Annotated in this window: 106 protein-coding genes and 2 pseudogenes (1 of these 108 running past the window's edge); 61 read left to right on the top strand and 47 right to left on the bottom strand. The window is 72.7% G+C overall.

The genetic code is table 11. The annotated features are described in order from the left end of the window. From ABZ490_RS02610 to ABZ490_RS02550, 13 genes are all read left to right on the top strand, one after another. Window positions 1-36, top strand: partial view of a DUF5947 family protein gene (locus ABZ490_RS02610; protein WP_358983193.1) — the final stretch only. Its footprint begins 594 nt before the window's first position; only the last 36 of its 630 coding nucleotides appear in the window; the start codon falls outside the window, past its left edge; it ends in the stop codon at window positions 34-36. Beyond that, on the top strand, window positions 33-737 hold the full coding sequence (locus ABZ490_RS02605; protein ID WP_358983191.1) for a DUF6084 family protein: 705 nt from the start codon (window positions 33-35) through the stop codon (window positions 735-737). Before ABZ490_RS02610 ends, ABZ490_RS02605 begins: the two co-directional genes overlap by 4 nt. Beyond that, the gene (locus ABZ490_RS02600; RefSeq protein WP_358983189.1) at window positions 734-2,173 is read left to right on the top strand and encodes a hypothetical protein; all 1,440 of its coding nucleotides are present in this window, start codon (window positions 734-736) and stop codon (window positions 2,171-2,173) included. Before ABZ490_RS02605 ends, ABZ490_RS02600 begins: the two co-directional genes overlap by 4 nt. Further along, window positions 2,170-2,697, top strand: coding sequence for a hydrogenase maturation protease (locus ABZ490_RS02595; protein WP_358983187.1), 528 nt, complete (start codon window positions 2,170-2,172; stop codon window positions 2,695-2,697). Before ABZ490_RS02600 ends, ABZ490_RS02595 begins: the two co-directional genes overlap by 4 nt. Window positions 2,698-2,991: 294 nt before the next feature. Further along, window positions 2,992-3,384 carry a hydrogenase maturation nickel metallochaperone HypA gene (gene hypA / locus ABZ490_RS02590; RefSeq protein WP_358983182.1) on the top strand — a complete coding sequence of 131 codons (393 nt, stop codon included), beginning with the start codon at window positions 2,992-2,994 and terminating at the stop codon, window positions 3,382-3,384. Window positions 3,385-3,387: 3 nt separating this feature from the next. Beyond that, the gene (hypB, locus tag ABZ490_RS02585) at window positions 3,388-4,179 is read left to right on the top strand and encodes a hydrogenase nickel incorporation protein HypB (RefSeq protein WP_358983180.1); all 792 of its coding nucleotides are present in this window, start codon (window positions 3,388-3,390) and stop codon (window positions 4,177-4,179) included. After that, window positions 4,176-6,575 carry a carbamoyltransferase HypF gene (hypF, locus tag ABZ490_RS02580; RefSeq protein ID WP_358983178.1) on the top strand — a complete coding sequence of 800 codons (2,400 nt, stop codon included), beginning with the start codon at window positions 4,176-4,178 and terminating at the stop codon, window positions 6,573-6,575. The genes hypB and hypF overlap by 4 nt, the downstream gene beginning before the upstream one ends. 25 nt (window positions 6,576-6,600) lie before the next feature. After that, window positions 6,601-6,903, top strand: a complete 303-nt coding sequence (locus ABZ490_RS02575) for a HypC/HybG/HupF family hydrogenase formation chaperone (RefSeq protein WP_055637591.1) — start codon at window positions 6,601-6,603, stop codon at window positions 6,901-6,903. Further along, window positions 6,900-8,030: a hydrogenase formation protein HypD gene (gene hypD / locus ABZ490_RS02570; RefSeq protein WP_358983175.1), complete on the top strand. Its 1,131-nt coding sequence runs from the start codon at window positions 6,900-6,902 to the stop codon at window positions 8,028-8,030. The genes ABZ490_RS02575 and hypD overlap by 4 nt, the downstream gene beginning before the upstream one ends. After that, window positions 8,023-9,096, top strand: coding sequence for a hydrogenase expression/formation protein HypE (hypE, locus tag ABZ490_RS02565; RefSeq protein WP_358983173.1), 1,074 nt, complete (start codon window positions 8,023-8,025; stop codon window positions 9,094-9,096). The genes hypD and hypE overlap by 8 nt, the downstream gene beginning before the upstream one ends. 98 nt (window positions 9,097-9,194) lie before the next feature. After that, window positions 9,195-10,103, top strand: a complete 909-nt coding sequence (rfbA, locus tag ABZ490_RS02560; RefSeq protein ID WP_358983171.1) for a glucose-1-phosphate thymidylyltransferase RfbA — start codon at window positions 9,195-9,197, stop codon at window positions 10,101-10,103. Beyond that, on the top strand, window positions 10,100-10,687 hold the full coding sequence (gene rfbC, locus ABZ490_RS02555) for a dTDP-4-dehydrorhamnose 3,5-epimerase (RefSeq protein ID WP_358983169.1): 588 nt from the start codon (window positions 10,100-10,102) through the stop codon (window positions 10,685-10,687). Before rfbA ends, rfbC begins: the two co-directional genes overlap by 4 nt. A 645-nt stretch (window positions 10,688-11,332) precedes the next feature. Next, window positions 11,333-11,572, top strand: coding sequence for a hypothetical protein (locus ABZ490_RS02550; RefSeq protein ID WP_358983166.1), 240 nt, complete (start codon window positions 11,333-11,335; stop codon window positions 11,570-11,572). 4 nt (window positions 11,573-11,576) lie between these two features. On the opposite strand, the gene ABZ490_RS02545 is transcribed toward ABZ490_RS02550, so the two are convergent. Continuing rightward, window positions 11,577-11,861, bottom strand: coding sequence for a hypothetical protein (locus ABZ490_RS02545; RefSeq protein ID WP_358983164.1), 285 nt, complete (start codon window positions 11,859-11,861; stop codon window positions 11,577-11,579). A 114-nt stretch (window positions 11,862-11,975) separates the two neighbouring features. On the opposite strand from ABZ490_RS02545, the gene ABZ490_RS02540 reads away from it, so the two are divergent. Continuing rightward, window positions 11,976-13,064, top strand: coding sequence for a glycosyltransferase (locus ABZ490_RS02540; RefSeq protein ID WP_358983162.1), 1,089 nt, complete (start codon window positions 11,976-11,978; stop codon window positions 13,062-13,064). 6 nt (window positions 13,065-13,070) lie between these two features. Here ABZ490_RS02540 and ABZ490_RS02535 read toward each other — a convergent pair whose 3' ends face one another. From ABZ490_RS02535 to ABZ490_RS02525, 3 genes are all read right to left on the bottom strand, one after another. Continuing rightward, window positions 13,071-14,348, bottom strand: a complete 1,278-nt coding sequence (locus tag ABZ490_RS02535; RefSeq protein WP_358983160.1) for a glycosyltransferase — start codon at window positions 14,346-14,348, stop codon at window positions 13,071-13,073. A gap of 210 nt (window positions 14,349-14,558) precedes the next feature. Beyond that, entirely contained in the window at window positions 14,559-15,269 is a 711-nt protein-coding gene (locus ABZ490_RS02530; protein ID WP_358983158.1) for a type 1 glutamine amidotransferase, read from the bottom strand. A 103-nt stretch (window positions 15,270-15,372) separates the two neighbouring features. Then, window positions 15,373-16,857, bottom strand: coding sequence for a long-chain fatty acid--CoA ligase (locus ABZ490_RS02525; RefSeq protein ID WP_358983156.1), 1,485 nt, complete (start codon window positions 16,855-16,857; stop codon window positions 15,373-15,375). A gap of 149 nt (window positions 16,858-17,006) precedes the next feature. Between ABZ490_RS02525 and ABZ490_RS02520 the strand changes: the two genes are divergently transcribed. Further along, window positions 17,007-18,209 (top strand): helix-turn-helix domain-containing protein, encoded by a 1,203-nt coding sequence (locus ABZ490_RS02520; protein ID WP_358983154.1) that lies wholly within the window; start codon window positions 17,007-17,009, stop codon window positions 18,207-18,209. An 18-nt stretch (window positions 18,210-18,227) separates the two neighbouring features. Here the strand turns inward: ABZ490_RS02520 and ABZ490_RS02515 are convergent, their stop codons facing one another. From ABZ490_RS02515 to ABZ490_RS02505, 3 genes are all read right to left on the bottom strand, one after another. Continuing rightward, on the bottom strand, window positions 18,228-20,522 hold the full coding sequence (locus ABZ490_RS02515; RefSeq protein ID WP_358983151.1) for an endonuclease: 2,295 nt from the start codon (window positions 20,520-20,522) through the stop codon (window positions 18,228-18,230). Window positions 20,523-20,647: 125 nt separating this feature from the next. Further along, a complete protein-coding gene (locus tag ABZ490_RS02510; RefSeq protein WP_358983149.1) occupies window positions 20,648-23,347 on the bottom strand; it encodes a protein kinase in 2,700 nt (899 codons plus the stop codon). A 139-nt stretch (window positions 23,348-23,486) separates the two neighbouring features. After that, window positions 23,487-23,984 (bottom strand): hypothetical protein, encoded by a 498-nt coding sequence (locus ABZ490_RS02505; protein WP_358983147.1) that lies wholly within the window; start codon window positions 23,982-23,984, stop codon window positions 23,487-23,489. Window positions 23,985-24,207: 223 nt separating this feature from the next. Here ABZ490_RS02505 and ABZ490_RS02500 point away from each other — a divergent pair, with 223 nt between their 5' ends. The 4 genes from ABZ490_RS02500 to gndA all read left to right on the top strand — a co-directional run bounded on the left by ABZ490_RS02500 (window position 24,208) and on the right by gndA (window position 29,106). Beyond that, window positions 24,208-25,833, top strand: coding sequence for a cellulase family glycosylhydrolase (locus ABZ490_RS02500; protein ID WP_358983145.1), 1,626 nt, complete (start codon window positions 24,208-24,210; stop codon window positions 25,831-25,833). A 258-nt stretch (window positions 25,834-26,091) separates the two neighbouring features. Continuing rightward, a complete protein-coding gene (locus ABZ490_RS02495) occupies window positions 26,092-26,943 on the top strand; it encodes an LLM class flavin-dependent oxidoreductase (protein ID WP_358983143.1) in 852 nt (283 codons plus the stop codon). A 71-nt stretch (window positions 26,944-27,014) separates the two neighbouring features. Further along, window positions 27,015-27,521, top strand: a complete 507-nt coding sequence (locus tag ABZ490_RS02490) for a MarR family winged helix-turn-helix transcriptional regulator (RefSeq protein WP_358983141.1) — start codon at window positions 27,015-27,017, stop codon at window positions 27,519-27,521. Between the two features lie 145 nt (window positions 27,522-27,666). Then, the gene (gene gndA, locus ABZ490_RS02485; protein WP_358983139.1) at window positions 27,667-29,106 is read left to right on the top strand and encodes an NADP-dependent phosphogluconate dehydrogenase; all 1,440 of its coding nucleotides are present in this window, start codon (window positions 27,667-27,669) and stop codon (window positions 29,104-29,106) included. A gap of 421 nt (window positions 29,107-29,527) precedes the next feature. Here the strand turns inward: gndA and ABZ490_RS02480 are convergent, their stop codons facing one another. The 4 genes from ABZ490_RS02480 to ABZ490_RS02465 all read right to left on the bottom strand — a co-directional run bounded on the left by ABZ490_RS02480 (window position 29,528) and on the right by ABZ490_RS02465 (window position 34,243). After that, window positions 29,528-30,547 (bottom strand): LacI family DNA-binding transcriptional regulator, encoded by a 1,020-nt coding sequence (locus ABZ490_RS02480; RefSeq protein WP_358983592.1) that lies wholly within the window; start codon window positions 30,545-30,547, stop codon window positions 29,528-29,530. A gap of 200 nt (window positions 30,548-30,747) precedes the next feature. Next, entirely contained in the window at window positions 30,748-32,193 is a 1,446-nt protein-coding gene (locus ABZ490_RS02475) for a glyceraldehyde-3-phosphate dehydrogenase (RefSeq protein WP_358983137.1), read from the bottom strand. 165 nt (window positions 32,194-32,358) lie between these two features. Next, entirely contained in the window at window positions 32,359-33,801 is a 1,443-nt protein-coding gene (locus ABZ490_RS02470) for an MFS transporter (protein WP_358983135.1), read from the bottom strand. Window positions 33,802-33,841: 40 nt separating this feature from the next. Then, the gene (locus tag ABZ490_RS02465; RefSeq protein ID WP_358983133.1) at window positions 33,842-34,243 is read right to left on the bottom strand and encodes a DUF3291 domain-containing protein; all 402 of its coding nucleotides are present in this window, start codon (window positions 34,241-34,243) and stop codon (window positions 33,842-33,844) included. A gap of 117 nt (window positions 34,244-34,360) precedes the next feature. On the opposite strand from ABZ490_RS02465, the gene ABZ490_RS02460 reads away from it, so the two are divergent. The 3 genes from ABZ490_RS02460 (at window position 34,361) to ABZ490_RS02450 (ending at window position 36,831) form a co-directional block, all read left to right on the top strand. Then, window positions 34,361-34,978: a MerR family transcriptional regulator gene (locus ABZ490_RS02460; RefSeq protein ID WP_358983131.1), complete on the top strand. Its 618-nt coding sequence runs from the start codon at window positions 34,361-34,363 to the stop codon at window positions 34,976-34,978. Window positions 34,979-35,286: 308 nt separating this feature from the next. After that, a complete protein-coding gene (locus ABZ490_RS02455) occupies window positions 35,287-35,685 on the top strand; it encodes an SseB family protein (protein WP_358983128.1) in 399 nt (132 codons plus the stop codon). 54 nt (window positions 35,686-35,739) lie between these two features. Further along, window positions 35,740-36,831, top strand: a complete 1,092-nt coding sequence (locus ABZ490_RS02450; RefSeq protein WP_358983126.1) for a hypothetical protein — start codon at window positions 35,740-35,742, stop codon at window positions 36,829-36,831. Window positions 36,832-36,943: 112 nt separating this feature from the next. Here the strand turns inward: ABZ490_RS02450 and ABZ490_RS02445 are convergent, their stop codons facing one another. The 6 genes from ABZ490_RS02445 to ABZ490_RS02420 form a co-directional block, all read right to left on the bottom strand. Next, on the bottom strand, window positions 36,944-37,336 hold the full coding sequence (locus tag ABZ490_RS02445) for a MarR family transcriptional regulator (protein WP_358983124.1): 393 nt from the start codon (window positions 37,334-37,336) through the stop codon (window positions 36,944-36,946). 66 nt (window positions 37,337-37,402) lie between these two features. Then, window positions 37,403-37,753, bottom strand: a complete 351-nt coding sequence (locus tag ABZ490_RS02440) for a VOC family protein (RefSeq protein ID WP_358983122.1) — start codon at window positions 37,751-37,753, stop codon at window positions 37,403-37,405. A gap of 159 nt (window positions 37,754-37,912) precedes the next feature. Continuing rightward, window positions 37,913-38,944: a LacI family DNA-binding transcriptional regulator gene (locus ABZ490_RS02435; RefSeq protein WP_358983120.1), complete on the bottom strand. Its 1,032-nt coding sequence runs from the start codon at window positions 38,942-38,944 to the stop codon at window positions 37,913-37,915. Beyond that, complete coding sequence (locus ABZ490_RS02430; protein ID WP_358983118.1) at window positions 38,941-39,846, bottom strand: carbohydrate ABC transporter permease; 906 nt, start codon at window positions 39,844-39,846, stop codon at window positions 38,941-38,943. The genes ABZ490_RS02435 and ABZ490_RS02430 overlap by 4 nt, the downstream gene beginning before the upstream one ends. Then, window positions 39,843-40,766: a sugar ABC transporter permease gene (locus ABZ490_RS02425; RefSeq protein ID WP_358983116.1), complete on the bottom strand. Its 924-nt coding sequence runs from the start codon at window positions 40,764-40,766 to the stop codon at window positions 39,843-39,845. Before ABZ490_RS02425 ends, ABZ490_RS02430 begins: the two co-directional genes overlap by 4 nt. Then, the gene (locus ABZ490_RS02420; protein ID WP_358983114.1) at window positions 40,763-42,094 is read right to left on the bottom strand and encodes an extracellular solute-binding protein; all 1,332 of its coding nucleotides are present in this window, start codon (window positions 42,092-42,094) and stop codon (window positions 40,763-40,765) included. The genes ABZ490_RS02425 and ABZ490_RS02420 overlap by 4 nt, the downstream gene beginning before the upstream one ends. Before the next feature lie 230 nt (window positions 42,095-42,324). On the opposite strand from ABZ490_RS02420, the gene ABZ490_RS02415 reads away from it, so the two are divergent. From ABZ490_RS02415 to ABZ490_RS02345, 15 genes are all read left to right on the top strand, one after another. Continuing rightward, window positions 42,325-44,346 carry a beta-galactosidase gene (locus tag ABZ490_RS02415; RefSeq protein WP_358983112.1) on the top strand — a complete coding sequence of 674 codons (2,022 nt, stop codon included), beginning with the start codon at window positions 42,325-42,327 and terminating at the stop codon, window positions 44,344-44,346. Between the two features lie 103 nt (window positions 44,347-44,449). Beyond that, a complete protein-coding gene (locus ABZ490_RS02410; RefSeq protein ID WP_358983109.1) occupies window positions 44,450-46,018 on the top strand; it encodes an arabinogalactan endo-1,4-beta-galactosidase in 1,569 nt (522 codons plus the stop codon). A gap of 204 nt (window positions 46,019-46,222) precedes the next feature. Continuing rightward, the gene (locus tag ABZ490_RS02405) at window positions 46,223-46,510 is read left to right on the top strand and encodes a helix-turn-helix domain-containing protein (RefSeq protein ID WP_358983107.1); all 288 of its coding nucleotides are present in this window, start codon (window positions 46,223-46,225) and stop codon (window positions 46,508-46,510) included. A gap of 67 nt (window positions 46,511-46,577) precedes the next feature. Further along, a complete protein-coding gene (locus ABZ490_RS02400) occupies window positions 46,578-47,546 on the top strand; it encodes an SMP-30/gluconolactonase/LRE family protein (protein ID WP_358983105.1) in 969 nt (322 codons plus the stop codon). Between the two features lie 44 nt (window positions 47,547-47,590). Next, entirely contained in the window at window positions 47,591-48,052 is a 462-nt protein-coding gene (gene crcB, locus ABZ490_RS02395) for a fluoride efflux transporter CrcB (RefSeq protein ID WP_358983103.1), read from the top strand. Then, window positions 48,052-48,432, top strand: a complete 381-nt coding sequence (locus ABZ490_RS02390; protein ID WP_358983101.1) for a DUF190 domain-containing protein — start codon at window positions 48,052-48,054, stop codon at window positions 48,430-48,432. Before crcB (ABZ490_RS02395) ends, ABZ490_RS02390 begins: the two co-directional genes overlap by 1 nt. Then, a complete protein-coding gene (crcB, locus tag ABZ490_RS02385) occupies window positions 48,429-48,794 on the top strand; it encodes a fluoride efflux transporter CrcB (RefSeq protein WP_358983099.1) in 366 nt (121 codons plus the stop codon). The genes ABZ490_RS02390 and crcB (ABZ490_RS02385) overlap by 4 nt, the downstream gene beginning before the upstream one ends. 97 nt (window positions 48,795-48,891) lie before the next feature. Continuing rightward, on the top strand, window positions 48,892-49,728 hold the full coding sequence (locus ABZ490_RS02380) for an undecaprenyl-diphosphate phosphatase (protein ID WP_358983097.1): 837 nt from the start codon (window positions 48,892-48,894) through the stop codon (window positions 49,726-49,728). A gap of 194 nt (window positions 49,729-49,922) precedes the next feature. Continuing rightward, window positions 49,923-50,600 carry a FadR/GntR family transcriptional regulator gene (locus ABZ490_RS02375; protein WP_358983590.1) on the top strand — a complete coding sequence of 226 codons (678 nt, stop codon included), beginning with the start codon at window positions 49,923-49,925 and terminating at the stop codon, window positions 50,598-50,600. Then, window positions 50,597-52,036 carry an amino acid permease gene (locus tag ABZ490_RS02370; RefSeq protein WP_358983095.1) on the top strand — a complete coding sequence of 480 codons (1,440 nt, stop codon included), beginning with the start codon at window positions 50,597-50,599 and terminating at the stop codon, window positions 52,034-52,036. The genes ABZ490_RS02375 and ABZ490_RS02370 overlap by 4 nt, the downstream gene beginning before the upstream one ends. 44 nt (window positions 52,037-52,080) lie before the next feature. Beyond that, window positions 52,081-53,097, top strand: coding sequence for an asparaginase (locus tag ABZ490_RS02365; protein ID WP_358983093.1), 1,017 nt, complete (start codon window positions 52,081-52,083; stop codon window positions 53,095-53,097). A gap of 374 nt (window positions 53,098-53,471) precedes the next feature. Then, complete coding sequence (aspA, locus tag ABZ490_RS02360; protein WP_358983091.1) at window positions 53,472-54,884, top strand: aspartate ammonia-lyase; 1,413 nt, start codon at window positions 53,472-53,474, stop codon at window positions 54,882-54,884. Between the two features lie 47 nt (window positions 54,885-54,931). Continuing rightward, window positions 54,932-55,870 (top strand): glutaminase, encoded by a 939-nt coding sequence (locus ABZ490_RS02355; RefSeq protein ID WP_358983089.1) that lies wholly within the window; start codon window positions 54,932-54,934, stop codon window positions 55,868-55,870. Window positions 55,871-56,011: 141 nt separating this feature from the next. After that, window positions 56,012-57,409: a polyprenol phosphomannose-dependent alpha 1,6 mannosyltransferase MptB gene (mptB, locus tag ABZ490_RS02350; protein WP_358983087.1), complete on the top strand. Its 1,398-nt coding sequence runs from the start codon at window positions 56,012-56,014 to the stop codon at window positions 57,407-57,409. Continuing rightward, window positions 57,406-58,794 carry a glycosyltransferase 87 family protein gene (locus ABZ490_RS02345; RefSeq protein ID WP_358983085.1) on the top strand — a complete coding sequence of 463 codons (1,389 nt, stop codon included), beginning with the start codon at window positions 57,406-57,408 and terminating at the stop codon, window positions 58,792-58,794. The genes mptB and ABZ490_RS02345 overlap by 4 nt, the downstream gene beginning before the upstream one ends. Window positions 58,795-58,829: 35 nt before the next feature. Here ABZ490_RS02345 and ABZ490_RS02340 read toward each other — a convergent pair. The 3 genes and pseudogenes from ABZ490_RS02340 to ABZ490_RS02330 all read right to left on the bottom strand — a co-directional run. Beyond that, window positions 58,830-59,735, bottom strand: a pseudogene (locus ABZ490_RS02340) (serine hydrolase); the annotation flags it as partial. An 82-nt stretch (window positions 59,736-59,817) separates the two neighbouring features. Continuing rightward, a complete protein-coding gene (gene rho / locus ABZ490_RS02335; RefSeq protein WP_358983082.1) occupies window positions 59,818-60,960 on the bottom strand; it encodes a transcription termination factor Rho in 1,143 nt (380 codons plus the stop codon). A gap of 275 nt (window positions 60,961-61,235) precedes the next feature. Continuing rightward, the gene (locus tag ABZ490_RS02330) at window positions 61,236-61,685 is read right to left on the bottom strand and encodes a helix-turn-helix domain-containing protein (protein ID WP_358983080.1); all 450 of its coding nucleotides are present in this window, start codon (window positions 61,683-61,685) and stop codon (window positions 61,236-61,238) included. 120 nt (window positions 61,686-61,805) lie between these two features. Here ABZ490_RS02330 and ABZ490_RS02325 point away from each other — a divergent pair, with 120 nt between their 5' ends. The 5 genes from ABZ490_RS02325 (at window position 61,806) to ABZ490_RS02305 (ending at window position 66,562) form a co-directional block, all read left to right on the top strand. After that, entirely contained in the window at window positions 61,806-62,675 is an 870-nt protein-coding gene (locus tag ABZ490_RS02325; protein ID WP_358983078.1) for an alpha/beta hydrolase, read from the top strand. Window positions 62,676-62,756: 81 nt separating this feature from the next. Then, entirely contained in the window at window positions 62,757-63,527 is a 771-nt protein-coding gene (locus tag ABZ490_RS02320; protein ID WP_358983076.1) for an SDR family NAD(P)-dependent oxidoreductase, read from the top strand. A gap of 6 nt (window positions 63,528-63,533) precedes the next feature. Beyond that, a complete protein-coding gene (locus ABZ490_RS02315; protein ID WP_358983074.1) occupies window positions 63,534-63,950 on the top strand; it encodes a VOC family protein in 417 nt (138 codons plus the stop codon). After that, window positions 63,947-65,464 (top strand): MFS transporter, encoded by a 1,518-nt coding sequence (locus tag ABZ490_RS02310; protein ID WP_358983072.1) that lies wholly within the window; start codon window positions 63,947-63,949, stop codon window positions 65,462-65,464. The genes ABZ490_RS02315 and ABZ490_RS02310 overlap by 4 nt, the downstream gene beginning before the upstream one ends. Window positions 65,465-65,611: 147 nt before the next feature. Beyond that, complete coding sequence (locus ABZ490_RS02305) at window positions 65,612-66,562, top strand: hypothetical protein (protein ID WP_358983070.1); 951 nt, start codon at window positions 65,612-65,614, stop codon at window positions 66,560-66,562. Between the two features lie 48 nt (window positions 66,563-66,610). On the opposite strand, the gene ABZ490_RS02300 is transcribed toward ABZ490_RS02305, so the two are convergent. From ABZ490_RS02300 to ABZ490_RS02265, 8 genes are all read right to left on the bottom strand, one after another. Next, window positions 66,611-67,393: an SDR family oxidoreductase gene (locus tag ABZ490_RS02300; protein ID WP_358983068.1), complete on the bottom strand. Its 783-nt coding sequence runs from the start codon at window positions 67,391-67,393 to the stop codon at window positions 66,611-66,613. 39 nt (window positions 67,394-67,432) lie between these two features. Continuing rightward, window positions 67,433-68,407 carry a LysR family transcriptional regulator gene (locus ABZ490_RS02295; RefSeq protein ID WP_358983066.1) on the bottom strand — a complete coding sequence of 325 codons (975 nt, stop codon included), beginning with the start codon at window positions 68,405-68,407 and terminating at the stop codon, window positions 67,433-67,435. Window positions 68,408-68,557: 150 nt separating this feature from the next. Continuing rightward, the gene (locus tag ABZ490_RS02290; RefSeq protein ID WP_358983064.1) at window positions 68,558-69,514 is read right to left on the bottom strand and encodes a fumarylacetoacetate hydrolase family protein; all 957 of its coding nucleotides are present in this window, start codon (window positions 69,512-69,514) and stop codon (window positions 68,558-68,560) included. 3 nt (window positions 69,515-69,517) lie between these two features. Beyond that, window positions 69,518-70,882: an FAD-binding oxidoreductase gene (locus ABZ490_RS02285; protein ID WP_358983062.1), complete on the bottom strand. Its 1,365-nt coding sequence runs from the start codon at window positions 70,880-70,882 to the stop codon at window positions 69,518-69,520. Window positions 70,883-70,890: 8 nt separating this feature from the next. Continuing rightward, complete coding sequence (locus ABZ490_RS02280; RefSeq protein WP_358983060.1) at window positions 70,891-71,871, bottom strand: cyclase family protein; 981 nt, start codon at window positions 71,869-71,871, stop codon at window positions 70,891-70,893. Next, window positions 71,868-72,884: an amidohydrolase family protein gene (locus ABZ490_RS02275; protein WP_358983058.1), complete on the bottom strand. Its 1,017-nt coding sequence runs from the start codon at window positions 72,882-72,884 to the stop codon at window positions 71,868-71,870. Before ABZ490_RS02275 ends, ABZ490_RS02280 begins: the two co-directional genes overlap by 4 nt. Next, window positions 72,881-74,005 (bottom strand): FAD-dependent monooxygenase, encoded by a 1,125-nt coding sequence (locus tag ABZ490_RS02270; protein WP_358983056.1) that lies wholly within the window; start codon window positions 74,003-74,005, stop codon window positions 72,881-72,883. The genes ABZ490_RS02275 and ABZ490_RS02270 overlap by 4 nt, the downstream gene beginning before the upstream one ends. Before the next feature lie 39 nt (window positions 74,006-74,044). Then, window positions 74,045-74,350: an antibiotic biosynthesis monooxygenase gene (locus ABZ490_RS02265; RefSeq protein WP_358983054.1), complete on the bottom strand. Its 306-nt coding sequence runs from the start codon at window positions 74,348-74,350 to the stop codon at window positions 74,045-74,047. 230 nt (window positions 74,351-74,580) lie between these two features. Between ABZ490_RS02265 and ABZ490_RS02260 the strand changes: the two genes are divergently transcribed. The 5 genes from ABZ490_RS02260 to ABZ490_RS02240 all read left to right on the top strand — a co-directional run bounded on the left by ABZ490_RS02260 (window position 74,581) and on the right by ABZ490_RS02240 (window position 80,761). After that, window positions 74,581-75,546: a fumarylacetoacetate hydrolase family protein gene (locus ABZ490_RS02260; protein WP_358983051.1), complete on the top strand. Its 966-nt coding sequence runs from the start codon at window positions 74,581-74,583 to the stop codon at window positions 75,544-75,546. Then, entirely contained in the window at window positions 75,543-76,478 is a 936-nt protein-coding gene (locus tag ABZ490_RS02255) for a VOC family protein (protein ID WP_358983048.1), read from the top strand. The genes ABZ490_RS02260 and ABZ490_RS02255 overlap by 4 nt, the downstream gene beginning before the upstream one ends. 40 nt (window positions 76,479-76,518) lie before the next feature. Next, window positions 76,519-77,820, top strand: a complete 1,302-nt coding sequence (hisD, locus tag ABZ490_RS02250; protein ID WP_358983046.1) for a histidinol dehydrogenase — start codon at window positions 76,519-76,521, stop codon at window positions 77,818-77,820. Then, window positions 77,817-78,587: an SDR family NAD(P)-dependent oxidoreductase gene (locus ABZ490_RS02245; RefSeq protein WP_358983044.1), complete on the top strand. Its 771-nt coding sequence runs from the start codon at window positions 77,817-77,819 to the stop codon at window positions 78,585-78,587. The genes hisD and ABZ490_RS02245 overlap by 4 nt, the downstream gene beginning before the upstream one ends. A 272-nt stretch (window positions 78,588-78,859) precedes the next feature. Further along, window positions 78,860-80,761, top strand: a complete 1,902-nt coding sequence (locus tag ABZ490_RS02240) for a hypothetical protein (RefSeq protein WP_358983042.1) — start codon at window positions 78,860-78,862, stop codon at window positions 80,759-80,761. 16 nt (window positions 80,762-80,777) lie between these two features. On the opposite strand, the gene ABZ490_RS02235 is transcribed toward ABZ490_RS02240, so the two are convergent. Continuing rightward, window positions 80,778-81,185 (bottom strand): nuclear transport factor 2 family protein, encoded by a 408-nt coding sequence (locus ABZ490_RS02235; RefSeq protein WP_358983040.1) that lies wholly within the window; start codon window positions 81,183-81,185, stop codon window positions 80,778-80,780. 76 nt (window positions 81,186-81,261) lie between these two features. On the opposite strand from ABZ490_RS02235, the gene ABZ490_RS02230 reads away from it, so the two are divergent. Then, complete coding sequence (locus ABZ490_RS02230; protein WP_358983038.1) at window positions 81,262-81,825, top strand: PadR family transcriptional regulator; 564 nt, start codon at window positions 81,262-81,264, stop codon at window positions 81,823-81,825. A gap of 5 nt (window positions 81,826-81,830) precedes the next feature. After that, window positions 81,831-82,556, top strand: a complete 726-nt coding sequence (locus ABZ490_RS02225) for a class I SAM-dependent methyltransferase (protein ID WP_358983036.1) — start codon at window positions 81,831-81,833, stop codon at window positions 82,554-82,556. 17 nt (window positions 82,557-82,573) lie between these two features. Here the strand turns inward: ABZ490_RS02225 and ABZ490_RS02220 are convergent, their stop codons facing one another. From ABZ490_RS02220 to ABZ490_RS02200, 5 genes are all read right to left on the bottom strand, one after another. Continuing rightward, the gene (locus tag ABZ490_RS02220; RefSeq protein WP_358983034.1) at window positions 82,574-83,740 is read right to left on the bottom strand and encodes a serine hydrolase domain-containing protein; all 1,167 of its coding nucleotides are present in this window, start codon (window positions 83,738-83,740) and stop codon (window positions 82,574-82,576) included. A 102-nt stretch (window positions 83,741-83,842) separates the two neighbouring features. After that, complete coding sequence (locus ABZ490_RS02215; protein WP_358983032.1) at window positions 83,843-84,811, bottom strand: acetylxylan esterase; 969 nt, start codon at window positions 84,809-84,811, stop codon at window positions 83,843-83,845. Window positions 84,812-84,913: 102 nt separating this feature from the next. Continuing rightward, window positions 84,914-85,501, bottom strand: a complete 588-nt coding sequence (locus tag ABZ490_RS02210; protein ID WP_358983030.1) for a hypothetical protein — start codon at window positions 85,499-85,501, stop codon at window positions 84,914-84,916. 133 nt (window positions 85,502-85,634) lie between these two features. Next, window positions 85,635-86,405 (bottom strand): ferredoxin reductase, encoded by a 771-nt coding sequence (locus tag ABZ490_RS02205; protein WP_358983029.1) that lies wholly within the window; start codon window positions 86,403-86,405, stop codon window positions 85,635-85,637. Beyond that, a complete protein-coding gene (locus ABZ490_RS02200) occupies window positions 86,398-87,003 on the bottom strand; it encodes a sulfite oxidase-like oxidoreductase (RefSeq protein ID WP_358983027.1) in 606 nt (201 codons plus the stop codon). Before ABZ490_RS02200 ends, ABZ490_RS02205 begins: the two co-directional genes overlap by 8 nt. A 169-nt stretch (window positions 87,004-87,172) precedes the next feature. Here ABZ490_RS02200 and ABZ490_RS02195 point away from each other — a divergent pair, with 169 nt between their 5' ends. Both ABZ490_RS02195 and ABZ490_RS02190 read left to right on the top strand, forming a co-directional pair. Then, window positions 87,173-88,099 carry an NADP-dependent oxidoreductase gene (locus tag ABZ490_RS02195; protein WP_358983588.1) on the top strand — a complete coding sequence of 309 codons (927 nt, stop codon included), beginning with the start codon at window positions 87,173-87,175 and terminating at the stop codon, window positions 88,097-88,099. Continuing rightward, window positions 88,096-88,797, top strand: a complete 702-nt coding sequence (locus ABZ490_RS02190; protein ID WP_358983025.1) for a GNAT family N-acetyltransferase — start codon at window positions 88,096-88,098, stop codon at window positions 88,795-88,797. The genes ABZ490_RS02195 and ABZ490_RS02190 overlap by 4 nt, the downstream gene beginning before the upstream one ends. Window positions 88,798-88,846: 49 nt before the next feature. Here ABZ490_RS02190 and ABZ490_RS02185 read toward each other — a convergent pair whose 3' ends face one another. After that, the gene (locus tag ABZ490_RS02185; RefSeq protein WP_358983022.1) at window positions 88,847-89,671 is read right to left on the bottom strand and encodes a hypothetical protein; all 825 of its coding nucleotides are present in this window, start codon (window positions 89,669-89,671) and stop codon (window positions 88,847-88,849) included. Window positions 89,672-89,753: 82 nt separating this feature from the next. Further along, a complete protein-coding gene (locus tag ABZ490_RS02180; protein WP_358983020.1) occupies window positions 89,754-90,188 on the bottom strand; it encodes a MarR family winged helix-turn-helix transcriptional regulator in 435 nt (144 codons plus the stop codon). A gap of 151 nt (window positions 90,189-90,339) precedes the next feature. Between ABZ490_RS02180 and ABZ490_RS02175 the strand changes: the two genes are divergently transcribed. Then, window positions 90,340-91,137, top strand: a complete 798-nt coding sequence (locus ABZ490_RS02175; RefSeq protein WP_358983018.1) for a putative protein N(5)-glutamine methyltransferase — start codon at window positions 90,340-90,342, stop codon at window positions 91,135-91,137. On the opposite strand, the gene ABZ490_RS02170 is transcribed toward ABZ490_RS02175, so the two are convergent. Together ABZ490_RS02170 and ABZ490_RS02165 are read right to left on the bottom strand one after the other, a co-directional pair. Further along, on the bottom strand, window positions 91,130-91,852 hold the full coding sequence (locus ABZ490_RS02170; protein WP_358983016.1) for a hypothetical protein: 723 nt from the start codon (window positions 91,850-91,852) through the stop codon (window positions 91,130-91,132). The two genes, ABZ490_RS02175 and ABZ490_RS02170, sit on opposite strands and share 8 nt — an antisense overlap. Window positions 91,853-91,979: 127 nt before the next feature. Next, window positions 91,980-94,043 carry a SpoIIE family protein phosphatase gene (locus ABZ490_RS02165; protein WP_358983014.1) on the bottom strand — a complete coding sequence of 688 codons (2,064 nt, stop codon included), beginning with the start codon at window positions 94,041-94,043 and terminating at the stop codon, window positions 91,980-91,982. 310 nt (window positions 94,044-94,353) lie between these two features. Here ABZ490_RS02165 and ABZ490_RS02160 point away from each other — a divergent pair, with 310 nt between their 5' ends. From ABZ490_RS02160 to ABZ490_RS02150, 3 genes are all read left to right on the top strand, one after another. Then, a complete protein-coding gene (locus ABZ490_RS02160; RefSeq protein WP_358983012.1) occupies window positions 94,354-94,722 on the top strand; it encodes a hypothetical protein in 369 nt (122 codons plus the stop codon). Between the two features lie 100 nt (window positions 94,723-94,822). Beyond that, on the top strand, window positions 94,823-96,838 hold the full coding sequence (locus tag ABZ490_RS02155) for an NADPH-dependent 2,4-dienoyl-CoA reductase (RefSeq protein ID WP_358983010.1): 2,016 nt from the start codon (window positions 94,823-94,825) through the stop codon (window positions 96,836-96,838). A 31-nt stretch (window positions 96,839-96,869) separates the two neighbouring features. Continuing rightward, window positions 96,870-97,415 carry a PadR family transcriptional regulator gene (locus ABZ490_RS02150; protein WP_358983008.1) on the top strand — a complete coding sequence of 182 codons (546 nt, stop codon included), beginning with the start codon at window positions 96,870-96,872 and terminating at the stop codon, window positions 97,413-97,415. A gap of 21 nt (window positions 97,416-97,436) precedes the next feature. Here the strand turns inward: ABZ490_RS02150 and ABZ490_RS02145 are convergent, their stop codons facing one another. Then, entirely contained in the window at window positions 97,437-97,979 is a 543-nt protein-coding gene (locus tag ABZ490_RS02145) for a hypothetical protein (protein WP_358983006.1), read from the bottom strand. A gap of 181 nt (window positions 97,980-98,160) precedes the next feature. Continuing rightward, window positions 98,161-99,120 carry a fibronectin type III domain-containing protein gene (locus tag ABZ490_RS02140; RefSeq protein ID WP_358983004.1) on the bottom strand — a complete coding sequence of 320 codons (960 nt, stop codon included), beginning with the start codon at window positions 99,118-99,120 and terminating at the stop codon, window positions 98,161-98,163. A 396-nt stretch (window positions 99,121-99,516) separates the two neighbouring features. On the opposite strand from ABZ490_RS02140, the pseudogene ABZ490_RS02135 reads away from it, so the two are divergent. Continuing rightward, window positions 99,517-100,209, top strand: a pseudogene (locus ABZ490_RS02135) (glycoside hydrolase family 75 protein); the annotation flags it as partial. Between the two features lie 343 nt (window positions 100,210-100,552). Here the strand turns inward: ABZ490_RS02135 and ABZ490_RS02130 are convergent. Further along, a complete protein-coding gene (locus ABZ490_RS02130) occupies window positions 100,553-101,314 on the bottom strand; it encodes a glucose 1-dehydrogenase (protein WP_358983002.1) in 762 nt (253 codons plus the stop codon). 146 nt (window positions 101,315-101,460) lie between these two features. Here ABZ490_RS02130 and ABZ490_RS02125 point away from each other — a divergent pair, with 146 nt between their 5' ends. Continuing rightward, window positions 101,461-102,099 carry a TetR/AcrR family transcriptional regulator gene (locus tag ABZ490_RS02125; RefSeq protein ID WP_358983587.1) on the top strand — a complete coding sequence of 213 codons (639 nt, stop codon included), beginning with the start codon at window positions 101,461-101,463 and terminating at the stop codon, window positions 102,097-102,099. A 48-nt stretch (window positions 102,100-102,147) separates the two neighbouring features. Here ABZ490_RS02125 and ABZ490_RS02120 read toward each other — a convergent pair whose 3' ends face one another. The 4 genes from ABZ490_RS02120 to ABZ490_RS02105 form a co-directional block, all read right to left on the bottom strand. Next, a complete protein-coding gene (locus ABZ490_RS02120) occupies window positions 102,148-102,558 on the bottom strand; it encodes a PTS fructose transporter subunit IIA (protein WP_358983000.1) in 411 nt (136 codons plus the stop codon). 19 nt (window positions 102,559-102,577) lie between these two features. Beyond that, window positions 102,578-103,177, bottom strand: coding sequence for a dihydroxyacetone kinase subunit DhaL (dhaL, locus tag ABZ490_RS02115; protein ID WP_358982997.1), 600 nt, complete (start codon window positions 103,175-103,177; stop codon window positions 102,578-102,580). A gap of 11 nt (window positions 103,178-103,188) precedes the next feature. Continuing rightward, window positions 103,189-104,181, bottom strand: coding sequence for a dihydroxyacetone kinase subunit DhaK (gene dhaK / locus ABZ490_RS02110; protein ID WP_358982995.1), 993 nt, complete (start codon window positions 104,179-104,181; stop codon window positions 103,189-103,191). A gap of 69 nt (window positions 104,182-104,250) precedes the next feature. Beyond that, window positions 104,251-104,898 carry a TetR family transcriptional regulator gene (locus ABZ490_RS02105; RefSeq protein ID WP_358982993.1) on the bottom strand — a complete coding sequence of 216 codons (648 nt, stop codon included), beginning with the start codon at window positions 104,896-104,898 and terminating at the stop codon, window positions 104,251-104,253. A gap of 126 nt (window positions 104,899-105,024) precedes the next feature. On the opposite strand from ABZ490_RS02105, the gene ABZ490_RS02100 reads away from it, so the two are divergent. Both ABZ490_RS02100 and ABZ490_RS02095 read left to right on the top strand, forming a co-directional pair. Then, window positions 105,025-106,017 (top strand): aldo/keto reductase, encoded by a 993-nt coding sequence (locus ABZ490_RS02100; protein ID WP_358982991.1) that lies wholly within the window; start codon window positions 105,025-105,027, stop codon window positions 106,015-106,017. 97 nt (window positions 106,018-106,114) lie between these two features. After that, entirely contained in the window at window positions 106,115-107,413 is a 1,299-nt protein-coding gene (locus ABZ490_RS02095) for an MFS transporter (RefSeq protein ID WP_358982989.1), read from the top strand. Between the two features lie 199 nt (window positions 107,414-107,612). Here ABZ490_RS02095 and ABZ490_RS02090 read toward each other — a convergent pair whose 3' ends face one another. Then, window positions 107,613-108,224, bottom strand: coding sequence for a TetR family transcriptional regulator (locus ABZ490_RS02090; protein ID WP_358982986.1), 612 nt, complete (start codon window positions 108,222-108,224; stop codon window positions 107,613-107,615). A gap of 80 nt (window positions 108,225-108,304) precedes the next feature. Between ABZ490_RS02090 and ABZ490_RS02085 the strand changes: the two genes are divergently transcribed. Then, window positions 108,305-109,033 (top strand): NAD(P)-binding domain-containing protein, encoded by a 729-nt coding sequence (locus ABZ490_RS02085; protein ID WP_358982984.1) that lies wholly within the window; start codon window positions 108,305-108,307, stop codon window positions 109,031-109,033. A gap of 10 nt (window positions 109,034-109,043) precedes the next feature. Here the strand turns inward: ABZ490_RS02085 and ABZ490_RS02080 are convergent, their stop codons facing one another. Then, entirely contained in the window at window positions 109,044-110,645 is a 1,602-nt protein-coding gene (locus tag ABZ490_RS02080) for a bifunctional 3-(3-hydroxy-phenyl)propionate/3-hydroxycinnamic acid hydroxylase (protein WP_358982982.1), read from the bottom strand. Between the two features lie 156 nt (window positions 110,646-110,801). Here ABZ490_RS02080 and ABZ490_RS02075 point away from each other — a divergent pair. Next, window positions 110,802-112,439: cobalamin-dependent protein (locus ABZ490_RS02075; protein ID WP_358982980.1), on the top strand; the 1,638-nt coding region annotated here is incomplete at its 3' end.

The raw sequence follows: 112,439 nt of genomic DNA, 5'->3' as shown, positions 1-112,439 counted from the left end.
CGCGCCCGGCCCCTGGAGGAGGCGGGCCGCCCATGACCGAGTTCTCCTTCACCTGCACCGGCGTACGCGCCGACCGGTACGCGGCCGGGCCGACGCTCGTCTTCCGGCTGCGCGTCACCGCGTCCGGCGACACCCCCGTGCACGCCCTCGCGCTGCGCTGCCAGATCCGCATCGAACCCGCCCGGCGCGGCTACGGCGACCGGGAGGCCGACGGCGTCAAGGACCTGTTCGGCGAACGCTCCCGCTGGGGCACCACCCTCAACCCGGTCCAGTTCGCCCAGGTCCCGCTGATGGTGACCGCGTTCACCGGGGAGACCGAGACCGACCTCGTCGTCCCCTGCACCTACGACCTGGACATCGCCGCCACCCGCTATCTCGCCGCCCTCACCGACGGCGAGGTCCCGCTGCTGATGCTGTTCTCCGGCACCGCCTTCACCGGCTCCGGCGGCTTCCGCGTCGAACCCGTCCCCTGGGACCGCGAGGCGCCCTTCCGGATGCCGGTCGCCGTCTGGCGGGAGATGGTCGAGCAGCACTTCCCCGGCTGCGGCTGGATCCGGCTGCCCCGCGCCACCATGGACGCCCTCCTCGCCTACCGCTCCCGGCACGCCCTGCCGTCCTGGGAGGCGACCGTCGAGGCACTGCTCGACCGCGAGGACGACGGCGGCGCCGCCGGCCGGACCGAGAGCCGCGACCCGCTGCGCGCGCTGACCGCCCCGACCGGGAGGACCGACCCGTGACCGTGACCGCGTTCGCCCCCGGGACCGAGGAGCGCTTCGCCCTCGCCCGGCAGGTGGCCGACGCCGTCCTCTTCGAGGGCTATGTGCTCTACCCGTACCGCGCCTCCGCCGCCAAGAACCGGCTGCGCTGGCAGTTCGGGGTGCTCGTGCCGCCCGCCTGGGGCGCCGGGTGCGAGGAGTACGACTTCCAGCACACCGAGTGCCTGATGGAACCGAGGAAGGGCGCCACGCTCTCCGTCGAGGTGCGCTTCCTGCACGCCCGCCGGCGCACCGTGCAGCGGGCCCTGCCGGACGGCGGCTGGGACACCGTCGCCGAACTCCGCCTCGACGACCGGGTGCTGGTGCCCTGGGACGAGGGCGGCGAGGAACGCGTCGAAGTCGTCGTACCCGTCGAGGAGTTGCTCGGCGACGGCGTCACGCGCCCCTTCCGGCTCCCGGCCCGCGAGGACACCGAACCGGTCCTGGACGCCGAGGGCCGCACCGTCGGCCGGCTGCTCCGGCGGTCCGAGGAGATCCACGGGAGCGTACGGCTGTCCGCCCGCGAACTCGACGGCCCCTACCGGACGGTGCGGCTCACCGCCGTCGTGGAGAACACCAGCGGCTGGGTGCCCCCGGAGGGCCGGGCGGCCGACCGGGACGCGGCGCTGCCGCACTCCCTGGTCGCCACCCACCTCCTCATGGCCCTCAGCGCCGGATCGTTCCTGTCGATGACCGATCCCCCGGAATGGGCCAGGGGCGCCGTCGCCGCCTGCCGCAATCTGCACACCTGGCCCGTCCTCGCCGGTGAACCCGGCAGCGCCGACCTCGTGCTGTCCTCCCCGATCATCCTGGAGGACCACCCGGCCATCGCACCGGAGAGCCCCGGGGCGCTGTACGACGCCACCGAGATCGACGAGATCCTCGCGCTGCGCACCGCCGCCCTCACCGACGAGGAGAAGCGCGAGGCCCGGGGCACCGACCCGCGGGCCGCCGCCGTGATCGACCTGGCGGACTCGATGCCGGCCGAGGTGCTGGAACGCCTGCACGGCGCCGTGCGCGGCCTGCGCGAGGTCACCGGGGAGACCGGACCGCCCGGCTCACCCGCTTTCTCCGGCTTCCCCGACGAGCACGGGGTGACCCGGCCCGACACCCCCTGGTGGGACCCGGCGTCCGACGCCGGCTTCGACCCCGCCCACGACACCGTCGTCGTGGACGACCGGCCCGTCGGCAAGGGCAGCCGCGTCGAACTGCGGCCCGGACTGCGGCACACCGACGCCCAGGACCTGTTCCTGCACGGCCGGGCCGCGACCGTCGAGGCCGTGCTGCACGACGTCGACGGCGCCGTGCACCTCGCCGTCACCGTCGACGGCGACCCCGGCGCCGACATCCGCCGCGCACAGGGCCGCTATCTCTACTTCCAGCCCGACGAGGTCGTACCGCTGGAGGCCGGACCATGACCCGCACCCTCGTGGCCGGCATCGGCAACATCTTCCTCGGCGACGACGGCTTCGGCGTCGAGACCGCCCGCCGGCTCGCCGGGGCCCGGCTGCCGGAGCACGTCGAGGTCGCCGACATCGGCGTCCGCGGGGTGCACCTCGCCTACCGGCTCCTCGACGGTTACGACACCCTCGTCCTCGTCGACGCCACGGCCCGCGGCGAGGCACCGGGGACGCTCTACGTCATCGAGTACGACGGTCCCGGCGCCGACCCCGGCGCGGTGCCCGCGATCGACGGCCACCGGATGACCCCCGACACCGTCCTGGCCCTGCTGGACACCCTCTGCGCCGGCACCGGCGGACACCCGCCCCGGCGCACCGTGATCGTCGGCTGCGAACCGGCCTCCGTGGAGGAGGGCATCGGACTCAGCCCGCCGGTGTCCGACGCCGTGCCCGAAGCCGTACGGCTGATCGAAGAGCTGCTGCGGGACGGCGATCCGTCCGTGGCACCGGCCGGGGCCGCCGAGGCTCCGCCGGCGAGATGAAGGAGAGACGGATGAAGAAGATCGTCATCGGTGGAGCCGCCGTCGCCGCCATGGCCGCCACCGCCGCCGTAGCCGCCGAGCTGTTCCCCGACCTCCGGCGCTACCTGCGGATCCGCCGCATGTGACCCGGGCACCGGGACCCCAGGCACCCGGGACGCCCCGCCCGGACGCGCGGTTGCGTCGAACGGGCGTAGCCGCCGACCGGTGACGGCGCGGCGGGCCGGGCGCCCGGGTGCCCCCGCCTCTAATGAAGGCCGGCGGGGGGCACGCCCACGCCCGGGAGGACCGAGACCGATGCACGAGATGTCCGTCGCGCTGGCCGTCGTCGACCAGGTGACCGAGGCCGCCGAGCGCGCCGGGGACGTCACGGCGGTCCGCGTGATCCGGCTCCGGGTCGGCGAACTCGCCGGGGTCGTCCCCGACGCCCTCTCCTTCTGCTTCGAACTGGCCTGCGCCGGGACCCTGCTGGAGGGCGCCGAACTCGTCACCGAGCCCGTGCCGGGCCGGGCCCGCTGCACCTCCTGCGCCCACGAGTGGGCCGTCGGCATGCCGCCCCGGCTGACCTGCCCCGGCTGCGGCGGCACCCGGACCGACCTGTGCGCCGGCCGGGACCTGCAGATCGCCTCCGTCCAGTGGGAGGACGGCGCCCCCGCGCCCACCGGCGCACCGATCCACGAGGAGTGCTGAACCATGTGCCGTGTCGTCGACCTGCGGCAGGCCGTGCTCGCGAAGAACGACGCGAGCGCCCACACCCTGCGCGCCCGACTCACCGCCGGCGGCACCACCGTCGTCAACCTGCTCTCCAGCCCCGGCAGCGGCAAGACCGCGCTGCTGGAGCAGGAACTGCTGCGGGCCCGTGAGCGGTCGGTGTCCGTCGCCGCGCTGACCGCCGACCTCGCCACCGAGAACGACGCGGCACGGCTGGCCCGTTCGGGCGTCCCCGTCAAGCAGGTGCTGACCGACGGACTGTGCCATCTGGAGGCGGGCATGCTCGCCGGACACCTGGACGGCTGGCTGCCCGAGGACACCCGGCTGCTGTTCGTGGAGAACGTCGGCAACCTCGTCTGCCCCGCCTCCTACGACCTGGGGGAGACCCTCAGGGTCGTCCTCGCCTCCGTGACCGAGGGCGAGGACAAGCCCCTCAAGTACCCCACCGCCTTCGGGCTCGCCCACCTGGTCGTGGTCACCAAGACCGACCTCGCCGCGGCCGCCGAGTTCGACGGGATGGCGTTCCGCGCGCACGTGGAGCAGGTCAACCCGGGCGTGGAGATCGTGATGACCTCGGCCCGCCGGGGCAAGGGCGTGGGCGCGCTGCTCGACCGGGCGCTGGCCGCCGCGGAGGGCGCACCCGTCCACATGCCGGTCATGGCCCGCCAGACGCACGGTCACACCCACGAGCACAGCCACGGCCACACCCACACGCACGACGGCTCTCCTCCGCACGGGGACGCGGCCGACACCCTGGCCCGCACCCACCCGTGAGCGCTCCCCCGTCCCCGCCCGCCGTCACCGGCGACGGGCCGCTGCGCCGCCGGATCCTCGTCCGGGGGGTGGTGCAGGGCGTGGGCTTCCGGCCGTACGTCTACGGTCTCGCCACCGAGCTGGCCCTGGTCGGCCATGTCACCAACACCCCGGAGGGCGTCGTCGCCGAGGTCGAGGGCAGCGGCGCGGCCGTGGCGCGGTTCTGCGAACGCCTCGCCGTCCAGGCGCCCCCGCTGGCCGTGGTGGAGTCCGTGCGCCACCAGGAAGTGCCCCTCGCGGGAGGTGAGGCGTTCACCATCCTCGCCTCGCGCACCGGCGGCCCGGCCCGCACCCTGGTCTCCCCGGACACCGCCACCTGCGCCGACTGCCTCGCCGAACTGGCCGATCCCGCCGACCGGCGCCACCGCCACCCCTTCGTCAACTGCACCCACTGCGGCCCCCGCTTCACCATCGTCACCGGCGTTCCCTACGACCGGGCGCACACCACCATGGCGGGCTTCCCGATGTGCGCCGACTGCGCACGGGAGTACGGCGATCCGGTCGACCGGCGCTTCCACGCCCAGCCCGTGGCCTGCCCGGCCTGCGGGCCGCGGCTGCGGCTGATCGCCCCCGGCGCGTCGGGAGCGTCGGGCGCGGTCGGCGATCCGATCGCCGGGGCGCGCGCCCTGCTGACGCGCGGTGCGATCCTCGCCGTGAAGGGCCTGGGCGGCTACCACCTGGCCTGCGACGCCACGAACGGGACGGCCGTCGCCCTGCTCCGCCGCCGCAAGGCGCGCGGCGACAAGCCGTTCGCCGTCATGGCCCGCGGTCCGGCCGACGTCGAGCACCTCGTGCGGATCGGCCCCGAGGAGCGGCGCCTGCTCGAAGGGGGTGTCCGGCCCGTCGTCCTGCTGCGGCGGCACCTCGACCCGGCGTACGCGCCCGGCGCCCCGCGGCCCGCGGACGCCGTCGCGCCCGGCAGTCCCGACCTCGGCGTGATGCTGCCGTACACCCCCGTGCACCATCTGCTGCTGGGCCTGCCAGGCGATCCGGACGGCCCCCGGCTGCTCGTCATGACCAGCGGCAATGTGTCCGGGGAACCGATCGTCACCGACGACACCGAGGCCCTGGAGCGGCTCGCGGACCTGGCCGACGCCTGGCTCGTCCACGACCGGCCGATCCATGTGCCCTGCGACGACTCCGTGGTGCGGGTCTGCGACGGCGAGCCCCTGGTGATCCGCCGCTCGCGCGGGTACGCGCCGCTCCCGGTCGCCCTGCCCCTGCCCGTCCGCCCCGCCCTCGCCGTCGGCGGGGACCTGAAGAACGCCTTCTGCCTCGGCGCGGGCCGCAAGGCCTGGCTGTCGGCGCACATCGGCGACATGGACGACCTGCGCACCCAGGGCGCGTTCGAGGGCGCGGTGGGCCAGTTGGCGTCGATCACCGGTGTACGGCCCGGCCTGCTGGCCGCCGACCGGCACCCCGGCTACCGCTCCGCCGCCTGGGCCGCCCGCACCGCCGACGGGCGGCCCGTGGCCCGGGTCCAGCACCATCACGCCCATGTCGCCGCCGCGATGGCCGAGCACGGCCTCGACGGCACCCGACCGGTGATCGGGGTCGCCTTCGACGGCACCGGCCACGGCGACGACGGGGCGGTGTGGGGCGGGGAGTTCCTGCTCGCGGACTACGACGGCTTCACCCGCTTCGGGCACCTCGCGTACGTCCCGCTGCCCGGCGGCGACGCCGCGGTGCGCCGCCCGTACCGCATGGCGCTGTCCCATCTGCGGGCCGCGGGCCTCGACCGGTCCCCCGACCTCCCCTGTACGGCGGCCTGCCCACCCGAGGAACTCGGCGTACTGGAAAGGCAGTTGGAGCGAGGACTGCACTGTGTCCCCACCTCCAGCATGGGCCGCCTCTTCGACGCGGTGTCCTCCCTCGCCGGTGTGTGCCAGCAGGCCGGCTACGAGGCGCAGGCCGCCGTCGAGCTGGAGGCGGCCGCCCTGCACGCGCCCGCCGGGGACACCACCGCCTACGACTTCGCCCTGCACGTACCCGAGAGGGGGGCGCGGGGCGAGCGGGGCGAGCGCGGGGCCGTACAAGCCGATCCCGCGCCCGTCCTCGCGGCCGTCGTCCGCGATCTGCGCGCCGGGCACACCGCGGCCCTGGTCGCGGCCCGTTTCCACCGGGGCGTGACCGCCCTGGTGCGCCGGATGTGCGCGCTGGCCCGGGAACGGCACGGCCTCGACACGGTCGCCCTCACCGGCGGCGTGTTCGTCAACACGCTGCTCTCGACGGCCTGTTCGGCCGCCCTGCGCGAGGACGGCTTCACGGTCCTGCGGCACCGTCTGGTGCCGCCGGGCGACGGCGGCCTGGCGCTGGGCCAGCTGATGGTGGCCGCGCGGACGACGCACACCGACTGACCACATCCACAGCGAGGAGAGGCCCATGTGCCTGGCGGTACCCGGCAGAGTGCTCGACATCGAGGAACGCGACGGCACCCGGATGGCCACCGTCGACTTCGGCGGCGTGGTCAAGGAGGTGTGCCTGGAGTACCTGCCCGACCTCCGGGTCGGCGAGTACGCCATCGTCCACGTCGGGTTCGCCCTGCAACGGCTGGACGAGGAGTCGGCCCAGCAGACGCTCGAACTCTTCGCCGAACTCGGCATGCTCCAGGAGGAGTTCGGCGACGCCTGGGAGATGGCGGCGGCCGAGGCGGGTCAGGACGTCGTCCGGGAGGCGGGGCAGTGAAGTACATCGACGAGTTCCAGGACCCCGACCTCGCCCGCCGGCTCCTGGACGACATCCACGCCACGGTCACCCGGCCCTGGGCGCTGATGGAGGTCTGCGGCGGCCAGACCCACAGCATCATCCGGCACGGCATCGACCAACTCCTGCCCGAACAGGTCGAGTTGATCCATGGACCTGGCTGCCCTGTCTGTGTGACCCCGCTGGAGGTCATCGACAAGGCGCTGGAGATCGCCTCCCGCCCCGAGGTGATCTTCTGCTCCTTCGGCGACATGCTGCGGGTGCCGGGCACCGGCCGGGACCTGTTCCAGGTGCGCGGCGAGGGCGGGGACGTACGCGTCGTCTACTCGCCGCTCGACGCGCTGCGGATCGCCCGGCAGAACCCGGACCGCGAGGTGGTGTTCTTCGGCATCGGCTTCGAGACGACCGCGCCGCCCAACGCCATGACGGTCCACCAGGCCCGCAAGCAGGGCATCCGCAATTTCAGCATGCTGGTCTCGCACGTCCGGGTGCCGCCCGCCATCGAGGCGATCATGTCCTCGCCGAGCTGCCGGGTGCAGGGCTTCCTCGCCGCCGGGCACGTGTGCAGCGTGATGGGCACGGGGGAGTACCCGGAGCTGGCGGACCGCTTCCGGGTGCCGATCGTCGTGACGGGCTTCGAGCCGCTCGACATCCTCGAAGGCGTACGCCGGGCGGTACGGCAGCTGGAGCGCGGTGAGCACACCGTCGACAACGCCTATGCCCGGGCCGTCCGCCCGGACGGCAACCCGGCCGCGCGGGCGATGCTGGAGGACGTCTTCGAGGTCACCGACCGGGCCTGGCGGGGCATCGGCGTGATCCCCGGCAGCGGCTGGCGGCTGTCCCCGAAGTACCGCGACCACGACGCCGAACACCGCTTCTCCGTCGAGGACATCCGGACGGAGGAACCGGCCGAGTGCCGCAGCGGAGAGGTCCTCCAGGGCCTGCTCAAACCGCACGAGTGCGCCGCGTTCGGCACCCTGTGCACGCCGCGGACCCCGCTGGGCGCCACGATGGTCTCCAGCGAGGGCGCCTGTGCGGCGTACTACCTCTACCGACGGCTGGATCTGCCGGCGGGCCCGAAGGCGCGGGAGGCGACCCCCGTTGTCTGACGCGACCTCGCTCCCCGCCCTCGACATCGAGGCGTGGACCTGCCCGGCGCCCCTGCGCGACCGTCCCCGGGTCGTCATGGGCCACGGCGGCGGCGGGGTCCTCTCCGCCGAACTGGTCCAGCAGATCTTCGCCCCGGCCTACGGCGGCGAGGCGCTCGCCCAGCTCGGTGACTCCGCCGTCCTCTCCCTCGGCGGCGCCCGCCTGGCCTTCTCCACCGACTCCTACGTGGTGCGCCCGCTGTTCTTCCCCGGCGGCAGCATCGGCGACCTGGCGGTCAACGGCACCGTCAACGATCTCGCCATGAGCGGCGCCCGCGCCGCCTACCTGTCCTGCGGGTTCATCCTGGAGGAGGGCGTCGAGCTCGACACCGTCACCCGGGTGGCCCGGGCGATGGGCGCGGCCGCGCGCACCGCCGGCGTGGAGGTGGCCACCGGGGACACCAAGGTGGTGGAGGCCGGCCACGGCGACGGGATCTTCGTCAACACGGCCGGCATCGGGGTCGTCCCGGCGGGCGTCGACCTGCGACCGCAGCGCGTCGTCCCCGGGGACGTCGTGATCGTCAGTGGCGCCGTCGGCGTCCACGGGGTGGCGATCATGAGCGTCCGCGAGGGCCTGGAGTTCGGGGTGGAGATCGCCAGCGACTGCGCGCCGCTCGGCGGGCTGGTCGAGGCGATGCTCGCCGTCACCCCGGATCTGCATGTGCTGCGGGACCCCACCCGGGGCGGTCTGGCCGCCGCGCTCAACGAGATCGCGAGCGCCTCCGGCACCGGAGTCGTCCTCCAGGAGCGGGCGATCCCCGTCCCGCCGGCCGTGGCCAACGCCTGCGCCATCCTCGGGCTGGACCCCATGTACATCGCCAACGAGGGCAAGCTGGTGGCCTTCGTCCCGCGGGAGCGCGCCGACGCGGTCCTCGCGGCGATGCGGGCCCATCCGCTGGGCGCGGACGCCGTGGTCATCGGCGAGGCGGTCGAGGCCCATCCCGGCATGGTCGTGGCGCGCACCGGGCTGGGCGGCACCCGTGTGGTCGACCTGCCGATCGGGGAGCAGCTGCCGCGCATCTGCTGAGCCGGTCAGAGGCGGATCGGACGGGGGAGAAGCCGGCCCTCGCCCGATCCGCCGTGTTTAAAGCCGATATGACCGGATGGCTGTCCTATGGTGATCCCGTGCGCGGAATCCTGTTGGCCGGAGGTACCGGCTCGCGACTGTGGCCCCTGACCCGTTCGGTGTCGAAACAACTGCTGCCGGTATTCGACAAACCCATGGTCTATTACCCGCTGTCCACCCTCGTGATGGCGGGCGTCCGGGAGATCCTGGTCATCACCACCCTTGAGGACCAGGGCCAGTTCCGTCGCTTGCTCGGCGACGGGAGCCACCTGGGACTGAGGCTGGAATACAGGGCGCAGGAGCGCCCGGAGGGAATCGCCCACGCATTCGTGCTGGGCGCCGAATTCATCGGCGGGGAATCCGTCGCCCTCATTCTGGGTGACAACATCTTCCACGGCAGCGGACTCGGCACCCGGCTCGCCCGGCACGAGGATCCGGTGGGCGGCCGGGTGTTCGCCTATCAGGTCGCGAATCCCTCGGCGTACGGCGTGGTGGAGTTCGACGCGTACGGCCGGGCGGTGTCCATCGAGGAGAAGCCGGCCCGCCCCCGGTCCCGCTACGCCGTCCCCGGCCTGTACTTCTACGACCACCGTGCCGTCGACATCGCCCGCACGCTGCGGCCCAGCGCCCGCGGCGAGTTGGAGATCACCGACCTCAACCGCGCCTATCTGGAGGCGGGCGAACTCCAGGTCACCCGGCTCGACCGGGGCACCGCCTGGCTGGACACCGGGACGTTCGCCTCCATGGTCCAGGCCTCGGAGTTCGTCCGGGTCATCGAGGAGCGCCAGGGCTTCAAGGTCGGCTGCGTGGAGGAGACCGTCTGGCGGGCGGGCCTGATCGACGACGACCGGCTGCGGGCGCTCGCCCGGCCGCTGCTGAAGAGCGGATACGGCGACTATCTGCTGGGCCTGCTGGAGGACGGCCGTCCTGACCTGGAGCTCGGCGGAGTGGGAAAGGTGGGTGCATGAAACCGCTCGGGATCGAAGGGGCGTGGGTGGACACGCCCCGGGTGTTCGCGGACGACCGGGGCCGCTTCCACGAGTGGTTCCGGAGCGAGACCTTCCGTGCGGCCGTCGGGCACGGGTTCACGTTCGAACAGGCGAACTGCTCCCGCTCCGTGCGGGGCACGCTCCGTGGTGTGCACGCCGCGGCCGTGCCGCCCGGCCAGGCGAAGTACGTCACCTGCGTCAGCGGCGCGGTCCTCGATGTGGTGGTCGACATCCGCGTGGGCTCCCCGACCTTCGGGACCTGGGAGGCCGTACGCCTGGACGACACGACACACCGCTGCGTCTACCTCTCGGAGGGGCTCGGCCACGCTTTCATGGCGCTGGAGGACGACTCCACCGTCGTCTATCTCTGTTCGCAGGGATACGCACCGGACCGCGAATTCGGGATCGACGCGCTCGACCCGGCCCTGGCGATCGCCTGGCCCGGCGACCTCACCCCCGTCCTCTCCGACAAGGACGCGGCGGCGCCGACGCTGGCGGAGGCGGAGAGGCAGGGGCTACTGCCCTCCTTCGAGGAATGCGTGGCATTCCGCGGCGGTCTGTGACGCTGCTCGGGTGATCCTCATGGTCGAGACGGGTCGTCCATTCATCATTTTTTCATAGAGGTGGAAGGGATGAGGTCGTTCCTGGCGGACCGATGCACGCGCAGTGCCGCGCCGCCGTCCGATCCCTGTCCTATGTGAGGAAGGTTCTCTTGAACCGCAGAACGATCCGAATGGCGCGCCTGAAATCCGTCACGATGGTGACGACGGGCGCGGCCGCGGTGGCCCTGAGCGTGATTCCCAGCACGGTGGCGATCGCCGACGCGATGCAGCGGCCGGACGCCGGTCGCCTCGTGGTGCAGAAGCTCCCCGCGGGCGTGTCCGAGGCGGCGGTGGCCGACGCGGTCCGCCGCGCGGGTTCCGACGGCCGGGCGACGGTGAAGCCGTACGGCGACAAGGACCGCGACCCTCATCACCAGCAGGTACAGAAGGGCCCGCGCGGGCCTCGGGGCCCGAGGGGTCCCCAAGGCCCGCAGGGACCCCAGGGCGAGACGGGCGCTGCCGGTGTGCAGGGGGCGCAGGGGGCGCAAGGGGCGCAGGGGGCCCAGGGAGCCCAGGGAGCCCAGGGCGCCAAGGGGGACCATGGTCACAAGGGGCGGCCGGGCGTCCAGGGTGCGCAAGGAGCCCAGGGAGCCCAGGGAGCCCAGGGTGCTCAGGGAGCCCAGGGTGGGACAGGTGGCACAGGTGTGCAGGGTGCTCAGGGGGCCCAGGGGGCCCAGGGAGCCCAGGGAGCTCAGGGAGCTCAGGGAGCTCAGGGAGCTCAGGGAGCTCAGGGAGCCCAGGGTGCTCAGGGAGCCCAGGGTGCTCAGGGGGCGCAAGGAGCTCAGGGTGCTCAGGGGGCGCAAGGAGCTCAGGGTGCTCAGGGTGCGACCGGCCCTGCGGGTCTGAGCACCTACATCGTCGCCGCGTTCTCGGGCGCACCGGGTAACACCGCGACCGCCAACTGCCTGAGCGGGGACATCGCCACGGGCGGCGGGTTCATCGCGGGCAACGGCTCGCAGCTGTCCAGCCGGCCGGTCGGCGCCGTGGGCGCCGCGGCCACGGGGTGGCAGGCCACCCAGAACGGTTCGGGCAACGGGATCACCGCCTTCGCGATCTGCGTCGACCTGCCGTGACCCCGTAGTGGGGTGTACGGCGCAGCAGTCCACCCCACCGTGAGAGGAGCGACGGCGTCCACGGAGACCACGGTCCCGTGGGCCGCCGTCGCCCCCGTCCCCCGCCGCCGTCCGGGCCACCCGTACACCCTCGGCCCCACCCTGGAGGATCCGTGCGCCCTACGGTCTGCCTGAACATGATCGTCAAGGACGAGGCCCCGGTGATCCGCCGCTGCCTCGAATCCGTCAGGCCCATGATCGACCGCTGGGTCATCGTGGACACGGGCTCGACCGACGGAACACAGGACGTCATCCGCGAGACCTACCAGGACCTTCCAGGGGAGTTGTACGAGCGACCCTGGAAGGGGTACGACGGGAGCCGGACCGAGGCGATCGAACTCGCCCGGGGCGGCGCGGACTACCTCCTCTTCGTGGACGCCGACGACGTGATGAGACTCGAGCCGGGCTTCCGCATGCCGGAGCTGACGGAGGACGCCTACCGCGTCGACATCCGCTACGGCCCCTTCTTCTACTGGCGGCCGGCCCTGGTCTCGACGCGGCTGCCGTGGCGCTACAAGGGTGTCCTGCACGAGTACATCGACTGTGGCTCGCGGTACAGCCTGGGTGTGCTCGGAGGGGCCGAAATGGTCATCGTGGGCGGCGGCGCACGCCTGAGGAACGAAGGCACGCGGGCGAAGTACCTGCGCGACGCGCAGATTCTGGAGCAGGGCCTGCTCGAAGACCCCGGGAACGCCCGCTACGCCTTCTACCTCGGGCAGAGCCTGCGCGACGCCGGTGAACCGGAGAGGGCGCTCGAAGCGTACGACCGCCGGGCCGCCATGGACGGCTCGGCCGAGGAGCTCTACTGCGCCCGCCTCTGGGCCGCTCGGCTCGCGGAGAGTCTCGAACGGCCCGCGGCGGAGGTGATGGACCGGTATCTGCGGGCGTACGAGACCCGGCCCTCCCGCGCCGAGGCCGTCGGCGATCTGGCGCGGCTGTGCCGGACCAGCGAGCGCTGGCCGCTCGCCCATCTGTTCGCCCGTCAGGCGGCCCGCATCCCGTTCCCGCAGGACGACCTGCTCGTCGAGCCCGGCTGGTACGAGTGGCAGGCGCTCGACGAACTCGCCGTGGCCGCCTACTGGGTGGGCGAGTACGAGGAGTGCAGGGACAGCTGCGAACGCCTCCTGGAGAGCGGCGCACTGCCCGCCGAACACCGTGAGCGGGTGGCCCGGAACCTGGAGCTGGCCCGGGAACACCTCGGTCTCACGTGTCTCGTCGGGGTGTGAGAACCCCTACACCAGCAGTTTGCCCCCGCACCGCGCGGCGCCCTCCTTCATCGCGATGAGGTTGGCGACGACGTACGAGATGTCCTTCTCGGTGTGCCACTCGCTGGGGAAGTAGGTGACGAGGCGGGAGGACTGGAAGCGGGCCTCGATGTCGGGGACGAAGGTGCGGTACTGGTCGTCCGTGTAGTACCAGAACGAGTTCTCGTTGTAGTAGGCGACGTGCGTGGGGTCCTGGTACGCGCCGCGGCCGTCGGAGCTGGCCGTCAGGGTGAGGAGCATCCCGCCGGGCGCCAGCAGCCGGTACAGCTCGTTGATCAGCGGCACCTTCGCGGGGACGTACTCCAGGAAGTTCACCGCCCGCACCAGACCGACGGAGCCGTCCGGCAGGTCGAGTCTCCCGGGCAGGGTCGCGACGATGTCCACGCCCTCGCCCGCCCGCCGGTCGACGCCGGTGTACCCCGGCGGCTTGCCGACCGCCGAGCCGAGGTCCAGGGCGAGGAGTCCGCGCCGCAGCGTCCAGGCCAGCGCGTTGGCCTCGATGTACTTGTCGTACAGGGCGACCGTCTCGCGCTGGATGTGCGCGTTGATCTCCGGCTCGCACTGGGTGTTCGCGGAGTGCACCCGCTGGAGGTACAGACAGCGGTCGATGTGGTGGAAGTCGCCGAGGTGGAAGAGACGGCACATCAGGTCCTGGTCGTCCAGCACCGTCCGCGAGGCGTCGTACCCGCCGGCCTTGTCGTAGCTCTCCTTGCGGAAGGCCCGTACGTGGTTGGGCGCGTACCAGATGTAGGCGACGTTGTGCGGCGTCGGCGCGAGCGAGACGACCTGGAGCAGCCGGCGGCCGTCGACGTCGACGTCCTCGTACTGCCAGCCGAAGGTCTCGTCGAAGCGCGTCTCGTCCCGCCCCCCGTCCTCGGTGATCTGCGCGGTGTTGCTGTACACGAAGACGGTCTCGGGATGCGCGTCGAACGCCTTGCCCAGCTCCGCAAGGCACGCCTTCGCCAGCAGGTCGTCGTGGTCGAGTTCGACGAGGATCTCGCCACGGGCCAGCTCGCAGGCCCGGCGCTTGGCGGCGCCGACCCCGGACAAGTCGTCCGCGATCACCACCCGGATCCGCTCGTCGGGGTACTCCGGACGCCAGCGGGCGCCGTTGTTGAGCAGGACGATCCACTCCCAGTCCGGACATGTCTGCGCCTGGAGCGTCGCCAGGCACTCGTCGAGGAATCGCGGGCGGTGGCTGGGGGTGAAGACGGAGAACCTCGGGGTGGCGGTCGACGGCGGCATCTGCTGCTCCCTGCGTGGCTCGGGGCCGATGGGGGCGACGCCGGTGAATTCCCGGATTTCCGCGGGTACTTGGCCTGGTCCGAAGTGGTCCGCAGTGGTCCGCGGCCGGGCCGGCGCCGTTTCCGCCGAGGGTACGAGCAGGCCGCGGCGCCGGGGTCGTACGGCAGGCGGTGAGGGATGCGGACCACCCGAATGCACGCACGGGGGCGGCTACGAGGGCCCGCCCGCCGTTCCGGCCAGGAAGGCGTCCACCAGGCGGGCCGTGTTCGCCCGCGCCGTGGGCTCCAGGGCACGCGTGCGGGCCAGCAGCCCCTCGGGGTCCACTCCCTGGCGCACGCACTGCTCGGCGCCCCCGAGCTCGAGCCAGCCGCGCACCATCCGCGCGGTGACCTCCGGATGGAACTGCACCCCCAGGCTGCTCCCCACCCGGAAGGCCTGCGCGCACACGGCGGTGCGGGCCAGTTCCTCGGCGTCCGGCGGCAGGACGCAGCGGTCGTAGTGCCACTGGAACCACGGGCCGGGCCCGATCAGGCCGGGTACGTCGGACTCGACCTCGACCCAGCCGATCTCGGCGCGCGGCGCCTCCTCGACGGAACCCCCGAGCGCCGTCGTCAGCGCCTGGGCGCCGAAGCAGACGCCGAGCACGGGTATGCCGAGGTGGTGCGCCTTGCGCAGCAGCGCCAGCTCGCCGCCGATCCAGCGGCCGACGGCCGTCGGGTCGTACACCGACCAGGGGGCGCCGAGCGCCACGATCACGTCCCAGTCGGCGGGGTCGGGGAAGTCGAAGGCCACGTCCGGGGCGTGATGACGGTCCTCGGGCACGACCGTCACCGCGGTCAGGTCGTAGCCCCGCTCCTGGAGCCGGGCGCCCACCAGGCCCGGCTCCGTGACGTGGTCGTGCTGGATGACGAGTGCGCGCACCGGGCTCCTCCTCCGGCCCCTCGGAAGGGGCGCGATGCCATGACGTTTGAGGTCAAATGGTATCGCGTGGCGCCGGCCACCCCGAGGGGAGCGGTCGGCCGGGTCAGGCCGGGGCCGTGATCTCGCGCTTCAGGATCTTGCCGCTCGGGCCGGTCGGGAGCTTGTCCATCAGCCAGATCTCGCGCGGGTACTTGTACGCCGCCACCCGCTCCTTCACGAACTCGCGCAGCTCGTCCGGGGTCGCCCCGGCGCCCGGGCGCAGGACGACGGCCGCCGCGATCTCCTCGCCCAGGTGGGCGTGGCCGACGCCCACCACGGCGGCCAGCGCCACGGCCGGGTGCTCGTGGAGGACCTCCTCGACCTCCCGCGGGTAGACGTTGTAGCCACCGCGGATGATCATGTCCTTCTTGCGGTCGACGATGTAGAAGTAGCCGTCCTCGTCCCGCCGCGCCAGGTCGCCGCTGCGCAGCCAGCCGTCGGGGAGCGCCGCCGCCGTCTCCTCGGGACGGTTCCAGTAGCCCTTCATCACGTTCGGGCCGCGGACGGCCAGCTCGCCGACCTCGCCCGCCGGGACGTCCTGGCCCTTCTCGTCCAGCAGCCGCACCTCCACGTCCTGGATCGGGGTGCCGATGGACCCGGCCTTGCGGGGCCGGTCGGGGTGGTTGAACGTCACCACCGGGCTCGTCTCCGACATCCCGAAGCCCTCCAGGATCGCGCAGCCGAACCGCCGCTCGAAGCCGTGCAGGATCTCCACGGGCAGCGAGGCCCCGCCCGAGACGCACATCCGCAGCGTCGACACGTCCGCCTCCGAGGGATGCTGGAGCAGCGCGGCGTACATCGTCGGCACCCCCTCGAACACCGTGGCACGGTCGCGGGCGATCGCGTCGAACACGGCCTGCGGCTCGAAACGCGGGACCAGGGTGAGCGAGGCGCCGGCGCGGACGGCCACGCTCATCGTGCAGATCTGGCCGAAGATGTGGAACAGCGGCAGACAGCCCACCACCACGTCGTCCGCGGTCATCCGCTGTACGTGGACCGTGTTGACCTCGGTGTTGTGGCGCAGCCCGCCATGGGTGAGCGCGGCCCCCTTGGGGCGGCCCGTGGTGCCGGACGTGTACAGCAGGACGGCCACGTCCGCGTCGTCCGTCTCCGCCACGTCCGGCAGCGGCTCGTGCCCGGACAGCAGCCCGGCGAAGGCGGCGGGCTCCACGGCGAGCTGCCGCACCCCGGCCACCGCCGCGCCCTGCGCACCCTCGCCCGGCGCCTGGTGCCACTCGAACAGCAGGCTCGCACCGGAGTCCGTGAGGTGGTACTCGGTCTCCCGCGCCTTCAGCAGCGGGTTCATCGGGACGACGACGGCCCCGGCGCGCAGCACGCCGTAGTACAGGACGACGAACTCGGGGACGTTGGGCAGCATCAGCGCCACCCGGTCGCCCGGGCGCACCCCCTCGGCCCGCAGCAGCGCCGCGGCACGGGCACTGGCCCGGTCCAGCTCCGCGTACGTCACGACCCGCTCGCCCAGCCGCAGAGCGGGACGGTCCGGCTGCCGCGCCGCAGTGTCCACCAGAAAGCCCGCCAGATTGGCCATGCCCGCCTCCACGCATCTCACCGCTGAAATCCGCCGTTCACGTGCACGACATGGTGCTGGCGCATCCGGCGACGACCTATGGGCGGTACGACAGCGTCTGCGCGCCCGGTTTGTTCGCACGGCCAAGAAGGCCCCTCTAAGCTGCGGCAATGGACCTCTCGGGTGTGACGTCGGCGCTCCACGCGCGGCTGCCGGAACTCGGCGAGCGGATGGCGCAGCGCATCCGCTCCGCCGTCCCCGCCTATCAGGACGAGTCACTGATCCCCTTCGACTCGCTGCGCCGCTCCTGCACGGCCAACGCCGACCTCGTCCTGAGCCACTTCCACCGGACCGACACCCCCGATCCCCGCCCGGCCCGGGAGACCGGCCGGGTCCGCGCCGAGCAGGGCATGCCGCTCGCCGACACCCTGCACGCCTACCGGATCGGCTTCGAACTCCTGTGGTCGGAGATCATCGAGGAGTCCCGCACCCACCCCGAGGTCACCGACGCCGAGCTGGTCACCCGGTCGGCGGAGATCTGGGCGCTGTTCGGCCGGTACGCGGAGGCCGTGGCGGCGGCTCACCGGGAGACCGCCGCCGAGCTGACCCTCCAGCGCGAGGCCCGCCGCTCGGCGCTGGTGGAGGCCCTGTTCACCGGCGTCCTCGCCGACCGCACCACGCTGTGGGAGGCCGCCCGTGAGCTGGGCCTGCCCGAACAGGGCCCTTTCGCGGTCGTCGCGGCGGCCGCGGGCGCCCCCGGCGAGGAACCCCTCAGCGGGATCGAGGCCGCACTGCGCCAGGCGCATCTGCCCTCCGCCTGGCGGCTGCTGCCCCACCAGCAGATCGGCGTGGTCGCCCTGGCCGCCCCGGGCGCCGAGGACACGTGTCTGCGCGCCCTGCGCCGCGCCCACGCCCGGGTCGGCGTCAGCCCCGGCTTCCCCTCGCTGCGGGACACCCCGCAGGCCCTGCGCTTCGCCCGGCTGGCCCTGGCCGGACTGCCCGGGACCGGGCCCGGCGTCGCCCGCTTCGACGACAACCCGCTGGCCATGCTCGTCGCCGCCGCGCCGGCCGAGGCCGCCCACCTGACGGACGTGGTCCTCCGGCCGGTGCTCGCGCTGCCCGCCGCGGAACGGGCCCGGCTCCTGACCACCCTGGAACACTGGTTCGCCGCCGCCGGCTCCGCCGCGGACACGGCCCGCACCCTCTTCGTCCACCCCAACACCGTCCGCTACCGGCTGCGCCGCGTCGAGGAACTGACCGGCCGCTCCCTCTCCGACCCCCGCACGACGGCGGACCTCGGCGCCGCGCTCCTCGCCGTCCGCACCTCGGGGACGGGGCGGGACGGATCCCCGACGGGCACCCCTCAGGAGTGACCCCTGAGAAGTGATTCCTCAGGTGTGCCAGACGCCCGTGAAGTCGATCCGGCGGGCCCAGTCGGGGTGGTCTATCAGCGGGTTGCGGTTGCCCTGGATCTCCGCGGCGGCCGCGTTGCGGTGCTGCTCGTACTCGCTCACCGGCTCGCTGTCGTGCCAGGTCAGCAGGGTGGGCAGCCGTTGCGCCGGGAACTCCTTCGGCGTGTCGCCGACCAGCCCCGGGTAGCGCAGCAGGAAGTACAGGGTGGCCCGGGCGACCGTCCCCTTGCCCTGCTGAGGCTCGAACCCCTCTGCCTCACGCCTCCCGCAGGCGTCCCGGAGTGCCTCCTGGACATCGGGGAAGTCGATGTAGGGGAAGTTGCCGCGGAAGCTGTTGCATCCGGCCTCGCACGCGAACAGATGGTGCAGATCGCCCCGCATGGGCTCCAGCTTGGTGAACCACGACTGCGGCACCACGTGTTCACAGTTGAACGGCAGCGACTCCTCCAAGGCGTCGAACTCGGCCTCGAACTCGGCCGGGCCCGCCGTGCTCTCGTGCAGCAGCAGCTCCCGGACCCGGGTCAGCCGGCTCTCCGCGACGGCGGCGTCGGCCCGGATGAACTCCTCCGGCGCGAAGTCCCGGCCGGAATAGATGCTGTGCAGCCGCCCGTCCTGGTGCAGGTCGACCCACGGGTACACCAGCCGCATCGGCTGGTACCTCGGCCGGGGCGCGTGGGTCCGCTCCAGCAGAGCGGTGAGCGCGCGGCGCAGCGCGTCGCCGCTCAGGTCGCCGACACCCGCGTAGTAGGTGTCGCGGGCGGCCTGGTCGGCGGTCCGGTCGTAGTAGGGCCGGTCCTGGGCGAGCCGGAGGTTGACCAGGGCGGCGTTCACGTCCCGGCCGACCGCCGCGGCCGTGTCCGACGGGGCGATGGCGGTCGCACCGGCGCCGGGAGCCGCCGCTGCGGGAGGCGGCGGCCCGGCCGGGGGCGCGAGGGGCGGGGGAGGGGACGCGGGGGCGGGCTGCGCGGCGCCGACGCCGAGGGCCGTCGCCGGGGAACCCGGCGCGCCGAGGCCGACCGTGACCCACAGGGGGATGCTCAGCCGCGCGGTGCCGTCGGCGACGTACGCCGCGCGGGAACCGTTGGCCGCGACCCCGTTGGCGGCGGCCGGGGCGGGCGGCGCGCTTCCGGACGATGCCGTGGGTACGGCGGGTACGGCGGGTACGGCTGCTGGTACGGCGGGTACGGCGGGTACGGCCGGTACGGCAAGCCCCGCGGTGAACACCTCGTCCCGCAGCCGGGCCGCCTCCCCACCCGGGCTCATCGTGTGCAGGGCGCCCAGCACCCGGCTGATCCGCACCCCCTCGTTCGCCTTCCACGCCAGTCGTGCCTCGCCCATGTCCGGCTGCCAGACCGTGCCGTCCACACTCAGCGGCCGTCCCTGCTCGTCGGTCCTCGGCACGGCCGAGTGGTGCAGCGCCACGACCTCCCACTGGTCGTTGAAGACGGGAGAGCCCGACGACCCCGGCTGGGTGTCGCACTCGTAGTGCAGGAAGTCGTCGAGTACGTCCACGACTTGGTTGTCCCGCAGCGCCAACTGCTTCGGCTCGCCCCGTGGATGCTGCACGATGTTGACGTACTCCCCGATGACGACCTTGCCTTGCGCGTCGCTGAGCGTGAGCCGCCCGAACGACGACAGTTCCTCGCCCCGGGTGCCGCGCGGCGCCACCGCGACCAGGCTGAAGTCCAGCCGCTCGTCGGTGACGAAGAACCGCTGCGGCTCCAGCCCGAACACCGCCGGTACGAGCGGACCGCCGCCGACGCCGTCCTGGAAGGCGAACGCGACCTCGCTGCGGGCCGCCTCCTCCGGGGCGCCCAGCACGTGGTGGTTGGTCAGCAGCAGGGCGGGGGAGATCAGGAAGCCGGTGCCGTGACCACCGCCGGGCCCCCTGACGGTGATCCGGCCGACCGGACGCGCGGCGAGGACGCCCTCCTCCAGGAACGCGACGGGAGTGAGGTTGTTGCGGCCGATCAGCCGCTCCAGGCCCAGGACATCGCGGCCGAAGCTGTCCGGTGGCAGCAGCAGGGTGCTTCCCGCGGTGGCCGCCGGATCCGACGGCGTCCGCTCGATCGCCCGGGCCAGCGACCAGTCGGCGCCGAGCCGGGCCAGTCGCTTCTCGACCCGCTCGGGATCGTCGGCGTACAGGACACCGCTGGTGGCGAGCACCGTCTTGTTGCGGTCGCGCTGCTCGGTGCGGTCCGTGTACCGCCGGGCGGCCCGCGTCAGCTGGGAGAGGTAGTCCGAGGCGCGCTGGGTGCGCAGTTCCGTCGTCATGGTGTGCCTCCTCGGCCTTACCGGGCCGAAAGTCCGCTACGGCGGGTGTGCGAGGACAGTCATGACTTCCTTTTGATTATTGCCTTTTGGGGTGATTTACGCCAACCGGAGTTGCCTGGCGGGCGTCAGTCGCTGCCGCGCAGCGCCACCCACGTGTCGTGGGCCACGACACCGTCGGCCGACAGGCCCTTGTCGCCCTGGAAGGCCCGCACCGCGCTCGTCGTCTCGGGGCCGAACGCACCGTTCACACCGCCGCTTCCGACGCCGTAGCCACGTTTCGTCAGCATGCACTGCACCTGGAGGACCTTCTTGCCGCTGTCTCCCTCGCGGGTCTTCCCGTTGCCGTTGTAGTACGTGCAGTCGGTGTTCCACGGCTGCGAGGCGGGCGGTTCGGCCGCCGGGGTGGTGGGGTCCGCGCTGGGCGAGGCGGAGGTGCCGGTGCCGGTGCCGGTGCCTGTACCGGCGGTGGTGGTGGAGACGGGGCCGCCGGGCGTGCTGCTGCCGACCACCGCCGAACCGGAGGCCTCCGGCTGTGCCGGGTCACGGCTGCCGTCGACGTCGGCCCGCCCGTCGGCGGAGCCCGCCACCGAGGCCCGGTCGGGCACCCCGGAGGTCCCCGGCAGGGCGACGTTGCCGGGCTGACGGCCGGGCACCGCGCCGGACGCCGTCTCCACGTCCCCGTGCGGGGCCGCGGTCGTCCCGCCGTCCGGCCGCAGGAGGACGAGCCCACCGGCGGCGACGGCACACAGAGCGACCCCCGCCGCCACGACCATCCCCCGCTGGCGACGGGTCCACCGACGGGACCCGCTCGCCGGTAAGACTCCTGACGCCGCTTCATCGGAAACGGACGGAGACGGCGGTTGCGCGGACACGGGTCCGGCCGCCTGCCGCGCGGCGGAGGGGCCGGAAGAGGCGGGGAGGCCGGACGGGGCGGAGGGCCTGGAGGAGGCGGGGAGGCCGGAAGAGACGGAGACGCTGGAGGCGGCAGGGAGGCTGGAGGAGGCAGGCAGGGCGGACGAGGAGACCCGGCCGGACGCCTCCGGTGACGAGGCAGGAGCCGACGGGTCGGCCGGTACGGCGGGAGCGCCGGCCGGGGCGTGCGGATCCAGCGACTCGGCTCCGGCACCTGTCAGCGGCGACTCGCCACCGGCACCGAACGGCGGTTCGGCTCCGGCGCCGGACAGCGCGGACCCGCTACCGGCACCGGACAGCGGCGACTCGGCTCCGGCACCTGTCAGCGGCGACCCGCCGCCGGCGCCGAACGGCGGTTCGGCTCCGGCGCCGGACAGCGCGGACCCGCCACCGCCACCGGACAGCGGCGACTCGGCTCCGCCGCCGAACGGCGACCCGCCACCGGCGCCGAACGACGGCTCGGCTCCGGCGCCGGACGAGGCCGACCCGCTACCGGCACCGGACAGCGGCGACCCGCTACCGCCACCGAACGGCGACCCGCCACCGCTGCCGAACGGCGACTCGCCACCGCCGCCGAACGGCGACTCGGCTCCCGCGCTGGAGAGTGCCGACTCGTCACCGTCGCCGGACAGTGCCGACCCGCCACCACCGCCGGAGGCGTCCGGCCAGGCCGCCGGCACGGGTTCGACTCCGGACGGAGCCGAGGACGGTGCCGGTACGGCATCGACTCCGGACGACGCCAGGGGGGCGGCGACTCCGGACGGCGCCGATGAGGACAGCGGGCGGTGGCCGGCCACCCCCGGCGCCCCGTCGGCCGCGTCGAACGGGTCCAAGGCGGCCACCCCCGCGGGTGCCGGGCGGCTCACCGGGCCCGGCGCGGGCGTACGGGAGGCCGCGGCGGGGCGGCCCGCGGGGAGCAGGCGGACCGCTCGCTCCACGGGGATCCGGTACAGCGTCTCGTACGCCTCCTGCCGGGCCAGCACCTCACCGAGGAGCGGCTCGGGCCAGCCGTCCGCACCGGTCTGCGCCGCGCCGAGCGCGACCAGCCGGCCGGCGGTCGGGCGCAGTCCCGGCTCCTTGGCCAGGCACTGGGCCAGCAGCGCGGCCAGCTCGGGGTCGGCCGCGGCGACGGCGCCGGTCACCTGTGGATCGGGCTCCTCGAACGCCACCCGGTGCATCACGTCGACCCCGGTGCCGTCCCCGAACGGGGCCCGCCCGGTGGCCGCGTACACCAGGGTCCCGGCCAGCGAGAACACATCCGACGAGGCGTCGCAGTGGCCCGTCCTGAGGTACTCCGGCGACATGTAGGCCGGGGTGCCCACCCGGTTTCCCGTGCCGGTGAGCGCACTCGCGTCCGCGGCCTTGGAGATCCCGAAGTCGATCAGATGCGCGCCCTGCACGGACAACAGGACGTTGGACGGCTTGAGATCCCGGTGGACGACCCCGGCGGCGGACAGGGCGGCCAGCGCCCGCCCCAGATCGGCGACCAGCCGCCACACGCTGGCCGCGGGCAGCGCGCCGCCCCCGCGGACGGCCTCCGTCAGATCGAGCCCCGGGATGTACTCGGTGGCCATCCAGAGCAGTTCGTCCTCGAACCCCGTACCGCACAGCCGGGGCGCGTACGGCGGGCCCAGCCGGGCGTGCACCGCCGCCTCACGCTCGAACCGGCGCTGGAAGCGGACGTCCTCGGCGTACTCCGGCCGGATCACCTTCACCGCGAACAGCCCCGGACCGTCGTCGGCGGCCCGGGCCAGGTACACCCGCCCCATCCCGCCGCTGCCGAGCAGCGCCATCGGCACATACGGGCCGACACGGCCCGGGTCCCCGACCCGCAGGGGTGAGGCGCCGGTCTGCCGCAGTGCGGCGGCCTCGGCCGCCGGGGCAGTCGGTGGGGTCGGCCGCTGGTGAGTCACGGAACTCCCGAAGTGATGTTCGCCGTACGCCTGTTCGTTCTATGGCGGGAGCAACGAGGCTAGCCCAGTCGCCGCGTGTGCTCAGGCGTTCAAACACTTCTGTGATCGCTCGGTCACCGGATCCGGTGACGCCCGGCCCTCAGGCCGTCAACCCCCGCCCCACGCCCAGCCGTTCGAGCAGCCGCTCGTGATGGAGAGCGGCCACGGGACCGATCAGATCGGGGTGGCGCAGCAGGACCGCCGCCCGGCGGTCGTGGTCGTCGGGCGCGAGCAGGTGCCGGAACCCCACCGGCGTACCGCGCGTCCGGGCGCCCCGGGTGAGGCGGGCCACCGCACGCGCGGCCAGCTCCGGATCCGTGAGGAGACCGGCCGCCCAGCTCGCCACGACCTCGTCGACCCAGCAGCGCCAGGCCGGATCGTCCGGGTCCTCCCCGGCGCCGCTCAGCCGGTCGAGCTCCGCCGAGCCGCCCGGCCCCGAGTCCGGTGCCGTCGGATAGCGCAGCCGGGCCGCGACGGTGACCGCCTGGCGGGCCTGCGCTTCACACAGCGCGGCGGCGAGCGCGCCACCGGAGGCGGGAAAGGCGCGCGTCAGCCACAGCGTGGTCGCGGCGACGATCGGGGCGAGTTCTGCGAGCACTGGGGACCGTCCGGGCGTGAGGGTTCTCGCGAAACGGTAGCGGAGCCCTGCGCGGTCTCTTGACGTGTACTGGGCACGGTGGCTTTATGGGAGCGCTCCCACACTCCCGTAGACCCGCATGCCCACCCACCCCCGCCTTCTTGGCCTCACTCCTGGAGTCGCAGTGAGAACGACAAGAAGCACGACAAGAAGCACGACAAGAAACACGACGAGAAGCACAACGGTGACCGCCCTGCTGACCAGGCTGGCCGTCCTCCTCGGCCTGGTCGCCCTCGGTGTCCTCGCTCCCGCCCCGGCCCAGGCCCGCCCCGACGACCTCGCCGCCACCGGCCTGCACATCGCCAACGGCCGCCTGGTCGAGGCCAACGGGAACGACTTCGTGATGCGCGGCGTCAACCACGCCCACACCTGGTACCCCGGACAGCTCCAGTCGCTGGCCGACATCAAGGCGCTCGGCGCCAACACCGTCCGCGTGGTCCTCGCCGACGGCCACCGCTGGAGCGCGAACAGCGCCTCGGACGTGGCGAACGTCATCGCCCAGTGCAAGGCCAACCGGCTCATCTGCGTGCTGGAGGTGCACGACACCACCGGTTACGGCGAGGACTCCGCCGCCGGCACCCTCGACCAGGCCGCCGACTACTGGATCGGCCTCAAGGACGTCCTGGCCGGCCAGGAGAACTACGTCGTCATCAACATCGGCAACGAGCCCTGGGGCAACACGAACCCCGAGGGCTGGACCGCTCCCACCATCGCCGCCGTCAAGAAGCTGCGCGACGCCGGGTTCCAGCACACGATCATGGTGGACGCGCCCAACTGGGGCCAGGACTGGCAGGGCGTGATGCGCGCCAACGCCCAGTCCGTGTACGCCGCCGACACCACCGGCAACCTGATCTTCTCGATCCACATGTACAGCGTCTTCGACACCGCGGCGGAGATCACCGACTACCTCAACGCCTTCGTCACGGCCAAACTGCCGCTCCTGATCGGGGAGTTCGGCGGTCCCGCCGACCAGTGGGGCGACCCGGACGAGGACACCATGATGGCCACCGCCCAGCAGCTGAACCTCGGCTATCTGGCCTGGTCCTGGAGCGGCAACACCGACCCGGTCCTCGACCTGGCGACCTCCTTCGACCCCACGCGCCTGAGCTCCTGGGGCCAGCGCGTCTTCCACGGCGTCAACGGCATCGCCCAGACCGCGAAGGAAGCCACGGTGTACGGCGGCGGCACCCCGTCCGACACCCAGGCGCCGACCACCCCCGGCACCCCGACGGCCTCCGCCGTGACGGCGACCTCCGCGACGCTCGCCTGGACGGCCGCGACCGACAACGTCGGAGTCACCGGCTACGACGTCGTCCGGGTGAGCGGCGGCACCGAGTCCGCCGTCGCCGCCTCCACCACCAACGGGGTGACGGTGACCGGGCTCAGCGCCGGTACGGCGTACACCTTCGCGGTCTACGCCCGGGACGCGGCCGGAAACCGCTCGGCCCGCTCGGGCACGGTCGCCGTCACGACGAGCAGCGCGCCCGCCACCCCCTGCTCCGTGCGCTACCGCGTCGTGGGCGAATGGCCGGGCGGCTTCCAGGGCGAGCTCGTGCTGGGCAACCCCGGCACCGCCGCGATCAACGGCTGGAAGCTGGCCTTCGCCTTCGCCGACGGGCAGACGGTGACGAACATGTGGGGCGGGACCCCGACCCAGAGCGGCGGCTCGGTGACCGTCGCCCCCGCCTCGTACACCACCACCATCCCCGTCGGCGGCTCGGTCACCGTCGGCTTCATCGGCGCCAAGGGCACCACCAACACCGCCCCCACCGCCTTCACCCTCAACGGCACTGCCTGCACGACCACCTGACGCGCCGTACCCCCGTCCGGCCGGCCCCTCGCGCCGACCGGACGGGCGGTCCGCCCGGGGCGCCCGGATCCGCCCGCCACGACCCGCCGTCGGCAAAAGGGTTTGCCCGGGCCGCGCACCTCCCCCTACCGTCGCAGCACTCTTACGCGACACGCTCTCTCGAAGGATCGCCGCAGAACGGGAGCAGGCCCGCGCACAGCGCGCGGAGTCAGGAGGGGCGGCAGTTCTGTCCGCATGCCCTCCTGAAGGACTGTTCCCATGAAGATCGGCCTCGGCCTTCCCGTCGACGACCCCGCCCTCCTCCTGACCTGGGCGCGGCACGCCGACGCGGGCCCGTTCAGCACCCTCGGCCTGCTCGACCGGCTCGTGTTCGACAACCCCGAGCCCCTGGTCACCCTCGCCGCCCTCGCCGGCGCCACCTCACGCATCCGTGTCCAGACCGAGGTGCTCATCGCGCCCGTCCACGGCACCGCGCTGCTCGCCAAGCAGACCGCGACCCTCGACCGCGTCTCCGGCGGCCGCTTCACCCTCGGCATCGGCGTCGGCGGCCGCGAGGACGACTTCCTCGCCACCGGCGTCGACCTGGGCGGCCGCGGCCGCCGCCTCGACGAGCAGATGGCCCTGCTGCGCCGCGTCTGGGCCGGTGAGCCGTACGGGGAGGGTGTCGGGTCCATCGGACCCGCGCCGGTCACCCCGGGCGGCCCCGAAGTGCTCTTCGGCGGCTTCGCGCCCGCCGCCCTCGAACGGGTGGGCCGCTTCGGTGACGGCTTCATCGGCGCCGCACTGCCGCCGCAGCACCTCGACGGCCTCTTCCGCGAGGTGGAGAACGTCTGGGAGAAGTACGACCGCCCCGGCCGGCCCCGGCTCGTCGCCCAGATCAGCGTCGCCCTCGGCCCACAGGACACGGTGGACCGGGCCCGGCGCAACCTCCTCGACTACTACGCGTTCACCGGCCGCGCCGCCTACATGGCCGACGGGCTGCTGACCACCCCGCGGACGATCGGGTCGGCCGTCGCCGCCCTCGCCGGCATCGGCGCCGACGAGGTCGTCCTGTACTGCTGGGCCCCGGATCCCGAGCAGGTCGACCGGCTGGCCGAGGTGGTGTTCTAGGCCCGGGCCCGGCGGCCCAACCCCATGTATTTGATATTTCAAACAAAGGGCGTTCTGGGTAAAGTGTGACCATGTCCACGACGCCACGCTGGCTCACCGCAGAGGAACGACGGGCCTGGCTCGCCTACGTCGACTTCTCCACCCTTCTCGCCGACTACCTCAACCGGCAGCTGCGGCGCGACGCGGGGATGACGCACTCCGACTACAGCCTGCTCGCCTACCTCTCGATGGCCCCCGACGGCGTCCTCGGGATGTCCGAACTGGCCCAGCGGCTGAAGATCACGCGCAGCCGGCTCACCCACGCGGTGAACCGGCTGCGCGAGGTCGGTCTCGTCGACCGCCGGGAGGACCCCGCCGACGGCCGCGGCCAGCTCGCCTTCCTCACCGAGGAGGGCAAGGAGCTGCTCGGGGAGGTCGCCCCCGGCCATGTCGAGGCCGTCCGCCGCGCGGTGTTCGACGTCCTCACCCCCGAACAGGTACGGCAGCTCGCCGAGATCGGCGAGGCCATCAGCGACGCCCTGCACCGTGCCGAGAGCACCGAGGCCGATCCTGCGGTGCTGCCCTGGCGACGCCGCTGAACCGGGGATCCGCCCCACCCGAAGCGCGCGTTTCCGCAGTTCGTTCGGGCCGGGATCGAGAAGAACCGGCCCGCCGTGCGTACCTGGAGGTACGGGGCTGCCCGCCCCCCTTCGAAACACGCCAACGATCCAAGGGACGTACCTCGTGAACGCAACCGCCGCCATCGGCGTCACCGGCCTCGGCGTGATGGGCCGCAACCTCGCGCGCAACTTCGCCCGCAACGGTTACACCGTCGCCGTCCACAACCGTTCCGCCGGCCGCACCCGCGCGCTCGTCGAGGAGTTCGGCCACGAGGGCGCCTTCGTCCCCGCCGAGTCGGCCGAGGAGTTCGTGGCCGCGCTCGAACGCCCCCGCCGTCTGATGATCATGGTGCAGGCGGGCGCGGTCACCGACGCCGTCATCGACGAGTTCGCCCCGCTCCTGGAGCCCGGCGACATGATCATCGACGGTGGCAACGCCCACTTCGCCGACACCCGCCGCCGTGAGGCCGCGCTGCGCGAGCAGGGCATCCACTTCGTCGGCACCGGTGTCTCCGGCGGCGAGGAGGGCGCCCTGCACGGGCCGTCGATCATGGTCGGCGGATCGAGCGAGTCGTACGACGTCCTCGGCCCGATGTTCGAGTCCATCAGCGCGAAGATCGACGGGGACCCCTGCGCCGCCCATGTCGGCACCGACGGCGCCGGACACTTCGTCAAGATGGTCCACAACGGCATCGAGTACGCCGACATGCAGCTCATCGCCGAGGCGTACGACCTGCTGCGCCAGGTCGCCGGCTACACCCCCGCCGAGATCGCCGACGTCTTCCGGACCTGGAACGAGGGCCGCCTCGGCTCCTACCTGATCGAGATCACCGCCGAGGTCCTCGCCCACACCGACGCCACCACCGGCCTCGCGTTCGTCGACATCGTCACCGACGCGGCCGGCCAGAAGGGCACCGGCCGCTGGACCGTGCAGACCGCCCTGGACCTGGGCTCCCCGGTCACCGCCATCGCCCAGGCCACCTTCGCCCGCGCCGCCTCCGGCCAGCGCGAACTGCGCGCCGCCTACGCCGGGCTGCCCGGCGGCACCACCCCCGCCCTCAGCCGCACCGAGGCCGCCCGCTTCACCTCCCAGGTCGAGCACGCGCTGTACGCCTCCAAGGTCATCGCCTACGACCAGGGCTGGAAGATGATCCAGGACGCGGCCGCCGAGTACGGCTGGAAGATCGACCTGGGCGAGGTCGCCAAGATCTGGCGCGGCGGCTGCATCATCCGCGCCTCCTTCCTCGACCGCATCCGCGCCGCGTACGCCGCCGACTCCGAACTGGTCAGCCTTCTCGGCGAGATGGAGTTCGCCATGGAGATCACGGACGCGCAGGTGCCGTGGCGCGAGACGGTCGCCTCCGCCGCCCGCCGGGGCATCCCCGTCCCCGCCTTCTCGGCGGCCCTCGCCCACTACGACACCCTGCGCGCCGGCCGGCTCCCCGCCGCCCTGCTCCAGGGCCAGCGCGACTACTTCGGCGCCCACACCTACGGCCGTACCGACCGCCCCGGCGCCTTCCACACCCACTGGGCCCAGGACGGCCGCCCGGAGACCCAGGCCTGAACCGTCCCGGCCGCGGCGCGGCGACCGGCATCCCGACCCGGACGCCGCCCCGCGCCCCGGTTCGCCCAGGCGCAGTCCGGTCCTGCCGTCAGCCGGCGGCCGCCCACCGGGGCCGGTGCCGCGTCGGCGGACTCGCCACGGCCCCAGCTGACGCCCAGGCGCAGTCCGGTCCAGCCGTCAGCCGGCGGCCGCCCACTGAGGCCGGCGCCGCCTCCGCCGGTCCGCACGGCGCCAGCCGTCCGGACCGTCCGTCCCGGCAGCCCGTCGTCGGCAGGGCGGTCACACTTCCGTGCCGGTCGGGCCGCTCCCGCCCGGTCGGCGACGGCCCGGCCGGGTCCGGCACGCGCGGGTGTGTTCGGGCCGGCTCGGTCCGGCCGGACCGCTCCCGGCAGTGGGTCGGCAGCCCGCGCGTCGGGAGCGCTCAGCCCCGGGCGGTCGCCGACTGGCGGATCACCAGCTGGGTGCTGAGCACCACGTGGTCGTCCCCGGAGACCCGTTCCTCCCGCTCCAGCGCCAGCCGTACGGCGGACCGGCCGAGGTCCTCGTACGGCACGCGGACGGTCGTCAGTGCGGGGGTGAGGTCCGCCGCGAAGGGCACGTCGTCGTAGCCGACCAGGGAGACGTCGTCCGGGACGCTCAGCCCGGCCTCGCGCAGCGCGGCCAGCGCGCCCAGGGCCACCATGTCGGTGCCGGCGAAGACTGCCGTGAACTCCAGCCCCGCGCGCAGGGCGTCACGGGTGCGCAGATAGCCAGAGGTGCGGGTGTAGGGCCCCGGCACGTCGAGTTCCTCCTCATACGGCACCCCGTGCGCCCGCAGCGCGTCCAGGTGCCCCGCCCGCCGCTGCTGGGCGGTGGCGAACCTGGTCTCGCCGCCGAGGAACAGCACGCGCCGGTGCCCCGCCGCGAGGAGATGGGTGGCGGCCTGGAAGGCGCCGCCGCGGTTGTCGTACTCGATCACCGTGGCGGGCACCTCGGCGCGTAGCGGCGGCCGGCCGACCAGGACCAGCCGGGACCCGGCCGAGGCCAGGCCGTGCGCGTACCCGGCCATCCGCTCGTGGTACGCGTCGTCGACCTCCGCGCCGCCCACGAGCACCACCGCGGCGGCGTGCTGTTCGCGCATCAGTTGCACGAGGTCGTTCTCCCGGGCCGCATCGCCGTGCGTGGCGCAGACCAGGCTCAGCCGGCCGCGCATCGCCGCCTCCTGCTCCACGCCGGCCGCCACATGGGCGAGGGAGGGGCCGGTGATGTCGTGGAGGACCAGGGCGACCGGGCCGGGAACACCGCCCGACAGCGCCTTGGCGTGCACGTTCACCACGTAGTGGAGCGCCTCGACCGCCGCCGTCACCCGGGCCCGGGTCGTCTCGGAGACCGGGTAGTTCCCGGCCAGCGTCCGGGACACGGTGGCCACCGACACGCCCGCCCTGGCGGCGACGTCGCGGATGGTGGCGGGCTTGTCGTGGCCCGCGGTGGCGCGCCGCCGCCGGCCCCCGCCCGCGGGCCGCCGGCCCGCGCTGTCTCCGGTGGTGTGATCCGTCACGGCTTGACGTTACTGCATCCGGGGGCGTCCACAGAGGCACGCGCGACGGGCGAAACGCCTTTCCGGAAGCCGGAAGACGTTTGCCCCCCCCGAGTACCGGACCGCTAGGCGCTCGTCGCCGGGTACGTCGGGTACTCGACTCCGGAGACGTGCTGGACGACGCGGACGACCTGGCAGGAGTAGCCGAACTCGTTGTCGTACCAGAGGTAGAGGATGGCGTTGTCGCCGTCGACCTTGGTGGCGCCGGCGTCGACGATCGAGGCGTGGCGCGAGCCGATGAAGTCCATGGAGACCGCGTCGGGGGCCGTGGTGAAGTCGATCTGGCGCCGGAGCGGCGAGGTCAGCGAGACGTCGCGGAGGTGGTCCAGGACCTCGTCGCGGGTCGTCTCGCGGCCGAGGCGCAGGCTGAGGATCGCGATCGAGACGTCCGGCACGGGCACCCGGATCGAGCTGCCGGTGATCGGCGCCTTCAGCTCGGGCAGCGCCTTGGCGACGGCCGACGCGGCACCGGTCTCGGTGATCACCATGTTCAGCGGCGCCGAGCGGCCGCGGCGATCGGCCTTGTGGTAATTGTCCAGCAGGTTCTGGTCGTTGGTGAACGAGTGGACGGTCTCCACGTGGCCGCGCAGGACGCCGAACTCGTCGTTCATCGCCTTCAGCGGCGGGACGATCGCGTTGGTGGTGCAGGAGGCGCAGGACAGGATCTGCTCGTCCGGCTTGATCGTGTCGTGGTTGACGCCGTGCACGATGTTCGGGACGTCGCCCTTGCCGGGCGCGGTCAGCACGACCTTGTCGATGCCCGGCCGCAGGTGCTGGGAGAGGCCCTCGCGGTCCCGCCACTTGCCGGTGTTGTCGATCAGGATGGCGTGGTCGATGCCGTACGCCGTGTAGTCGATCTCGGCCGGGCTGTCGGCGTAGATCACCTTGATCTCGTTGCCGTTGGCGACGATCGTGCCGTTGGCCTCGTCGACCGTGATCGTGCCCTGGAACTGGCCGTGCACGGAGTCGCGGCGCAGCAGCGAGGCGCGCTTGACCAGGTCCTGGTCGCCGCCGCCGCGCACGACGATGGCGCGGAGCCGGAGCCCGTTGCCGGAGCCGGTCTTCTCGATGAGCAGCCGGGCGACGAGCCGGCCGATGCGGCCGAAGCCGTACAGGACGACGTCGCGGGGCTCGCGGCGCTCGATCTTGTCGGCGCCCGTGGCGCCGGCGACGGCCTCGGCGGTGAAGTCCAGGACCGACAGGCCGCGGTCGTCGGCGCGGTGGCTCTCGGCGAGGATGCCGATGTCGATCTGCGACGGGCCGAGGTCGAGCGTGGTGAGCGCCTCGAGGAACGGCAGGGTCTCGGTGACCGAGAGCTCCTCGCCCGCGATCTGGCGGGCGAACCGGTGGGTCTTGAGGATGCTGACCACCGATTTGTTCACCAGGGAGCGGCTGTGCAGCAGGATCGTCACGTCCCGCTCGCGGTGCAGCTTCCCGATCATCGGGATCATCGACTCCGCGATCTCCTCGCGGTTCTTCCAGTGGGTGAACGAATCGTCGTTGAGCGTCACGGGCCTATCTTTCGAGCTAGGTGGCGCTCAGATGCTAACCCGATGCCCTTCTGATCATTCAAGCGGGGGTGCGCTCAGGTGTGCAGGGCGGTCGGGGTGGCCGGCTCGGCGCGGGAATGCGGAGGCGTCCGCCCCGGCCGCCGGTCGGGGGAGAGAGAGGGTCGGTCAGGCCTCTTCGGGAGCCTGCTGCCTGCGCGGGATCCCCAGGGCGCACAGCGCTCCGGCGAACACCACGGCGACCCCGACCCACACCGCGGGGTGCAGCCCGTCGACGAACTGCTGGGGGCCCTCGGTGCTGCCGTGCGCCACGAACACCGTGCTCAGGACGGCGATGCCGAGCGCGCCGCCGACCTCGCGCACGGTCGTGTTGGCGCCGGACGCCTTGCCCGCGTGCTCCCTGGCGACCGAGCCGAGCACGACCGCCGCCGTCGGCGCGAACACGAAGCCCATGCCGATACCCGCCACGACCATCGGGCCGACCAGGGACGGGTAGTCCGTGTCGACACCGGCGACCAGGTTGATCCAGCCCAGCCCGATGCCCTGGAGGAAGAGCCCGAGGGCCATCAGCCGCCCGCCGCCCACCTTGTCGGTGAGCAGCCCGGCGACGGGGGCGACGAACATCGGCATCAGCGTCCAGGCGAGGGTGCGCACACCGGCCTCCAGCGGGGTGCGCGGAGGCACGATCTGGAGGTACTGGGCGAGCAGGAACAGCGAGCCGAAGACCCCGAAGTACATGGTCGCGGAGACGACGTTGGTGAGGGTGAAGGCCCTTACCCGGTAGAAGGACAGCGGCAGCATCGGCTCCTCGGTCCGGGCCTCCCGGGCGACGAACGCGGCCAGCAGCACCGCGCCGCCGGCGAACGCGCCGAGCACCTTGCCGGAGGTCCAGCCGTCGGGCTCGCCGTGCACGATCGCCCACACCACGGCGCACAGTCCGGCCGCCGCCAGCACCATGCCGACCAGGTCGAGCCGGATGCCGGGCAGCGAGCTCTCCTCTAGCGCGAACAGCACCAGCGGGACGGCGATGACGCACACCGGCACGTTGATCCAGAAGATCCACTGCCAGTCCAGGCCTTCCACGACCGCGCCGCCGACGACCGGGCCCATCGCCACGGCGAGCCCGCTCACCCCGGACCACACGCCGAGCGCCATCCCGCGCAGCCGCTCCGGCACCGCCTGCGACAGCAGCGTCAGCGACAGCGGCATCACGGCGGCCGCGCCGAAGCCCTGGACCGCGCGGAAGGTGATCAGTTGGGCGCTGGTGTCCGACAGACCGCAGCCGATGGAGGCCAGCGTGAACAGGGCGATGCCGGCGACGAACACCTTCCGCCGCCCGAAGCGGTCACCGAGCGCGGCGCCCGTCATCAGCAGACAGGCGAAGCTCAGCACATACGCGTTGACGAACCACTGGAGTTCCTGGGTGTCCGCCTCCAGGTCCACGGCCAGGGTGTGCAGGGCCGTGGAGACGACGAGATTGTCCAGCGCGACCATGAACATGGGCACACTCGCCGCGACGATCGCGAGCCAGAGGGGTATCCGGCGGCCCCCGGCCGCCGGGGCGGAGGCGGCCGGGCCGTCGAGCACCTGGCTCTCTTCGGACAGGGTCATGGTGGGGTTCTCTCCTGGGCGAGGGGTGGGGTGAGGGGTGTCAGGCACCGGTGCGTCCCTGCTCGGCGAGGCGGCGCCGGGCGTCCGCCCAGTCGATGGGCAGGCCGGCGGCGGGGACCTGCCAGAAGGTGAAGACCGAGTCCTTCATCGTGGGCCGCAGCCCGTTCATGATCGACTTGTGCGGCTCGGTCTTCGCGTACGTGTGGAGCGCGGCCCTGTCCTCCCAGGCCGACAGCGTCCAGAAGGTGCGCTCGAGGGGCTCGGCGATCAGCGAGGCGCCGTACGCCCCCGGCGCGCCGGAGACCTGCTTCCACGCGGCCAGCGACTTCAGGAAGAAGCGCGGTACGTCCTTGAGCGAGCGGACCTCCAGCCGGGACGCCATCACGAACGCCTCGGTGTCGGGAGCGGGGGTGCTGACTGTCGTCCAGCGCAGGGTGGGCATGGCTGCGGCCTTCTCTCCGGCGGCGCGAAGGAATATTGGATACCTCTACTATCTATGTTAGACAGTAGAGGTATCCAGTTTTCAAGTGTGGAGCCGACCGAATCGGAGCCGAACCGTATGCGCATCTCCGAACTGAGCCGCCGCAGTGGCGTCTCCGTGACGACGATCAAGTACTACCTGCGCGAGGGACTGCTGCCGCCGGGCCGTCAGACGGCCGCCACCCAGGCCGAGTACGACGACCAGCACCTGCGCCGGCTCCGCCTCATCCGCGCCCTGACCGGCGTACGCGGACTGTCCGTCAGCACCACCCGCGAGGTGCTCGACGCCCTCGCGGAGTACACCGGGGACACCCACCGCCTGCTGGGCCTCGCCCTCGGTTCCATTCGCGTCGGCGAGCAGCCCTCCGACGACACCTCGCAGGCGTCCGAGGTCGAGGCGCTGGTCGCGGAGCTGGACTGGGACGTGCACGCCGCGGCGCCCGCCCGGGCCACCCTCGCCGAGACCCTCGCCTCCCTGCGCGCCCTGGGCGTCCCGCTCGACTGGCGGACCCTCCTGCCGTACGCCCGGCTCGCCGAACGCACCGCGGTCCTCGACCTCGACCAGCTCGAAGGACTGGACGACCCGCTGGAGACCGCCGAGCGCGCCCTGCTGCTGACCGTCCTCCTGGAACCCGCCCTGATGGCCCTCAGGCGCATGGCCCAGGAGAACGAGTCGGCCCGCCGGCACACGTCATAGCCGGCGCCCTCAAAGGGTGCGGGGCCGTGTCGACTTGCGGCTCCGCCGCGCGGGCGCGACCAGTCACGACGGTGCCGCCGCATCCGCACCCGCCGAGAGCGCCGCCTCGGGGGAGCCGATCAGGTCCGGGCCGAGCTGCTTGGAGTGGAAGCAGGAACCGGCCGGATTCTCCTGCCGTGGTTCTGCCGCGTGCCGGCCCGGCCTCGTCGTGCATGATCCCCGCCCGACCGGGTACGCGAGGCCGGACCGCGTCCGGAGGGAAGTCTTCCGGAGCGGGCCGTACGACCGCCGCGACAAGGGGAACTGTCATGGAGACGCCCGCCCACGACCGCAACGCCAACCCCGCCCGATGGGCGCTCGACGCGCTCGCCCGGGACACCGAGGACACGGTGGCCCTGGACACGCTCGCGCACTGCGACGTCCTCGTGCCGGTGCCCCAGGACGCCACCGACGAGGACGTGAGCGACCCCGCCCGGGTGGCCCTGCCGGTACTGGACAACCCCGGCGGCGCACCCGTCGTCCCGGTGTTCACCTCCGAACCCGAGATGGCCGGACTGCTGCCCGGGATCGACCGCTACCGGCTGGTGCCCCTCGGCGCGCTCGCCGCTCAGTGGCCCACCGAGGAACTCTCGCTCGCCATAGACGCCGCAGGCGACCATCCGCTGACGCTCACCTCGGAGGGGGTGCGCACCCTGCTCGCCCGCTGACCCGCCGCCCGGGCGGCCCGCGCCCGCCGACCGCCCGTGATCCAGAATGACCCCATGACCTGGCTCTCCGGTGTGGCCGGCGGATTCGTGCTCGCGCTGGTGCTCGGGAGCGTCCTGCGCACCCTCGTCGTCCCGCGGGGCCTGTACTCCGTGGTCGTGTACCGGCTGTGGTGGACCCTGCGCCGGCTGCTGCACCTCCCCGCCCTGCGCCGCGGGTACGAGGCCGTCGACCGCTGGCAGACCTGGCTCGCCCCGCTGATGCTGGTCGGCATGCTGGGCATCTGGCTGCTCGGCGCCCTGGCCGGATACGGGCTGCTGCTGTACGCGCTGTCCCCGCTCGACTGGACCACCGCCTTCCGGGAGGCCGGCTCCAGCCTGTTCACCCTCGGCTTCGCCAGCGGCGCGCGCGTGCGGCTCTCCGTCCTCGACTTCGCCGCCGCGATCACCGGCCCGGTCGTCATCGCCCTCCAGATCGCCTATCTGCCCACCCTGTACGCCGCCTACAACCGCCGTGAGCTGGAGGTCACCCTGCTCCAGTCGCGGGCCGGCGAGCCCGCCTGGGGCCCCGAGATCCTCGCCCGGCAGTGGCTCGTCGACACCGAGACCGCGCTGCCCGAGCTGTACCGCGCCTGGGAGCGGCTGGCCTCGGACATGGGGGAGAGCCATGCGACGTACCCGGTGCTGCTGGCGTTCCGCTCCCCGCGCCCGCAGCGCAGCTGGCTCGTCGGGCTGATCGCGGTGATGGACGCGGCGGCCCTGCAGCTCGCGCTGTCCCCGGGCTCCGCGCCGCCGGAGGCCCGGCTGGTGCTGCGCGCGGGGTTCACCGCGCTGCGGGACATCGCCCGCTCGATCCGCTTCGGCTTCGACTCCGACCCCGCCCCGGACGACCCCGTCCGGCTGACCTACGCCGAGTTCGACGCGGCGGTGTCGATGCTGGAGTCGACGGGCTTCCGGGCCGAACGCGGCTCCGAGGAGGCCTGGCCGCACTTCCGGGGCTGGCGCGTCAACTACGAGGCGGTCGGCTACGAACTCTGCCGCCGCTGCGACGCGGTCCCCGCCCTGTGGACGGGCCCACGCGACTTCCCCTCGACCCCGATCCCGCCCCACCGCCCGGCAGACCGCCGCCCGGGTGAAAATCACACGTGAGACCAGCGCCCTGAAAGGGGCGCGGGGCCGTGTCGACATGCGGCTCCGCCGCGCGGGCGGGACGAGCCACGACGGCGCCGCGGCGATCCACGCACCCGGCACAACGGAGCGCTCAGGCGCCGCCGAGCATCCGCTCCAGCACGCCCCGCTGCAACGGCAGCACCTCCGTGTGCAGTTCACGGCCCTTGCCGGTGAGCGTGACGTACACCCCGCGCCGGTCCTCCAGACAGACGGCCCGGGCCACCAGGCCCTCCTTCTCCAGCCGTCCGATCAGCCGGGACAGCGCGCTCTGGCTGAGGTGGACCCGGCCCACGAGGTCCTGCACCCGGCACTGTTCGCCCTGCCGGGGCGCCTCGGCGGCGAGGATGTCGAGCACCTCGAAGTCGCTCGCGCCGAGGCCGTGCGGGTGCAGCGCCCGGTCGATCTCGCACATCGTGCGCGCGTGCACCGACAGGATGTCCCGCCACCGCTCCTCGAGGCCCGCCCCGGCCGTCTTCGCTGCCATACCCGCACCGTAACACCCGTTCGAACATTTATTGAGTGTGCAACTAGTGCGGGTGCAAGCACGGTGCTACGACGGGTCCTGGAGCAGCCCCACGAGGTTGCCGTCGGGGTCCTTCACCGAGGCGATCAGCCGGCCGTTGCCGACGTCCTGCACGTCCTGGAGCACCTCGGCCCCCGCCTCGACCAGCGCCGCGAGCCGCCCGCGGATGTCGGAGACGTGCCAGTAGGGGACCGGTCCGGTCAGCCCCTGGGCGTGGCCGTTCGGATTGAGGCCGACGTCCTGACCCGCGGCCTTGAAGCCGACGTAGTAGGGCGCGTCGGCGTACGGCTCGACCTCCAGCAGCGCGCTGAACAGGGCCTTCGCCCGCTCCGCGTCCTTGACGGGGTAGATGATCGTCTGCACTCCGGTGGTGGTCATGATCGGGTCACTCCCTGCTCTCGCGTGGCCCGACGGGTTCTCCGTCGGTGGTTTCACGCTAGGGCGGGGGAGGGGGTGACCGCTTCTCCGATCCTGACCGAAACGACCCGGGCCGACGGGGGCCGACGGGGGCCGGTCGGGTGACCGGCCCCCGACCCCTCAGGTCGAGTCCCGCTTCACCAGCTCCGTCGGCAGGATCACCGCCGCCGGGTCCTCGCCGCCTATCTGGGCGAGGAGAACGCGCACCATCTCGGCGCTGACCCGGTCGTACGGCTGGCGGATCGTGGTCAGCGCGGGCACCGCCTCCGTCGCGGCGACGGAGTCGTCGAAGCCGCCCACGGAGACGTCCTCGGGGACCCGGCGCCCCGCCCGGCGCAGCGCCGTCAGCGCCCCCCGCGCCATCAGGTCGGAGGCGACGAACATCGCGTCCAGATCAGGGGCCTGCGCCAGCAGCCGTTCGGCGCCCGCCTCCCCGCTGGCCCGGCTGTAGTCGCCGGAGACCACGAGCCGCTCGTCGATCTCGACTCCCGCCTCCGTGAGCACCTCCTTGTAGCCGGCCAGCCGGTCCACACCGCCCGGGGTGTCCAGCGGGCCGCTCACCATGCCGATCCGGCGCCGGCCGAGCGACAGCAGATGGCGCACCATGTCCCGGGCGCCGTCCCGGTCGTCCGCCGCCACATAGCTCACCTTGGAGCGCAGCCCCATGGGCTTGCCGCACTGGACCAGCGGCACCCCCGCCTCGCGCAGCTCCTCCGCGACCGGGTCGCCGGAGTGGCTGGAGACCAGCAGCACCCCGTCGACATGCCCGGCGGTGATGTAGCGCGTGATGCGACGCCGTTCGTCCTTGGTGCCCGCCAGCATCAGCAGCAGCGGGATGTCGTGCGCGGCGAGCGCCTGGGTGCAGCCGCTCAGCAGCACATTGAAGTTCGGGTCCTCGAAGAACCGCTCCTGGGGCTCGGTCAGCAGGAATCCCACCGAGTCCGACCGGCCGGTGATCAGCGAGCGGGCGTGCCGGTTCACGACGTACCCCGTCTTGCGGATGGCGGCGTTGACCGCCTCGGCCGCCGCGGGGCTGACGTAGTGCCCGCCGTTGAGCACCCGGGAGACGGTGCCCCGGGAGACCCCTGCCTCCCGCGCCACGTCGTGGATCGTCGGCGGTCTGCGCCGGCCCCCCGCATTGCTCATGGTCATGACTTTACGGCCCCGGACAGCAGATCCAGGCTCCAGAACCGCTGAATGACCAGGAAGAGCGCCACCAGCGGGATCACCGCGAGGAACGCCCCGGTGATCACCAGTGTGTACAGCGCGGGCTGGTTCGAGCCCTGTTCCAGGAGCGTGAACAGACCCAGCGTGATCGGGAACTTCTCGTCGTCGCTGAGCATGATGTACGGCAGCAGGAAGTTGTTCCACACCGCCACGAACTGGAACAGGAACACCGTGACCAGTCCGGGCACCATCATCGGCAGCGCGATCCGGGTGAAGATCCGCCACTCGCTCGCGCCGTCCATCCGGCCCGCCTCCACCACGTCGGCGGGCACGGCCGCCGCCGCGTAGATGCGCGCGAGGTAGACGCCGTACGGCGAGAGGATCTGCGGCAGCAGCACCGACCAGTACGAGTCCGTGAGGTCCGCCTTGGCCAGCAGCAGGTACTGCGGGACGGCGAGGATGATCGGCGGCATCAGCACGCCCGCCAGCAGGACGTTGAACACCGCCTCACGGCCGCGGAAGCGGTACATCGCCAGGGCGTAGCCGCTGAACGCCGACACGCACGTCGACAGCAGCGCGCCGAGAACGGCGTACAGGGCGGAGTTGCCCATCCACGTCCAGTAGACGCCGTCGCGGTACGCGGTGAGCTGTCTGACGTTGTCGGTGAAGCCCGTGCCCGGCAGGAAGGTGAAGGTGGAGAACAGCTCGCGGCCGGACTTGGTGGAGGCGATCACCACCCACGCCACGGGGAGCAGACAGTAGAGCGCGCCCAGCAGGAGCGTGACCGTCGGGACGAGCGCGATGCGGCTGCGCAGCGGCGGCCGGCCGTGCGCCGTGCCCGTCGTACCGGCCGCGGTGGGCGCCTTCTGTACGGCGAGAGAACTCATCCCGCTGCCTCCTGCTTGTTACGGCGGTTCGCCGCCCGCAGGAAGCCGAAGCTCAGCACCAGCGTGGCGAGGGCGATGATCACGGCCTCGGCGGCCGCCTGGTAGATGTCGCCCGTGCCGAACGCGTCCCGGTACACCTTCATCAGCGGACTCCACGTCGTGGACACGGAGTTGGTGAGCGGTTTGAGGGTGGTCGGCTCGTTGAACACCTGGAGCGTGGCGATGATCGAGAAGAAGAAGGTCAGCACCAGCGAGGGCGCGACCATCGGGATCTTGATCCGCAGGGCGATCTGGAGGGGGGTGGCGCCGTCCAGCTTCGCCGCCTCGTACACCTCGGCCGGGATGGCCTGGAGCGAGGTGTAGATGACGATCATGTTGAAGCCGGTGCCGCCCCAGACCGCGATGTTGGAGAGGGCGAGATACAGCGGGCCGCCGTCCAGCAGGTCCGGCTGCGGCAGGCCCAGCTTCTCCAGGACGAAGTAGAAGGGGCTGACGTCCGGCAGGTAGAGGAAGCCCCACAGCAGCGCCGCCACCACACCGGGGATGGCGTACGGCAGGAAGATCGCGAGCCGGGTGAACGGGGCGAGCCGCACCTTCTCGGAGTCCAGCATCAGCGCGAACAGCAGGGCCAGGCCCAGCATCACCGGGACGACGATGCAGCCGTACCCGAGGACGCGCAGCGCGCCGTCCAGCAGCTCGCTGTCGGTGAAGGCGTCCGTGTAGTTCTCGATGCCGGCCCAGACCTCGCTGCGCGCGCCCTTGCCCAGCCCGAGGCCGGAGACGTGCACCTTGTGGAAGCTGAGCCAGACCGCGTAGCCGATCGGCAGCGCGAAGAACAGGGCGAAGAGGAGCGTGGCGGGGAGGAGGAAGGCGTACGGGGCCCCCTTGACCCCGTACGACCTCCGGCGTGCGGTGGTCACTCGGAGACCTCGAAGCCCTGCTTCTTGAGGTCGGCGACCGTGGCGTCCTGCATGGTCTTCAGGGCGGCGGAGAAGTCCGACTTGTTCTTGGCGGCGGCGCCGAAGGCGTCGTTGAAGGTCTGGTAGGCGACGTTCACGTTCGGGCCCCAGGCCGAGGGCGCCGTGGTGCGCGCGATCTTGGCGGCCAGGGTGTAGAACTCCGGCTGCGTCGAGAAGTAGTCCGGCGGGGTGGCGAAGGCACCGCTGGTCTGGGCGTTCGTGGCGGCCGGGTAGATGCCGCTCTCCTTGGCCAGCGCCGCCAGGGCCGCGTCGTCGGTGTTCAGCCAGGCGGCGAACTTCGCGGCGGCCGCCTGGTGCTTGGAGTCCGTCGTCACGGCCGTGGACGAGCCGCCCCAGCTGCCGGTGACGTTGTCGCCGGCCGACCACTGGGGGAGCGGGGCCATGGCCCACTTGCCCTTGGTGTCGGGCGCGGCGGTGGTCAGGGTCCCCGGTGCCCACACGGCCGACACCCAGGCGATCTGCTTGCCGGTGTTCAGCGCCTTGTTCCAGGCGGGGGTGTACATCGGCTGGTTGTCGATGGCGCCCTCCTTGACCAGGCCGCCCCAGAAGTCGGCGACCTTCTTCGTGGCCGCGTCGTCGATGCCGACCTGCCACTTGTCGCCGGAGGTCGTCCACCACTTGGCGCCGGCCTGCTGGGCGAGGCCCGCGAAGAGACCGGAGTCGTTGGCGGAGAACGTGGTCAGGTCCGTCTCCGGCGCCTTCTTCTTCAGCGCGCGGGCGGTCTCGGCGAACTCGTCCCAGGTCGTCGGGACCGTCAGGCCGTACTTCTTGAAGAGGTCGGCCCGGTAGTAGAACATCATCGGGCCGATGTCCTGCGGGACCGCGTAGACCGCGTCCGTGCCCAGTGTCGTCTGCTGCCACACGCCGTCGGCGAACTTGCTCTTCGCGTCGCCCACGTTCTTGGCTATGTCCGCGAGCGCGTCATTGCTGACCAGCGTCGGCAGCGCCTGGTACTCGGCCTGCACCAGGTCGGGCGCCTTGCCCGCCTTGTGCGCGGTGAGGATCTTGGTGACCAGCGTGTCGCCGGACGCCTGCTTCTTCACCGTGACGGTGATCTGGTCCTTCTTGCCCTGGCCCTTGTTCCAGAGGTCGACGACCTTGTCCATGCCGGGCGTCCAGGTCCAGTACGTGAGCGAGACCGGACCGGACTCGGCCTTGCCCTCGTCGTCGGACGAGCCGCAGGCGGCGAGTGCGGTGGCGCCGAGCGTGACGGCGAGGACGGAGGCCGCGCTTCTGACAAGGAGCCGCCGGCGCTGCGTGTTGGGCATGGATTTCTCCCCTGACCTGGGTCCCCACCGGTTGCGGGAACCTGCCATGCGAAGGGCACGACCGGGGACCCCGCCCGTCGCGGAGCCCTGTCATGCTGTCTGTGAGCGTTCACAGTAGAGAAACATCCCGGACACTTGTCAATGGTTGTTGCTGTGCGGTTATGTTGGGCTCAGAACGCCGCAGCTGTGTGTGCACGTTCCCAAATGATCGATTAAACGGGAGACAATCCATGCCGGAGACCACCCCCAAGGGCCTCACCAGGCTCGCCTTCGGTGGGGACTACAACCCCGAGCAGTGGCCGGAAAGCGTCTGGCAGGAGGACGTCCGCCTGATGCGGGAGGCCGGCGTCACCATGGTGAGCGTCGGGATCTTCTCCTGGGCCCTGCTCGAACCCTCCCCCGGGGAGTACGACTTCGGCTGGCTGGACCGGATCATCGGCCTGCTCCACGACAACGGCATCTGCGTCGACCTGGGCACCCCCACGGTCGTCCCGCCCGTCTGGTTCTACCGCGCCCACCCCGACGCCCTGCCCGTGACGGCCGAGGGCGTACGCCTGGAGTTCGGCTCGCGCGGCGCCATCTGCCACAGCAACGCCGACTACCGGGCCGCCGCCGCGCACATCACCACCCGGCTCGCCGAGCGCTACGGCGACTACCCCGCCCTCGCGATGTGGCACGTGCACAACGAGTACGGCGTCCCCGTCTCGGCCTGCTACTGCGACTCCTGCGCCGCCCACTTCCGCCGCTGGCTCGCGACGACGTACGGCACCGTCGAGGCGGTGAACGAGGCCTGGGGCACCGCCTTCTGGGGCCAGCGCTACGCGAGCCTCGAGGACATCGACCCGCCGCGCGCCACCCCCACGGTCGGCAACCCGGGCCAGGCCCTGGACTACAAGCGGTTCGCCGACGCCACCATGCGGGAGAACTTCTGCGCGGAGCGGGACATCCTGCACCGCCTCGCACCGGACGTCCCGGTCACCACCAACTTCATGACGGCCCTCAGCCAGTGCGACTCCGTCGACTACTGGGCCTGGGGCCGCGAGGTCGACATCGTCACCAACGACCACTACCTCATCACCGACGGCCGCCGCACCCACGTCAACCTCGCGATGGCCGCCGACCTCACCCGCTCCGTCGCGGGCGGCGCCCCCTGGATCCTGCTCGAACACTCCACCTCGGGCATCAACTGGCAGCCCCGCAACCCCGCCAAGGCCCCCGGCCAGATGGCCCGCAACTCCCTCGGCCATGTCGCCCGCGGCTCCGAGGGCGCGATGTTCTTCCAGTGGCGCCAGTCCCGGCGCGGCGCCGAGAAGTTCCACTCGGCGATGGTCCCGCACGGCGGCACCGACACACGCGTGTGGCGCGAGGTGGTCGGACTCGGCGCCTCCCTCGACTCCCTGGCCACCCTCCGGGGCACCCGCACCGAGGCCGACGTGGCCGTCCTGTGGGACTGGCACTCCTGGTGGGCGCAGAACCTCGCCTGGCGCCCCAGCGAGGACCACGACGCCCGCGAGCGCGCCGACGCCTTCTACGAGGCGCTCTACGACCGCCACCTCACCGTCGACTTCGCCCACCCCGAGGCCGATCTGTCGGCGTACCCCCTCGTCGTGGTGCCCGCGCTCTACCTGATGACGGAGGCCGCCGGGAACAACCTCAGGGAGTACGTGGAGAACGGCGGCACCCTCGTGGTGTCGTACTTCTCCGGCATCGTCGACGAGCACGACTGCGTCCACGAGGGCGCCTACCCGGGCGTGCTGCGCGACGTCCTGGGCCTGACCGTCGAGGAGTTCTCCCCGCTGCTGGCCGATCAGAGCGTCCGGCTGACCGGCCCCGACGGCTCCGAACTCGGCGGCGACGTATGGACCGAGTTCGTCGTGCCGCGCGGCGCCGAGACCGTCTGGACGTACGCCGACGGCCTCACCGCAGGCCACCCGGCCGTCACCCGGCACCGCCTCGGCGAGGGCACCGCCTGGTACGTCTCCACCCGCCTCGGCCACGAGGGACTGGACGCCCTCCTCGGCTGGGCCGCCGAGGACGCGTGCCTCGCCCCGCGCGCCGACCTGCCCCACGACGTCGAGGTCGTGCGCCGCTCCGGGGAGACCGGCAGCTACCTCTTCGCGATCAACCACACCGCCACCGACACCAAGGTGCCGCTGGAGACCCCCGGCACCGAGCTGCTCACGGGCGAACGCGCCGCCGGCCGCCTCGCGGTCCCGGCGGGAGCCGTCCGGGTCGTCCGACTCGACGGCTGAGCCGACTCCCCCTCCGCCCGTGGAGCCGCGAGCCGCGGGCGGAGGGGGTCTCTCCCTCACCCGAGGGATCCCCACCCCTACGTCGAAGGGACGACGGACGACGATGTTCCATCCCAGACGCACCCTCAGAGCCCTGCTGCTGCCGCTGGTCGCGGGGCTCGCCCTCACCGCCCTGCCCGCGCAGACCGCCCAGGCGGCGAGCACGCTCACCAACGGCGGCTTCGAGTCCGACGGCACCGGCACCACCACCCCCACCGGCTGGTCCACCTACTCGGCGGCGGGCCAGAACTCCGCCTCCTTCACCGAGTCCGGCGGCCACGCCGGCAGCTACCGCCTCACCCACTGGGCGTCCACCGCCTACAAGGTGGAGACGTACCAGTACCTCTCCGGACTGACCAACGGCACCTACACCCTCACCGCCTGGGTCCGCTCCGGCGGCGGCCAGAACTCCGCCTACCTCGCGCTGAAGAACTGCGGCAGTTCCGAACAGCGCACCGATCTGCCGGTGTCCACCAGCAGCTGGGTGCGGATCGTCACGTCGATCAATGTGACGAACAGCCAGTGCACCATCAGCGTCAACAGCGACGCGAACGCGGGCAACTGGATCAATGTGGACGACCTGACCTTCACGTCGGGATCGACCGGCCTGTCCATCAAGGGTTCCGACATCTCCTCCCTCGCCAAGAGCGAGGCCCTCGGCGGTGTCTACAAGACCAGCTCCGGCACCACCGGCGACGCGGTCACCATCCTGAAGAACGCCGGCATGAACTACGCGCGCCTGAAGGTCTGGGTGAACCCCGCCGACGGCTACAACAACAAGACGCGCGTCCTGGCCATGGCCAAGCGGATCAAGGCCGCCGGCATGAAGCTGCTGGTCGACTTCCACTACTCGGACACCTGGGCCGACCCCGGCAAGCAGACCAAGCCCGCCGCCTGGTCCGGCCACTCCTACAGCCAGCTCAAGACGGACGTCTACAACCACACGTACGACGTGCTCAACGCGCTGAAGGCACAGGGCACCACGGCCGACATGGTCCAGGTCGGCAACGAGATCAACGGCGGGATGCTGTGGTCCGAGGGCTCCACCGACAACTGGTCGCAGCTCGCCGGACTGCTCAACTCCGGCTACAGCGCCGTCAAGGCGGTCAACTCCGGCACGACGGTCGCGCTGCACCTCGCCAACGCCGGTGACGACGCCACCGTCCGCTGGTGGTTCGACAACGCCAAGACGTACGGCATCAACTACGACGTGATCGGTCTGTCGTACTACGGCTACTGGCACGGCTCGCTCGCCGCCGCCCAGACCACCCTGGACGACGTGGCCTCGCGCTACGCCAAGCCGGTGTTCATCGCCGAGACGGCCTACCCCTTCCGCCTCGACAGCGACGACTCGCTCACCAACCAGATCGACACCACCGGCGAACTGGTCTCCGGCTACCCGGCCACCGCGGCCGGTCAGCTCGCCTGGATGAACGCCGTCGCGAACATCGTGGAAGCGGTGCCGAACGGCCGCGGACTCGGCGTCTTCTACTGGGAGGCGACCTGGACCGCCGTCACCGGCAACGGCTGGGACCCGGCCGACGCCACCTCGGGCAACGGCTGGGAGAACCAGGCCCTGTTCGGCTACGACGACAAGGCCCTGTCCTCCATGGCGTGGTTCAGCCACCGCTGACCCCGTGACCCGGTGAACCAGGGGCCCGGCCGTACCCTGCGGCCGGGCCCTCGCGCGTGGCCGTCGCCCCCGCCGACCGAACACCCCTGCCGGGCAAGGCTGTTCGATCCCGGCCAAGGCTTGCGGACTCCGGGACACGGCACCCCCGACTGCGGAAGAGTAGGACGGCAGCACACGAGGAGGCCCGGACCTAGGGGGACGACGATGCTGAGGACTCCCGTCGGCGAGAAACGACTGGTCATCCTGGAATGGCTCAAGGAGCCGCACCGGTACTTCCCGCCCCAGCGGCACGCCGACCTCGTCGAGGACGGCGTCACCGCGGACGCGATCGCGGCGAGACTCGGCGTGCGCCGCGAGGTCGCCGAGACACACCTCGCCCTGCTCACCGACATCGGCCTGCTGCGCGCCACCCGCATCAAACGGCGCCTGTACTACCGGCGCGACGAGATACGCATCGCCGAGGTGGCGCGCATGTTCGAGAAGGGATGGTGAAGGGCCCCGGGAACGGACGCCCGAGCACCTGCGAGGATGGCCGCCTCCTCCAGGAAGGCGGACCCTCATGGATCGCCGGACGGCCCTCGTTCCGATCAGATACCTCACTCTCCCCGGGCACGGCCCCGAAGACGTCGTGACCGATGCCGGCGGACGGGTGCTGACCGGGGTGGCCGACGGACGGATCCTGCGGATCGACGGCCTGGACGACCCGTCCGCGACCCGCGTCACCTGCGTCGCCGAGACCGGCGGCCGCCCGCTCGGCCTCGAACTTCTCCCCGACGGCGACCTGTTGGTCTGCGACGCCGAGGGCGCCCTGCTGCGCGTCGACCCCGAGCGCGGCTCGGACAACGTACGCGTGCTCACCCGGACGGCGGCGGGGGAGCGGCTGCGCTTCTGCAGCAACGTCGTCGCCCTGCCCGACGGCACCGTCTACTTCACCGTCTCCAACCGCGTCCACCCACTGCACGACTGGATGGGCGACCTCGTCGAACACACCGGCACCGGACGGCTGCTGCGCCTCGCGCCGGGCGCGGAGGACGCCGAGGTCGTCCTGGACGGCCTCCAGTTCGCCAACGGGATCGCCCGCGGCGGCGACGACACGTTCCTGGTCGTCGCCGAGACCGGCGCCCGCCGCCTCACCCGGTTCCACCTCACCGGCCCCCGCGCCGGACAGGCCGAACCCTTCGTCGAGAACCTGCCCGGCTTCCCCGACAACCTGTGGCGCGGCACCCCCGACGGACCGATCTGGGTCGCCCTGGCCGGCCCGCGCGTCCCCCCGCTCGACCTCCTGCACCGCGCCCGCCCCGCCGTACGCCGCCGCGCCGCCCGCGCGGCCCTGCGCGTGCCGTACCGCCCCTCGGGGACGGTCGGCGTCCTCGCGCTCGACGACGACGGCCGGACCCTCGCCCACCTCACCCGCCGCCACTCGGGCTACCGCATGGTCACCAGCGTCTGCGAGACGGGCGGCCGACTGGTCCTCGGCAGCCTCCGGGAGCCCGGTATCGCCGTCTGCGAGGCACCGCTGACCGGGTAGGACGGCGCCCTGGGCGGCCCGGGGCGGCGATACGCTGGTGCGACATGTCAGCCCCCGAGGCCGAGAGCCTCCGCACCAGGCCCCCGCGCGGGACCACCGGGACCGGCCAGTTCCCGGTGGTCGCGGTCGTCGCCGTCGGCGGCGGCATCGGCGCCGCCGCCCGCTACGCGGCCGCGCTGGCGTGGCCCACGGCCACCGGCGGCTTCCCCTGGACCACCTTCTGGGTGAACGTCGTCGGCTGCGCGGTGATCGGGGTCTTCCTGGTGCTGATCACCGAGGTGCTCACCGTGCACCGGCTGGTGCGCCCCTTCTTCGGCACCGGGGTCCTCGGCGGCTTCACCACCTTCTCGACGTACACCGTCGAGATCCAGCGGCTGGTCGACGCGGGCCGCCCCGGCACCGCGTTCGCCTACCTGGCCGCCACCCTGTGCGCGGCCCTGGCCGCCGTGTGGCTCGCCGCCACCGCGACCCGCCGCGCCCTGCCCAGCCGCCTCAGGAGGCAGTGATGACGAGGCTGACCGGCAACGCCCTGCGTCTGACGGTGTTCGTCGGCGAGAACGACACCTGGCACCACAAACCCCTCTACAGCGAGATCGTCCACCGCGCCCACGCGGCCGGACTCGCCGGCGCCAGCGTCTTCCACGGGGTCGAGGGCTTCGGGGCCTCCTCCCGGATCCACACCGCGCGGCTGCTCTCGCTCAGCGAGGACCTGCCGGTCGCGATCGTCATCGTGGACAGCGAGGAGCGGGTGCAGGCCTTCCTGCCGCACCTCGACGAGCTGGTCGTCGACGGCCTGGCGGTGCTCGACGAGTGCCATGTGATCAGGTACGCGGGCCGCACCAAGAACCAGGACGAAACGGACGCGAAGGGTAAGAACTCGTTGTGAACTGGCTGGTGGTCGTCGCGGGCGGCATGATCGGCGCCCCCGCGCGCTATCTCACCGACCGCGCGGTGCAGTCCCGGCACGACTCGGTGTTCCCCTGGGGCACCTTCGTCGTCAACGTGACCGGCTGTCTGATCCTCGGCACCCTGACCGGAGCCGCCTCCCTCAGCCCCGACCTGCGGTTGTTCCTGGGCACGGGCTTCTGCGGGGCGCTCACCACGTATTCGACGTTCTCGTACGAGACGCTCCGGCTGACGGAGACCGGGGCGGGCCTCTACGCTGCCGCCAACGTCCTCGGGAGCCTGGTGGCGGGCCTCGGGGCCGCGTTCGCCGGGGTCGCGATAGGCCAGGCGGTCTGGCCGTAGGCGGTCCGATCTCGCGTCCGCGCCTGGTAGGACTGTGTACACCACTCGACCGTCTACAGCACTGTCGACCTGAATCGTCTCCTCAGAACTGGATTCCATGAGCGCCATCTCCGTCGGCCAAGCCGTCGTCCTCGGAGCCGTCGAGGGAGTGACCGAGTTCCTCCCCGTCTCCTCCACCGGCCATCTGAAGATCACCGAGGGCCTGATGAGCATCCCGGTCGACGACGACGCGGTCGTCGGCTTTTCCGCGGTGATCCAGGTCGGGGCGATCGCCGCCGTGCTGGTGTACTTCCGCAAGGACATCGTGCGGATCGTGTCGGCCTGGTTCCGGGGTCTGCGCCACCGTGAGGAGCGCGTCCACCACGACTACAAGTTCGCCTGGTGGGTGATCTACGCGACGATCCCGATCGTGGTGGTCGGCCTCGCCGCCAAGCCGCTGATCGAGGGCCCGCTGGCCTCCCTGTGGGTCGTCGCCGGGTCGCTGATCGCCGGCAGCGGCGTGATGTGGGCGGCCGACCAGATGGGCCGGCACAAGCGGGGCGAGGACGACACCTCGTTCAAGGACGCGATGCTCGTCGGCAGCTCGCAGATCCTCGCGCTGCTCTTCCCCGGCTTCTCCCGCTCCGGCGCCACCATGTCCACCGCGCTCATCCTGGACCTGGACCGCGTCGCCGCCACCCGGCTCTCCTTCTTCCTCGGCATCCCCGCCCTGACCGGCGCCGGTCTGTACGAGCTGAAGGACGCGCTCGGCACCGGCGTCGGCGCCGCCCCGCTGGCCGTCGGCACCGCCGTCTCCTTCGTGGTGGCGTACGCCTCCATCGCCTGGCTGCTGAAGTTCGTCGCCAAGCACTCCTTCAACGCCTTCGTGATCTACCGGCTCGTCATCGGCGTCCTGCTGTTCGGGCTGCTGGGCACCGGTGTCCTGAACGGTTGATCTCCGAGCGGTCGATCACCTGCTCGATCACCGGCGCGACCGTCAGCGGGCGGGAAGACCTGATACAGGCTTCCCGCCCGCTGAATTTTTCCTTTCGGTGGCCTTGACACCGGCCGTACGTAAACCGGACTATCTCTCCCGTGAACCTGTCAGACAGCCAGACAGGTGGTTCGGCACCGCGGCGCGTCAGCGCCATGGAAGCGGTCCTCGGCCACCTCCGTGGCGCCATCGAGCGCGGCGAGTACGCCATCGGCGAGAAGCTCCCCTCCGAGGCGGAGCTCTGCCGCACCCTCGAGGTGTCCCGGCCCGTGCTGCGCGAGGCGCTGCGCGCCCTGCAGACCATGGGCCTGACGGTCGCCAAGACCGGCAAGGGCACCTTCGTGATCGCGAACACCGTCGAGGACCCCACCTTCGGCGACTACGCGGCCAGCGATCTGCTGGAGGTGCGCCGGCACGTCGAGATCCCGGTCGCCGGGTACGCGGCCGCGCGCCGCACCCCGGAGAACCTGGACCACCTGGCCCATCTGCTCGACCGCATGGAACGGGAGACGGACACCACCGCGTGGGTCGCGATGGACACCCTCTTCCACCTGGCCGTCGCCGAAGCCGCCCAGAACCCGGTCTTCCGCCGGGTCATCGAGGAGATCCGGGACGCACTGGCGCGTCAGTCGGCCTTCCTCAACGAGCTGGGCGGCCGGCGCGAACAGTCCAACCGCGAGCACCGGGCCATCGTCGAGGCACTGATCGACGGTTCCGAGCACGACGCGGTGGAGGCGATGAGCCATCACCTCGACCGCGTCGAGACGACCCTCACCGACATCGTGCGCTCCCCTGGCACGACCACTCCCCTGGAAGGCGGACCCGAGGCGTGAGCGAACAGCACCTCAAAGACGAGACGCGCCCCTCGTCCGGTCACATCGACGCCGGAGACCACGGCTACAGCAAGTCGCTGAAGCACCGGCACGTCAACATGATCGCGATCGGCGGTGCCATCGGCACCGGCCTCTTCCTCGGCGCGGGCGGCCGGCTCGCCGACGCCGGGCCCTCCCTCTTCGTCGCGTACGCCGTCTGCGGCGTCTTCGCGTTCCTCGTCGTGCGCGCGCTCGGCGAACTCGTCCTGTACCGCCCGTCCTCCGGCGCCTTCGTGTCGTACGCCCGGGAGTTCCTGGGCGAGAAGGGCGCGTACACGGCCGGCTGGATGTACTTCCTGAACTGGGCCACCACCGGGATAGCCGACATCACCGCGGTCGCCACCTACACCCACTACTGGGGCATGTTCTCCGACATCCCCCAGTGGGTGATCGCCCTGATCGCCCTGGCCGTGGTCCTCGCCGTGAACCTGATCTCGGTGAAGATCTTCGGCGAACTGGAGTTCTGGTTCGCCATCGTCAAGGTCAGCGCCCTGGTGGTCTTCATGGTCATCGGCATCTTCCTGCTGGTCACCCAGCACCCGGTGGACGGCACCACCCCCGGCCCCTCCCTGATCACCGACAACGGCGGCGTCTTCCCCAACGGCCTGCTGCCCATGCTGCTGATCATCCAGGGCGTCGTCTTCGCCTACGCCTCCGTCGAACTGGTCGGCGTCGCCGCCGGTGAGACCGAGAACCCCGAGAAGATCATGCCGAAGGCGATCAACTCGATCATGTGGCGCGTGGGCCTGTTCTACGTCGGCTCGGTCGTCCTGCTGTCGATGCTGCTCCCGTGGAACAAGTACACGTCCGGCGAGAGCCCCTTCGTCACCGTGCTGTCCAACATCGGCGTCCCCGCGGCCGGCGGTGTGATGAACCTGGTCGTCCTCACCGCGGCCATGTCCTCCCTGAACTCCGGCCTCTACTCCACCGGCCGCATCCTGCGCTCCATGGCCGTCAACGGCTCCGCCCCGCAGTTCACCGCGAAGATGAGCCGCACCCAGGTGCCGTACGGCGGCATCCTGCTCACCAGCGGTATCTGTGTCCTGGGCGTCGGCCTCAACTTCGTGGTCCCGGCGGACGCCTTCGAGATCGTCCTGAACTTCGCGGCGATCGGCATCCTCTCCACCTGGGGCATGATCATGATCTGTCACCTCCTCTTCTGGCAGAAGACCCAGAAGGGCGAGCTGACCCGCCCGGACTACCAGCTCCCGGGCTCCCCCTGGACCGAACTCGTCACCCTGTTCTTCCTCGCCTCGGTCCTGGTCCTCATGTACGCCGACGGCGGCGCCGGACGCACCACCGTGCTGTGCCTGCCGCTGATCGTCGGAGCGCTCGTCGCCGGCTGGTACGCCATCCGCCGCAACCGTGCGCGCACCTCGCCCAAGGCCGACGCGTGAACCCGGCGCCGGCCCACGACAACCCCCAAGTGATCCAGGCAGTGATGAACAGCAGTTCCCTCGCGGAAGCCCCCGTGATCCGTGAACCCCTCCACGCACCCGTCGCCCACCTCGTCCGAGGCGGAGTGACCGAGGGCGTCCACTACGGCTCGGTCGTCGTCCTCGGTGCGAACGGTGACGTCGACTTCCAGCTGGGCGACATCGAGGCCGCCTTCTACCCGCGCTCCTCGCTCAAGCCCGTCCAGGCGGTCGCGATGCTGCGGGCCGGGCTGCCGCTCGACGGCGGTCTGCTCTCGCTCGCCGCCGCCAGCCACTCCGGCGAGGAACGCCACGTCGCCGGGACCCGGCGGATCCTCGAGCTGGGCGGCGTCACGGAGGACGACCTGCGCAACGTCAAGGACATGCCGTACGACCCGGCGGTCCGCGACACCTGGGTACGCGAGGGCCGCGAGCCCTCCCGTCTCGCGCAGAACTGCTCCGGCAAGCACGCGGCCATGCTGTACACCTGCAAGCTCAACGGCTGGTCCCTCGACGACTACCTCGCCCCGGAGCACCCGCTCCAGCAGGCGATCGCGGAGATCGTCGAGGACCTCACCGGACAGCGGATCGCCCGGGTCACCGTCGACGGGTGCGGCGCCCCGCTCTTCTCCGTCTCCCTGCACGGCCTCGCCCGGGCCGCCGCCCGGATCACCACGGCGGCGCCCGGCACCCCCGAGGCCCGGGTCGCGGATGCCATGCGCGACCACGCCGAGATGGCCTCCGGCGCCGGCCGGGACGTGGCCGCCCTCATGCGGGCCGTCCCCGGTCTGCTCGCCAAGGACGGCTTCGAGGGCGTGGAGGTGGCGGCCCTCCCGGACGGCCGGGCCGTCGCCGTCAAGATCTCCGACGGCGCGAACCGGGCCCGGATCCCGGTCGCCGCGGCCGCCCTCGCCCGCGCGGGCGTCGACCCCGCCCTCCTCACGGAGTTCGCGGGCGAGGCGCTGCTCGGCGGCGGCGAACCGGTCGGCTCGGTCCGCCCGGTCCGGGCCCTGGACCCGGTGACCGTCCGCGCCTGCGCCTGACGACTCCGGTGGCCACCGAGTGTGCGCGGTGGCCACCGGCGGAACGGCGGGACCCGGTCGTACGACGGCTCGACACGGTCGTACGACCGCCGCCCCCCCCGGCGGCACCGCGACCGCACGGTCGCACCGCCGCCGGGTCCAGACGGCGCCGGCCTCCGCGCCGCTCGCCGCCCGGCCTCGTGAGACCGGGTCCCGAACCGCCGGTCGCATCCCCGCCGCCGGCCCCCGAACCCGCCGGTCCGGTCACCACCGGGCCGGTGTTCCGGCCGGCTCGGACGGACGTACCCCGTTCCGTCCGAGCCGGCCCCCCGTGCCACCCGCCGTCGTCGGCTCCCCCTCACCCTCACCACCCTCAGAAAGAGGACCCGCACCTCATGACCGCCGCAGCCACCCGCAGCGAACACGACCTGCTCGGCGACCGGGACGTCCCCGCCGACGCGTACTGGGGCGTCCACACCCTGCGCGCCACCGAGAACTTCCCCATCACCGGTGCCACCATCTCCGCCTACCCGCACCTCGTGGACGCGCTCGCCGCGGTCAAGGAGGCCGCCGCCCTCGCCAACGAGGAACTCGGCCTGCTGGCGCCCGAGAAGGCCGCCGCGATCGTCGCCGCCTGCCGCGAGATCCGCGAGGGCAGGCTGCACGACCAGTTCGTCGTCGACGTCATCCAGGGCGGCGCCGGCACCTCCACCAACATGAACGCCAACGAGGTCGTGGCGAACCGGGCCCTGGAACTGATGGGCCACGAGAAGGGGCAGTACCAGTACCTGCACCCCAACGAGGACGTCAACCTCGGCCAGTCCACCAATGACGTCTACCCGACCGCCGTCAAGATCGCGACGGTCTTCGCGGTCCGTGGACTGCTCAAGGCGATGGCTGTACTCCAGGACGCCTTCGGCCGCAAGGCCGTCGAGTTCCGCAACGTGCTCAAGATGGGCCGTACACAGTTGCAGGACGCGGTCCCCATGACGCTCGGTCAAGAGTTCTCCGCGTACGCCGTCATGATCGACGAGGACCGCAACCGTCTTGACGAGGCCGTCCAGCTGATCCATGAGATCAACCTCGGCGCCACGGCCATCGGCACCGGACTCAACGCTCCCGCCGGATACGCCGAGTCCGCCCGCCGCCACCTCGCCGAGATCACCGGCCTGCCCCTGGTCACCGCCGCCAACCTGGTCGAGGCCACCCAGGACTGCGGCGCGTTCGTCCAGATGTCCGGCGTGCTGAAGCGGATCGCGGTCAAGCTGAGCAAGAGCTGCAACGACCTGCGCCTGCTGTCCTCCGGCCCGCGCGCCGGCCTCGGCGAGATCAACCTCCCGCCCGTGCAGGCCGGATCGTCCATCATGCCCGGCAAGGTCAACCCGGTGATCCCCGAGGTCGTCAACCAGGTCGCCTTCGAGGTGATCGGCAACGACGTCACCATCACGATGGCCGCCGAGGCCGGACAGCTCCAGCTCAACGCCTTCGAGCCGATCATCCTGCACTCCCTGTCGGAGAGCATCACGCATCTGCGGGCCGCCTGCCTCACCCTGGCCGAGCGCTGTGTGGACGGCATCACCGCCAACACCGAGGTCCTGCGCGCGACCGTCGAGAACTCCATCGGCCTGGTCACCGCCCTCAACCCGCACATCGGGTACACCGCGGCCACCGACATCGCCAAGGAGGCGCTCGTCACCGGCCGGGGCGTCGCCGAACTCGTCCTGGAGAAGGGCCTGCTGCCCGCCGAGCGGCTCGCCGACCTGCTGCGCCCCGAGGTCCTGGCCGGCAGCGGAGCACCCCAGCTGTGACCCCTTCCTGACCTGCGGTGACGCACCAGGACCGGCCCGGAGGCACAATGGTGATCATGACAACGACGTCGTCCCTCGCCTTCCAGCCGGTCCTGGAGCGCATCGCCGAGGAGATGGAGCACACCCCGGGCCGCGGCCGGCCCGCCGACTACATCCCGGCGCTCGCCGCCCGCGATCCGCGCAGCTTCGGCATGGCCGTCGCCGAGCTCGACGGCACGGTGTACGGCGTGGGGGACTGGCGCGAGCCGTTCTCCACGCAGTCCATCACCAAGGTCTTCACCCTCGCCCTCGACCTGGCCCGCGAGGGCGACGCGCTCTGGGAGCACGTGGGCCGCGAGCCCTCGGGCAACCCCTTCAACTCGCTGGTGCAGCTGGAGTACGAGCACGGCATCCCGCGCAACCCGTTCATCAACGCGGGCGCCCTCGTCGTCACCGACCGCCTCCAGACCCGTACGGGAGACGCGTCCGGCGAGCTCCGCGCCTTCCTGCGCGCCGAGAGCGGCAACCCCGCGCTCGGCTTCGACGCGGAGGTCGCCGCGTCCGAGTCCGCGCACGGCGACCGCAACGCCGCCCTCGCCCATTTCATGGCGTCCTACGGCAACATCGACAACCCGGTGCCGGCCCTCCTCGACCAGTACTTCCGCCAGTGCTCGCTCACCGCGTCCTGCGCCGACCTGGCCCTCGCCACCACCTTCCTCGCCCGGCACGGCATCCGCGCCGACGGCACCCGGCTGCTGACGCGCAGCCAGGCCAAGCAGGTCAACGCGGTCATGCTGACGTGCGGCACCTACGACGCGGCGGGCGAGTTCGCCTACCGCGTCGGGCTGCCCGGCAAGAGCGGGGTCGGCGGCGGCATCATCGCCGTCGTCCCCGGCCGCTGCACCCTGTGCGTCTGGAGCCCCGGCCTGGACGAGCGCGGCAACTCGGTGGCGGGCGTCGCGGCCCTGGACCGCTTCACGACCCTCACCGGCCTGTCGGTGTTCTGAGCCGACGCCCGACGCCCGACGCCCGACGCCCGACGCCCGGCGGGCCCGGGGAAACGCAGCGGTCACGCGCAGGTCCCCGGGCGGAGGGCGGCACGTCAGGTTCCGGCCACCCCGCGTTGACACCCTGACCGAGTGTTGGCCATGGGTTTCCCCGTCGATCTCCGTCGCTGCCAGGTCATCGGCCTGGCCGGTACGGCCTGTCTCGCGCTGGGCGGCGAGAGCGCCGGCGCGCTGCCCGCGCGGGAACTGCTGGCCCCGTCCTCCGTGCACGCCGTCCTCGGTCTGGTCGGCGTGTACTTCGGGCTGGTGCTGCTGACCGCGGCCTGGGTTCTCCTGGGCGGGCTCGTCCGCAGCGCCGACCCGCCGACGCCGCGCGCCCTGGTGCTCGTCCTAGCGGTCTGGGCGGCGCCTCTGGTGGTGGGTCCGCCGCTGTTCAGCCGCGACGTCTACAGCTATCTCGCCCAGGGCGCGATGGTGGACGCCCACATCGACGTGTACGCCCATGGCCCGGCCCAGCTCGGCGGCCCCCTCGCGGCCGAGGTCGCGCCGCTGTGGCAGCACACCGGGGCCCCGTACGGACCGGTCTTCATGGCCGTCGCCGCCGCGCTGTACGGCCTGACCCACGGCGAACTGCCCGCCGGGCTGCTCGGCATGCGGCTGGTCGCGCTGTGCGGGGTGGCGCTGATGGCGGTCGCGCTGCCCCGGATCGCCCGGCACAGCGGCGCCGACCCGGCCGCCGCCCTGTGGCTGGGCGTCCTCAACCCGCTGGTGCTGCTGCATCTGGTGGCGGGCGCCCACAACGACGCGATCATGCTGGGCCTGCTCGGGATCGGACTGGTCGCCGCGCTCGCCCGGCGTCCGGTCCCGGCGGCCGTCCTCGTCACGCTCGCCGCCCTGGTCAAGGCCCCCGCGATCCTCGGGCTCGCCGCGGTCGTGCTGCTGGCCGTGCGCGTCGGCCGGCATCCCGCGCGGGCCACGGTGACCACCCTGGCCGCCTGCGCCGCCACCACGGTCGCCGCGACCGCCCTCGCGGGCACCGGATACGGCTGGATAGCCGCTCTCAACACCCCGGTCTCCTCGCAGAACTGGGCCCTCACCAGCCTCCTCGGCCGTGCCACCGGCGCCCTCCTGGAACACCTCGGCAGCGATCTCGCCCCGCTGGCCGTCCCCGCCTGGCACGCGTTCGGTCTGGCCGTCACCGCCGTCGTCCTGGCCGCCATATGGTGGCGGCTGCGCCCCCGCCCGGTGTACGCGCTCGGTCTGAGCCTCGCCACGGTGGCCGCTTTCGGTCCGGCGATCCGCCCCTGGTACGCGCTGTGGGGTCTGTTCCTGATAGCCGCGGCGGCCCCCAGCACCTCGGTGCGGCACCGCATGGCGGCCGTGGCCGGTGTCCTCGCCCTGGCCGTCCTGCCGGACGGCGGGCCCGCCGACGGCAGCCGGCTGCTCCTCGCGGTCTGCGGCGGCGCGCTCGCCGTGGTCGTCCTGTGGCAGGCCCACCTCGCGGCCCAGGCGCCGGCCGCGCCGGTGCGTACGGCATGAGAGCACCCGCCACCGACCGTGGCCGTCTGCTGCTGCTGGGCTGTCTCGCCGCCGCCGTCACCCTGTTCACCGCGACGGTCCCGCTGCTGCGCGACTGGTTCGACCTGCGCGTCTACTACGGCACCGTCAACACCTGGATGCATCACGGCGGTCACGTCTACGACTACCGGGTGCCGGGGACGCCGTACGGCTTCACCTATCCGCCGTTCGCGGCCGTCACCATGCTGCCGATGGCGCTGGTCGGGCTGCGGACCGCGATCGTGGCCGCCCTGCTGCTCAATCTGGCGGCGCTGGCCGTCGTCGTCCGGCTGCTGGCGGGGCCGGGCCGGTGGCGGCACGGCTGGTACGGCGTGGCCCTCGCGGCCTGTGTCCTCGCCCTGTACGAACCGCTGCGGGACACCTTCAGCTTCGGCCAGGTCAATCTGCTCCTGCTGGCCCTGGTCCTGACCGACGCCTGGCTGCTGGCGAGCGGCCGCGGCCGCTGGGCCGGGGTCGGTATCGGGCTCGCGGCGGCCGTGAAGCTCACCCCGGCCGTGTTCATCGGGCTGCTGCTGGTCGCCCGCCGCCGACGCGCGGCCGCCGTGGCGACGGCCGTCGCGCTCGCCGCCACGGCGTGCGCGGCCCTGGTCGCCCCCGGCGCGTCCCGGTTCTACTGGACGCAGGCGCTGTGGGACACCAGCCGCGTGGGTCGGCTCGGCTATGTCTCGAACCAGTCGCTCCAGGGTGTCCTGGCCCGGCTCGGCGTGGACAGCAAGGCCGTGTGGGCGGTGCTGGTCCTGGTGGTGCTGGGGGTGTGGGCGCGGCGGGCCCGGCAGGCGGTGGGCGCCGGGGACTGGCAGGCGGCCTTCGCCCTCACGGGCGCCACCGCCTGCCTGGTCAGCCCGGTCACCTGGGTGCACCACCTGGTGTGGCTGCTGCCGTCGTTCGCCGTCCTGCTGCGCACGGGGCACGCGCGCGTGGCGGGTGCCCTGTACGCGGTGCTGTGCACCAGTGTGGTGTGGCTCTGGTTCGACGACGCGTCCGGCGTCGACGGTTTCCTCGGCAGCAACACCTACACCTGGGTCACGCTGGGCCTGCTGCTGTTCCTGCCGGTCGGTCAGTCGCCCGCCGAGCGTCGCCCCACGAGCCAGAGTGCGAGCGCGACGACGGACCCGCCCAGTACGGCCGCCCCCGCGATCGCCGCCGCCTGCGACCAGCCCGGACGCCCGGCCGCGACGGCGACGGGCACGACTGCCGCCGAGCGCGCCACCGACCGTGCCGCGGGATCGGCCACGGGCCCGGCGGCGGGTCTGGGCCGGGCGCGCAGCGCGTCCAGCGACCCCACCGGTTCGACCCGCCCGCCGGCCGCGAACCCCCAGTCGAGCAGCTCGCGCGCCTCCTCGTAGACGGCGTGCCCGCCGCCCTGCTGCGGGTTCATCACCGTGACGAGGAGGGTGCGCCCGCCCCGCCGGGCGGCGGCGACCAGGGTGTTGCCGGCGTTGCTCGTGTAGCCGTTCTTCACGCCGATCAGCCCCGGGTACGGCTCGACGCCGTCGTGCCCGGTCAGCAGCCGGTTGGTGTTCGCGATGCCGTACGACCCGCCCGCCCGCCCCGGGAAGGTCGCCTCGGCCAGTCCGCAGTACCGCGAGAAGTCCGCCCGGCGCAGCCCGGCCCTGCCGAACACCGCCAGGTCGTACGCGGAGGACACCTGCCCGGGTGTGTCGTAGCCGTCGGGCGAGCGGACCTGGGTGTCCAGCGCGCCGAGCGCCCGCGCCTTCTCCTGCATCCGCGCGGTCGTGGCCCGCCAGCCGCCGTTGAGGGCGGCCAGCACGTGCACGGCGTCGTTGCCGGAGTTCAGGAACACCCCGCGCCACAGATCGGCGACCGAGTACGTCTGCCCCTCGGCGACCCCGACGAGACTGCTGCCGGGCCCGATGTCCGCGAGTTCCTCGTCGGACACCTCGTGCCGGACGCCCGCGGGCAGGACCGGCAGCACGGTGAGCGCGAACAGGGTCTTGAGGGTGCTGGCGGGCGGCAGTTTGCGGTGCGCGTGCGCCGCGGCGAGCACCTCGCCGCTTCCGGCGTCGGCCACCAGCCAGGACAGCGCCGAGAGGTCCGGGACCTCGGGGGCGCCGCGGCGGGGTCTGACCTGGGTGCCGGGGCGGAAGAGGAGCGACGGCTTCGGCGGGTGCGCCCGTTGCGGTGTCTGCGTCCGCACCGCCGTGGGGCCGGGGCCGGCACCGGCGGGGGCGGGGGCGGCGGCCGCGGGGGGCCCGAGGGCCAGGGCACCTGTCGCACAGAAGACACAGGCCGACAGTCCGACCCGAGAAGGGAATCCGATCTTCATATGATCAACGTAGGAATCGGGGAGGCGTTCCCCGTGCTGCCCGTGCCGTACGCCGGTCGGTTCGCACCCGGATGCCGCACGTTCAGCGGTCCGAGGGCAGTGTCGGCTGGATCCGCCGCAGGAACGTCGCGTTGTCGGGGGTCTCCCGCAGCCGCTCCAGGAGGGTCTCCAGGTTCGCCTGGCCGTCGCGGGTCTGGAGCGCCCGGCGCAGCCCGCGGGCCGTGGTCAACTCGGCGGGGGAGAGGAGGAGTTCCTCGCGACGGGTGCCGGAGCCGTTGATGTCGACGGCCGGGAAGACGCGGCGCGAGGCCGGTTCGCGGTCGAGGCGCAGCTCCATGTTTCCGGTGCTCTTCAGCTCCTCGAAGAAGAAGTCGTCGGCGCGGGAGCCCGTTTCGACCAGCGCGGTGGCGAGGATGGTGAGCGAGCCGCCCTCCTCGGCGGCCCGGGCGGCCCCGAAGAACCGCTTGGGGCCGATCAGCGCGGTCGCGTCGACGCCACCGGTGAGGGTGCGGCCCCCGGCGGCGGCCGCGTTGTTGTGCGCCCGGCACAGCCGGGTCAGCGAGTCGAGGAGGATCACCACGTCCTCGCCGGCCTCGACGAGCCGCTTGGCCCGCTCGACGACGAGTTCGGCGAGGGCGATGTGCTGCCGGGGCGCCCGGTCGAAGGTGGAGGCGTACACCTCGCCGCGCACCGAGCGCCGCATGTCGGTGACTTCCTCGGGGCGTTCGTCGAGCAGCAGCACCATCAGCCGGGCCTCGGGGTGATTGCCCGCGACGGCGGCGGCGAGCTGCTGGAGGAGCACGGTCTTGCCGGTCTTGGGCGGCGCGACGATCAGCCCGCGCTGGCCCTTGCCGACGGGCGCGATCAGGTCGGTGACCCGCCCGGCCAGTCCGGCGGCCGGGTGTTCGAGACGGAGTCGCCGGTGGGGGTGGAGGGGGGTGAGGTCGCGGAAGTGCGGGCGGCCGTTCAGGGCCTCGGGCGTACGGCCGTTGACGCGCGCCACCTCGGTCAGGGCGCGCTGGGTGCCGCGCACCCCTTCGACGAGGTCGCCCTTGCGCAGTCCGTGACGGCGGATCAGGGCGGCCGGGACCTGGAGGTCGGCGGGTGTGGGCAGGCAGTCGGCGGCCCGCAGGTGCCCCTTCCCGTTCGCGTCGATGTCGAGGACACCGGCGGCGACCCGGGCCGGGGGCTGCTGCACAGGGGGGTGTTCGAGTGTGGTGGTCATGGTGGTCTGTCCTTTCACGGACGGAAGGCATGAGGCATGCGAAAGAAGGGGGTGGGGCCGCGAAGGAGGGCGCGTCGCGCACCTCGGGCGGCGAGGAGCAGCACCTCGGGTACGGCGGAAGGGATCCGCTGACGAGGTGGTGCGGGGAAAAGCCACTGCGCCGGCCGACGGAGAACGGCGGCGGATCAGCGAGCTGAAGGGGAATCAGTACCGTGCCCGGATCGGGACTTACACAGGTACTGAACGCACTGTACCACAGGAAATTCCCGGACGGGCTAGCGAAGGCGTCCGAGGACGTCGGGGGAGAGGCGTTCGGCGAGCTGTTCGAGCAGGTCGACCGTGCCGGCGATCCGGTCGGGGTCGTCCGTGCCGAGGGCCTCCGCGAGGGCCGAGTCGACGGGTGTCGCGGCCACCTCGGCGCGGCGGCCCGAGACCTCCGGGGCGCGGCGGAGCAGAGTGCGGCGCCGGTCGGCCGGGTCGGGGGCGGCGATCACCGAGCCGACCTCCTTGAGCCGGGCCACGCATCCGGACACCGCGCTCTGCGGGAGGCCCGTGCGGGCGGCGATCTCGCCGACGGTGGTGTCGGGGTGCGCGTACACGTCGAGCAGCACGATCAGCATCGAGCGGGTGCTGGTGGACCGGGGGCCGATCCCCTCCGTGGGGATGGCCTCCTCGCCGATCTTCATCAGGGTGCGGCCCAGCAGGAAGAGCTCGACTCCGTTCATGCGGACAGATTACATCCGATCAGATGCATCAATGTTGATGCATCTGTATTGATGCATCAGAAATGATGGATTACCTTGAAGGGGTCGTCACGGAAGCCAGGCATCGACCGAGGAGTCCCCATGCAGTCCACCCTGACCGTCCCCGGCGCCACGCTGCACTACGAAGTCCGCGGCCACGGGCCCCTGTTGCTCGTCTCGCAGAGCGGCGAGGGCGACGCCAACCGCAGCGACGCGATGGTCGACCACCTGGTCGACGCCTACACCGTGGTGACGTACGACCGCCGCGGCCTCTCCCGCAGCGTGCTGGACCGGCCCGGCTCGGGCGCGAGCCTCGACGAGCACGTCGACGACGTCCAGCGGCTGCTCGCCGCGCTCACCGAACGGCCCGCCCTCATGCTCGGCTGCAGCATGGGCGCCGTCATCGGGCTACGGCTCGCCGCCCGGCATCCGGGGCGGCTGAGCACCCTCGTCGCGCACGAGCCCGCCATCCCCGGTCTGCTGCCCGAGCCGGAGCGGCTGCGCACGGAGGCCGAACTGGACGAGATGCGCGCCGTGTTCGAGCGGGACGGCTGGATCGCCGGGGTACGGCGGATCGGCGAGCTGCTGGGCATCGACCCCGCCCGGCAGGAGACCGAGCCCGGCGCCCGGCTCGCCCCGCTCGACGCCTCCCGTGAGGCGAACTTCGACTTCTTCGTCCGTCACGACGCCCTCACCATGCGCCACGCGGACCTGACCCCCGCCGAGCTCGGCGCGCTGAAGGCGGGCCCCGTCCGGATCGTCCCCGCCGCCGGGCGCACCACTCCCCGCACCGTCTTCGACTACCGCTGCGCCGAGGAGCTGGCCGCCGGACTCGGCACCGGCCTGACCCACTTCCCCGGTGGCCACAACGGCAATCTCACCCACCCGAAGGGCTTCGCGCAGACCCTCCGCACCACCCTGGGGGCGCCCGCCGCATACCAGCCATACGAACCCCCGATGCCCCCGCGCTGACACATTTCTTGTTCCGGCGAAATCCCCTCCCTACGCTGCCACCACCGCACTCGGGCGGCATGAACAAGGGACTTCTCCACCATGGGTCGACTGGCCGGGAAAATCGCCTTCATCAGTGGAACGGGAGCCGGAATCGGCCGGGCCGCGGCACAGGTATTCGCGGCCGAGGGTGCGCAGGTATTCGGCTGTGACATCGACGCGGAGAACGCGGCCGACACCGTCGAGCTCGTCGAGAAGGCCGGGGGCGTGATGCGTTCCCTGGCCCCCGTCGACCTGTCCACCCAGGACGGCGCGCGGGAGTGGATCGAGGCCGGGATCGCGGCCTTCGGCGGGATCGACATCCTCTACAACAACGCCTCCGCGCTACGGAACGGCCCGTTCGCGTCGATGCCGGCCGAGGACTGGTACTTCACCATCAGGAACGAGCTGGACATCCCCTACTTCTGCACCCAGGCGGCCTGGCCGCACCTCATCGCGCGCGGCGGCGGCGCGGTCCTGAACGTGGCCTCCGTGGCCGCCGTACGCGGTGCCCCGTTCCTGCCGATGGTGCCGCACGGCGCCGCCAAGGGCGGGGTGCTCGCGATGAGCAAGCACCTGTGCGCGGCCGGCGCCCCGCACCAGATCCGGGTCAACACCATCGCCCCCGGCATGACCCGGACCTCGGCCACGGCGCCCTTCCTCGACGACCCCGAGGGCCCGAAGGCGCACCTGGAGGCCCGGATCCCGGTCGGGCGGATCGCCCAGCCCGAGGACATCGCCCGGGTCGCCGCGTTCCTCTGCTCCGACGAGGCCGCCTTCGTCAACGGCGCCAACCTCATGGTCGACGGCGGCGACAGCGCCATGGCCGGCTGAGCCGGCATGGACACGCGACTCGACCACGTGGGCGTCAACGTCCGCGACCTCGCCGCCCAGACCGCCTGGTACAAGGCCGCGTTCGGGCTGAAGTCCGTCTTCGAGTTCCATCTCGACGGGCCCGGCCTCAGCGGTGTCGTCCTGGAGCACCCGCACGGCTGGCGGCTCGAACTGCTGGCCCGAGCCGGCTCCGCCCCGGGCCCGCGGGCCCCTGATCCGGTGACCGCCGCCCTCACGGAGGGCTACGGCCACTTCGCGGTCACCACCCCCGAACTCGACCCCGTCCACGACGCCCTGCGGGCGCTCGGGGCGGGCGAGGCACTCGCCCCCGGACCGTCCCCCGAGCCCGGCGTACGCATGGCCTGGGTCACCGACCCCGAGGGAAATCTCATCGAACTCATAGAGCGACGGAGTACGGAATGACAAGCGTGCTGAAAAGACTCGACAGGGGAACTCTCATAGCCTGCTGTCTGGCCGTTGCCGCCGCACAGTTGTGCATTACCGTCCCCTCTCCCATCAACGGGGAAATCCAGGCGGCATTCGGTGCCTCCGGTTCCCAGGTCGCCTGGGTCACCTCGGCGTTCATTCTCCCCACCGCCATTCTCGAGCTGAATTTCGGTGTGGTGGGCGACCTGTTCGGCCGCAAGCGGCTGCTGGTGCTCGGCGGACTCGTCCTCGCGCTCGGCGAACTCCTCAACGCCCTCTCGCAGAACGTCACCATGCTCTGGGTCGGCCAGGCCCTGGCCGGTGTCGGCGCCGCGGCGCTCTTCCCCAGCTCCCTCGCCGTGATCGCGGCCGCCACGCCCGACGAGAAGGACCGGGCCAAGGCCGTGTCCACCTGGGCGCTGAGCATCTCCCTCGCCTCGGCCATGGGCCCGCTGTCCTCCGGTCTGCTCGCCACGGTCGCCGACTTCCGCTGGGCGTTCGTGCCGCCGGTCGTCCTCGGCCTCGTGGTCGCCGTCTCCAGCCAGTTCCTCGTCACCGACTCCAAGGCACCCGAGGGCCGCGCCCTGGACTGGCCCGGACAGATCACCGTCGCCGTCGGTCTCACCGCCCTGCTCTGGGGTGTCATCGAGGGCGGCGAGCGGGGCTGGAGCAGCCCGGCCATCGTCGGCGCCCTCAGCCTCGCCGCGGTGGCCCTGGTCGCCTTCGTCGTCGCCGAGAAGCGTGCCGAGTCGCCCATGTTCAACCTCGACCTGCTGAAGATCCCCTCGTTCGCCGCGGCCGCCGTGGTCGCGCTGGCCGGCATGTTCGGCTTCATCGGCACCGCCTACTGCGTCTCCATCCGCCTCGGCGCCGTCATGCACCTCAGCCCCCTGCGGGCCGGCATGCCGTTCGTGATCCTCCAGCTGGTCCCGCTGCTCCTCGCCCCGGTCCTGAGCCGCATGCTCACCCGGGTCGAGCCCCGCTGGCTCCTCATGGGCGGTCTGCTGCCCATGGCCGCCGGCCAGTTCTGGATCGCCGCCCTGCCCATCACCACCACCTCCCTCGCCGCCTTCATCGGCCCGGTGCTGCTGCTCGGCGTCGGCTTCATCTGCGTCGTCTCCTCCCTCACCTCCGCCGCCGTGAACGCCGTACCGCTCCACATGACCGGTATGGCGAGCGGTGCGACCAGCCTGGTCCGCGAGTTCGGCCAGGGCCTCGGTCCCGCCGTCATCAGCACGGTCGCGATGAGCGCCGCGTCCTCCGCGCTGGCCGGCAAGCTCAGCGGTGCCGACGCCGGCATGGAGGCGGCGGCCGGTCCGCTCGCGGTCGTCAACGCCGGCAGCGACAGCGCCAGGGCCGCCGCCCAGACCGCCCTCGCCCACGGCATGTCCCTCGGCGTGGTGATCTGCGGCTGCGCCTCCCTGCTGGGCGCGCTGGTCACCCTGCTGCTGGTCCGCAGGAACACCGCCCGCGCGACGGTGACGGCCCCGGTGCAGACCGCGTCCGCCTGATCCACCGCGGCACCGCACAGCACGGCACAGCACGGGAGAGGCCGGGTGAAAACCCGGCCTCTCCGATGTTTACGGCAGATGTCCCTAGAGCGTAACGATATGTCACGTCAAGGGACTTGACCGCCATCAGACCATTATCTTCACGTCATGTCCACGCCGCCTGAGCCTCCACAGCAGCCCACACCGCCGTCCGACGCTCCGGCCCCGCCGAGCGCGTACCCCTATCCGAGCCCGCAGACCCCGGGTGCGCAGCCGCCGACCCCGCAGTCGCCGGGTCCCGGCGGCCCGCTGGGATTCCCGCCGGCCGCGCCCGCACCCCAGGGCGCCCCGCAGAGCGTCTACGCCCAGCCGACCCTGGTCGGCGTCCCCGCGCAGCCCGGCCCGCCGGGCCAGCCGCCCCAGCCCCAGCCGGGCAACCCCTACCTCCAGCCGGGCCCGTACCCCGTGGTGGGCCCGCCGCCCGGCGGCCGCGGCGGCGGCGCCGGGAGAGCCGTCCTGTGGGCCGCCCTCGGCGCGCTGGTGGCCTCCGCCGCCTGGGCGGCCGGTGTCTTCCTGATCGCCCGCGGCGACAAGGCGGACCTGGCCGGCTACACGGCCCCCTCGAACCTGTGCAACGCCATCGACTACTCGTCCTTCAAGGCGGAGTACCCGGACAACGACGGCTCCCCGACCCGCAACCGGCTCGAGGACGACGCCCTCGACGAGGGGCTGTGCAGCATCAGCCTGAAGAAGAGCGCGTCGACCTACGCCGACGCGTACCTCTACGCCCAGCTGGACCTGCACAAGAAGACCGACCCGGGGCCCGAGTTCACGGCCGCCTGGAAGAACTACGGCGACAGCCACACCGGCTACGACGTGGAGACCGTCACCGGCATCGGCGACGAGGCCTACCTCGTCAGCAACGACACCACCTCCGGCTCGTCGAGCGGCTCGCTCTACGCGACGCTCGCCGTCCGCGACGGCTGGGTGACGTACACCATGAGCTACAGCGCCTACTACTCCTCGTACGACTCCGACACCGATCCGCCGACCCTCGACGAGGTCTCGGACATGCTGAGGACGGACACGAGGACGACCCTGGCGGACCTCAAGGACTGAGGTCCGCCAGGGCCGCCGTGGTCCCGCGGAAGGGTGGCCGGTACCGCGTCAGCGGTCGGCCACCGGCGCGTCCAGCGCGTTCGTGATCGCCTTCACCCCGCCGTGCGCCGCGTACCCGCCGTCCACGGTGATCTCCGCGCCGTTGACGTACGACGCCTCGTCCGACAGCAGATAGACCACGAGCGGGGCGACCTCCTCCACCGCGCCCGCCCGGCCCTGGGGCGTCATCGACAGGTGCGCCGCCACGAACACCGGGTTCGCGGTGGCCATCAGCGGGGTCTCGATATAGCCGGGGTGCACCAGGTTCGTGCGGATGCCGCGCGGCGCCAGCTCCAGTGCCGCTACCTTCGACAGCCCCCGCAGCGCCCACTTGCTGGCCGTGTACGCCACCGCGTGATGGGCGGTGAGCGCGGCCACGGAACCCACGTTGACGATGGACGAACCGGCCGGCATCAGCGGCGCGAGTGCCTGGATGCCGAGCAGCGCGCCCGTGGTGTTCACCGCGAACGCCCGCTCCCAGTCGGCGAGTTCCACCTCTCCGAGGCGGGCCCGCACCGGGATGCCCGCGTTGTTCACCAGACCGTGGACCACATCGAGACCACCCGCGAGCGCGGCCCAGTCGTCCGGCGCGGACACGTCCAGATGCCGGTACGACACGTCCAGACCGTCCGCGCGCAGGGCGGCCACGAGCTTCTCACCGGTCTCGTCGAGGACATCGGTGGCGATCACCCGCGCGCCCTCCCGGGCGGCCGCCGCGACCTCCGCGGCCCCCTGCCCCTGCGCTGCTCCGGTGACGACGACGGTGCGTCCGGCCAGACGGGTACGGCTCACGGCTCCTCCAGGGTCGGTACGGGTTCCCACCCGTCCACGCTAGGAAGCCGCGGACAGCTCCGGAAACGCGTGTTCCCCATGGCTGTCATCCACAGCGGCGATCACCGGCTCGTCCAGCGAGGCCCCGACCCTGCGCACGGTCTCCCGCAGCCAGCGGTGCGCGGGGTCGGCGTGCCGGTTGTGATGCCAGTACATGGCCTCCACCAGCGGGACGTCCGGGAACGGCGGCTCCACCACGGCACAGCGCGCGAACCCGTCGTAGCGGCGGACCAGCCGTTCCGGCACCAGGGCCACCAGGTCCGTGCCGCTCACCAGGAACGGCAGCACACTGAAGCCCGGCGTGCTGACCTGGACCCTCGGGGTGATCCCGAGGGTCTCCAGCTGCCGGTCGGCCGGGGTGTGACTCTTGCCGATGGCGCACGCGGCGTGCGGCATCTCGGCGAGGTCGCGCAGGCTGAGCCGCCCGTCCACGAGCCGCGGATTGCCCGGGTCGACCAGACACACGAACCGGTCGTGCATCACCGCCTCGCTGACCCCCGGCAGCTGGTAGCCCAGCGGCACGATCATCAGATCGTGGCACCGCAGATGGGTCTCCGTCTCCAGCTGGCCGTCGACGATCGGATGGAAGTCGATCCGCACCCCCGGCGCCTCGGCCGCGAGGACCCGCAGCAGCGGCTCCACGAACACCGTCATCACATAGTCGGACATGACCACGGAGAACCGCTGGCGACTGCGCGCCGGGTCGAAGTGCCTGGTCAGCGAGAGCGCCTCCTCGGCCTTGTGCAGCGAGGCCTGGACGACCGGCAGCAGCCGCTCCGCGAGCGGCGTCAGCTCGTACTCACGGCCGACCCGGATCAGCAGCTCGTCGTTGAAGTGCCGGCGCAGCCGCGCCAACGAGCCGCTCATCGCGGACTGGCTGGTGGACAGCCTCACCCCCGCGTGCGTGACGTTCTTCTCCTCCAGGAGGGCTTCCAGCGCCACCAGAAGATTCAGGTCGATCGCTCCCAGACCCACAAATGTCCCCTTCCGGCCGCGCCGCGTCCTTGAAGCTCGGTTGAATCGGAGAGTAACCAGCGCGGGCGGTGGCGAGGAAGACTCCGGGACGCAACTCACAGGGATCCGATAGCAGCCATCGGATCCCTGGATACCCGCAGGTCAAGAACGTTACGGCCGAGGAGTGCGGCCCCGCTTGCGGGCCCGCGGCAGATAGGCGTCCGTACGGCCCGGCACCACCCGGTTGCGCAGGGTGCCCAGCCGCTCCACGGTCAGCTCCACCACGTCACCGGCGGTGAGCGGCGGCGGCACCCGTTCCCCGAGCCGGCCCCAGTGCTCCGCCAGCGCGCCCCAGCCGCAGGTCCCGGACCCGAGGACGTCCCCCGGCCGCACCCAGGCGTCCCGGGAGGCGTAGGCGACCATCTCCTCGAAGGTCCAGGACACGTTCGCCAGGGTGTCGCGGCCGATCAGCTCCCCGTTGAGGGTGACGGTCATCTCCAGGTCCAGGAAACCGTCCGGGTCGCGCCGGTCCTCCACCTCGTCGGCGGTCACCAGACACGGGCCCAGCGTGTTCGCGAAGTCCTTGCCCTTGGAGAACCCCAGCCCGAGGTTCTTCTCCGGCTTCTGCAGATCACGGGCCGACCAGTCGTTGAAGACCAGGTATCCGACGATGTGCTCGCGCGCCTGCTCCGGGGTGAGGTCCCGCCCGGACCGCCCGACGACCGCCCCGACCTCCAGCTCGAAGTCCAGCACCGAGCAGCCCGCCGGGATCCGTACGTCGTCGTGGGCGCCGTGCCCGGCGTGCGGACTGGTGAAGTAGAAGTTGGGCGCCCGGTACCACTCCTCGGGCACGTGCTCCAGCCCGTCCAGCGACTTCGACACGCCCTCGATGTGCGCCTCGAAGCCCACGAAGTCACGGAGGGAGGGAGGCTGGAGCGGCGGCAGCAGCCGTACGTGCTCCACCGTCAACTCACTCTCCCGGGAGAGCGCTTCGGCCCCGGCGGCGTGCAGGACGCCGTCCTCCAGCAGCCGCAGCACGGTGACGCCCTCGGGCAGCGGGTGCACGATCCCGTCCCTGACCACCCCGGCGCGTTCCACGCCCTCGTACGCGTATGTCGCGAAACGCATGCCTCACTGCTCCCAGTGGTTGGTGTTGGTGACGGTCCCCGCGCTGAGGTAGCCCGCGAACACGCCCTTGGGGTCGCGGGCGGCCCGGATCCCCTGGAGCCGCCGCCACTGCGCGTCGCCCATGAACCTGAGCCGGCGCACGGTGAAGTCGGAGTCGCCGAGGTACTGGCCGGCGGTCACCGGCTGCATCGCCGCCATCGCCGCGTCCAGCCAGCCGCGCAGCTCGCCGTCGCGCGCCGGGTCGTCGTGGACGACGTACGTCGCGCAGTAGATCTCGGACTGCAGCGAGAAGGCCATGTCGGGCAGCCGGCGCAGCGGTGCCATGGAGAACCAGATGGTGAAGGTGCCCGGGGTGGGGTGCTCGGTGAACGCCTTGCGGATCGCGGGCACCACCTCGGCCGGCTCACCGGTCAGCCAGGCGTTGTCGACGAGATAGCGGTGACCCTCCGGGTTGGCGGTCCGCTGGTTCTCCAGCTGCGCCGCGAGCGTGGTCGGTTCGGCCTCCACCCGGAACAGGGCGCGGTTCGCGCAGGGGTTGGCGTGCAGCGGGGCGAGGGCCTCGGCCGCCTGCTCGGGGGTGTCCGTCATCGACACGCCCGTGACCAGCAGGACGGGTGTGTCGGAGCCCGGCGGGGTCTGGGTGAGGGCGACGATCTCCACCAGGTCGGACACCGTGTGGTGCATGCCGTGCAGCCACGTCATGACCTCGTCGAACAGCTCCAGCGGGTAGGCGTGGACCGTGTGGGCGAGGTGCCGGGGGAGGGGGCGGGTGCGCAGATGGAAGCGGGTGACGACCCCGAAGAAGCCGGGACCCGCGCCGCGCGCCGCCCAGAACAGATCGCTGTTGCTCGTCTCGTCCGCGCGCACCAGCTCGCCCTCGGCGGTGACGACGTCGATCGCCACGATGTTCTCCGCCGCCCAGCCCCAGCCGCGCGCGTTCCAGCCCTGCCCGCCCTGGAGCAGGAAGCCGCCGATGCCGACGGAGGGGCAGTGCCCGCCGTTGAAGAACCGGCCGAACCCGGCGAGATACGGGTTGAGTTCGTCGCCGCCCTTGGTCCCGGGCGCGGCGGTCACGATCCCGGTGTCCGGGTCGTAGGCCAGCTCACGGAGGCCGCCGAGGTCGATCAGCAGCGCGTCGTCCCGCACCGACCAGGCGGCCCAGCTGTGCCCGCCGGAGCGGACGGCGACCTGCCAGCCGCGCTCCAGGGCGAGCCGTACCCCCTCGACGACGTCCTCTTCGGAGGCAGCCATCAGGACGGCGGCAGGGGTACGGTCCGACGGGCGGCGCGCGTTGAAGACCCGGCCCAGGACCGCCTCCTCGAAGCCGTCGTCACCGGGCAGGTGCAGAGTGCCGGAGAACCTGTTCATGCGCGTCCTCACTTGACCGCGATCGGGTTGACGGGGGCGCCGACCGCTCCGGTCACCGGAAGCGGCGCCGCGACCAGCAGGAATTCATACATACCGTCGGCCGCGCAGTCCTGCGCGAGGGCCTCCAGGTCCCACATCTCGCCCAGCGGCAGACCCATGTTGGGGATCGCGATCTGGTGCAGCGGGGACATCGCCGGCTCGGCGAACTCGTACGGCCGTACCTCCAGGCCCCAGGTGTCGGAGGCGATGGCGGCCAGCTCCGTGCGGTGCAGCCAGCCCAGCGAGGTGAAGGAGAGGCCGGGCGCGTCGCCGGCGGCGTACGTGCCCCACTCGCCCAGCCGCCGGACCCGGCCGAGCTGTCCGGTCCGCAGCAGGACGAGGTCGCCGCGCCGCACGCCCGAGGTCGCGCCCTGCGCCTCGATCGTGGCCCGCAGATGCTCCTCCCTGATGGGGAAGCCGTCCGGGAGTTCACCGTGCTCGTCGCCGACGGCCCGGCCCACGTCGAGCAGGACGCCCCGCCCGGTGAACGCGTCCCGCATGTGCTCGATGCCGGTGACCGAGTCGCCGTCGCCGTTGACGATGGTGCACGGACGCCCGTTCCACGCCAGCTTGTTGTCGTAGATGTGGCCGAGCCCGTCCCACTGCGTGGAGGCCTGCAACGGCATCACGACATGGTCGTCGGCGCCGCCGAACCCGTGCGGGAAGCCCTGGGTGCCCGCCGCCGCGTCCGATCCGGTGTCCTTCATGTAGTGCACCGGGTTGATCCGGCCCCGGAAGCCGCGCTGCGGACCCGATTCGTTGAACTCCAGCGACAGCGAGAAGGAACGCCCCCGCCGGACCAGCCCGGCCGCGTGGGCGCGGATCGCGTCGTCGATGAAGTTGAGCGTGCCCAGCACGTCGTCCTCGCCCCACCGGCCCCAGTTGCGGTAGGCGGCACGGGCCTTGGCGAGCTCCTCCTCGATGGGACCGAGGGTACGGCCGGCGGTCATCGGGTACGTCCTTTCAGCAGCAGGTCGAGAGCGTTGCCGCCCGCGACGGCGGCCCGGTCGGCCGGGGCCAGACCGGCGGCGTCCAGCCGGGCCAGCGGGTCGTCGACGCCCATGTCGAAGGGGTGATCCGTACCGAGGACGACCCGGTCCGCACCCACCTCCTCCACCAGATGGCGCAGGGCGCGCGGGGTGTAGACGAGCGCGTCGAACCACATGCGCCGCAGATAGGCGCTCGGCGGTTCGGCGCAGCCGCGCGCGTCCTCGCGCACCCGCCAGGCGTGGTCGGAGCGCCCGATGTACGTCGGCAGATAGCCGCCACCGTGCGCCGCCACCAGCTTCAGCCGGGGGAACCGGTCCAGGACACCCGTGAAGATCAGCCGCGACAGCGCCACCGTCGTCTCCACCGGCTGCCCGACCGTGTTGCCCAGATAGTGCGTGGCGAGCCGCTCGCCCAGCGAGCACCCCCACGGGTGCACGAACACGACGGCCCCGAGGTCCTCGGCCGCCGCCCACACCGGGTCGTGCGCCGGGTCGGCCAGCTCCCGTCCGGCCACGCTCGTGGAGACGCTGACGCCGTACAGACCGAGGTCCGTGACCGCGTGCTCCAGCGCCGCCACGGCGAGGTCCGGGTGCTGGAGCGGGACCGTGCCGAGCCCGTACAGCCGCTTCGGCGCCAGGGCGCAGTGGGCGGCGACGGCCTCGTCGACGGTGCGGGCGAGGCGCGCCGCGGTCGTCCGGTCCGTCCAGTGGTGATGCATCGGCATCGGCCCGACGACCTGGACGTCGACGCCCATCGCGTCCAGGTCGGCCAGGCGCGCGGAGACGTCCGTCAGCCTCGGTCGCAGACGTTCCAGCTGGGCCCGGTTGACGGCCAGGGAGGCGGGGGAGTGGGCGCGCTGCTCGGCGGCCAGCTCGGCGGCGAGGCCGGGCGCGCCCGCGACGAGGTCCGCGGCGGCGGGGACGGCGAGATGGCCGTGGAAGTCGACCACGGGCCCGCTCCCGGGCGCGCTCACGCGGCCGCCGTCAGATTGCGCAGCGTCTCCGACATGATCCGGGCCGGGTCGGCGCCGGGCGTGCCCGGGTGGATCTCCCAGTCGGCGAGCCGGAGCGAGTTCTCCAGCACCATCCGCACCCGCGGCAGCCGACGGGACATGAAGTGCTCCAGCGCCTTCTCCAGCGGCTCCTCGCCGGTCACCAGCTCGGCCAGCAGCACCGCGTCCTCCATGCACATCGCGGCGCCCTGCGCGATCAGCGGCGGACAGGCGTGCGCCGCGTCGCCGACGACCGCCGCCCGGCCCCGGTACCAGGGCTCGTCGACCAGCACCGCCTCGATCCAGCGGTAGTCGACCGCCGTGTCGTCGGGCAGGGCGGCGAGAAGGCCGCCCCAGGTTCCGCCGTAGCCGGCGCCGCGCTCGCGCAGCAGGGCCAGCGGGGCGCGCGGCCCGATCAGGGAGGGGTCCAGGTTCTCGTCGAGGAGGTAGGCGTAGCACTGGTCGGGGGAGATCGGGCTGTAGCCGGCCTTGAAGCGGGGGCCGCCGTAGTAGACCTCGGCGCAGTCCATCTCGGCGGGCCGGTCGGCGACCACCCGGAAGATGGACATGCCGACGGGCCGGGGCCGCTGGGTGAGGCCGATGAGGGCGCGGGTGGCCGAGTTGATGCCGTCGGCGCCGACGAGCAGGTCGTAGCGGCCCGCGGTGCCGTCGCTGAAGGTCACGTCGACATGGCCGGGGGACTGGGCGAGGCGCTCGACGCTCAGGCCCAGGCGGACGGTCACCCCGTGCGCGCGCACCGCGTCGCACAGCGCGTCCTGGAGGTCCGAGCGGAGCGCGCCCGCGGTCGAGGGCAGCTCGGGACCACCCGTGTGCGGGGTGGCGAGTTCGGTGATCAGGGAGCCGTCGGCCCGCCGCAGCCGCATGATGTCGAAGGGCACCGCCCGGGCCAGCACCCGGTCCAGCACGCCCACGGAGCGCAGGGCCTTGAGAGCGTTGCCCTGGAGGGTGATGCCATGGCCCACCCCGTACCACTGGGGCGAGATCTCGACGAGCTCCACCTCGACCCCGCGCTGGGCGAGAGCGAGACACAGCACGCTTCCGGTGATGCCGCCGCCGACGACGAGCACCTTCTGAACGGGCATGGGCGATCCTTGCGAAAGTAGAAAGACGACAGTGGGGGGTCAGCCGGTGAACCGCGGGCCCAGCTCGCGGTAGTGCTCGACGGCCGGCGGCGCGGCGAAGAACGGCCCGACCAGGGCCCGCCAGCGGCCGAACCGCTCCGACTCCCGGAATCCGACCGTGTGCGCCTCGACCGACTCCCAGCCGACCAGCAGCAGAAAGGTCCGGGGCCGCTCCGCGCCGCGCAGCAGCTCCGCCCAGCGGAACCCGTCCGCCTCGGCGAGCACCTCGCGGGCCTTGCCGAAGACCTCCTCGAACTCCGCTTCCCGGCCTTCCTCGACGGTCAGCTCGGCATGCTCGACGATCACGGCGTACTCCTCGGTTCGGGGTGGCTCCGAGCCTGATCGGCGGTCCGTGCAGGGTCAACGGATCGAGTCATCGGCAAGGGGGACGTCATCCATCCCGGACGGCGATGGAGCCCCGGACGAGGGGGCGGGAGCCCGGGTGATGGCAGGCATCGCGGATGGCCATTTCCGCCGTCCGCCCGAGGTGCCTAGCGTCAGGAAACGAGCCCCCATCCGTACGAGGAGAGCCGCCCGTGCCCGAACCTTCCCCCTCTCTTGCCGGCCCCTTCGCGCTCGGCACCTTCCGCGGCGGCGCAGCCGCCTTCCCCGGCCTGGTCACGGGTGCGCGGGTGCGCGACCTCTCCGACCTGGTGACGTCGGTACGCGCCCTGGTCGAGGACTGGGACACCTGGCTGCCCCGGCTGCACGAGCTGGCCGACGACCCCGCGGGCACCCGGCACGACCTGGCCGACCTGTCGGTCCTCGCCCCGATCGAGCCCGGCCAGATCCTCCAGAGCGGCGCCAACTACCGCAAGCACGTGGTCGATCTGGTCGCCGCCGAGAAGGAGAGCGTGCACGGCGCCACCCCCGGGGAGGCCCGCGCGGACGCCGAGCGGATGATGGACGAACGGATCCGCGGCGGAGTCCCGTACGTCTTCCTCGGCTCCCCGCGCGCGATGTGCGGCCCCTACGACGACATCGTGCTGCCCGCGCTCGGCGAACAGCACGACTGGGAACTCGAACTCGCCCTGGTCATCGGCAGGCCGGGGAAGGACATCCCGGCCGAGGACGCCATGTCGCACGTCGCCGCCTACACGATCTGCAACGACCTCACCACCCGCGACCGCCTCTACCGGCCCGACCTCAAGGCCATCGGCACCGACTGGTTCACCGCCAAGAACGCCGACACCTTCCTGCCGACCGGCCCCTTCCTCGTCCCGGCGGACTTCGTCGGCGACCCGGGCGACCTGCGGATCACCCTGCGGCACAACGGGGTGGTCCGGCAGGACGAGTCCACCAAGGACATGATCTTCGACATCCCCCGCCTGATCGCCTACGTCTCCACGACCACCACCCTGCGCCCCGGCGATCTGCTGCTCACGGGCTCCCCGGCCGGGAACGGCGCCCACTGGGGGGTCTTCCTCACCCCCGGCGACGTGATCGACGCGGAGATCACCGGCCTCGGCCATCAGCGCAACACCGTCAGGAGCCACACATGAGCTTCCAGCCCATCACCCATCTGCGCCATGTCGACCTGGCCGTACCGGACTTCGACACCCAGCGCGCCTTCTACGGCACCACCTGGGGCCTGACCGAGGTCGCGAACGACAGCGGCATCGCGTTCTTCGCCGCCGAGGGCAGCCCGGAGCAGTACATCGTCCGGATCCGCGAGGACGAACGGAAGCGGATGGACCTGGTCGCCTTCGGGGCGGTGTCGGCCGCGGCGGTCGACGAGCTGGCGGTGCGGCTGGGCCGGGCCGGGGTGCGGATCATCCACGAACCCCGGGCGCTGGACACCCCCGGCGGCGGCTACGGGCTGCGCTTCTTCGACCTCGACGGGCGGGTCGTCGAGGTCTCGGCGGACGTGGCCACCCGCACCCACCGCAGGATCGAGGAGCGCGAGGCCGTCCCGGTACGGCTCTCGCACTGTGTGATCAACTCGCAGGACCCCGAGCGCCTGCGGGACTTCTACATCGAGCACCTCGGCTTCCGGCTCACCGACACCCTGTACTCCACGCACATGGGCGACCTCATGTACTTCCTGCGGTGCAGTCCCCTGCACCACTCCTTCGCCATCGCCCGCGGCCCCCATGTCTCCCTGCACCACGCCTCGTTCGAGATGCGCGGCGTCGAGGAGTACATGCGCGGCACCGGGCGGGCGCTGCGCGCCGGGACCCGGCTCACCTGGGGCCCCGGCCGCCATCTCGCGGGCGACAACACCTTCTCCTACTTCCACGACCCGCACGGCAACACCGTGGAGTACACCACCGAACTCGCCGTCCTCGAGGAGGACCTGTGGCACCCCGGCCGGCACGACGTGGACGACCCGATCACCCAGGACCAGTGGGGGACCGCCGACCCGATGAGCGAGTCGGTCGCCAAGGAGCAGTTCAACGACCCCGACGTGCTCTTCGAAGCGCCGCCCGTCTGATCCGCCGACCCGCGAACCCCCTCTGAGAAAGGCCGCAGTTGTGGCAGAGATCCTGAAGAACGCCGTGCCCGGGGCCGAGGTGGCCGCCTCCCTCGACCAGGTGCGCGAGACGGTGGCCGGTGTCATCGCGGACATCCGCGAGCGCGGCGACGCGGCCGTCCGCGCGTACTCCGAGAAGTTCGACAAGTGGAGCCCCGACTCCTTCCGGCTGAGCGACGAGGACGTCGAGAAGATCGTCGCCTCGGTGCCCCGGCAGGTCATCGACGACATCACCTTCGTCCAGGAGCAGGTCCGTGCATTCGCCCGCCACCAGCTGGCCTCCATGGGCGAGTTCGAGGTGGAGACACTGCCCGGCGTGAAGCTCGGGCAGAAGCACATCCCGGTACAGGCGACCGGCGCCTACATCCCCGGCGGCCGCTATCCGCTCACCGCCTCCGCCCATATGACCATCGTCACCGCCAAGGTGGCCGGCGTGCCGCGCGTGGTCGCCTGCACCCCGCCGATCCACGGCGAGATCCCCGCCGCCACCGTCGCCGCCATGCATCTCGCGGGCGCCGACGAGATCTGGCTCCTCGGCGGCGTCCAGGCGGTGGCCGCGATGGCCGTGGGCACCGACACCATGGAACCCGTCAACCTGATCGCGGGCCCCGGCAACGCCTATGTCGCCGAGGCCAAGCGCCAGCTGTTCGGCGAGATCGGCATCGACCTGTTCGCCGGACCGACCGAGATCCTGGTCCTCGCCGACGACCGTGCGGACCCGTTCGTCTGCGCGGTCGACCTGCTCTCCCAGGCCGAACACGGCCCGGACTCCCCGGCCGTCCTCATCACCACCTCCCGCGAGGTCGCCGAGAGGACCATCGCCGAGGTCGAGCGCATCCTCCCCGGCATGCCCACCCGCGACTACGCCGAGCCCGCCTGGCGCCACCACGGCCAGGTGCATGTCGTCGACTCGGTCGACGAACTGTACGAGCTCGCCGACGCGTTCGCCTTCGAGCACGTCGAGGTGCTCACGGCCGAGCCGCGCCTCGCCCTGGAGAGAATGACCCAGTACGGCGCCCTGTTCCTCGGCGAGGGCACCTGTGTGTCGTTCGGCGACAAGGTCATCGGCACCAACCACGTCCTGCCGACCCGCGGCGCCGCCCGCTACACCGGCGGTCTGTGGGTGGGGAAGTACCTCAAGACCGTCACCTACCAGGAGGTCACCGACACCGGCTCCCAGGCGCTCCTGGGGCGGCTGTGCGGCCGCGCGTCCAGGGTCGAGCTGTTCGAGGGGCACGCCCGCTCCGGTGACGTACGGGCCGCGAAGGCCGCGGGCGACGACCTTCCCTGGAACACCGCATGAGGCTCGACGGCCGTACGGCACTGGTCACGGGCGGCGGAGGGCCGCTGGGGCGGGCCTTCGCGCTCGCCCTGGCGGCGGCCGGGGCCCGGGTGGTCCTCGTCGGCCGCAACGAGCGGGCGCTCGCGGAGGCGGCGGCCCGCGTGGAGAAGGAGGGCGGCGCTGCCCGGACGGCCTTGTGTGATGTCTCCGACCCCGTATCGGTGCGCGCCCTCGCCGCCGAACTCGTCGACGAGGACGTCTCGTTGCTCGTCAACAACGCCGGAGTCGCGGGCCCGGTGAAGCCGTTGACGGACATCGAACCCGACGAGTGGGACGACGTGTTCGCCGCCAACGTCCGCGGGGTCTATCTGATGTGCCGGGCCTTCCTCCCGCCGATGCTGGCGGCCGGCCGCGGCGACGTCGTCAACGTGGCCTCCGTGAGCGGCAAACGCCCGCTGCTGCACCGCACCCCGTACACGGCCTCCAAGATGGCCCTGCTCGGCCTGACCCGCACCCTCGCGGGCGAGGTCGGCCCCCGGGGTGTCGCGGTCAACTCCCTGTCCCCGGGCCCGGTGCGCGGTCCGCGGATGGACCGCAACTTCCGGCTCACCGCCGAACTCACCGGCTGCACGGTCGAGGAGGCCGAACACGACTTCGCCTCCCGCGCGGCGCTGGGCCGCCTGGTCGAGGAGGACGAGGTCGCCCGGGCCCTGGTGGCCATGCTGGCGATGCCGGGCCTGTGCGGAGCCGACATCGACCTGTCGGCGGGGATGATCGCACCGGCCTGAGCGGAGACCGGAGCAGGTGTCGAAGGGGGCGGTGTCACACCGCCCCCTTCGTGCTTTCGCCACGCTGTGTGATCCCTGTCAACCCATCCGCCCGATCCGAGGCATCGGGTTCCGGGATGGGTGTGCGTCAGGGCTGTTCGCCTATTTCCAGGGCTGATTCACTCCCTCGTACGCACCCCAGGTGCCCCACGCGGAACCGTTGCCGCCCCCTGTCCGGCGGCCGGTTCGTCACATCGCGTGACGGTGTACTCGAATCCGTGGAAAGGCAAGTCATGACGCTGATGACCCGACGCTCCCTCCTGATCGCCGGCACCGCCACGGCCGGCGCCCTGCTGGTGCCCGTCGGTTCCGTGCAGGCCGCGCCGGTGACCTCGGGGCGGCAGCTGACGGTGGGCTCCGGCGAGACGTACGAGGTCGCCGCGACCACCCGGCTGAACCGGCTGACCCTGGCCGACGGCGGCACGCTCACCGCCCCCGAGGGACACGGCCTCACCCTGACCGTCGACGGCGTCGAGACCGGCCAGCAGCTGACCGCCACCGGCGGCACCGCCACCGTCGTCCGGCCCGGCACCTACCGCGGGGACGTCGTGCTGACCGTGGCGGTCGCGAACGACATCACCTACGAGACCCTCACCTTCCCCTTCCGGCAGGCGCTGTACGTCGACGCCGACGGTGTCGTACGGGACAGGTCGGTGCTGGCCGCGGTCCAGGGCGGCAGGCTCACCGACACCCTCGCCCGCAATGTGTCGATCACCTCCACCGGTGAGTGCTTCGACGGCGTCTTCGTGCAGGACGGCACGTACACGCTCCAGCGGCCCGTGATCTCCCTGACGGGCAACGGCCGGTGCGACTTCGCGGGGTACGGCGCGGCCGTCGTCGGCGACGGCTCCGCCACCACCCTCGTCGTCGAGGGCGCCCGCATCAGCACCAAGGGCGTGGTGCGCACCGCGGTCATCTCCAACGACGGCGCCAACGTCGTCGTCAAGGACTCCACGCTGCACACCCGCAACGGCACGCTGCCCGCCGACTACCAGGCCACCGTCGAGACCCCGTACACGCAGTCCGTGCCGTGGATGCTCGGCCTGGACGGCAACGTCCGCGCCACCAACCTCATCGGGAAGAACAGCAGGGCCACCTACCTCAACTCCACGGTCTTCTCGGAGACCTGGGGCGCCCTGTCGGTGGAGGGCGGCAGCGGGCTGAAGCTGACGGCGGTCAACAGCCATGTCGGCAACACCGGCGCGTACGGCTACGGCACCTACGCCATCGGCGACGCCACCGTCCGCGTCCTCGGCTCCCGCTTCGACGTGGGCAGCTACGCCACCATCATCGCGGGCCCCGCGGCCGTCGTGCACTACGGCGACAGCACCCGTGACGCCGTCGCCGCGCTCAACACCGAGCTGGAACTCGGTCTGTCGGCGGCCGAGCTGAAGGCGCTGCCCGTCCGCACCACGGTCGTGAACTCCGGGCACTTCGGCTACATGTTCTTCGGCGCGGGAAGCCTCACCCTCGACGGCGGCACCGTCATCAACTCCGCGCGCGCCACCTTCCTCAACAAGGGCCAGCAGACGGCCATCACGGTCGACGGCTCGAAGGGCGCCCGCCTCAACCCGGCGGACGGGGTCATCCTCCAGATGATCGAGCTGGACGACCCGGGTCCGGTCAACGTCAACGGCAAGATGATGAACGTCGGCGTCTACACCGAGCCGACCACCGACCCCACCAAGGACGCCTCCTTCGACGTCACCGCCGTCCACTCCGCCGACGGCGCCGCCACCTTCACGGACATCAAGCTGAAGGGCGACTTCTACAACGGCATGCGCAAGGGCAAGAACATGGTCCTCACCTTCGACGGAGCCACCCTCGAAGGCGTGATCTCGGCGACGCGGACCAAGCACCGGGTGTCGTCCATCGACGCCTCCACCTTCTACGAGCTGGGCATCGTCACCAACACCGTCCAGGCCGCCGTCAACAACGGCGCGATCGTCACCCTGACCGGCGGCTCCACCTGGACGCTCACCGGCACCTCGTACCTGACCTCCCTCACCCTGGCCGCCGACGCGGCCGTGAAGGCGCCGCGCGGCAAGGCGGTGACCCTGACCGTGGACGGCACGGTCACCGCGATCACCCCCGGCAGCACCTACACGGGCGCGCTCACCCTCACGGTCGCCTGACCGGGGGAGCGGCCCTTCAGGAGGCGGAGGCCGACCGGGCCTCCGCCTCCCGCACGATCGCGTCGAACCGCGCCCCCATGGCCTCCGCGAGCGCCTGGAGGCCGGACAACGGCCGGACCATGACGGTCAGTTGGTCGATCAGTCCCTCCTCGTCCAGATGGATGAAGTCACAGCCGGTCAGCCGCTTCTCGCCCACCCGCGCCGTGAACACCAGCGCATGGTCGCGCCCCTCGCCCCCGGTGAGCTCACGCTCGTACCGGAAGTCCTCGAAGACCTCCGACACCGCGCGCAGGATCGCCGCGGTGATGGCCCTGCCGGGGTACGGCTTGAAGACGGCCGGGCTGCTGAAGACCACGTCCTCGGCCAGCAGCGCCTCGACGGCCCCGAGATCGCCTGCCTCGACCGCCTCACGGAACGCGCGCATCGGATCCCCTCACTGTCATAATCAATTTGTTTACTAGGTGCGGCTGACAATAATCACCCGCTGCTACCGTGTCCACATGTCCCTCAAGTACGCCGTCCTGGCCGCCCTCCTGGAAGGCGAGGCCTCGGGCTACGAGCTGTCCAAGCTCTTCGACGTCTCCTTCGCGAACTTCTGGTCCTCGACGCCTCAGCAGCTCTACCGCGAGCTGGAGCGGCTCGCGCAGGACGGGCTGATCGCGGCACGGGTGGTGGAGCAGGAACGCCGGCCCAACAAACGGATGTTCACCCTCACCGAGGCCGGCCGGACGGACCTGGACGCCTTCGCCGCCACCGCGCCCCGCAGACCCACCGCGATCCGCGACGAACTCCTCATCAAGATCCAGGCGGTGGACGGCGTCGACCCCGCGGCGGGCCTCGCGCTGATCGAGGAGCGGCTCGGCTGGTCCCGGGCCAAGCTGGCCCGCTATCTGCGCGTCCGGGAGCGGCTGCTCGCCGGGCGCACCGAAGACGAGTACCTCGCGGGAACCGACCGGATCGGGCCGTACCTCACCCTGATGGCGGGGATCGGCTTCGAGGAGGAGAACATCCGCTGGTGCGAGCGCGCGAGCGTGCTCATCGGGCGCCGGGCCGCCGTAGGCTGAGGGCGATGTTCAGTCCCCAAGGTCCCAGCCTGCGCGAACTCGCCGTCCAGGCCCTGTCGTCCGTCGAGCACGGCTACGACCTCCTCGCGCCCAAGTTCGACCACACCCCCTTCCGTACCCCGGACTCGGTGCTGTCCGCCGTGACCGCCGCCCTGAAGGAGTCCGGCCCCCACGACGACGGCCTCGACCTGTGCTGCGGCACGGGCGCCGGCCTGGACGTCCTCGCGAGCGTGTGCACGCGCAGCGCGACCGGCGTCGACTTCAGCGCGGGCATGCTCGACGAGGCCCGTGGACGCGCACCCGGGACGGGGGTGCCGGTGTCCTGGGTGCGCGCGGACGCCCGCGCCCTGCCGTTCACGGCCGCCTTCGACCTGGTCGTGAGCTTCGGCGCGTTCGGACACTTCCTGCCGCGCGAACTGCCCGGTCTGTTCGCCCAGGTGCACCGGGTGCTGCGGCCGGGCGGACGCTTCGCGTTCCCCGTGCTCGCCCCGCCCCGCCCCGCGGACCCCGCCTTCTGGATGCTGCTCGGCTTCGACGCCGTGATGCGGGTGCGCAACGCCGTGTGGCGGCCGCCGTTCGTGATGTACTACCGCGCCTTCCGGCTCGGCGAGGTGCGGCGGGAGCTGGAGCGTGCCGGGTTCCGCGTGGACCTCCGTGCGCTGCCCGAGTTCGGCTCGCGCGGCGACGGCAGCCCACGGGTCCGTATGGTCGAGGCCCGCCGCGTGGCGTGAGGGGCGGGCCGGAGCGGTCACAAGGCGCTGTACAGGGCGTCGACCAGGGCCATCTTGCGCGGGTCGTCCGAGATCCTCGGCCCCATGCGGTTCATGACATAGCCGAGCGACACCCCGGCCTCCGGATCGGCCAGCCCGCAGGAGCCGCCGAACCCGTCGTGGCCGACCGCGCGCGGATTGGGCCCGTAGGAGCCGTCCGCGCCGCTGAGCCACAGCCCCAGCGCGACCTCCGTGTCGTGCGCCAGCCCGACGCCCAGCACCAGGTCCCGGCAGGCCCCCTGCCCCTCGCGCACCCGCTCGGCCGCCTCGGGCGAGAGCACCCGGTGGCCGCCGTGGGAACCGCGCCCGGCGACGACACCGTAGAGCGCCGCGACCGCGCGGGCCGTGCCGTGGCCGTTCGCCGCCGGGATCTCGGCGGCCCGCCACGCGGGCGAGTTGGCCTCGGCGGCGCCGACCATCGGATTGGCCAGGGCGGCGAGCGCCGCAGGCGCCAACTGGGCGAACACGGCGGCCTGTTCACTGGCCGGCGCAGCCTGCGGAGGCACCAGCTCGGCGACCCGCCCCGCCTCCTTCTCGGGCAGCCCGATGGTGAAGTCGATCCCGAGCGGCCCGGTCACCTCCCGCTCCAGGAACGCCCCCGGCAGCAGCCCCGACACCCGCCGGACGACCTCCCCGACCAGGAAGCCGTAGGTGAACGCGTGATAGCCGGACCGGGTGCCCGGCTCCCACCACGGCTCCATCGCCGCGAGGCGGGCGGTGGTCGTCCCCCAGTCGTAGAACTCCTCCAGCGAGTGCGGCTCGCGCAGCCCGGACAGTCCCGCCCGGTGCGACAGCAGATGCCGTACCAGCACCTTCTCCTTGCCCGCCGCCGCGAACTCCGGCCAGTACGCGGCGACCGGCGCGTCCAGGTCGAGCAGCCCGCGGTCGGCCAGGATGTGCGCGCACAGCGCGGTGGGGCCCTTCGTCGTCGACCAGACGTTGACCAGGGTGTCCCGCTCCCACGCGCGCGTGCGCGCCGCGTCGGCCCAGCCGCCCCACAGGTCCACCACCGGCACCCCGTCGACCGTGACGGCCACCGCGGCGCCCAGCTCGCCCCGGTCGCGGAAGTTCTCCTCGAACGCCGTGCGCACCGCCGCGAAACGCGCGTCGCAATGGCCGTGAACCTGTGGCACGTGCTCGGACATGGGACCTCCGTCGTACGCCGGAACCCCGGACCGCCACCGCGCGGCCCGGGCTCCCTGAACGTACCGACTGGTCGGACTGGTGGGAAGGGGTGTGCCGCGTCCTCAGGCGTACGCGCGCAGCCAGCGCACCTTGGCCGCCTCCTGGTAGGGGCCGCCGCCCTCGTGGTCGTTGAATTCGTACACCTCGATCGCCTTGTCCTCCCCCGCCCAGGCGTTGAACGCGGCGAACACCGTCGACGGCGGGCAGGTCTGGTCCTCCAGCGCCGCCGAGAACAGGGCGGGCGCGGTGCCGCGCGCCGCGAAGTGGACACCGTCGAAGTAGGACAGGGTGCGCAGCGCGTCCTGGGTGCGGCCCCGGTGCGTCTTCAGGAACAGGCCGATCTCACGGTACGGGTGACGGTCCGTCAGCGTCGCCGCCCGCGGGAAGTCGCACAGGAACGGCACGTCCGGCGCGACCGCCGCCAGGTCCGGTACGAGACCGCCGACGGCGATCGTGATACCGCCGCCCTGGCTCCCGCCCAGCGCCACGGTCCGGCTCGCGTCGGTCAGCGGGTGCGACCGGGCCGCCTCCACCGCGCGCACCGCGTCCGTGTACACCCGGCGGTAGTAGTAGTGCTCCGGCGCGTCGATGCCCCGGGTCATGAAACCGGGGTAGGAGGGCGCGCCGCCCACCGGATCGGCGGTGCCACCGCCGCCGCCCCAGGCGCTGCCCTGGCCCCGGGTGTCCATCACGAAGTGGGCCCGGCCGGTCGACGCCCACAGCAGGTTCTCGTGCGGCAGCCCGCGCCCGCCGCCGTACCCGATGAACTCCACGACCAGCGGCAGCGGCCCCTCTGCGGCGGCCGGCACCTTCAGCCAGCCCTTCACCGGGTGCCCGCCGTACCCCGCGAACGTCACGTCGTACACGTCGACCGTCGACAGGCCGGTCTCGACCCGCTCGAAGCGTGCGTCCAGGTCGTGCTCGCGGGCCTCCTGGAGCGTCTTGGACCAGAAGGCGTCGAAGTCCTGCGGTGCGGCGGACTCGCTGCGGTACTCGTGGAGCTCCTCGAGGGACAGGTCGAACAGGGCCATGAAGGACCGCCTTTTTGTCAAGTGGCCATACGAATGATCACACCGTACGTGCCCCTCGGCGGGCCTCGCCAGACCGTGTCGCCGGCCCTGTCGCCGTCCTCCTCAGGCGGGCCTGCGCCGCGTCCACTCCGGTTCCGTGCGCGCCCATTCCCGGTCCCACTCGTCGAGCCGGTGGCGCATCGCCGTCCGGCGGATCACGGCGTGGCCGAGCAGCACCAGGGCGGCGGTCCCGCCCGCCGCGCAGGCGCCCATGGTGAGGGTGTGCTGCCAGACCGCCGTACCGGTCGGCGGCGGCGGAACGCTGCGGCCGTGCGCGTCGAACCACACGTCCACCAGATCCCCCTTGTGCGTGCCCTCGGGCACCCGGGCCTCGGCCGTGCGCGCCGTCCCGCCCGGCGGCGTCCAGCTCACGGTCACCCGGTACGTCCGCTGCCGCACGCCGTCCGCCGAGGGCAGGTTCTCGGGCACCCGGCCGACGACCTCGGCCCGCACCCGGTGCCGCTCGGTGCGCTGCTGGACCGCGACGGTCTGCGCCTCGTCGTGGGCCCACAGGCCGGCCACCGCCCCGGCCAGCGGCACGGCGACCAGCAGCAGCACGGCGACGGCCAGCGCCGTCCACGCCTCCACCACGTCCGACCGGCGCCGCAGCGGATTCTTCCGCCACCGCCAGCCATGCATCCGGCTTCGCATGTCGACCTCCTCGCCGTCACGCGAGTGCCCACATGAAAGTGGTACCCCCATTGGAGTGCATCCGCGACCCGGAGCCGATCCCGGGCCCGACGGGGAGCCGGATGCGCGGAGCTGCCGACGCGGGTCCGGCCGCTCAGCCGAACCGTTCGATCCGGATACGCTCCACCGGCTGTCCGGCGGCCACCAGCAGCCGTGAGGCGTGCTCGGCGAAGGCGTTGGACCCGCACACGTACGCCTCCCAGCCCCCGGCCGGAAGCTCCGCGAAGACCGGGGCCAGATGCGCGGCACCCAGCCGTCCCACGGGTACGCCCGCCGGCGCCCGCCGGGTGAAGACGGGCGTGGTCTCGGCGCCGTACTCGCGTGCGTAGATCAGCTCCTCGGGGCCGCGCGCGGACACCAGCAGCCGCAGCGGCACGTCCAGGGCGCGCGCCCGCCGGTGCCGGATCATCGACATCAGCGGTACGACGCCGGAGCCGGCGCCGATCAGCAGCGCGGGCCGGTCCCCGGGCCAGGCGAAGAAGCCGCTGAGCGGACCCCGCACCTCGACCCGGTCGCCCACCCGTGCCTGCGTGTGGAACCAGCCGGAGACCTCGCCGCCCTCGACGTGGTCCAGGGTCAGTTCGACGTGCCCCGCGTCGTCGGGCGCGGAGGCCAGGGAGTAGTGCCGCTGGGCGGTGTAGCCGTCGCCGGCGGTCAGCCGCAGCATCAGGTGCTGGCCGGGCAGATGCCCCGCCCAGGCCGGCACGGCGAACCGGAAGGTCGCCGCGTGGGGGGTCTCACGGCGGATCCCGGTGAGCGTGGCCGTCTGCCACACGGCGGCGGCCCGGTTGCTCACCGCGATCCGGCCGGGCACGGCGAACCGCGTCGGCGGCACGAAGGAGGGCGGGGCGGTGGTCTCAGTCACCGGAGTACCTCTGCTCCTCCCAGGGGTTGCCCCGCTCGTGGTAGCCGTTCTGCTCCCAGAAGCCCGGCTCGTCGTGGTCGAGCAGCCTCAGGCCCGCGATCCACTTGGCGCTCTTCCAGAAGTACAGATGCGGCACCAGCAGCCGGGCCGGGCCGCCGTGCTCCGCGGCGAGCGGCTTGCCGTCGTACTCCCAGGCGATCCAGGCCCGCCCGCCGGTGAGATCGCCCAGCGGCAGGTTCGTGGTGTACCCGGTGTGCGAGTACGCCACGGCGTGCGTCGCCGACGCGTGCACCCCCACCACATCCAGGAAGGCGTCCAGCGACACACCCCCGAACCGCACCCCGAACTTCGACCAGCTGGTCACACAGTGGATGTCACCCTCGTACGCCGACCCCGGCAGTGTGTGCGCCTCGTCCCAGTCCCAGGTGCGGGCCTCCCGGACCAGCCCGTCGATCCGGAAGGTCCAGTCGGCGGGGGAGAGGTCCGGGGTGACCTCGGCGGAGAGCACGGGCCAGTCGTCGCCCGCGTCGTACTGCCCCGGCGGAAGACCGGGGTGGTCGACACGGGCGCGCCCGGTGAAGCCTCGGGTGACGTTCATGCTTCAACCGTACGCTGTCGTCATGGGTGCTCCGCCCCAGGTCAGCGCACCCATCATTGCGGCCGTATGAACACTGCCCGGCCCCGGGAATAGCCACCGGGCGCCGCTCCTTGGCGATCGGTGCCGGGGCCCGTGCTCCGGACGCAGCGCAAGGAGAGTGAGGAAGAAGATGCCCAAGGCGTACGTCTTCACGCGGTACGGCGGACCGGAGACCGAGGCGTTCGTGGACGTGGACCGGCCGAGCCCCGGCCCCGGGGAGGTCCTCGTCGCCGTGCGCGCCGCCGGGGTGAACCCGGTCGACTGGAAGCTCCGCCAGGGCTACCGGCGCCCCGGCGACAGCGCCGAGCGGGTGTTCCCCTCGGTGCTGGGCAACGAGGTGTCCGGCGTGGTCGAGGAGACCGGCGAGGGCGTCACCGGGTTCGCGCCCGGCGACGAGGTGTTCGGCACCGCCGTCGCGGGCGGCTACGCCGCGTACGCGCTGCTCGCGGCCGACATCACCGCGCACCGGCCCGCCGCCCTGTCCGCCGCCGCCGCGGCCACCCTCCCCGTGGCCGCCGCGACCGCCTACGACGGCGTCCACCAGCTCGGCCTGCCCGCCGGCGCGACGCTCCTGGTGACGGGTGCGGGTGGCGGTGTGGGCGTGGCGGCGGTGCAGATCGCCCGCGCCCTCGGGGTGCGGGTCGTCGGTGTCGCGGGCGAGGGCAAGAAGGCCCTCCTGGAGTCGCTCGGCGTGGTCCACGTCCCCTCGGGTCCCGGCTGGGCCGCACGGGTCCGGGCCGCCGCCCCGGACGGGATCGACGGGGTCTACGACCTCGTCGGCGGCGAGGTGCTGCACACCGCGGCCGCCCTGGTGAAGGACCCCGCGCACCTGATCACCGCCGGTGCGCCGGCCGAGGAGGTCGAGGCGCTGGGCGGCGCCCGGGTGCTCCGGGCCCGCAGCGCGGACGTCCTGCGGGCCGTCGCGGACCTGGTCGTCGCCGGGGACCTGGACCCCCACATCACCCGGACCTTCCCGCTGGAGCGGGCCGACGAGGCGCTGCGCGAGGTCGAGAGCGGGCATGCCCAGGGCAAGATAGTGATCGAGGTCGCCGGATGAGCGCGCACGTCCTGGACAACCCCGCGCTCGCCTCCCTCACCGGGCCGCACGCGCACTTCGCCGAGCGCCGGGGCCGGGTGCTGCGCTACCCGGTGGACGTCTCGCCCTGGCTGGCCCTGCCGGACGACCCGGACGCCGACGACTGGGCGGACCTCGCGGCCCTCGCCGGTCCCGGCGCGGAGGTGCCGCTGCCCGGCTTCCGGGGCGAGGTCCCCGAGGGCTGGGAGATCACCTTCCGGGTGGAGGGCGTCCAGCTCGTCGACGACGGTCTCGCGGCGGCCCCGGATCCGGAGGCGGTCCGCCTCGGTCCTGCGGACGTCCCCGAGATGCTCGATCTGGTCGCCCGCACCCAGCCCGGACCGTTCGAACGGCGCACCGTCGAACTCGGCACCTATCTCGGCATCCGCCGAGACGGCGCCCTGATCGCCATGGCCGGCGAGCGGCTGCACCCGCCGGGCTGGACCGAGATCAGCGCGGTCTGCACCGACCCTGCCCACCGCGGCGAGGGCCTCGCCACCCGGCTGATCCTCGCCGTCGCCCACGGCATCCGCGCCCGTGGCGAGACCCCGTTCCTGCACACCGGCGCGGGCAACGCCGGCGCCATCCGCCTCTACGAGTCCCTGGGCTTCCGGCTGCGCCGCCGGACCGCGTTCCTGGCGGCACGGACACCGGAGCGGCCGGGGGCGCTGGTGCCGTAGACGGGAGGCGCGTCGGGCGCGAGCGGCGCGGCGATCACCCGTGAGCCGATCAGGCGTCCGCCCGCCGGACCGTGACCTCGTACTGGTCGACCGCGCCCTCCCAGCGGATGACGAGCCCCTCATCGGTCTCCTCGTCCTCCTCCTCGTACTCTTCCTCGTCCTCCTCGGCGTCCGTCTCCCCGTCCGCCGTGGCGTAGCGGCTCAGGGCCAGGTCGTGCGATTCCGGGTCGCAGAACGCGGCCAGATAGTCGCGCAGCGCGTCGTCCTGGACGGCGGCGACCCGCTCGTGCGCCTCCTCGTCGACCTCGTCCGCCGCGTCACCGAGACCGGCGGGCACGTCGTGCGGGCCGGTCGCGGCGTGCAGTCCGGTGGCTGCGCGCAGCGCGTCGAGGAGGCTGTCGCCGGAGGCTATCCGCGCCTCCCACACCGTCCAGGCCCTGCCGGGCAGGCCGTCGGCGGCGAGGTCGACGCCGTGCCGGGCGGCGAGCCGGCCCAGCTCGGCGCCGGACAGCAGATCGTCGTGGTCCCGACCGAGCGCGACGAGTTCCTCGGCGAGCCCGGCGGGGAACGCACCCGGAACCACGGTGAACAGGGACCGGCCGGCGTCGAACACCAGGACCGTCTCGTCACAGTCACCGGGCGGCGTCAGCAGCAGATGGTCCAGGCGCACGGGCTCCTCACCGGCCAGCGCCGCGCGGTCCACCCAGGCGGGTTCCCGGTCCAGCTCGCTCTCGGCGAGGAAGTTGCCCGTGTAGTAGGCGCCGTAGGGAACGTCCGGGAACGAGGAGAGCGGACGGCCGACCACCTCGCCGAGGGCCTGGGCGAGGGTGTCCCGCCAAGCGTCGGCGGTCGGGGTCGGGTGGGCGTCGGACATGGGCGAACTCCCGGGATGCGGCGCAAGAGTGACGTACAGGAGGAAGTGAACCGCACGGCACTGACATCCGGGGCCGGGCCGGTCAGTCGACGGGCGGGGTGCCCCAGGCGTTGTACCGGACCAGATACTCCGCGAACCGCTCCAGGTCCCCCTGTGGCCACGCGGCGAGCCGTTCCCGGAAGGCCGCGCGGCGGCTCTCGGTGACCTGGGCGAGGATGCGGCGGCCGGCTTCGGTGAGATGGAGGAGCTGGACGCGGTGGTCCGCGGGGTCGACCCGGCGCTCGATCAGGGCCGCCCGCTCCAGGGCGGCCACCTGGCGGCTGACCGTCGACTTGTCCAGGGCGTGCAGCGCGGCCAGGTCCGTGGCGCGGCACCCGCCGCTCTCCTCCAGATGCCCGAGAAGGGTGTACGACACCAGCGACAGCTCGGGATGCAGCCGGCCGGCGGAGGCACGGGCCCGCCGGGCGAAGACCGTCATCTCCCGCTGGATGGTCTCCACGGCCTCGGCTGCTTGCATGGGGGCTCCCTCACGTTCTTGGTTGCATTCTACAACTCCGGGAGCGGGGGTGCTAAGGTGATCGACCGGCCGTGGACCTCATGGCCCGTGCGACGCGAGGAGGTGAGACCGATTACCGCCGTTCGTTTCCCCGAAAGGTGTTCTTCCTTCGATGTCTCTCTCCTCTCTTTCTTCTTCCTCCTCCCGTGACGCCGTCGTCGCCGCGCTGCGCGCCGCCGGGTGCGTCTTCGCCGAGGACGAGGCGGAGCTGATCCTCTCCACCGCCCGTACGCCCGCCGAACGCGACGCCATGGTGGCCCGCCGCGTGGCCGGGCAGCCGCTCGAACTCGTCGTCGGCTGGGCCGAGTTCCGCGGGCTGCGGATCACCGTCGAACCCGGTGTCTTCGTGCCCCGCCGCCGTACCGAGTTCCTCGTCGAACAGGCCCTCGCGCACGCCCCGCACGCCTCGGTCGTCGTGGACCTGTGCTGCGGGTCGGGCGCGGTCGGCGCCGCTCTGGCCGCGGCGCTCGGCGAAGTGGACCTGCACGCGGCCGACATAGACCCGGCGGCGGTGCGCTGCGCCCGGGCCAATGTCGCCGCCCACGGCGGCCACACCCATCAGGGCGATCTGTTCGAGGCGCTCCCCGGCCGGCTGCGGGGCCGGATCGACATCCTGGCCGCCAATGTGCCGTACGTCCCCACCGGCGAGGTCCCCCTGCTGCCCGCGGAGGCCCGCGAGCACGAGCCCCGCACCGCCCTGGACGGCGGCGGCGACGGACTCGACGTGCTGCGCAGGGTCGCCGCCGGGGCGCCCGAATGGCTGGCGCCCGGCGGGGTCCTCCTGGTGGAGACCAGCGAGCGGCAGGCCCCGGCCGCCGTGGAGGCCTTCGCCCGGGCCGGTCTGACGGTCCGTCCGGCCGAGGACGAGGAACGGTACGCCCACGTCGTGCTGGGGACCCGGGTCAGGTAGCGGCGCCGCTGCCCGTGGGGCCGGGGGAGCTGTCGTCCCCGCGGTTCCACGGGCCGTGTCCCGGGAAGCCGCCGTGCCGGTCGTCCTTGTCCGGGCCACGGCCGCGGAAGCCGGAGAAGTCGCCGGAGACGACCCGGTCCGCCGTGTAGGTGTCGCCCGAGCGGGAGCCGACGACGACCACCGTGTCGCCCTTCTTCAGCGCGGACGCCCCGGAGCCGGACGTGCCGTCGGTGCGCACGGTGGTGTCCGCACCGACCGTCCAGGTCCACGAGGTGCCGTCCTCGCTCTTCACCGTGACCCGGTCGCCGTCCACCTTCTCGACCGTGCCGCGCTGCCAGACCCGTACGACCCACTTGCCGGTGTCGCGGTCCTTCACGGTCGCCTCGCCGTGCGCGGCGTCGCCGCCGAACCCGAAGCCGAACCAGGGGCCGCCGCGTCCGTGTCCGCCGTCGGGCCCCTCGGACGGCGACGACGGCGCCGTGGCCGACGGGGACGCCGAGGGGGAGCCGTCGGACGAGCCGCCCGAGGCCGCCGCGTAGGCGACAGTGCCGCCGAGGGCCAGCACCGCGACGGCCGTGGCCGCGATCACCGCACGACCGCGCACCGAACGGCGCCACGGACGGGCGGCCGGCGATCCCGGCGCGCGTTCCTCGCCGCCCGGCCCCGAGAGCACCTCGACCTCGTCCGGCTCTTCCGGCTGCTCATGCTCCTGCATCACGGCTCACCTTCCTCGGCCCGCCCGGCGGGCACGGCGGGAAACGGCTGGCACTCCTCAGTGTGATTGTCGGATCAGTGCGATAAGGAAGCGGTAATAAAACCCTGTGAATCGGACCGCCGGGCTCTCAGCCGCGGGCCCGCGCCACGAGAAGGGCCACGTCGTCGTGGTTGTCGGGGTGGTGCAACGCGGTCAGCAGATGGTCGCAGAGCTCCTCCAGGGGGCGCTTCGGGTCGTCGAGGAGCGCGAGCAGCGCATCCAGGCGCTCGTCGAGGGAGTGCACCCGGGTCTCCACCAGCCCGTCCGTGTACAGCACCAGCTGGTCGCCGGGCGCGAACGCGACCTCGGTCGTGGAGAAGGCGACCCCGCCCACGCCCAGCGGCGCGCCCGTGGGCAGCTCCAGCAGCTCCGGCGGCACCCCCGGGCGTACCCGGGCCGGCGGCAGATGCCCGGCGTTGGCGATGCGGCAGCGGCCCAGCCGGGGTTCGTGGACGGCGTACACACAGGTGGCGATGGAGTGGTCGAGGCCCTGGGTGATCCGGTCGAGGTGCTCCAGGAGCACCGCCGGGTCGAGATCGAGGGAGGCCAGGGTGGTCGTCGCGGTGCGCAGCCGGCCCATCGCCGCGGCGGCGTCGATGCCGCTGCCCATCACGTCGCCGACGACCAGCGCGGTCTTGCCGTCCTCGAGCGGGATGACGTCGAACCAGTCCCCGCCGACCTCGGTGGTGGCGTCGGCCGGCTGGTAGCGCGAGGCGACCTCCAGGCCGCCGGTGACCGGCGGGTGGCTGGGCAGCAGGCTGCGCTGGAGGGTGAGCGCGGTCGTCCGGGCGTTCTGGTACCAGCGGGCGTTGTCGATCTGCACGGCCGCGCGGGCCGCCAGCTCGCGGGCGAGCAGCAGGTCGTCCCGGCCGAACGGCAGCGGGTTGTGGATCCGCTGGAGGTCCAGCGCGCCGAGCACCTCGCCGCGGGCGATCAGCGGGACGGCCATCCAGGAGTGCACCCCGGCACGGGCCAGCAGCGCGGCGGCCTCGGCGGAGGGCGCGATCCGGGCCAGGTCCCCCTCCTCGACCCGTGCGATCACGACCGGCTGCCCGGTGCGCACGCACTCCGTGACGAGCTGGTCGGGGTCGTAGCGGACCACCTGGCCGGCCGGGTCGGCGGCCCGCAGGGCCTCGGGTGCGTCGACGGCCCGCACCGCGAGGCAGCGGATGGCGGCCGCCTCGGCGGGGTGGAGACCGAAGGGGCGGCCCGCCACCACGTCGTCGAGCAGGTCCACCGAGGCCACGTCCGCCAGTTCCGGCACGGCGACCTCGGCCAGCTCGCGGGCCGTGCGCTCCAGGTCCAGGGTGGTGCCGATACGGGCCGAGGCGTCGGCGATCAGCGCGAGTCTGCGCCGGGCCGCCTCGGCCTCCAGGCCCGCCCGGTACTGGTCGGTGACGTCGACGACCGAGGCGGCCACACCCAGCACGGTGCCGCGCGAGTCCTCCAGCCGGTACAGCGAGACCGCCCACGCGTGGTCGTGGTCCGGGTCGGCCGGGGTCCGGCCGACCGTGGACCGGTCGACGAGCGGCTCCCCGGTCCGCAGCACCTCCCGCACCGCCGCCTCCAGCGCGTCCGCGTTCATCGCGGGCAGCACCTCGCGGATCCGGCGGCCGAGGTGCTCCTCCGGCGGCAGACCGTTGATCCGCGCCAGCGCCGGATTGACCGAGACGAACCGCAGGTCCGGGTCGACCACGGCCAGACCGATGGGGGACTGGGCGACCATCCGGGTGGACAGCGCCACGTCCCGCTCCAGCCGGCGCACCGTCGACTGGTCCGCCGCGAGTCCCAGGGCGTAGACCGTGCCCTGGTCGTTGACCAGCCGCATGTTGCGGAACTCCACCATCCGGGTGGAGCCGTCCTTGCGGCGGACGGGGAACGCCCCGGCCCAGCTCTGGCCGGTCACCATGACGTCGGCGAACAGCTTGACCACCAGGTCGACATGGCGCTCGTGGATCATCACCTGGGCCGCGTACCGCCCCAGCGCCTCGTCCGCCGTGTAGCCGAACAGCTCCTCGGCCTGCGGGCTCCACAGCACGACGCGCCCCTTGGTGTCGAGCACCACCGAGGCCACGTTCAGTACGTCCAGCAGCCCGCTGGGCAGGGCGGGGGCGCCGCCCGCGGCGCTGGACGATCCGGCTGCCGCACTCATGCCACGCACCGCCTCCGCGCCTTGCCGAGGCACGCTGTCCCCTGTGCCGACTCCCCCTGTTCCAGGGCGGTCAATCCTTTTCTCCCACGGATCGGGGCGTTCTTCTCCATGCTCCTCCAGTACGCGGGCGGACGCCGTTTCGCCTCAAGACGGGACAGAGTCCGTCGCAGGGCCGGACCGGCACCCCGCGTGTGGTCGTCGCGTCGCCCGCCTCGCTGGTCCTGCCCGGAAAGTGGTGGTTTTCTGGGGTGGTGACGCGGTGTGCGGGGTACCCGCCCGGCCGTGCCACCGCACGAGAGGAGCGATCACGATGGACCGTGCACGACCGCACGAGGAGCCCGTCTCCCTCGAGATCAGTGGATGCAGCAAGGAGGACGCGCGGATCGTCTTCGACACCCTCTGCGCCTGCTTCGAGTCCGACCGCGGCCCCGACGAGGTGCCGCAGCAGCTCCACGAGACCCGTCCGATGGTGTGGCTGGGCACCTTCGAGGTCACCGAGACCCACGCGTGCCCGGCGCCCGCCCGGCTCTCGTCCTCCGTCGAGGCCGACGCCCAGGGCGGCTACTGGGCGATCGAGCGGCTGCGCTCCACGCTCGACTCGATGTTCTCGGTACGCGACCTCGCCTCGGCCTCGGGAGACCAGGAACGCGAACTGCACGTTCTCCTGGAGAGCAGGTGAGTGCCGCACGTCACCCCTGAACTTGTTTTGCAACTAGTTGCATAAACCGTGCGCGGTCCTCTAGAACTGGAGGCGAACACCGCCGCGCACGGAGGCCGCCATGAGCCGTTACCCCCATCTGCTGAGCCCGCTCGACCTGGGCTTCACCACGCTGCCCAACCGCGTCCTGATGGGCTCGATGCACGTCGGCCTGGAAGAGGCCGACGGCGGCTTCGACCGCATGGCGGAGTTCTACGCCGCCCGGGCCCGCGGCGGAGTGGGCCTGATCGTCACCGGCGGTATCGCCCCCAACGACGAGGGGCGCCCGTACGAGGGCGGCGCCAAGCTCACCACCGAGGAGGAGGCGGAGCAGCACCGGACGATCACCGAGGCCGTGCACCGCGAGGGCGGCCGGATCGCGATGCAGATCCTGCACTTCGGCCGCTACGCCTACCACCCGGACCTGGTCGCCCCGAGCCCCCTCCAGGCCCCCATCAGCCCCTTCCCGCCCCGTGAGCTCACCGACGCCGAGGTCGAGCGCACCGTCGACGACTACGCCCGCACCGCCCGCCTCGCCCGGCAGGCCGGCTACGACGGCGTCGAGATCATGGGCTCCGAGGGCTACCTCGTCAACGAGTTCATCGCCGCCCCGACCAATCACCGCACCGACCGCTGGGGCGGCTCGTACGAGAACCGCATGCGCTTCCCCGTGGAGATCGTGCGCCGGGTGCGCGAGGCGGTCGGCGAGGACTTCATCGTCGTCTACCGGCTGTCCATGCTGGACCTGGTGCCCGGCGGCTCCACCCTGGACGAGGTGGTCACCCTCGCGAAGGCCGTCGAGGAGGCCGGCGCGACCCTCGTCAACACCGGCATCGGCTGGCACGAGGCCCGGATCCCCACCATCGCGACCTCCGTGCCGCGCGGCGCCTACACCTGGGTGACGAAGCGGCTGATGGGCGCGGTGACCATCCCGCTCGTCACCACCAACCGCATCAACACCCCCGAGCTCGCCGAGCAGTTGCTCGCCGAAGGCCGCGCCGACATGATCTCCATGGCCCGGCCGATGCTCGCCGACCCCGACTTCGTGAACAAGGCCGCGGCCGGCACACCCGAGGCCATCAACACCTGCATCGGCTGCAACCAGGCCTGCCTGGACCACACGTTCAGCGGCCGGATCACCTCCTGCCTGGTCAACCCGCGCGCCTGTCACGAGACCGAACTCGTCCTCTCCCCGACCCGGCTGCGCAAGCGCGTCGCGGTCGTCGGCGCCGGACCGGCCGGCCTCGCCTGCGCGGTGTCGGCGGCCGAACGCGGCCATGACGTCACGCTGTTCGACGCCGCGGACGAGATCGGCGGCCAGCTCAACGTGGCCCGCAAGGTCCCCGGCAAGCAGGAGTTCGACGAGACGCTGCGCTACTTCCGCCACCAGCTCGACGCGCACGGAGTGGAGGTCCGCCTCAACACCCCCGTCGCCGCGGACGACTTGGCGGGCTACGAGGAGGTCGTCGTCGCCACCGGAGTCGCCCCGCGCACCCCCGACATCCCGGGCGTCGACCACCCGAGCGTCGTCGGCTACCTCGACGTCCTGCGCGACGGCGCGCCCGTCGGCGACCGGGTGGCGATCCTCGGCGCGGGCGGCATCGGCTTCGACGTCGCCGAGTTCCTCACCGACGGCGGCGACGGGGCGAGCGAGGACCCGGCCGTGTACTTCCGCCAGTGGGGCGTCGACATGGACTACGCGGACCGCGGCGGCCTCGCCGCCCCCGAGCGCCCCGCCCCGCCGCGCACGGTCCACCTCCTCCAGCGCAAGACCAGCAAGGTCGGCGCAGGCCTCGGCAAGACCACCGGCTGGATCCACCGCACCGAGCTCAAGCACCGGGGCGTCACCATGGTCCCGGGCGTGCGCTACGACCGGATCGACGACGCCGGCCTGCACATCACCGTCGGTGACGAGAGCACGGTCCTGGAGGTCGACACCGTCGTGCTGTGCACCGGCCAGGATCCGCGCCGCGACCTCTACGAGGCCCTGCTCGCCACCGGCACGAAGGCCCACCTCATCGGCGGCGCCGACGTGGCCGCCGAACTCGACGCCAAGCGCGCCATCAAGCAGGGCACCGAGCTGGCGGCGGCACTGTAGGCCCGTAGGGGCCCCTCCCTAGGATGACCCCATGTCACTCCCGCACGCGATCCTCACCGCCCTGCTCGAGAAGCCGTCCTCGGGGCTGGATCTGACCCGCCGGTTCGACAAGTCGATCGGATACTTCTGGTCGGCGACGCACCAGCAGATCTATCGCGAGCTCGGGAAGCTGGAGGCCGAGGGCCACATCCGCGCGCTGCCCGCCGCGCAGCCGGCCCGGGGGCAGAAGAAGGCCTACGAGGTCCTGCCCGCGGGCCGCGCCGAACTGGCGCGGTGGACGGCCGCGTCGCAGGACCCCAAGCCGCACCGTGACGCGCTGCTGCTCAGGCTCCGCGCCGCGGCCGTGGTCGGCACCGCGGGCCTGGAGGCCGACCTGGGCCGCCATCTGGAGCTGCACCGGCGGCAGTTGGCCGAGTACGAGGAGATCGAGAAGCGCGACTTCCCGCCCGGTGACGACAGCGCGCAGGCCAGGCTGCAACACCTGGTCCTGCGCGCGGGCATCGAACTGGAGACCTTCTGGATCCAGTGGCTCACCGAGGCACTGAAGGAGCTGCCACGCGTGGAGGACACCCCCTAGGGGCCCCGAGGGGGGCGCGTTCTACAGGCGGTACGGCTTTGCGCGGCGGCGCAGGAACCAGGCCGCCGCGATCACCCCGACGCCCACCAGCGCACCGCCCACCCCCATCGTCACCGGGCCGACGTCCCGGGCCGCGCCGCCCAGCCCGCCCATCACACCCCGCGACGGCGAGGCGGACGCCGTGGCGGAGATCGTCGGGGTGGACGGGGCCGACACGATCACGGACTGGGTGCCCGCGGTGGTGCCGTTGGAGCACATGACGACCACGGTGTAGGTGCCGGGGGAGACGCCCGACCAGGCGGCGGACTGGCTGACGGTCGTGCCCGACAGCGCCACCTGGCGCCCCTGGGCGAAGCTCGCCTGACCGCTGCTCAGCAGCGCGGCGGTGCCCCAGCTGCCGTTGATCTGGGTGCAGGCGCTGGTCACCACCGACACCGTGGAGCCGGTCGTGCTCACGGAGATGCCGGAGACCGCGGCCGCCGGCTGTGCGGTCAGGACGACCGACAGCACGGCGGCGGCTGCCACGGCCGGTCCCGAGCGGAGAAGAAGACGGGAAGTGCGCATCGGATGCCCTCCGGCGGCACGGTTGGCGGTACATCCCTTGCGCCGCCGAGGGGTCGGGTACGCCCGTGCTGCCTCAGAGGCAGCCAATGTGCCCCCGGACCGGGCCGCACCCGGACCGCATCCGGGCAGGTGACGGATTCCTTCGGACGGCCCACGAAGCGGGCGCCGGCCGCCCGGCCGGTCAACTCCCGGTCGTCACCGTCCGCTCCGGCGAGTACGCCCCCCACGTCCCGTCCGGCAGCCGCGCCCGCAGCCGCACCCGGTGGCTGACCCCCTTCTCGCGCCCGAGGTAGAAGCTGTACGTCGCCCTGCCGCGCGGGGGCGTCCCGCCCCACACCAGCGAGGTGACCGCCGCGCCGTCGAGCCGGATCCCGTACTCCGTGACCACACCGTCCACCGGGGGCGCCACCCAGGACAGGTCGAGGTAGTACGCCCCGTCGGCCGCGCGGTGGGCCGCGGCACGGAAGCCGGAAGGCGCCGTACCCGTTCCCTCGTCGGCGCCGGGCGGCGTGGTCACGCGCACGGCCGGGCCCGCCGGGGACAGGTTGTCGGCGGCGTCCCGGGCCCGGACGGTGAACGCGTACGCGGTGCCCGGCCGCAGCCCCGTCACGACGGTCGCCGTCTGGCCCCCGCCGACGCTGTGGATCCGCGCGCCGCCCTGGTAGACGTCGTACGAGACCACCGTGCCGTCGTCCGCCGAGGCCGACCAGGACAGCTGGACCGCGCGGCTCCCGGCGGCCCGGCCGGTGACCCGGCCCGGGCGGGTCGGCGCCGAGGTGTCCGCCGGAGCAGCCGCCGGGGTCGTCGCCCGCACCCGCCGGCCGGGCGGCCCGAGCCTGCCGTCACCGTCGCGGGCCCGCACGGTGAAGACGTAGGAGGTGGCCGGCGCGAGCCGGACGACGTCCAGCATGTGCGCGGAGCCGGGCACGTCGGCGACCTTCGCGGTGCCCCGGTAGACCTCGTAGACGTCGACCGGCGGATCGGCGGCGACCGCGTTCCACATGACGTGCACACTGGTCGCGCTCCCGGCCCGGGCGGTCACCCCCGTGGGGGCGCCCGGGGGCCGCTCCCCGTCCCCGCCGCCGGCCGAGCACCCGCACGACACGGCCAGCGCCAGCCCGCACAGCACCACACGGCGCACGGTTTCGCCTCCCGGGGACCGACACACACCGGTATTGGTCCGGACCAATATGGCGTGGGGGTGCGGGCGCGGCAAGATGGCGAACACATGAAGACGGCCGCTGGGTCCCGGGGGTTGCGTGACCGCTCAGGAAAGTTACGTATGCTGAACCTCCTCCCGGCCCGAACTCTCCTTGAGGGAGGTCGAGTTCCGGCCGGTGGCGCGGACCGCTGTCGTCGCTGTTCCCGCGCCGGCACAGCGGGCCGGGGGGTCGGAGCCGAGAGGCCTCCGGCCCCCCGCCCCCTGTCGGGCCGTCAGAAGCGTGCACCGTACGGCCCCCTCGGAATGGCCTCGGCGGGCGGCTCCCACCAGATTGGGCTGAGTGTCCGTCACCGTCCCACGAGAGGGTCCTTCCACGTGCGCGCCCAGTCGCTGACCCTGGCCGCGGCCGGCCTCGTCCTGCTGGCCCCGACCACCGGCTCCGTAGCCGCCCGCCCCGACCGGGGCAGCCCGGGTGCACCCGCGATACGCCGGGAGGGCGCCGTCGCCGCGGCCGACCTGCTGGCCCGGGTGCGCGACTGCGCCCCCGTGTCCCGGGGCCGCTACCGCACCGACGACGGGACGCCCGCCACCGTGCCGGTCTGCGGCACCGACGAGGCGGTGTTCTGGACGGCCGACATGGACATCGACTGCGACGGACGTCCCGGAACGTACTGCAACAGCGGGACCGACCCGCTGTTCTCCGACGCCACCGCGTTCACCCAGTCCGACGGCCGCTACCTCAGCGCCGAGAGCCTGCCGTACATCGTGGTGCCCGAGGCGAGCGACCTCTGGAACCCCCGCGATCACGGGGTGCGCGGAGGTGCGGTCGCGGCGGTCGTCTACCGGGACCGGGTCCAGTACGCGGTCGTCGGTGACGTGGGCCCGCCCGACATCATCGGCGAGGCGTCCTACGCGACCGCCGCGGCCCTCGGCATCCGCCCCGACCCGCACGGCGGCGGCACCCCCTCCGGGGTCACCTACATCGTCTTCAGGGACTCCCGCGCGACCCCGATCGAGAGCCATGCCGCCGCGGCGGAGACGGGCGAACGGCTGGCCCGTGCGTTCGTGGAGTCGGCCGACCGGGCGGCGCGGGGGCCGGGGCCGGCGGCGGGCCGGACGCCGGGTGGGTCGGTGGACGGGGGCGCGGCGGTCCGCGGGGACCGACGGCCCGACGCCGACCCGGACGCCCGGACCGAGCAGGACGGGACGTCACGGAAGCCGGACGGCCGGGACACCGAGGAGGCGGAGCCGGCCGAGGAGGGCCCGGAGGCCACCGGCACCGGGACGGAAGACGAAGCGGACGAGGAAGCGGACGAGGAAGCCGACGTGGAGGCGGCCGAGGAAGCGGGGGAGTAGCGGGACGCGGACGGCCGCCGCGGCCGGAGCCGGTCCGAGCCGCGGCGGCCCCGGGTCAGACCGCCGACCAGCCGTCGTCGACGGGCAGCACCACGCCGTTGATGTTGCTCGCCGCGTCCGAGGCGAGGAAAACGATCGCGGCGGCCTGCTCCTCCGCCTCGGCGAGCCGGCCGACGTTGACGAAGTGCGGGCCGAGCGCCGCCGGACCGTGGGCCGCCTGGTCGGCCTCGACCACGATCGCGGTCTTCGTGCCGCCCGGCGCGATCGCGTTGGCCCGGATGCCCTTGCTCCGGTACATCACCGCGAGGTTCTTCGTGAGTCCCACGATGCCGTGCTTGGAGGCCGTGTAGGCGGCGCCGGCCGCGCTGCCCCGCAGGCCCGCCTCCGAGGCGGTGCTCACGATCGCCCCCTTGCCGGCGGCGAGCATGTGCGGCAGCACCGCGCGTGTCAGCAGGAAGGGCGCCGTGAGGTTGACCCGGATGACCCGCTCCCACTCGGCGTCGGTGACGTCCGCCAGCGCCGACATCCGGTCCATGATCCCGGCGTTGTTGACCAGCACGTCGACCCCGCCGAAGCGCTCGACCGCGGTGTTCGCCACCTCGTCCACGACGGACTGCTCGCTGAGGTCCCCGGTGACCGCGACGGCCGTACCGCCCGCCTCCTCGATCTCCTTGACGACGGCGGCTGCGCCGTCGGCGTTGAGGTCGGCCACCACGACGCGCGCCCCCTCCGCGGCGAAGGCCAGGGCCGTGGCGCGCCCGATGCCCGAGCCCGCTCCGGTGACGACGACGCTGCGGCCTTCCAGTCCAGTGGCCATGTGGTGCTCCTAGCTGCGATGTGCGCGCTGTCCGCGCTGATGGCGCCACCCTACGACTTAATGTCTGCGAGTGACATAAATTCGTGGGGGAGAATTCGGCAGGCACGGAGGATCTTGTGGGCGTGACCGGACCGGAGGACGACTGGATGACGACATCCCGGGGACGCACGGGCCGGCCGCCCCTGACCGAGGCGCGCAAGGCGGAGATCCGGCTGGAGATCGCCCATGCCGCGGTGGACCTCTTCGTGGCCCAGGGCGTCGCGGCCACCACGGGCGAGCAGATCGGCCAGGCGGTGGGCGTCTCCGCGCGCACGGTCTGGCGGTACTTCCCCAGCAAGGAGGCCTGTGTACGGCCCCTGCTGACGGCCGGCATCGACACCCTCGCGGCCTGTCTGCGGGAGTGGCACCCGGGCACCGCCCTCGGTGACGCCCTCGTCCGGATCCTGGAGGCCGACGAGCGGATCGTCGTCGGACCCGACCCCGCCACCCTGGGGGCGCTCGTCCGGCTGACCCGCACCGAACCGGGCCTGCGCGCCGTCTGGCTCCAGACCTACGACGAGGCCGAACCGGCGTTCGCCCGCGCCCTCGCCGAGCGCGCCGGGCTGCCCGCGGACGCGCTGCGCCCGGCGATCCAGGCGGCGATGTTCAACGCGGCCCTGCGCGCCGCCGTCGAGCAGCACGCCTGGCACGCCACCGACGCCGCCCGCGGCCCGGCGGCGGCCCGGACCGAACTGGCCCGGGCCATCCGCGCGGCCCTCACCGTCGTGGGCGAGGGCCTGACGTAGGCCGCCGCCGAGCCGTCGTACTCCCCGCCGTCGAACGGCGCGGCCCGGTCACACCTTGCGGTAGTCGTACGCCTCGGACGCGGCCGCCGTGACCGCGTCGAGGTCGGCCCCCGTCGCCGCCGTGACCACCGCGGCCACCGCGCCCTCGACGAACGGGGCGTCCACCAGGCGGGCGGACGCGGGGAGTTCGTCGCCCTCGGCGAGCAGCGCCTTGACCGTGAGGACGGCACTGCCCAGGTCGGTGAGGAGGGCGACACCGGCGCCCCGGTCGACGGAGGCGGCCGCGGCGGCCACCAGCTCCGCGCTCGTGCCCAGCCCGCCGCCCTCGGTACCGCCCGCCGCCGCGACGGGCACGGCCGCGCCGCCGCCCGCGAGGCCCTTCGCCAGCTCGGCCACGGCGCTCGCCACCGCCGCGCTGTGCGAGACCAGCACGATCCCGACCAGCTTCTCGTCGCTCACCGTCGCCTCACTCTCCCGTTCACTTCCCGTCGGCCTCGGCGAGCGCCGCGATCAGCAGGGCGGACGAGGTGGCCCCCGGATCCTGGTGCCCGATGCTGCGCTCCCCGAGGTAGCTGGCCCGGCCCTTGCGGGCCTGCAGCGGTGTCGTCGCCTCGGCGCCCCGCTCGGCGGCGGTGCCGGCGGCGCCGAACCCGTCCCCGAGCGCGGCGACCGCCGGCACCAGCGCGTCGATCATCGTCTTGTCGCCCGGCGCGGCGCCCCCGAGCTGCATCACGGCGTCCACGCCCGTCCGCAGCGCCTCGGCGAACTCCGCCTCGCTCACCTCGGCCGCGTCCCCGAGCGCCTTGCCGGTCCGGCGCAGCAGGGTGCCGTACAGCGGTCCTGAGGCGCCCCCGACGGTGGAGATGAGCTGGCGTCCGGCGAGGACGAGGACCGCGCCCGGGGTGTCCGTCTCCTCCTTCGCCAGCGCGGCGGTCACCGCGGTGAACCCGCGCTGGAGATTGCTGCCGTGGTCGGCGTCCCCGATGGGGGAGTCGAGGGCGGTGAGCCGCTCCGCCTCACGGTGGACGGACGCGGCGGTCGCCGTCATCCAACGGCGGAAGAAGTCGGCGTCGAGCACAGGATCTCCCCTCACATGCCCCAGCGCAGGCCCGGTGTGCTCACCGGCGCGTCCCACAACCGCAGCAGTTCCTCGTCGATCTGGCAGACCGTCACCGAGGCGCCGGCCATGTCGAGGGAGGTCACGTAGTTGCCGACGAGCGTCCGGGCGACGGCCACCCCACGCTGGTTCAGCACCCGCTGCACCTCCGCGTTGAAGCCGTACAGCTCCAGCAGCGGGGTGGCACCCATGCCGTTGACCAGCACGAGGACGGGATTGCGCGGGGGCATGTCGTCCAGGACGGCCTGCACGGCGAAGTCCGCGATCTCCCCGGACGTCATCATCGCCCGCCGCTCCCGGCCCGGTTCGCCGTGGATGCCGATGCCGAGCTCCAGCTCGCCGGCCGGCAGGTCGAAGGTCGGGCTGCCCTTGGCGGGTGTGGTGCACGCGCTGAGCGCGACACCGAAACTGCGGGAGTTCTCGTTCACCTGGCGGGCGATGGACTGCACCCGCTCCAGCGGCTGGCCCTCGTCGGCGGCGGCGCCCGCGATCTTCTCCACGAACAGCGTCGCGCCGGTACCGCGGCGCCCCGCCGTGTAGAGACTGTCGGTGACGGCCACGTCGTCGTTGACCAGGACCTTGGCGATCTGGATGCCCTCGTCCTCGGCGAGCTCGGCCGCCATGTCGAAGTTGAGCACGTCGCCGGTGTAGTTCTTCACGATGAACAGCACGCCCGCGCCGCTGTTCACGGCGGCCGCCGCGCGCAGCATCTGGTCGGGCACCGGAGAGGTGAACACCTCACCGGGACAGGCCGCGGAGAGCATGCCCGGTCCGACGAACCCCCCGTGCAACGGCTCGTGCCCCGACCCGCCGCCGGACACCAGCCCGACCTTCCCGGCCACCGGGGCGTCCCGCCGTACGACCACCCGGTTCTCCACGTCGACGGACAGCTCGGGATGGGCGGCCGCCATCCCGCGCAGCGCGTCCGCGACCACGGTCTCCGGAACGTTGATCAACATCTTCATGGGTACCTCCTACTGACACGAGCAGGCTGGGTTCCTCCGAGGGAATTATCGACCTTGTGGCGGTGAAGGTCACGTGGACGGTGGCCCGGGGGACCGCGTCGCGCTCGGGAAGAGGCGTTCCACCGCGCCGACCAGGGCGGCGCGGCGGGCGTCGAGGGACGGGTCCGCGGCCTGTTCCGCCGCGGCGGCGCCGATCTCGGTCTGGGTCGCCCAGGTCGTCGCGATCTGGTTCACCAGGGCGAGGACGTCGACCGGGTCCCAGGCCGGATCGAGCTGTCCGGCCCGCTGCGCCTCGCGCAACTGCTCGACCTTGCGGGCGACGGCCGCGTGGACGGGGGCGGCGGCGGTGTCGGCGAGTTCCAGGCGCCCCCAGGCGATCAGCCGGTGGTGGTCGGGGCGGGCGACCGTGAAGTGGTCGAAGAGGCGGCCCGCGTACCCCGGCAGGTCGGCGGGGTCCATCGGGGTGGCCTCCGCGACCAGGGCCAGTTCACGTGCGGACACGTGCGCGTAGAGCGCCTCCTTGCCGCGGAAGTACGCGTAGACGCGCTCCTTGCTGGTCCTGGCCTGCTTGGCGATGCGGTCCACCCGGGCGCCGGCGATGCCGTGGCGGGCGAACTCGTCCCGGGCGGCGGTGACGATCCGCTCCCGGGTCGAGTCGGCGCCGTCCTGGGCGGCGGGCTCGGCGGCGGTCGGGTCGGTGCTGGGTGAACGACGCATACGAACAGGATAAGTGGCCGAACTGTTTCGTTTGGCGTTGTGGGAGGCGGGGCGTAGGCTCAAACCAAACGGTCTGGTTTGGTGCAAGCGCACGCCGGACCCGGCACCCATGTCTGGAGAGAACCCATGCAGCACCGCACCCTCGGCTCCCAGGGCCTGCGCGTCTCCGCGCTCGGTCTCGGCACCATGGGGATGACCCTCGCCTACGGCTCCTCGGACGAGCAGGAGGGCATCGCCACCATCCGCCGCGCCCATGACCTCGGGGTCGACTTCTTCGACACGGCCGAGCTGTACGGCCTCGGCACCGGCAGCAACGAGATCCTGCTCGGCGAGGCCGTGCGGGACTTCCGTGACGAGGTGGTCCTGGCCACCAAGTTCGGTTTCGACATGACCGCCGAGCAGGTCGGCGCCGGGTTCGACAGCCGTCCGGAGAACATCCGCAAGGTCGCCGAGAACAGCCTGCGCCATCTGCGGACCGACCGGATCGACCTCTTCTACCAGCATGTCTCCGACCCCGACGTCCCGGTCGAGGAGGTCGCGGGCACGGTCGGCGAGCTGATCGCCGAGGGCAAGGTGAAGTACTTCGGCCTCAGCAACGTCGGCCCGCAGTACATCCGCCGCGCGCACGCCGTCACCCCGGTCACGGCCCTGCAGTCCGAGTACTCGCTCTTCGAGCGCGAGGTGGAGGAGAAGATCCTGCCCGTCCTGCGGGAGCTGGGCATCGGCCTCGTCCCGTACTCCCCGCTCGGCCGCGGATTCCTGACCGGCGTGGTCAAGCCCGCCGCCGAGTACCCGGCGGACGACATGCGCAGCTGGGACGAGCGCTGGCAGGGGGAGAACTACACGTACAACCTGAACGCCACCGAGCGGCTCAAGGAGCTCGCCGCCGCGAAGGGCATCACCGCCGCTCAGCTCGCGCTGGCCTGGCTGCTCGCCCGGGGCGACGACGTCGTCCCGATCCCCGGCACCCGCAACGCCGACCGCCTGGCGGAGAACACCGGCGCCGTGGACGTCGACCTCACCGAAGCCGACCTCGCACGGATCGCGCAGATCCTGCCCCGGGGCTCCGCGGGCGGCCGCTACCCGGCCGCCATGCTGTCCGTCATGTCGACCGACTGACGGCACGGCGTACGGCCGCGGGGGAGCGTTTCCGGTCGCTCGTGAAAGCGCTTCCCCGTTGTCGTGTACAAGCAGGTACATTTTCCGGGTCGAGCGGGTGCCGTCACGCGGCCTCGAAGCAGCCGTACCCGCTCCTTCGGGGGAGCAGCCCCGGAGGAGCACTCTCATGGACAAGGCCGTGCGCCGGCGCCGTCGGGCGCTCTTCCTGGCGTTCCTGATCGCGGGGATATCGATGTCCTCGTGGGTGACCCGCACGCCCGCGATCCGGGACCGGCTGGAGGTGTCCACGGCCCAGATGGGGCTGGTGCTGTTCGGGCTGTCGCTCGGCTCGATGCTCGGGATCAGCTGCTCGGGGCGGCTGGTGTCCCGGTTCGGGACCCGGCCCGTCATCGTCTGGGGGACCTGGCTGCTCATCGCGGGGATGGCCGTGATCTGCGCGGGTGCTTTCGCCTCCTCGGTCGCCGGGGTCACCGCCGGCCTGTGTCTCTTCGGCGCCGGCATGGGAGGCGGAGACGTGGCCGTGAACGTCGACGGCACCGACGTCGAGCGGATCGGCGGCACGACCACCCTGCCCGCGCTGCACGGCTGCTTCAGCCTGGGCACGGTGTTCGGGGCGGGGGCCGGGATGGCGGCGACGGCGGCCGGGGTCCCGGTGCACTGGCATCTCGCGGCGGTCGTCCTGCTCGCCGCGGGGCTGCTGCTGTTCGCCGCCCGCGCCATCCCGGCGGGCACCGGCCGGATCGTCCGCACGGCACGGCGGGCGGGCGGCGCCGCGGAATCGCACCCCGCGGTGTGGAAGGACGGCAGGCTCCTCCTCATCGGCGCGATCGTCCTGGCCATGGCGCTGGCCGAGGGCGCGGCCAACGACTGGCTGCCGCTGCTGATGGTCGACGGACACGGCATGGACGCCACCGCGGGCTCCCTCGTCTACACCGGATTCGCCGCCGCGATGACGGTGGGCCGCTTCACCGGCTCCTACGTCCTCGACCGCTTCGGCCGCATCAACGTCGTGCGCGCCAGTGCCGCGTCCGGCGCGCTCGGCCTGCTCATCGTCATCGTCTTCGACAGCCCCGTCCTCGCCGGTGCCGCCGTGCTGTTCTGGGGACTGGGCGCCTCGCTCGGCTTCCCGCTGGCGCTCTCCGCCGCCGGGGAGTCCGGCCCCGACGAGACGGCCCGGGTCGGTCTGGTGGCCGTCATCGGCTATGTCGCCTTCCTCGTCGGCCCGCCCGGCCTGGGCTTCCTCGGCGACCACCTCGGCCTGCGCCCGGCCATGCTCGTCGTCCTCGGCTGCGTCGCCTGCGCGGCCTTCCTGGCCCCCGCGGTCGACACGTCCTCGCGCCGCGTCGCGGGCGCGGCGCTCCCGCACCAGGAGGCGGCGGAGCACACCCGCTCCTGACCGCCGCGGCCGGGCCGCGCTCCTGATTGCCGCGGTCGGGCCCCGTCCTCAGCGCCGCGCCGGGCCCCGTCCTCAGCGCCGCGCCGGGCCCCGTCCTCAGCGGCGCGGAGTGCACCCGCTCCTGATCGCCGCGGTCGGGCCCCGCTCCTGATTGCCGCGGCCGGGACCCGCCCCCAGCGCCGCGGAGCGCACCCCGCCCTCAGCGACGCGGTCGGTCGCTCGGGCTCAGCGCGCCGAACGCCTCGTCCAGAAGGTCTTCGAGATCGAGCCGTCCGTCCGAAGCGGTCCAGTGGTCCAGGGCGACGTTCAGGCAGTCCAGCGCCGCGGCGGCCCGCACATGCAGGGCGAGCGACACCTCCTGCCCGGGCCCGGAACGCTCGGCCAGGGCGTCGGCCAGCGCGGGCTGCCACCCCCGCTGCTTCTCCAGCTGGCGCGCGCACAGGGCCGGGGTGTCCAGGACCAGGCGGGTGAGCCGCAGCGCGCTGGCCGGATCGCGGCGGTAGTTCCCGACGACGGTGTCGAAGGCGCGCCTGAGCGCCTCCCAGTCGTCCTCCGTCGCGGGGCGCTCGCGCAAGGCGTCGGCGACCTGCCGCCCATGGGCGTCGAAGGCGCTGAGGACGGCCTCCTCCTTGCTGCCGAAGTACCGCAGGAACGTACTGCGGGAGACGCCGGCCGCCGCGGCGAGATCGTCGAGGGTGACGGTCTCGTAGCCCTCGCGCAGGAAGAGCCCGAAGGCGGCCTGTGCCAGTTCGGCGCGTACGGCGGCCCGGGCGATCTCGCGTGTCGTACTGCTGCGTGCTGCTCGGCTCACGCCGGGATCGTACCGCGCACGAGACAAGGTTGCAGAGCTGACTCTTCATTCCTAGTCTGACACTCAGTTCCATAATTGAAATGGAGAGGCATACTGTGGTGAAGACCCTCGCTCTCATCGGCAGCGGCATGATCGGCGGCGCGCTCGCCCGCCTCGCCGTCGCCGCCGGTCTGGACGTCGTCCTGACCAACTCCCGCGGCCCGGAGACACTGGCCGGCCTCGTCGCCGAACTGGGCGGCCGGGCCCGTGCCGCCACGCCGGAGGAGGCCGCCCTGGCCGGTGACCTGGTGGTCGCGACGATCCCGCTGAAGAACTACCGCCTGCTGCCCGCGCGCGCCCTCGCCGGCAGGACGGTGATCGACACGATGAACTACTACCCGGACCGCGACGGCCGGTTCGACGCGCTGGAGACGCGCGAGGTCACGTCCACGGAGCTGGTGCAGCGGCAGCTCGCCGACGCGCACGTGGTGAAGGCCTTCAACAACATCGACTTCCGCCGGCTGCTCACCAGCGCGCGTCCCGCCGGCTCCGCCGACCGCAGCGCCCTGCCCCTCGCGGGCGACGACCCGTCGGCCAGGGCGGAGGTGGCCCGGCTGCTGGACCTGCTCGGCTACGACGCCGTGGACATGGGAGCCGCCCGCGACAGCTGGCGCAGCCAGCCCGGCACGCCGGTCTACGTGCAGCCGTACATGGTGCCGCGGCCCGAAGGCCTCGGCCAGGAGGAGGGGCGGCGCTGGTTCTTCGAGACCCCCGGCGCGCCGCTCCCCGTGCGCCGCGTGGAGGAGCTGCTCGCCGCGGCCGCGCGCTGACCGGCCGGCCTCACTCCCCGGCGGCGGAGGGCGGCGACGACCACTGCCGCCGGGCCGCGGCGAGCAGGTCGGTGATCTCCGCCGCCCGTCGGACTCCGCCGAACACATAGTGGTCCGGGCGGACCAGCACCGCCTCGCAGCCGTGCGACCGCAGCCAGGGGGCGAGGACGGGCACCTCCTCCCGGTACGTTCCCGCGGGCGCCGGACCGTCCGACCGCCGCAGGGGTACGAGCCGGACGGGGAATCCGCCCTCGGCCTCGTGCGCGCGCAGCGCCGACTCCGCGGCGCGGACGTCGGCGTCCTCGTCGAGCACCAGCCGGAAGGTGTCACCGGTGAACGCGTCCAGCAGCCCGCTCCCTCCCCGGCTGTCGATGACGCGCGGCTGGGGAAGGATCCCGCCGCGCGCGGGGGAGCCGTCGGGCGAGAGGAACCCCGCGTGGAGCCCCGGGATCAGGGACTGGCGGACGGTGCCCCGGGGCCGGTCCGCCAGTTCCGCCAGCAGCGTGGCGTCACGGGCCGCCGCGGCCGCCTCGTCCCGCTCGCAGATGATCCGCCCGAACTCCTTCGCCGTGGCCGTCACCTGGAGCACATGCGGCTCGCGCTCCCGCTGATAGGTGTCGAGCAGCCCGTCACCGGCACCCCCGTGCCGGTGCGCGGCCAGCTTCCAGAGGAGGTTGGAGGCGTCGCGGATCCCCTGGCACATGCCCTGTGCGAGGAACGGCGGTGTCATGTGGGCGGCGTCCCCGAGGAAGAACAGCCGCCCGGCACGCCACTGTCGGAGCACCAGGGCGTGGAAGCGGTAGGCCGACGCCCGCCACAGGTCGTAGTCGCCGGGATCCAGCCAGCGGGACAGCAGCTCACGGACGACCCGGGGCTCGGTCATCTCCCGTGGATCCTCGTCCTTGTCGATCATCAGCTCCCAGCGGCGGAGCCGGCCGGGCCCCACCACGAAGGTGCTGGGCCGGGCCGGCTCGCAGTACTGGACGTTGGTCCGCGGCAGGTCCTCGCCCGTGCCGGGGTGCAGGAGGACGTCCACCACCAGCCACGGTTCGTCGAACTCCAGGTCGCGCAGGGGCAGCCCCGCGCGGGCCCGGATGCCGCTGCTGCCGCCGTCGCACGCCAGCACGTACCGCGTACGGACCGTGCGCCGGCGGCCCGCCCCGTCCACCGTCTCGACGGTCGCGCCCCCGGCGTCGGTCCGCACGTCGGTCACCGTGGTGCCGAGCCGGACGTCGACCCCGGCCGCCCCGGCGAGGCGGTGGCGCAGGGCCTTCTCCAGCTCCGGCTGGAGGAAGACGTAATTGGGCGCCCAGCCCAGCGGGTGGGGCGGCGGCGCGGTGCCGATCCGTTTGATGACCTGCCCGTGGCGGTTGCGGTACTCCGACGGGCGGTACGGCATCACATGCGGCGCGAGCGCCTCGGCCAGGCCGAGGCCGCCGAAGGTGCGCATGACCTCGTGGTCGAACCCGATGGCACGGGGCCGCGGCTCGACGGCCGTGGCCCGGTCGAACGCCACCGCGGTCAGCCCGTGGGCGCCGGCCAGATTCGCCGCCGTGGCACCGACCGGGCCGAGGCCCACGATCGCCACGTCGGCGTCGAATGTGTCTGTCACGGTCGGGAGCGTATTTGTATGAACTTTGACAGTCAAGGGTCGATCGAAATCGGGACCACCCTCGGGACGGTCATGCGGCCCCGCCCTGCGGTAAATTAGTAGGACGTCCTACTATCTCGGGGTCGGCGTACCCCTGACCCGTCCGGGAAGGTCCCCATGAGCGAAGTGCACCGGCCCGTGCACCCCATTCGACTGATCACCGCCTCGGCCCTGTTCGACGGGCACGACGCGTCCATCAACATCATGCGCCGGATCTTCCAGTCCCAGGGCGCGGAAGTGATCCACCTCGGCCACAACCGGTCGGTGCAGGAGGTCGTGGACGCGGCGCTGGAGGAGGACGCCCACGGGGTGGCGGTCTCGTCCTACCAGGGCGGGCACGTGGAGTATTTCGAGTATCTGGTCGACTCGCTGCGCGCCCAGGGCGCCGAGCACGTCCGGGTGGTGGGCGGCGGGGGCGGGGTCATCGTCCCCGAGGAGATCGCCCGGCTGCGGGGGAGCGGGGTGACCATCTTCTCCCCGGAGGACGGGCAGCGGATGGGCCTGGCCGGGATGGTCAACTCGGTCGTCGCGGACTGCGACTTCGACCTGTGGGACGGCAAGCCGGCCGACGTGCCCGCCGTCCTCGCGGGCGACCGGTTCGCGATCGCCCGCGCGATCACCGGCGCGGAGCTGGGCAAGCTGCCCGACGACTTCCTCGCCCAGGTGCGCGCCGCCGCCGCGGCCCGGACGGTGCCGGTGCTGGGCATCACGGGCACGGGCGGCTCCGGCAAGTCCTCGCTGACCGACGAGCTGGTGCGCCGCTTCCGCGTCGACCAGCAGGACAAGCTGCGGATCGCGGTGATCGCGGTCGACCCCACCCGCCGCCGGGGCGGCGGCGCGCTGCTCGGCGACCGCATCCGGATGAACTCCCTGGACGGCAGCCGGGTGTTCTTCCGCAGCCTCGCCACCCGGGGCAGCCGAGAGCTGCCCGAGCACCTGTCGGACGTGATCGACGTGGTCAGGGCGGCCGGGTTCGACCTGGTGGTCGTGGAGACGCCGGGCATCGGTCAGGGCGACGCGGCGATCGTGCCGTTCGTCGACACGTCGATGTACGTGATGACGCCGGAGTTCGGCGCCGCCTCGCAGCTCGAGAAGATCGACATGCTCGACTTCGCCGACGTCGTGGCGATCAACAAGTTCGAGCGGCGCGGCGCGAAGGACGCGATGCGCGACGTGGGCCGCCAACTGGTCCGCAACCGGGAGGCGTTCGGCAAGCGGCCGGAGGACATGCCGGTGTACGGCACCTCCGCGGCCACCTTCAACGACGACGGCGTCACCGCGCTGTACCAGCACCTCAGGACCGCCCTGGGCGCACAGGGGCTGCCGCTGGTCCAGGGCGCGCTGGAACCCGTCGACGTGCGTCACTCCTCCGGCATCCGCCAGGTGGTCCCGGCGGAGCGGGTGCGCTATCTCGCCGAGATCACCGACACGGTCCGCGCCTACCACGGCGAGACCGGCCGGCTCGCCGAGGCGGCCCGGCGCGTGCAGCGCCTCGACGCCGTACGGGGCGAACTCGCCGCGGCCGGCTCCGACGCCGCGAACGTCGAGTCACTGCTCGACGGCGCCCGCCGCGACCTCCCGCACGAGATCGCCGGTCAGCTGGCGAACTGGCCCGCGGTCGTCGCCTCGTACTCCGGCGACGAGCAGGTGGTGAAGGTCCGGGACAAGGAGATCCGCACCAAGCTGACCCGTGAGTCCCTCTCCGGGAACAAGGTCCCCCGCGTCGCCCTGCCCCGGTTCACCGACCACGGTGAG

This window comes from Streptomyces sp. NPDC005811 (assembly GCF_040630405.1).
Lineage (GTDB): Bacteria > Actinomycetota > Actinomycetes > Streptomycetales > Streptomycetaceae > Streptomyces.
This window is presented reverse-complemented; position numbering and strand designations above follow the sequence as displayed.

Excerpts from the sequence above, each read along its gene's own strand:
- ABZ490_RS02490 (WP_358983141.1), top strand. The coding sequence starts at position 27,015 with ATGTCCACGACGCCACGCTGGCTCACCGCAGAGGAACGACGGGCCTGG.
- ABZ490_RS02575 (WP_055637591.1), top strand. The coding sequence starts at position 6,601 with ATGTGCCTGGCGGTACCCGGCAGAGTGCTCGACATCGAGGAACGCGAC.
- ABZ490_RS02280 (WP_358983060.1), bottom strand. The coding sequence starts at position 71,871 with ATGACCGCCGGCCGTACCCTCGGTCCCATCGAGGAGGAGCTCGCCAAG.
- ABZ490_RS02085 (WP_358982984.1), top strand. The coding sequence starts at position 108,305 with ATGGAGAGGCATACTGTGGTGAAGACCCTCGCTCTCATCGGCAGCGGC.
- ABZ490_RS02185 (WP_358983022.1), bottom strand. The coding sequence starts at position 89,671 with ATGTCCGACGCCCACCCGACCCCGACCGCCGACGCTTGGCGGGACACC.
- rfbC (WP_358983169.1), top strand. The coding sequence starts at position 10,100 with ATGAAACCGCTCGGGATCGAAGGGGCGTGGGTGGACACGCCCCGGGTG.
- crcB (WP_358983103.1), top strand. The coding sequence starts at position 47,591 with ATGTCAGCCCCCGAGGCCGAGAGCCTCCGCACCAGGCCCCCGCGCGGG.
- ABZ490_RS02450 (WP_358983126.1), top strand. The coding sequence starts at position 35,740 with ATGACCTGGCTCTCCGGTGTGGCCGGCGGATTCGTGCTCGCGCTGGTG.
- ABZ490_RS02345 (WP_358983085.1), top strand. The coding sequence starts at position 57,406 with ATGAGAGCACCCGCCACCGACCGTGGCCGTCTGCTGCTGCTGGGCTGT.
- ABZ490_RS02180 (WP_358983020.1), bottom strand. The coding sequence starts at position 90,188 with ATGCAAGCAGCCGAGGCCGTGGAGACCATCCAGCGGGAGATGACGGTC.
- ABZ490_RS02405 (WP_358983107.1), top strand. The coding sequence starts at position 46,223 with ATGCTGAGGACTCCCGTCGGCGAGAAACGACTGGTCATCCTGGAATGG.
- ABZ490_RS02365 (WP_358983093.1), top strand. The coding sequence starts at position 52,081 with ATGAACAGCAGTTCCCTCGCGGAAGCCCCCGTGATCCGTGAACCCCTC.
- ABZ490_RS02165 (WP_358983014.1), bottom strand. The coding sequence starts at position 94,043 with ATGAGTGCGGCAGCCGGATCGTCCAGCGCCGCGGGCGGCGCCCCCGCC.
- ABZ490_RS02245 (WP_358983044.1), top strand. The coding sequence starts at position 77,817 with ATGAGGCTCGACGGCCGTACGGCACTGGTCACGGGCGGCGGAGGGCCG.
- ABZ490_RS02355 (WP_358983089.1), top strand. The coding sequence starts at position 54,932 with ATGGTGATCATGACAACGACGTCGTCCCTCGCCTTCCAGCCGGTCCTG.
- ABZ490_RS02145 (WP_358983006.1), bottom strand. The coding sequence starts at position 97,979 with ATGCGCACTTCCCGTCTTCTTCTCCGCTCGGGACCGGCCGTGGCAGCC.
- ABZ490_RS02470 (WP_358983135.1), bottom strand. The coding sequence starts at position 33,801 with ATGACCCTGTCCGAAGAGAGCCAGGTGCTCGACGGCCCGGCCGCCTCC.
- ABZ490_RS02100 (WP_358982991.1), top strand. The coding sequence starts at position 105,025 with ATGCAGCACCGCACCCTCGGCTCCCAGGGCCTGCGCGTCTCCGCGCTC.
- ABZ490_RS02170 (WP_358983016.1), bottom strand. The coding sequence starts at position 91,852 with ATGCAGGAGCATGAGCAGCCGGAAGAGCCGGACGAGGTCGAGGTGCTC.
- ABZ490_RS02130 (WP_358983002.1), bottom strand. The coding sequence starts at position 101,314 with ATGGCCACTGGACTGGAAGGCCGCAGCGTCGTCGTCACCGGAGCGGGC.
- ABZ490_RS02230 (WP_358983038.1), top strand. The coding sequence starts at position 81,262 with ATGTCCCTCAAGTACGCCGTCCTGGCCGCCCTCCTGGAAGGCGAGGCC.
- ABZ490_RS02460 (WP_358983131.1), top strand. The coding sequence starts at position 34,361 with ATGCGCATCTCCGAACTGAGCCGCCGCAGTGGCGTCTCCGTGACGACG.
- ABZ490_RS02195 (WP_358983588.1), top strand. The coding sequence starts at position 87,173 with ATGCCCAAGGCGTACGTCTTCACGCGGTACGGCGGACCGGAGACCGAG.
- ABZ490_RS02440 (WP_358983122.1), bottom strand. The coding sequence starts at position 37,753 with ATGACCACCACCGGAGTGCAGACGATCATCTACCCCGTCAAGGACGCG.
- ABZ490_RS02605 (WP_358983191.1), top strand. The coding sequence starts at position 33 with ATGACCGAGTTCTCCTTCACCTGCACCGGCGTACGCGCCGACCGGTAC.
- mptB (WP_358983087.1), top strand. The coding sequence starts at position 56,012 with ATGGGTTTCCCCGTCGATCTCCGTCGCTGCCAGGTCATCGGCCTGGCC.
- ABZ490_RS02270 (WP_358983056.1), bottom strand. The coding sequence starts at position 74,005 with ATGCCCGTTCAGAAGGTGCTCGTCGTCGGCGGCGGCATCACCGGAAGC.
- ABZ490_RS02330 (WP_358983080.1), bottom strand. The coding sequence starts at position 61,685 with ATGAACGGAGTCGAGCTCTTCCTGCTGGGCCGCACCCTGATGAAGATC.
- ABZ490_RS02125 (WP_358983587.1), top strand. The coding sequence starts at position 101,461 with ATGACGACATCCCGGGGACGCACGGGCCGGCCGCCCCTGACCGAGGCG.
- ABZ490_RS02400 (WP_358983105.1), top strand. The coding sequence starts at position 46,578 with ATGGATCGCCGGACGGCCCTCGTTCCGATCAGATACCTCACTCTCCCC.
- ABZ490_RS02210 (WP_358983030.1), bottom strand. The coding sequence starts at position 85,501 with ATGCGAAGCCGGATGCATGGCTGGCGGTGGCGGAAGAATCCGCTGCGG.
- ABZ490_RS02420 (WP_358983114.1), bottom strand. The coding sequence starts at position 42,094 with ATGCCCAACACGCAGCGCCGGCGGCTCCTTGTCAGAAGCGCGGCCTCC.
- dhaK (WP_358982995.1), bottom strand. The coding sequence starts at position 104,181 with ATGAAGATGTTGATCAACGTTCCGGAGACCGTGGTCGCGGACGCGCTG.
- ABZ490_RS02305 (WP_358983070.1), top strand. The coding sequence starts at position 65,612 with ATGTCCACGCCGCCTGAGCCTCCACAGCAGCCCACACCGCCGTCCGAC.
- ABZ490_RS02190 (WP_358983025.1), top strand. The coding sequence starts at position 88,096 with ATGAGCGCGCACGTCCTGGACAACCCCGCGCTCGCCTCCCTCACCGGG.
- ABZ490_RS02160 (WP_358983012.1), top strand. The coding sequence starts at position 94,354 with ATGGACCGTGCACGACCGCACGAGGAGCCCGTCTCCCTCGAGATCAGT.
- ABZ490_RS02430 (WP_358983118.1), bottom strand. The coding sequence starts at position 39,846 with ATGAGTTCTCTCGCCGTACAGAAGGCGCCCACCGCGGCCGGTACGACG.
- ABZ490_RS02445 (WP_358983124.1), bottom strand. The coding sequence starts at position 37,336 with ATGGCAGCGAAGACGGCCGGGGCGGGCCTCGAGGAGCGGTGGCGGGAC.
- ABZ490_RS02215 (WP_358983032.1), bottom strand. The coding sequence starts at position 84,811 with ATGGCCCTGTTCGACCTGTCCCTCGAGGAGCTCCACGAGTACCGCAGC.
- hypA (WP_358983182.1), top strand. The coding sequence starts at position 2,992 with ATGCACGAGATGTCCGTCGCGCTGGCCGTCGTCGACCAGGTGACCGAG.
- ABZ490_RS02595 (WP_358983187.1), top strand. The coding sequence starts at position 2,170 with ATGACCCGCACCCTCGTGGCCGGCATCGGCAACATCTTCCTCGGCGAC.
- ABZ490_RS02235 (WP_358983040.1), bottom strand. The coding sequence starts at position 81,185 with ATGCGCGCGTTCCGTGAGGCGGTCGAGGCAGGCGATCTCGGGGCCGTC.
- ABZ490_RS02465 (WP_358983133.1), bottom strand. The coding sequence starts at position 34,243 with ATGCCCACCCTGCGCTGGACGACAGTCAGCACCCCCGCTCCCGACACC.
- ABZ490_RS02175 (WP_358983018.1), top strand. The coding sequence starts at position 90,340 with ATGTCTCTCTCCTCTCTTTCTTCTTCCTCCTCCCGTGACGCCGTCGTC.
- ABZ490_RS02520 (WP_358983154.1), top strand. The coding sequence starts at position 17,007 with ATGGACCTCTCGGGTGTGACGTCGGCGCTCCACGCGCGGCTGCCGGAA.
- ABZ490_RS02320 (WP_358983076.1), top strand. The coding sequence starts at position 62,757 with ATGGGTCGACTGGCCGGGAAAATCGCCTTCATCAGTGGAACGGGAGCC.
- ABZ490_RS02325 (WP_358983078.1), top strand. The coding sequence starts at position 61,806 with ATGCAGTCCACCCTGACCGTCCCCGGCGCCACGCTGCACTACGAAGTC.
- ABZ490_RS02200 (WP_358983027.1), bottom strand. The coding sequence starts at position 87,003 with ATGAACGTCACCCGAGGCTTCACCGGGCGCGCCCGTGTCGACCACCCC.
- ABZ490_RS02390 (WP_358983101.1), top strand. The coding sequence starts at position 48,052 with ATGACGAGGCTGACCGGCAACGCCCTGCGTCTGACGGTGTTCGTCGGC.
- ABZ490_RS02535 (WP_358983160.1), bottom strand. The coding sequence starts at position 14,348 with ATGCCGCCGTCGACCGCCACCCCGAGGTTCTCCGTCTTCACCCCCAGC.
- ABZ490_RS02290 (WP_358983064.1), bottom strand. The coding sequence starts at position 69,514 with ATGCGTTTCGCGACATACGCGTACGAGGGCGTGGAACGCGCCGGGGTG.
- ABZ490_RS02525 (WP_358983156.1), bottom strand. The coding sequence starts at position 16,857 with ATGGCCAATCTGGCGGGCTTTCTGGTGGACACTGCGGCGCGGCAGCCG.
- aspA (WP_358983091.1), top strand. The coding sequence starts at position 53,472 with ATGACCGCCGCAGCCACCCGCAGCGAACACGACCTGCTCGGCGACCGG.
- ABZ490_RS02495 (WP_358983143.1), top strand. The coding sequence starts at position 26,092 with ATGAAGATCGGCCTCGGCCTTCCCGTCGACGACCCCGCCCTCCTCCTG.
- ABZ490_RS02225 (WP_358983036.1), top strand. The coding sequence starts at position 81,831 with ATGTTCAGTCCCCAAGGTCCCAGCCTGCGCGAACTCGCCGTCCAGGCC.
- ABZ490_RS02515 (WP_358983151.1), bottom strand. The coding sequence starts at position 20,522 with ATGACGACGGAACTGCGCACCCAGCGCGCCTCGGACTACCTCTCCCAG.
- ABZ490_RS02380 (WP_358983097.1), top strand. The coding sequence starts at position 48,892 with ATGAGCGCCATCTCCGTCGGCCAAGCCGTCGTCCTCGGAGCCGTCGAG.
- ABZ490_RS02150 (WP_358983008.1), top strand. The coding sequence starts at position 96,870 with ATGTCACTCCCGCACGCGATCCTCACCGCCCTGCTCGAGAAGCCGTCC.
- ABZ490_RS02375 (WP_358983590.1), top strand. The coding sequence starts at position 49,923 with ATGGAAGCGGTCCTCGGCCACCTCCGTGGCGCCATCGAGCGCGGCGAG.
- ABZ490_RS02540 (WP_358983162.1), top strand. The coding sequence starts at position 11,976 with ATGATCGTCAAGGACGAGGCCCCGGTGATCCGCCGCTGCCTCGAATCC.
- ABZ490_RS02255 (WP_358983048.1), top strand. The coding sequence starts at position 75,543 with ATGAGCTTCCAGCCCATCACCCATCTGCGCCATGTCGACCTGGCCGTA.
- ABZ490_RS02220 (WP_358983034.1), bottom strand. The coding sequence starts at position 83,740 with ATGTCCGAGCACGTGCCACAGGTTCACGGCCATTGCGACGCGCGTTTC.
- ABZ490_RS02105 (WP_358982993.1), bottom strand. The coding sequence starts at position 104,898 with ATGCGTCGTTCACCCAGCACCGACCCGACCGCCGCCGAGCCCGCCGCC.
- ABZ490_RS02285 (WP_358983062.1), bottom strand. The coding sequence starts at position 70,882 with ATGAACAGGTTCTCCGGCACTCTGCACCTGCCCGGTGACGACGGCTTC.
- ABZ490_RS02240 (WP_358983042.1), top strand. The coding sequence starts at position 78,860 with ATGACGCTGATGACCCGACGCTCCCTCCTGATCGCCGGCACCGCCACG.
- ABZ490_RS02410 (WP_358983109.1), top strand. The coding sequence starts at position 44,450 with ATGTTCCATCCCAGACGCACCCTCAGAGCCCTGCTGCTGCCGCTGGTC.
- ABZ490_RS02435 (WP_358983120.1), bottom strand. The coding sequence starts at position 38,944 with ATGACCATGAGCAATGCGGGGGGCCGGCGCAGACCGCCGACGATCCAC.
- ABZ490_RS02415 (WP_358983112.1), top strand. The coding sequence starts at position 42,325 with ATGCCGGAGACCACCCCCAAGGGCCTCACCAGGCTCGCCTTCGGTGGG.
- ABZ490_RS02315 (WP_358983074.1), top strand. The coding sequence starts at position 63,534 with ATGGACACGCGACTCGACCACGTGGGCGTCAACGTCCGCGACCTCGCC.
- ABZ490_RS02155 (WP_358983010.1), top strand. The coding sequence starts at position 94,823 with ATGAGCCGTTACCCCCATCTGCTGAGCCCGCTCGACCTGGGCTTCACC.
- rho (WP_358983082.1), bottom strand. The coding sequence starts at position 60,960 with ATGACCACCACACTCGAACACCCCCCTGTGCAGCAGCCCCCGGCCCGG.
- ABZ490_RS02455 (WP_358983128.1), top strand. The coding sequence starts at position 35,287 with ATGGAGACGCCCGCCCACGACCGCAACGCCAACCCCGCCCGATGGGCG.
- ABZ490_RS02310 (WP_358983072.1), top strand. The coding sequence starts at position 63,947 with ATGACAAGCGTGCTGAAAAGACTCGACAGGGGAACTCTCATAGCCTGC.
- hypB (WP_358983180.1), top strand. The coding sequence starts at position 3,388 with ATGTGCCGTGTCGTCGACCTGCGGCAGGCCGTGCTCGCGAAGAACGAC.